General features: G+C 43.0%; 72 protein-coding genes and 1 pseudogene. 29 read left to right on the forward strand and 44 right to left on the reverse strand.

Translation table 11 applies throughout. From position 1 onward, the window contains the following. Nucleotides 1-222: 222 nt before the first annotated feature. Nucleotides 223-1,803 carry a bifunctional metallophosphatase/5'-nucleotidase gene (locus tag HC026_RS06865; protein ID WP_168925260.1) on the forward strand — a complete coding sequence of 527 codons (1,581 nt, stop codon included), beginning with the start codon at nucleotides 223-225 and terminating at the stop codon, nucleotides 1,801-1,803. A gap of 73 nt (nucleotides 1,804-1,876) precedes the next feature. On the opposite strand, the gene rny is transcribed toward HC026_RS06865, so the two are convergent. From rny to HC026_RS06880, 3 genes are read right to left on the reverse strand one after another with little or no spacing between them, the layout of a single operon-like run. Beyond that, nucleotides 1,877-3,469: a ribonuclease Y gene (gene rny, locus HC026_RS06870; RefSeq protein WP_168925261.1), complete on the reverse strand. Its 1,593-nt coding sequence runs from the start codon at nucleotides 3,467-3,469 to the stop codon at nucleotides 1,877-1,879. A gap of 54 nt (nucleotides 3,470-3,523) precedes the next feature. Then, complete coding sequence (locus tag HC026_RS06875; protein WP_168925262.1) at nucleotides 3,524-4,201, reverse strand: YoaK family protein; 678 nt, start codon at nucleotides 4,199-4,201, stop codon at nucleotides 3,524-3,526. 45 nt (nucleotides 4,202-4,246) lie between these two features. Continuing rightward, nucleotides 4,247-5,191, reverse strand: coding sequence for an alpha/beta hydrolase (locus HC026_RS06880; protein ID WP_240891055.1), 945 nt, complete (start codon nucleotides 5,189-5,191; stop codon nucleotides 4,247-4,249). A gap of 152 nt (nucleotides 5,192-5,343) precedes the next feature. On the opposite strand from HC026_RS06880, the gene HC026_RS06885 reads away from it, so the two are divergent. Beyond that, nucleotides 5,344-5,784, forward strand: a complete 441-nt coding sequence (locus HC026_RS06885) for a helix-turn-helix domain-containing protein (protein WP_168925263.1) — start codon at nucleotides 5,344-5,346, stop codon at nucleotides 5,782-5,784. Between the two features lie 62 nt (nucleotides 5,785-5,846). Continuing rightward, a complete protein-coding gene (locus tag HC026_RS06890) occupies nucleotides 5,847-6,695 on the forward strand; it encodes an SAM-dependent methyltransferase (RefSeq protein WP_168925264.1) in 849 nt (282 codons plus the stop codon). A gap of 57 nt (nucleotides 6,696-6,752) precedes the next feature. Here HC026_RS06890 and HC026_RS06895 read toward each other — a convergent pair. The 6 genes and pseudogenes from HC026_RS06895 to HC026_RS06920 form a co-directional block, all read right to left on the reverse strand. Further along, nucleotides 6,753-9,010 (reverse strand): annotated as a pseudogene (locus tag HC026_RS06895) (glycoside hydrolase family 65 protein). A 51-nt stretch (nucleotides 9,011-9,061) separates the two neighbouring features. Continuing rightward, nucleotides 9,062-10,477 (reverse strand): SLC45 family MFS transporter, encoded by a 1,416-nt coding sequence (locus HC026_RS06900; protein WP_168925265.1) that lies wholly within the window; start codon nucleotides 10,475-10,477, stop codon nucleotides 9,062-9,064. Between the two features lie 256 nt (nucleotides 10,478-10,733). Then, nucleotides 10,734-11,696 (reverse strand): LacI family DNA-binding transcriptional regulator, encoded by a 963-nt coding sequence (locus HC026_RS06905; RefSeq protein WP_168925266.1) that lies wholly within the window; start codon nucleotides 11,694-11,696, stop codon nucleotides 10,734-10,736. A 189-nt stretch (nucleotides 11,697-11,885) separates the two neighbouring features. Beyond that, entirely contained in the window at nucleotides 11,886-12,962 is a 1,077-nt protein-coding gene (gene aroB / locus HC026_RS06910; protein WP_168925267.1) for a 3-dehydroquinate synthase, read from the reverse strand. A gap of 1 nt (nucleotide 12,963) precedes the next feature. Then, nucleotides 12,964-13,980: a 3-deoxy-7-phosphoheptulonate synthase gene (aroF, locus tag HC026_RS06915; RefSeq protein WP_168925268.1), complete on the reverse strand. Its 1,017-nt coding sequence runs from the start codon at nucleotides 13,978-13,980 to the stop codon at nucleotides 12,964-12,966. Nucleotides 13,981-13,991: 11 nt separating this feature from the next. Further along, entirely contained in the window at nucleotides 13,992-14,858 is an 867-nt protein-coding gene (locus HC026_RS06920; protein ID WP_168925269.1) for a shikimate dehydrogenase, read from the reverse strand. A gap of 1,128 nt (nucleotides 14,859-15,986) precedes the next feature. On the opposite strand from HC026_RS06920, the gene HC026_RS06925 reads away from it, so the two are divergent. From HC026_RS06925 to HC026_RS06965, 9 genes are all read left to right on the forward strand, one after another. After that, nucleotides 15,987-17,462 (forward strand): anthranilate synthase component I family protein, encoded by a 1,476-nt coding sequence (locus tag HC026_RS06925; protein ID WP_168925270.1) that lies wholly within the window; start codon nucleotides 15,987-15,989, stop codon nucleotides 17,460-17,462. Continuing rightward, nucleotides 17,446-18,054: an anthranilate synthase component II gene (locus tag HC026_RS06930; protein WP_168925271.1), complete on the forward strand. Its 609-nt coding sequence runs from the start codon at nucleotides 17,446-17,448 to the stop codon at nucleotides 18,052-18,054. Before HC026_RS06925 ends, HC026_RS06930 begins: the two co-directional genes overlap by 17 nt. A gap of 492 nt (nucleotides 18,055-18,546) precedes the next feature. After that, nucleotides 18,547-19,569 (forward strand): anthranilate phosphoribosyltransferase, encoded by a 1,023-nt coding sequence (trpD, locus tag HC026_RS06935; protein ID WP_168925323.1) that lies wholly within the window; start codon nucleotides 18,547-18,549, stop codon nucleotides 19,567-19,569. Continuing rightward, nucleotides 19,566-20,345, forward strand: a complete 780-nt coding sequence (trpC, locus tag HC026_RS06940; protein ID WP_168925272.1) for an indole-3-glycerol phosphate synthase TrpC — start codon at nucleotides 19,566-19,568, stop codon at nucleotides 20,343-20,345. The genes trpD and trpC overlap by 4 nt, the downstream gene beginning before the upstream one ends. A 4-nt stretch (nucleotides 20,346-20,349) precedes the next feature. Beyond that, the gene (locus HC026_RS06945; protein WP_168925273.1) at nucleotides 20,350-20,928 is read left to right on the forward strand and encodes a phosphoribosylanthranilate isomerase; all 579 of its coding nucleotides are present in this window, start codon (nucleotides 20,350-20,352) and stop codon (nucleotides 20,926-20,928) included. Between the two features lie 17 nt (nucleotides 20,929-20,945). Continuing rightward, nucleotides 20,946-22,160 (forward strand): tryptophan synthase subunit beta, encoded by a 1,215-nt coding sequence (gene trpB / locus HC026_RS06950; protein ID WP_168925274.1) that lies wholly within the window; start codon nucleotides 20,946-20,948, stop codon nucleotides 22,158-22,160. After that, on the forward strand, nucleotides 22,153-22,944 hold the full coding sequence (gene trpA, locus HC026_RS06955) for a tryptophan synthase subunit alpha (protein ID WP_168925275.1): 792 nt from the start codon (nucleotides 22,153-22,155) through the stop codon (nucleotides 22,942-22,944). The genes trpB and trpA overlap by 8 nt, the downstream gene beginning before the upstream one ends. A gap of 397 nt (nucleotides 22,945-23,341) precedes the next feature. Continuing rightward, the gene (locus HC026_RS06960; protein ID WP_168925276.1) at nucleotides 23,342-23,770 is read left to right on the forward strand and encodes a MarR family winged helix-turn-helix transcriptional regulator; all 429 of its coding nucleotides are present in this window, start codon (nucleotides 23,342-23,344) and stop codon (nucleotides 23,768-23,770) included. 201 nt (nucleotides 23,771-23,971) lie between these two features. Then, a complete protein-coding gene (locus HC026_RS06965; protein ID WP_232843682.1) occupies nucleotides 23,972-24,601 on the forward strand; it encodes an endonuclease III domain-containing protein in 630 nt (209 codons plus the stop codon). Here HC026_RS06965 and HC026_RS06970 read toward each other — a convergent pair. The 6 genes from HC026_RS06970 to HC026_RS06995 form a co-directional block, all read right to left on the reverse strand. Continuing rightward, nucleotides 24,569-24,940 (reverse strand): DUF1304 domain-containing protein, encoded by a 372-nt coding sequence (locus HC026_RS06970; protein WP_168925278.1) that lies wholly within the window; start codon nucleotides 24,938-24,940, stop codon nucleotides 24,569-24,571. The two genes, HC026_RS06965 and HC026_RS06970, sit on opposite strands and share 33 nt — an antisense overlap. Nucleotides 24,941-24,951: 11 nt before the next feature. Next, entirely contained in the window at nucleotides 24,952-25,764 is an 813-nt protein-coding gene (locus tag HC026_RS06975) for a hypothetical protein (protein ID WP_168925279.1), read from the reverse strand. 347 nt (nucleotides 25,765-26,111) lie between these two features. Beyond that, on the reverse strand, nucleotides 26,112-26,603 hold the full coding sequence (locus HC026_RS06980; protein ID WP_168925280.1) for a hypothetical protein: 492 nt from the start codon (nucleotides 26,601-26,603) through the stop codon (nucleotides 26,112-26,114). Nucleotides 26,604-26,614: 11 nt separating this feature from the next. Further along, nucleotides 26,615-27,067 carry a hypothetical protein gene (locus tag HC026_RS06985; protein WP_168925281.1) on the reverse strand — a complete coding sequence of 151 codons (453 nt, stop codon included), beginning with the start codon at nucleotides 27,065-27,067 and terminating at the stop codon, nucleotides 26,615-26,617. A 390-nt stretch (nucleotides 27,068-27,457) separates the two neighbouring features. Continuing rightward, complete coding sequence (locus HC026_RS06990) at nucleotides 27,458-28,468, reverse strand: lipoate--protein ligase (protein ID WP_168925282.1); 1,011 nt, start codon at nucleotides 28,466-28,468, stop codon at nucleotides 27,458-27,460. 124 nt (nucleotides 28,469-28,592) lie between these two features. Continuing rightward, a complete protein-coding gene (locus HC026_RS06995) occupies nucleotides 28,593-29,603 on the reverse strand; it encodes a lipoate--protein ligase (protein WP_168925283.1) in 1,011 nt (336 codons plus the stop codon). A 423-nt stretch (nucleotides 29,604-30,026) separates the two neighbouring features. Between HC026_RS06995 and HC026_RS07000 the strand changes: the two genes are divergently transcribed. Continuing rightward, on the forward strand, nucleotides 30,027-30,497 hold the full coding sequence (locus HC026_RS07000; RefSeq protein ID WP_168925284.1) for a universal stress protein: 471 nt from the start codon (nucleotides 30,027-30,029) through the stop codon (nucleotides 30,495-30,497). A 61-nt stretch (nucleotides 30,498-30,558) separates the two neighbouring features. Beyond that, a complete protein-coding gene (locus HC026_RS07005) occupies nucleotides 30,559-31,473 on the forward strand; it encodes an RluA family pseudouridine synthase (protein WP_168925285.1) in 915 nt (304 codons plus the stop codon). 64 nt (nucleotides 31,474-31,537) lie between these two features. On the opposite strand, the gene HC026_RS07010 is transcribed toward HC026_RS07005, so the two are convergent. The 4 genes from HC026_RS07010 to HC026_RS07025 all read right to left on the reverse strand — a co-directional run bounded on the left by HC026_RS07010 (nucleotide 31,538) and on the right by HC026_RS07025 (nucleotide 36,285). After that, nucleotides 31,538-32,758: an ABC transporter permease gene (locus HC026_RS07010; RefSeq protein WP_168925286.1), complete on the reverse strand. Its 1,221-nt coding sequence runs from the start codon at nucleotides 32,756-32,758 to the stop codon at nucleotides 31,538-31,540. Further along, a complete protein-coding gene (locus HC026_RS07015; protein WP_168925287.1) occupies nucleotides 32,755-33,648 on the reverse strand; it encodes an ABC transporter ATP-binding protein in 894 nt (297 codons plus the stop codon). The genes HC026_RS07010 and HC026_RS07015 overlap by 4 nt, the downstream gene beginning before the upstream one ends. Before the next feature lie 153 nt (nucleotides 33,649-33,801). Beyond that, on the reverse strand, nucleotides 33,802-35,604 hold the full coding sequence (locus HC026_RS07020) for an ABC transporter ATP-binding protein (RefSeq protein WP_168925288.1): 1,803 nt from the start codon (nucleotides 35,602-35,604) through the stop codon (nucleotides 33,802-33,804). A gap of 24 nt (nucleotides 35,605-35,628) precedes the next feature. Continuing rightward, on the reverse strand, nucleotides 35,629-36,285 hold the full coding sequence (locus HC026_RS07025; protein WP_089121209.1) for a MarR family winged helix-turn-helix transcriptional regulator: 657 nt from the start codon (nucleotides 36,283-36,285) through the stop codon (nucleotides 35,629-35,631). A gap of 167 nt (nucleotides 36,286-36,452) precedes the next feature. Between HC026_RS07025 and HC026_RS07030 the strand changes: the two genes are divergently transcribed. After that, nucleotides 36,453-37,130 carry a hypothetical protein gene (locus HC026_RS07030; protein ID WP_089121210.1) on the forward strand — a complete coding sequence of 226 codons (678 nt, stop codon included), beginning with the start codon at nucleotides 36,453-36,455 and terminating at the stop codon, nucleotides 37,128-37,130. Between the two features lie 447 nt (nucleotides 37,131-37,577). Here the strand turns inward: HC026_RS07030 and HC026_RS07035 are convergent, their stop codons facing one another. Both HC026_RS07035 and HC026_RS07040 read right to left on the reverse strand, forming a co-directional pair. Next, nucleotides 37,578-38,279: a hypothetical protein gene (locus tag HC026_RS07035; RefSeq protein ID WP_168925289.1), complete on the reverse strand. Its 702-nt coding sequence runs from the start codon at nucleotides 38,277-38,279 to the stop codon at nucleotides 37,578-37,580. Nucleotides 38,280-38,511: 232 nt separating this feature from the next. Continuing rightward, complete coding sequence (locus HC026_RS07040) at nucleotides 38,512-39,096, reverse strand: DUF536 domain-containing protein (protein ID WP_089121212.1); 585 nt, start codon at nucleotides 39,094-39,096, stop codon at nucleotides 38,512-38,514. Nucleotides 39,097-39,342: 246 nt separating this feature from the next. Between HC026_RS07040 and HC026_RS13095 the strand changes: the two genes are divergently transcribed. Beyond that, nucleotides 39,343-39,612: a DUF5626 family protein gene (locus HC026_RS13095; protein ID WP_408640986.1), complete on the forward strand. Its 270-nt coding sequence runs from the start codon at nucleotides 39,343-39,345 to the stop codon at nucleotides 39,610-39,612. Here HC026_RS13095 and HC026_RS07045 read toward each other — a convergent pair. Both HC026_RS07045 and HC026_RS07050 read right to left on the reverse strand, forming a co-directional pair. Then, nucleotides 39,605-40,129 (reverse strand): helix-turn-helix domain-containing protein, encoded by a 525-nt coding sequence (locus tag HC026_RS07045; protein ID WP_089121214.1) that lies wholly within the window; start codon nucleotides 40,127-40,129, stop codon nucleotides 39,605-39,607. The genes HC026_RS13095 and HC026_RS07045 overlap by 8 nt on opposite strands. Before the next feature lie 663 nt (nucleotides 40,130-40,792). Next, nucleotides 40,793-43,171, reverse strand: a complete 2,379-nt coding sequence (locus HC026_RS07050; RefSeq protein ID WP_168925290.1) for a phosphoketolase family protein — start codon at nucleotides 43,169-43,171, stop codon at nucleotides 40,793-40,795. Between the two features lie 420 nt (nucleotides 43,172-43,591). Here HC026_RS07050 and HC026_RS07055 point away from each other — a divergent pair, with 420 nt between their 5' ends. Then, nucleotides 43,592-44,119 carry a helix-turn-helix domain-containing protein gene (locus HC026_RS07055; RefSeq protein WP_168925291.1) on the forward strand — a complete coding sequence of 176 codons (528 nt, stop codon included), beginning with the start codon at nucleotides 43,592-43,594 and terminating at the stop codon, nucleotides 44,117-44,119. Here HC026_RS07055 and HC026_RS07060 read toward each other — a convergent pair. From HC026_RS07060 to HC026_RS07070, 3 genes are all read right to left on the reverse strand, one after another. Then, on the reverse strand, nucleotides 44,112-44,435 hold the full coding sequence (locus tag HC026_RS07060) for a DUF5626 family protein (protein ID WP_168925292.1): 324 nt from the start codon (nucleotides 44,433-44,435) through the stop codon (nucleotides 44,112-44,114). The genes HC026_RS07055 and HC026_RS07060 overlap by 8 nt on opposite strands. Before the next feature lie 523 nt (nucleotides 44,436-44,958). Continuing rightward, nucleotides 44,959-45,303: a hypothetical protein gene (locus tag HC026_RS07065; protein WP_211089444.1), complete on the reverse strand. Its 345-nt coding sequence runs from the start codon at nucleotides 45,301-45,303 to the stop codon at nucleotides 44,959-44,961. 150 nt (nucleotides 45,304-45,453) lie between these two features. Next, nucleotides 45,454-45,654, reverse strand: a complete 201-nt coding sequence (locus tag HC026_RS07070) for a hypothetical protein (RefSeq protein ID WP_168925294.1) — start codon at nucleotides 45,652-45,654, stop codon at nucleotides 45,454-45,456. Nucleotides 45,655-46,062: 408 nt separating this feature from the next. On the opposite strand from HC026_RS07070, the gene HC026_RS07075 reads away from it, so the two are divergent. Next, nucleotides 46,063-46,917 carry an SDR family oxidoreductase gene (locus HC026_RS07075; RefSeq protein WP_168925324.1) on the forward strand — a complete coding sequence of 285 codons (855 nt, stop codon included), beginning with the start codon at nucleotides 46,063-46,065 and terminating at the stop codon, nucleotides 46,915-46,917. Between the two features lie 53 nt (nucleotides 46,918-46,970). Then, entirely contained in the window at nucleotides 46,971-47,411 is a 441-nt protein-coding gene (locus HC026_RS07080) for an Rrf2 family transcriptional regulator (RefSeq protein WP_168925295.1), read from the forward strand. Between the two features lie 48 nt (nucleotides 47,412-47,459). Here HC026_RS07080 and HC026_RS07085 read toward each other — a convergent pair whose 3' ends face one another. Together HC026_RS07085 and HC026_RS07090 are read right to left on the reverse strand one after the other, a co-directional pair. After that, nucleotides 47,460-48,431, reverse strand: a complete 972-nt coding sequence (locus tag HC026_RS07085) for a nucleoid-associated protein (protein ID WP_168925296.1) — start codon at nucleotides 48,429-48,431, stop codon at nucleotides 47,460-47,462. A 120-nt stretch (nucleotides 48,432-48,551) separates the two neighbouring features. Next, nucleotides 48,552-49,280: a GntR family transcriptional regulator gene (locus HC026_RS07090; RefSeq protein WP_168925297.1), complete on the reverse strand. Its 729-nt coding sequence runs from the start codon at nucleotides 49,278-49,280 to the stop codon at nucleotides 48,552-48,554. A gap of 159 nt (nucleotides 49,281-49,439) precedes the next feature. Between HC026_RS07090 and HC026_RS07095 the strand changes: the two genes are divergently transcribed. Beyond that, nucleotides 49,440-49,949 carry an aminoacyl-tRNA deacylase gene (locus HC026_RS07095; RefSeq protein WP_168925298.1) on the forward strand — a complete coding sequence of 170 codons (510 nt, stop codon included), beginning with the start codon at nucleotides 49,440-49,442 and terminating at the stop codon, nucleotides 49,947-49,949. A gap of 212 nt (nucleotides 49,950-50,161) precedes the next feature. Here HC026_RS07095 and HC026_RS07100 read toward each other — a convergent pair whose 3' ends face one another. Beyond that, nucleotides 50,162-50,821 carry an HD domain-containing protein gene (locus HC026_RS07100; protein WP_168925325.1) on the reverse strand — a complete coding sequence of 220 codons (660 nt, stop codon included), beginning with the start codon at nucleotides 50,819-50,821 and terminating at the stop codon, nucleotides 50,162-50,164. 239 nt (nucleotides 50,822-51,060) lie between these two features. Here HC026_RS07100 and aroD point away from each other — a divergent pair, with 239 nt between their 5' ends. Both aroD and rbsK read left to right on the forward strand, forming a co-directional pair. Beyond that, a complete protein-coding gene (gene aroD, locus HC026_RS07105) occupies nucleotides 51,061-51,813 on the forward strand; it encodes a type I 3-dehydroquinate dehydratase (protein WP_168925299.1) in 753 nt (250 codons plus the stop codon). A 197-nt stretch (nucleotides 51,814-52,010) separates the two neighbouring features. After that, a complete protein-coding gene (gene rbsK / locus HC026_RS07110) occupies nucleotides 52,011-52,943 on the forward strand; it encodes a ribokinase (RefSeq protein ID WP_168925300.1) in 933 nt (310 codons plus the stop codon). A 93-nt stretch (nucleotides 52,944-53,036) separates the two neighbouring features. On the opposite strand, the gene HC026_RS07115 is transcribed toward rbsK, so the two are convergent. From HC026_RS07115 to HC026_RS07130, 4 genes are all read right to left on the reverse strand, one after another. Beyond that, nucleotides 53,037-53,402 (reverse strand): rhodanese-like domain-containing protein, encoded by a 366-nt coding sequence (locus HC026_RS07115; protein WP_089121219.1) that lies wholly within the window; start codon nucleotides 53,400-53,402, stop codon nucleotides 53,037-53,039. Between the two features lie 2 nt (nucleotides 53,403-53,404). Further along, on the reverse strand, nucleotides 53,405-53,932 hold the full coding sequence (locus tag HC026_RS07120; RefSeq protein WP_168925301.1) for a MarR family winged helix-turn-helix transcriptional regulator: 528 nt from the start codon (nucleotides 53,930-53,932) through the stop codon (nucleotides 53,405-53,407). A 141-nt stretch (nucleotides 53,933-54,073) separates the two neighbouring features. After that, nucleotides 54,074-55,921 (reverse strand): hypothetical protein, encoded by a 1,848-nt coding sequence (locus HC026_RS07125; protein WP_168925302.1) that lies wholly within the window; start codon nucleotides 55,919-55,921, stop codon nucleotides 54,074-54,076. Between the two features lie 170 nt (nucleotides 55,922-56,091). Next, complete coding sequence (locus tag HC026_RS07130; protein ID WP_168925303.1) at nucleotides 56,092-56,409, reverse strand: hypothetical protein; 318 nt, start codon at nucleotides 56,407-56,409, stop codon at nucleotides 56,092-56,094. Nucleotides 56,410-56,593: 184 nt separating this feature from the next. Between HC026_RS07130 and HC026_RS07135 the strand changes: the two genes are divergently transcribed. Next, entirely contained in the window at nucleotides 56,594-57,247 is a 654-nt protein-coding gene (locus HC026_RS07135) for a response regulator (RefSeq protein ID WP_168925304.1), read from the forward strand. Nucleotides 57,248-57,470: 223 nt separating this feature from the next. Here the strand turns inward: HC026_RS07135 and HC026_RS07140 are convergent, their stop codons facing one another. After that, nucleotides 57,471-58,355 (reverse strand): helix-turn-helix domain-containing protein, encoded by an 885-nt coding sequence (locus HC026_RS07140; RefSeq protein ID WP_168925305.1) that lies wholly within the window; start codon nucleotides 58,353-58,355, stop codon nucleotides 57,471-57,473. A 407-nt stretch (nucleotides 58,356-58,762) separates the two neighbouring features. Here HC026_RS07140 and HC026_RS07145 point away from each other — a divergent pair, with 407 nt between their 5' ends. The 3 genes from HC026_RS07145 (at nucleotide 58,763) to HC026_RS07155 (ending at nucleotide 61,899) form a co-directional block, all read left to right on the forward strand. Further along, nucleotides 58,763-59,995 (forward strand): FAD-dependent oxidoreductase, encoded by a 1,233-nt coding sequence (locus HC026_RS07145; RefSeq protein WP_168925306.1) that lies wholly within the window; start codon nucleotides 58,763-58,765, stop codon nucleotides 59,993-59,995. Further along, a complete protein-coding gene (preA, locus tag HC026_RS07150; RefSeq protein WP_168925307.1) occupies nucleotides 59,988-61,253 on the forward strand; it encodes an NAD-dependent dihydropyrimidine dehydrogenase subunit PreA in 1,266 nt (421 codons plus the stop codon). Before HC026_RS07145 ends, preA begins: the two co-directional genes overlap by 8 nt. A 109-nt stretch (nucleotides 61,254-61,362) precedes the next feature. Next, nucleotides 61,363-61,899 carry a DUF1097 domain-containing protein gene (locus tag HC026_RS07155; RefSeq protein ID WP_168925308.1) on the forward strand — a complete coding sequence of 179 codons (537 nt, stop codon included), beginning with the start codon at nucleotides 61,363-61,365 and terminating at the stop codon, nucleotides 61,897-61,899. A gap of 95 nt (nucleotides 61,900-61,994) precedes the next feature. On the opposite strand, the gene HC026_RS07160 is transcribed toward HC026_RS07155, so the two are convergent. The 4 genes from HC026_RS07160 to HC026_RS07175 form a co-directional block, all read right to left on the reverse strand. Then, complete coding sequence (locus HC026_RS07160) at nucleotides 61,995-62,684, reverse strand: glycerophosphodiester phosphodiesterase family protein (RefSeq protein ID WP_168925309.1); 690 nt, start codon at nucleotides 62,682-62,684, stop codon at nucleotides 61,995-61,997. 450 nt (nucleotides 62,685-63,134) lie between these two features. Then, the gene (adhE, locus tag HC026_RS07165) at nucleotides 63,135-65,744 is read right to left on the reverse strand and encodes a bifunctional acetaldehyde-CoA/alcohol dehydrogenase (protein ID WP_408640987.1); all 2,610 of its coding nucleotides are present in this window, start codon (nucleotides 65,742-65,744) and stop codon (nucleotides 63,135-63,137) included. 354 nt (nucleotides 65,745-66,098) lie between these two features. Further along, nucleotides 66,099-66,626 carry a DUF1836 domain-containing protein gene (locus HC026_RS07170; RefSeq protein WP_168925311.1) on the reverse strand — a complete coding sequence of 176 codons (528 nt, stop codon included), beginning with the start codon at nucleotides 66,624-66,626 and terminating at the stop codon, nucleotides 66,099-66,101. Nucleotides 66,627-66,743: 117 nt separating this feature from the next. Continuing rightward, nucleotides 66,744-69,068 carry a cation-translocating P-type ATPase gene (locus HC026_RS07175; protein WP_168925312.1) on the reverse strand — a complete coding sequence of 775 codons (2,325 nt, stop codon included), beginning with the start codon at nucleotides 69,066-69,068 and terminating at the stop codon, nucleotides 66,744-66,746. Between the two features lie 150 nt (nucleotides 69,069-69,218). Here HC026_RS07175 and HC026_RS07180 point away from each other — a divergent pair, with 150 nt between their 5' ends. Further along, nucleotides 69,219-70,067 (forward strand): aldo/keto reductase, encoded by an 849-nt coding sequence (locus HC026_RS07180; protein WP_168925313.1) that lies wholly within the window; start codon nucleotides 69,219-69,221, stop codon nucleotides 70,065-70,067. A 70-nt stretch (nucleotides 70,068-70,137) separates the two neighbouring features. On the opposite strand, the gene HC026_RS07185 is transcribed toward HC026_RS07180, so the two are convergent. The 3 genes from HC026_RS07185 to HC026_RS07195 form a co-directional block, all read right to left on the reverse strand. Beyond that, on the reverse strand, nucleotides 70,138-70,563 hold the full coding sequence (locus tag HC026_RS07185) for an Hsp20/alpha crystallin family protein (RefSeq protein ID WP_168925314.1): 426 nt from the start codon (nucleotides 70,561-70,563) through the stop codon (nucleotides 70,138-70,140). 350 nt (nucleotides 70,564-70,913) lie between these two features. Then, nucleotides 70,914-72,083: an iron-containing alcohol dehydrogenase gene (locus HC026_RS07190; protein ID WP_168925315.1), complete on the reverse strand. Its 1,170-nt coding sequence runs from the start codon at nucleotides 72,081-72,083 to the stop codon at nucleotides 70,914-70,916. Nucleotides 72,084-72,359: 276 nt separating this feature from the next. After that, nucleotides 72,360-72,743, reverse strand: a complete 384-nt coding sequence (locus HC026_RS07195) for a hypothetical protein (protein WP_168925316.1) — start codon at nucleotides 72,741-72,743, stop codon at nucleotides 72,360-72,362. Between the two features lie 237 nt (nucleotides 72,744-72,980). Here HC026_RS07195 and HC026_RS07200 point away from each other — a divergent pair, with 237 nt between their 5' ends. Next, entirely contained in the window at nucleotides 72,981-74,882 is a 1,902-nt protein-coding gene (locus HC026_RS07200) for a flavocytochrome c (RefSeq protein WP_168925317.1), read from the forward strand. A 164-nt stretch (nucleotides 74,883-75,046) separates the two neighbouring features. Then, on the forward strand, nucleotides 75,047-76,417 hold the full coding sequence (locus HC026_RS07205) for a hemolysin family protein (protein ID WP_232843685.1): 1,371 nt from the start codon (nucleotides 75,047-75,049) through the stop codon (nucleotides 76,415-76,417). A gap of 79 nt (nucleotides 76,418-76,496) precedes the next feature. On the opposite strand, the gene HC026_RS07210 is transcribed toward HC026_RS07205, so the two are convergent. The 3 genes from HC026_RS07210 to HC026_RS07220 all read right to left on the reverse strand — a co-directional run. Then, a complete protein-coding gene (locus HC026_RS07210; RefSeq protein ID WP_168925319.1) occupies nucleotides 76,497-78,029 on the reverse strand; it encodes a glycosyltransferase in 1,533 nt (510 codons plus the stop codon). After that, nucleotides 78,029-79,573 (reverse strand): glycosyltransferase, encoded by a 1,545-nt coding sequence (locus HC026_RS07215; protein WP_168925320.1) that lies wholly within the window; start codon nucleotides 79,571-79,573, stop codon nucleotides 78,029-78,031. Before HC026_RS07215 ends, HC026_RS07210 begins: the two co-directional genes overlap by 1 nt. 107 nt (nucleotides 79,574-79,680) lie before the next feature. Further along, the coding region (locus HC026_RS07220; protein WP_168925321.1) for an LPXTG cell wall anchor domain-containing protein at nucleotides 79,681-80,917 on the reverse strand (1,237 nt) is incomplete at its 5' end.

The raw sequence follows: 80,917 nt of genomic DNA on the forward strand, positions 1-80,917 counted from the left end.
TAGAGACTGGAGCCTAACGGGAGAGAGACAAAAATCCTGGGCTTGGATTTATGGTTCTCTCCTGTTAGGTGCAAGTCTCTGCTTGCTGAAGCCCAACTAGGCAATATCACCGAGATTCATAATCTGTACTACCGCATACCCCAAAATTCTCCCAGGTTGCTATCGCACCAGAAAAAACTTATAATTTTATGTAATATTAGAAACCGCATTGGAGGAAACGACATGGTCACACTTACGATTCTTTCAACTAGCGATACGCACGGCTTCATTTTTCCAACCAATTACGTTAAGCCCCGGGCACACATGCCCTTTGGCCTCATCCGAGCTGCAACGGTACTGGCCTCCGAACAAGAGTCTGCACCGGGACCAGTAATCACCATTGATGATGGTGATTTTTTGGCTGGTTCTCCGCTAGCCTACTATGTCGCACGGGTGCAACCACACTCAGATCCGCAACCGCTGATCAGAATTTATAATCAAATCCATTACGATGCCGAAATTTTAGGGAATCATGAATTTGATTATGGTACTGATTATTTGGAACGTGCTCTGAATGCCAGTGATCGCCCAGTTGTGAATGCAAATATTCTTGACGGTTCCGGTCGGCCGCTATTTGGCCAGCAATACCGGATTATTGAACGCAATGGTGTTAAAATTGCCATTGTTGGGCTCACCACTCGTGCCGTTCTGCAGTGGAAAAATCATGATAATGTGAGCGAAGATGTTCATTTTCATACGGCGGTTTCAGTGGCCAAAGAATTAGTCCCATGGCTAAAGAAAATAGTTGATGTTGTGATTGTCTGTTACCACGGCGGTTTTGAACGCAATTTAAGGACTGGTAAATTAATTGAATCACTGAGTAACGGTGAAAACGAAGCTTATCAACTGCTCTCAGAGGTCAAGGGTATCGACGCGCTAATCACCGGCCATCAACACCGAAAACTTGCTACCAGCGTTTTCGGTGTACCAGTGACGCAACCTGGCTATCGCGGAGAAGCAGTGGGCAAAATCGTACTCAAACTCGCCCCATCACCAGATGGCGGATACGTTGTAGCTGATAAGAGCGCCCGACTAATTGAAACTAAAGATGCAGAATTTGACCGGAACATTGCAATCTACAGCCATCAGTTGGATAAAAAAGTGGACCACTGGCTGGCCGAACCCTTAGCCCAGATAGATGGTGACTTGACCTTCAAAAGCGCTCAGAAGGCCAGAATGAAGGAAACTGCTTATACCGAATTCATTCAGCGTGTTCAGATGACAACCATGGGAGCAGACATCTCTGCGACTTCACTCTTCAATAATGAAGGCCACGGGTTCGAAAATCCCATCACCATGCGCAATATTATGACTAATTATGTCTATCCAGACGGCCTCGCCTTAGAGTCCGTGACGGGCAAAGAGCTGAAGGCTGCCCTTGAAAAAGCTGCCACTTATTTCACGCTTAATTTAAATCATGAAATCGTTGTTAATCCCGCATTTTATTCACCGAAATTACGCCATTATAATTATGATATGTACGAGGGTATTGACTACCGAATCAACGTGGCAAAACCCGTTGGTCATCGCATCGACAAACTGCTTTTCAAGGGGCAGCCCGTCACTGATGAGCAGACTTTCAAGTTGGCATTAAACCGTTACCGTGCAGGTGGTGGCGGTCACTACGATATGTTCCGTGCCGATAAAATCATTTCCGAAAATAAAACGCCAATGAGCCAGTTGATTGCTGACTATCTCAGATCTCACTCCGTTATTAAAGCAACGGTAGATCATAATTTTGAAGTTGTTAACGAACCGGAATGAAAACGAAAAAGCGCTATCCCACAAAATAGGATAGCGCTTTTTAGCTGGACACTCTTATAAACGTGTTCAAACTCTACGCACGTTTCTTTTTCTTCTTTTTACCCGGCTTATCACCAACGTATTCAACGGCTCGTAATTCACGAATCGTTGTTACCTTGATTTTACCCGGATAGGTCAATTCGTTTTCAATCTGGTTCTTCACGTTTTCAGTCAATTCTTCACTGGCCTTGTCGTCCAAAACCTTTGGCTGTACAACGATACGAATCTCACGGCCAGCTTGAATAGCATAACTTTCCTGAACGCCTTTTTGGTCATTAGCGATCTTTTCCAGGCTGTGAAGTCGATTGATATATTCTTCAACGGATTCACTTCTGGCACCAGGACGTGAGCCTGAAACGGCATCCGCAATGGCAACCAGAATTGAAATTGGCGAAGTAACTTCGACGTCCCCATGATGAGAAGCAATCGCGTTAACAACGATCGGGTCTTCACCATAAGCTTTGGCCAAAGCCACCCCAAGTTCCACGTGAGTTCCCTCAATTTCATGGTCAATAGCTTTACCGATATCATGCAGCAATCCCGCTCGTTTAGCAACACGAACGTCCATGCCTAATTCAGCAGCCATCACGCCAGCCATCTGAGCCACTTCAATGGAGTGATTCAATACGTTTTGACCATATGAAGTTCTAAACTTCAATCGACCAATTATTTTCATAAAGTCCGGGTGCATAAAGCCAATCTTTAACATGCTAACCGTCCGTTCACCAGTCTGGCGAAGGTCTTTAAGCACTTCATTTTGAGCAGTTTGCACCTGTTTTTCAATTGCAGCGGCCGTAATTTTACGGGAAGCCAACAAGCTCTCAATAGCAATACGCGTAGTCTCACGCCGAATCGGATCATGGGTACTGATCAGCAGTAAGTTCGGCTGCTCAGGATCAAAGACCAAGTCGGTACCAGTCAGTGATTCCAATAAGCGAATATGCTGACCATCACGGCCAATCAACTTGCTCTTAGTCTCATTGGTCGGTACCAGAACTGAGTGTTCTGCGTGCTCACGAGGCCAGTCGACTGGTCCGCGCTGAATCGATTCAATAATCAGATTACGAGCAGCTTTGTCCGCCGATGCCTCAGCGTTATCAGTTAACTCACGGACCGTGACATCCTCTTCCTGCTCAAGGTTCCGAGCAGTTTCTAGCCGAATGTGATCCTTCGCTTCGCTGGTGGTTAACTCAGCTCGCTTAGCGACTTCATTTTGACGATCAACGAATAACTGACGCGCCTGACTCTTGGTTTCGTTTAGATGAGTCTGGTCATCATTCAGCACAGACTGCGTTTCTTCAATGGCTGCCTGCCGCTGATTTAGCCGTTCTTCCATCTGCTTCAAAGTAACCTGACGCTGTTCAGTCCGTCTTTGACGGTTCTCGGTCTCTGTCTGCTGATCTGCCAGCTCGGCTTCTGTTGATTGCCGATCCGCTTGAATCTTTGCTTTCGCTTCAGTGAGATATTTTGTTGCTTGCTGTTCCGCGTCTTTTCGCGCGGACTCCCGAAGTGCCGCTGCCTGCCGGGTTGCTTCATCAACTTCGCGCTGGTGCTTTTGACGGCGAACAAGAAATCCGCCCAGCACTCCAATCACGAGGGTAACAGCCACGATGATTGTTTCAATCATGTCGGCACTTCCTCTCAATTTATAGTTTCGATATACGTTTGTTATTATACGCTATTACGCGTCATTTCTAAAGCTACTGGTCAGGTAAATAACCACTAAACCAGCCGCGTTGATAACCAGAACGGCCCACAAGACCAAATCCGAGCTAATTAATATGCAGGTCATCGCTGATAGGCCGGCGCCCGCAATAAACATCGCCATTGTTGCAGCCAGCCATAGAAACTTGGAACAATCAGCATGATCATGATCAATTAACCAGTGATACAGTGCCACCATCATATTCTTAGTGTTCCCCGTCATAATGCCATTATTGACCGTGGTACCCTTTACTTCGCGAAAACTGGTCAGTTCATACCCTGAAAGCCAGCCCAAAATAAAAATCATTACCAGTTCACTGAACCATTCCTGTCCCAGCGAAACAATGAGCAGTGTCACGGCCACGACGCCCATCAGCCATAGGTAGCGCTGCCTTAAATTGGGTTTATGATTTAGCCAGCTTAAAGCAGCCTGTGCCACAAAACAGCCCAGTGCAAACCCGATCCAAATCGGCAGGCATACCCAGGCTTCGCTAAAGCCGCCACGAGCAAACTTCACCGCAAAAACAATCAGATTACCAGTCTGCGCGCTGGCAAAGGTTTCATTATGAGCGATATACGTGTACGCATCAACAGCTCCCATAGAGAAGGTGGCTAGAAATGTGAGCCAGCTAAACGATTGACGATTGGTGGTCATCGTAACATCCCCTTAAAAAGGTTTCTGGCTAGATTATATCATCAACTAATGAAAGTACCGGTCCAGAAACGCTTTAACGGTATTTCGGTACAGTGCTGGCGCGTGTTCGTATGACTTGGCGTGCTTCGCGCCACTGACTAATAGCAGCCGTTTAGGTCCCTTATCTGCTCGATACAGCGGATAAACCATCCGGGTTGGCACGAACGTATCATTAGTCCCGTGAATAAACAGCATCGGTTTATGATTTTGGGCAACCTGTTTCAGCGCGCTAGCCTGCTTAAAGGTGTAGCCGTTTTTGAGGTAATTAATACCGCTGACCACAGGTACTAACGGGTATTCCGGGATATTGTACATTGATTTAGCCTGGTATTTAATTTCATCGTAAACACTGGTATAGCCGCAGTCTTCAATGTAGGCTTTCACCTGTTTAGGCGTCTTTTCACCGCTGACCATCATGGTAGTAGCACCGCCCATACTAGTTCCGAACATCACTATTTGTGATTGGGAACCATTTCTCCGAATGACCTGCTTGATCCATTTCAAATAGTCTAACCGATCAGGCCAGCCGTAGCCGATGTAGTTCCCCTGACTCTTACCTGCACCACGATCATCTGGTAACAGTACGTTGTACCCCAACTCGTGAAACAACCCTGCGTATTCCCCCATTTTGTCACTGCTGCCACCAAACCCGTGGGCAATAACAATGGTTTTCTTGGTCTGTTTACTGGCTGGCACATAATTGGCAACTAATTTGAGGTGCTTAGTCGCTGAAGTTTCGTGCCAGACCAGCTTCTTCGTCCCGCGGTACCAAACCTTCTCACGGTATAACGGGTCACTCTTCTTAATGGCATTACTATTATTAATAAACGTTTTTTTACCACGGGCAACCGCCATACTATAGAAGTAATATCCCGCTGAACTGATTCCGATACAAACCACACCGACTACGATCAAAATTCCAACCAGCCAGTGCTTTAAATGCTTATTCACTTTCCCTGCACCCCATTCTTCTAAAGTATACGGGGTATATCATACCATATGGTTCGCCCCTCTTAAATTAAGCGTCGTTCCAGCGTAAAATAAAAACTCAAACCCACAAAACGCTCCGTTAGGTATACAATAGTACATAAGAGGTGATGTGCATGTTTTCCGAACGACTCCGGGCGTTGCGCCGTGGTCAGGATTTAACGCTGGGCCAGTTGGCAACCGCCTTAAATCAATTATTTAAACCAGATAAAGAACACCAGAATACCGCGGCTCAAATTGGTAATTGGGAGCGTGGCATCCGTGTACCTTCCTATATGGAAGTCCGTAAGTTAGCTGAATTTTTTGACGTTACAATGGACTACCTTGCCGGAAAATCCGAACGTGATGAATACGATTTGGATCGCCTATTTCTGTCCGGTAAGGAACTAAAATTTGGTGACAAAACGTTATCTTCCGATGACCGTTACGCGATTTACCAACTGATGAACGGCTATATTCACGGCCGTTCTCGTCGCTTAACTACCGATGATGAAGATACGCCCATTACCCACCAAGAATCACTGGAACTTGGGCTTGATACCGATAAACAACAATAATTTGAAACGCGTCATTCGGTTTTTTCGGTCGAATGACGCGTTTGTGTCTGGGGGACTCCTTTTTGAATCCAAAACAAAAAAAGAAACTGCTGAAGCGCGCACGCAGCCAGCACCTTGTTAAACCATCCGGCTACATTGCTGCCATGGAGCGATACAACGATTTGTTTGCTAAATTTCCAACCATTAAACTGCTGATCAATAACGTTCTGCAAGCTGACCGGCTGCTTAAACAGGGCCTTTTACCGCAAACCCTACCGAAACTTTTGCTGCCTGATGATACTCAAGACGTCATTTTCAAACAACTCAACGAGACATTTCCAGTTGGTGATCCTGAAGGCGATAAACTCTGGAACCAATTATCCGACGCGCTGCCCGATCTGGACAAGAAGTTACGCAGTTTTCGCGATTATTTAGAAGACACCTATGGCATGTGGGCCTACATTTCGGCACCGGTTGCCAAAGATTTGGCTGACTTTGTTAACGGCCGACCGGCACTGGAAGTGATGGCTGGTAACGGCTACGTTTCAAAAGGCCTACGCGATAATGGCCAAACTGTGATCACTACCGATTCCAAGGACTGGACCAAGGAAAACGAAACCGGCAAACACCCCGTAACTGAAGTCGAACAGCTGACCGCCAGTGAAGCATTTACCAAATACCAGAGTCAAGTCGATGTTATCATCATGGTTTGGTCGCCAGATGGGCTGGATATCGACTGGAAACTGCTGCAGCAGATTCGGGCTGCCGACAAAGATTACGACTTTATCGTCATTGGCGAAAAGGATGGCGCAACCGATTCAAAGATTTTCTGGCAGAACGCCAAACTGCCAGATACGCCTGAGGTTAAGGCACTGAATAAGCACTTCAATCAGTTTGACCTGATTCACGATCAAATCTATCTCGTTAAATAAAAGAAGCTGAGAAATTAATTCTCAGCTTCTTTATTCGTTCGTAGGAGTAAATTCAAATTAAGCTTTCAGTTCAACCTGCTTACCCGCTAAATCAAGGGTAATTGGGTCACCCGACAAGAGTGTTAATTTTGTCCCATTTTGATCGACTCGAACTTGGATTGAACGGCCCCGGAACTGGATCCGGAACTGATAACTGTTCCACTTCTTAGGGAGGAAGGGTGCGAAGTGTAATTGATCCTTGCGGACCCGCATACCAGCAAACCCTTGAACGATAGCTAACCAGCCACCGGTCATAGAGGTAATATGCAACCCATCGACCGTGTCGTTATTGTAGTTATCCAGATCCAAACGAGCAGTCCGTTCATACATTTCAACGGCTTTATCTTCATAGTGAAGATCCGAAGCCAAAATAGAATGGATAGCGGCGGACAAACTTGATTCGTGAACCGTTAATGGTTCATAGAAATCAAAGTTAGCCTTCTTTTGTTCCGGCGTAAAGTCATCGATAAAGTCCCAGACACCTTGCAAAACATCGCCTTGCTTGATATAAGGTGAGCGCAGAATCTTATCCCATGACCAGTGCTGGTTAATTGGTAACTGATCAGCTGGAATGGAAGAAACCGGCTTAATGTCTTTGTCCAAAAAGCCATCATGCTGGACGAAGATGCCAAACTTCTTATCTTCTGGTAAATAGAAGCGGTCGACAATGTCTTGCCAGTGCTTCTTTTCATCATCAGTAACAGCTAATTTTTTAGCAACTTCTGGTGAAACTTCCTGCAAGATTTCCAAGGTATACTTCAGCGTCCACTTAGCCAAGTAGTTCGTGTACCAATTGTTATCAACGTTGTTTTCGTACTCGTCAGGACCAGTAACACCGTGGATCATGTACTTTTGATTACGTTCGCTAAAGTGAACCCGATCAGCCCAGAACCGAGAAATTTCGGTGAGGACCTTACTGCCTTCGTTTAAGACATAGCTCTTATCGCCCGTGTAGCGAGTGTAATTATAAATAGCAAAGGCAATATCGCCATTCCGGTGAATTTCTTCAAACGTGATTTCCCACTCGTTGTGACATTCAATTCCGTTAAAGGTCACCATTGGGAATAAGGCACCTTTAAGGCCTTGTTCCTTAGCGTTAACATAGGCACCATCTAATTGCTGGTAACGGTACATCAGCAAACTACGTGTCACTTTTGGATCCGTAATTCCCAGGTAAACGGGAACGGCAAATGCTTCGGTATCCCAGTATGTGGCACCACCGTACTTTTCACCGGTAAAGCCTTTAGGCCCGATATTCAGGCGGCTATCTTCACCATAATAAGTAGAGAACAGCTGGAACAGGTTGAAGCGAATCCCCTGCTGCGATTCAGTATCGCCATCGATTTCAACGTCCGACTTTTCCCAACGGTCAGCCCAGATCTTAGCATGGGCAGCAAACAAATCATCGTAAGAAGTGGCCGTTACCTTTGCACTAAGATCATTCATCGCTGCTTCCAGTTGAGCTTGCGTATCGTAGTCGCGAGAAGTCACAACGGTGATACGCTTAATGATCGTGGTACTTTGGTTGGGTTTTAGTTCACCGCTAAATTGGTTGACAACTTCTTTGTCGTTTGGCTGATCAACTTTTTCCGCTGCTAAGCCGGTTTCGTTGGTCATCTTAACACCAACGGTAAACCGCGGCGTGCCAAATGGATTTTCTTTGGTAATGGCAACGATTGCGCCATCGGTTGTATTCTGTTCCGTTTTAAGAACGTCCCAGAACCGTTCGTCATAGTTAGCGTCCTCGTTTTGAACGTCCGCATCCATCGCTGACTTAAAGGTAATCTTGACGGCATCGCTACTCTTGTTGGTAGCAGTGACGCGAATACCAACTAACTCTTTGTTAGCGACACTGATAAACCGTTCTAAGTTTAACGCAATGGCGTGACCGTTCTTGGTGACTGTAAAGGAACGGGTCAGCTTGGACTGCTTCATATCGAGGTTTAATTCGAAGTCCGAAACTTTATCCTTTGCTAAATCGATGGGCTCACCATCAATCAAAACGTTTAGTTTAATAAAATTGATGGCGTTAATAACTTTACCAAAATACTTAGGGTAGCCGTTCTTCCACCAGCCCACCCGGGTCTTATCTGGGAACCAGACACCGCCAAGGTAAATTCCCTTTAAAGTGTCTCCTGAGTAGTCTTCTTCAAAAAAGCCGCGCATTCCCATGTATTCGTTACCTAAACTAGTCATGGATTCTTGAAGACGCTTGTCTTCAGGATCTAATTGATGAGTAACAATATTCCAGGGGTGACTTCAAATGTTCGTTTCATATTAGTCCTCCTTGATTACTTACGTATTGTGTGTGATAAAATTCCTTCAAATTAGTCTTCGGCATCTGCTGGTTCTTCTTCAGCATCAGACTTGCGAGCCCAAACTTCCTTCACAATGCCAACACTTAAAGCACCGAGAATCATGAAGATTCCTGAGAGCAGTAACATCGTTGGCATGTGTGAACCTAACAATGGGAACAGGGCGAAACTAGCAATCGAAGCAACGATTTGCGGCAAGCAAATACTGCTGTTGAACAGGCCCAAGTAAGTCCCCATGTTTTCTGAATCTTCGATGGCATTGGTCAAGAAAGTGAATGGGAAGGCGTTCATAGCAGCCCAGGCACATCCAATCAGGATAAATGAAATGACCAACGTATATTTATCATGAATAAAGAACATCGAACCGAAACCAATACCACCCATGATTAAACTCAGTGAGTAGTACAGCTTGTGGTGGTTGTTGCCAACCCGTGAAAGAACCAGTGCCCAGATAACGGCAGCAATGGCTTGAACGGCTGACATCACACCGTACCAGTTACCAGCAGCTTGATAGCCTGCTGAGGCAACGTTGGCTGTATGCCAGACGTTGTCAGCAATGGCACCAGTTGAGTAGGTCCAAAGGTATTGGAAGCCCATCCAGCAGAAGAATTGAACCACGGAAACGGTCCAGAAAATCTTTGGCGCGGTCTTTAATGCTTCAAAGATACCCTTCTTTTTGCTGTCATCAGCAATACCATGATACTTAGCATAGGTAACTGGATCGTATTCTTTAACCCGGAAAACCGTTAGTAAGCAGCAAAGTAACAGAATAATGGCACCGGCATAAAACGACCAAACAACTGAGTTAGGAACGGTCCCCTTCTTAGCCACGTTAGCAATTCCCAACGCGGTCAAAGCGTATGGAAAGATACTTGCTAATAAGGCACCGGCGTTTGATGCGAAACTTTGAATCGAGTAACCAAAACCCTTTTGCTTTTCGTTAACCATGTCACCAATCATCATCTTAAATGGCTGCATCGCAACGTTAGATGAAAGGTCCATGAACAGCAACGTAATGGCACCAAACCAAAGTGCGGCCAGCGATCCATAACCGAAACCAAGACTACCAGCATTTGGCAGCAGGAACATGACAATCATGGCAACTACGGCACCAATCAATAAATAAGGGATTCGACGACCTAGTTTAGGCATCCAAGTCCGATCTGAGAAATAGCCGACTAACGGCTGAACAATCATCCCAGCCAGCGGTGGCAGAATGAAGAAGAAACCTAAATTATTAGGGTCAGCACCAATGGTTTGGAAGATCCGCCCCATGTTAGTGCTTTGAAGTTGAAACGCCATTTGCACGCCCAGAAACCCGAAATTGATCAGGAAGATAGTGCTCGTGGGTAATGATGGCAATAAGTCTTTTTTGGGTGCAGCCGCTTTGGCTGTCCCATTTGTGACATCAGATGCTGATTGTGCCATATTGAATTCCTCCTCAAAATAGATTAAATAATTGCAAACGCTTTCTACAAAAACTATTATGCAACCGTTTCCACTTTGATGCAACCGGTTGCATTAAGCTTTTAAAGAAAAGCGAAATCAGAAATTCCGCCCTAGCCTATTCTGGTGGGCTTCAATCCAATTTCACTTTTTTTCAAAAAAATTGACGTTTAATGTGCTTTTCACTGCTAACTACACAAGCACGCTTAACCCCGCTACATTAGTTGTTTCAGGCAACTTACCGTTCAATCGTAAAGGGGATTATTTCTGATTTTTTATCTGGATCCATAAGCACACGAACAGCTGCTGCCCCCATACTTTGGGGATAGAGTTCAACAAAGCGAACCGAAGGCCCCATCAGCAGATTATTGGTTCGATTCCGGTTAAAACAAATCAAGGGAACACTCCGATCAAGGTGCCGCCACAGTAGCTGATAAATCATTTGTCCCAATGTATCATCAGCGGTCACGATACCATCGATGGTCTGTCTGGTCATCAAGAATTGTGCCACGGCATCATCCAGCTTCATTTGACCCTTTTCGGATATTTTTAGCACTTCAGAAGGAATGTTTGCCGCTGCCATCGCCTGTTGAAACCCTAATCGCCGCTTGCGCTCGAAACCTTGCTCTGGTTCAGATTCTACAAACAGCGTCCGACTGGCGTTAAACTTTTTCAGCATATATTCACCGGCCTTTTGCCCCGCTAACTGATTATTGTTATTCACAAATTTCTCGTCGTCAGCATTGGGATCCCCAATGACTACGTAGGCCACTTTTTGGGCTCTTAATAGCTTAATGATTGGGTCGTTTTTCTTGGAATATAGCAACACGAAGTAACGGATCAGCCCCTGAGTGATCAGTGCTGAAACGTTGGCAGCTAATTCTGCCATCGTATTGGCAATCGCCACTGACAACACACCGTTTCTCGGCCGTAATTCTCGGTTGATGCCCATTAAGATATCAACGTAGAACGGATTAGCAGCTGAACTCATTTCACCAGGCGGAAACACAACCCCAATCGCGTTAGAGACACCATTGGTTAAATTCTTAGCGTTGTAGTTGGGCAAGTAGCCCATTTCATCAGCGATTGCTTTGATTTTATCCCTGGTCTTCTGACTGATCTTGGGATGGTTATTCAACGCACGGGACGCTGTCGACACTGACACGCCGGCACGCTTAGCAATATCTCGAATTGTAACCATGGCGACCCTTCCCTTCACTTTTCTCCATTGTATCAGAAAACTAACGATTCGTATTGAAAGTACCAGGGATACAAAAAATTATGAGGCGTTCATTCCCCAGAATTTTTTAAACTATTTCAAATTTTCACAAAATGTCCTTCACGCTATAACAACGCCTTCCCAAACATTGTTACCACGCGTTATCAATGACTAATCAGCCATTGATAAATGTAAAAATGATGCAATTTCACTACTTGGAATCGACTTGATCTTAGGTTGTCCGATGGCCGTCAGATAAACTAAATTCAAGTGTCCATGCCGGTTCTTCTTGTCGTTTTTGACCTTGTCTAACACAAGCGGTGAGGTCAATAACTCATCCGTTACCGGCAAACCAACAGCCGCAAAGCGATCGCGTAATTTTGCGGTGATGCCCTTTTCCGCTAAACCAGCGTTTTCAAACACTCGCATAATTGCTACGGTCCCAATGCTGACTGCTTCGCCATGACGCAGGCCGCCATCAGCCAACGCTTCAACCGCGTGGCCAATCGTGTGCCCAAAGTTCAATAACTGACGAGTACCGCTTTCCGTTTCGTCAGCCATCACCACCGACGCCTTATAGTGAATCGAACGTGCGCTCAATTCTGGCGAGTGGATAATCAAATCAGCCGGACTATTAATGGTCTCGATGAGTTGCCAAAAGTCACCACCTTCCAGTGCGGCGGTCTTCACGATTTCGCCATAACCTTCAACCAAGTCACGCTGTTTCATGGTGGCTAAGGTATCCGGATCAACAATCACTAAATCTGGTTCGTAAAAAGCGCCAATAATATTCTTAATGTTATCTAAATCAACTGCGGTTTTACCGCCTACTGAACTGTCCACCTGTGCCAACAATGATGTCGGTATTTGGATAAATGACAGTCCTCGCATATATGTGGCAGCTAGTAAACCAGCCAAATCACCAGTGACCCCGCCACCTAATGCGATAACACTATCGTCACGGTTAAAGGCATCGTTAGCCATTTGCCGTGCCAAATCAGCCAGAACTGTCAATGACTTTGAAGCTTCACCAGCTGGAAAAACGTAGCGGTGAACATCGAAGCCGGCCGACGTTAACGAATCAGTAACCTGTTTTTGATACAACGGTGCCACATTGTCATCGCTGACCAGCGCAATTTTTCGTGCTGACCACTGTTTTGAAACCAGTTCACCGACCCGTTTTAGCAGGCCGCGATCAATTAATACATCATACTTTGTCTCTGGTAACGTCACAGAAACAGTTGTCATTCTAGCGCCCCGCTTCCGCTTGTTCTTGTGGCATTTCCGTTAATAATTCACGAATAGCAAATGCTTTGTCGGATAATTCTTTGAATTCGTTTGGCTTCAAAGCTTGCGGACCATCTGAAAGCGCGTGAGCCGGATCATCATGGATTTCAACCACTAATCCCGAAGCACCCGCTGCAACACCAGCTAAAGCTAACGGTGTCACGAATTCAGTGTGACCTGAAGCATGGCTTGGGTCGATGATCACTGGGTAATGGGTCAGCTTTTGAAGTACTGGCACAACGCCAACATCCAAAGTGTTCCGGGTGTATTTGTTATCGAATGTTCGGATACCGCGTTCAGCAATCATAATATTGTGGTTACCACCAGCAGCAATGTATTCAGAAGCGTTTAAAATGTCGTCAACCGTTGCTGACATCCCCCGCTTCAGCATGACAGGGATATTGGTTTTACCAACTGCTTTTAATAGTGAGAAGTTTTGCATGTTACGGGCACCAATTTGGAAAATATCTGTGTATTTAGCAACCAGTTTAACGTGCTCGTCATCCATAACCTCGGTCAGAACATCCATGTTGTATTGGTCGGCAGCCTTGCGTAAGAACTTCAGGCCATCTTCGCCCAATCCTTGGAATGAGTATGGTGAGGTCCGTGGCTTGTATGCACCACCACGGAGAATTGTTGAACCATTGGCTTTGGCAACCGCAGCCATCTTCATCACGTGTTCTTCTGACTCAACGGAACAAGGGCCAGCCATCATTGTAAAATTATCACCGCCGATGATGCTGTGCTTTGTTTTAATCACTGTATCTTCTGGATGAAACTCTCGGCTACCTTGAACTGCCTTTGGAACACTGTCGATTAATTCAACGGCGGCAACGCGTTCGCTATCCGATAAATCAGCGGCTGTAATACCTTGGACAGCTACACGATTATTATGGACAAAGACATCATTAGTATTTCCGAAGTGCTGCTGAAGTTCTGCAATAGTGGTTTGGTCGTCATTTTTTAATACAATAATCATATTTATCATCCTCACTTTTTGGTGTGTTCTAATTGTTGTGTAATTGCGTCTTTAACTTTTTCAATTGGCATTTGCTGATGTGTCCAGCGATTAAAGGAATCCGCTGCTTGCTGTACCAACATGCCAAGACCGTTCATCGTACGACATCCTTGCTGCTTAGCCTGGGCTAAGAATGGTGTTTCAAGCGGTGCATAGATTACATCGGCAACCATCTGTCCGGAATGAAGAACTTTCATTACCGGTGGTGAAACTGGGCTGCGTTTATCGTCTGCCATACCAAGATTAGTGGTATTGACAATAACGTCGGCCTCCTGAAGAACTGCAGTCATTTGAGCCTCATCCTCATATGGCAATACTCGAATTCGATCCGACCAACCGGCTAATCGTTGCTTCAATTCATTAAACGTACTGTTTTGCCGCTTAAAGACGGTTACTTCAGCGCCTTCGTTGGCCGTTGCTAGGATAATTGCTCTACCGGCACCACCAGCTCCTAACACCGCTACTTGCTTACCTTTCACATTGATCTGCTCATCCCGTAATGCATGAATGAACCCCTCACCGTCCGTACTGTCACCAACTAAATGACCCTCTTGGTTAATGACGGTGTTAACGGCCCCCAGTTGTTTAGCCACCGGAGTCAGCTCATCGAGAAATTCAATAATTTGCTGCTTATATGGCATCGACACGTTAATACCTAGAATCGGCAGCGCTCGCAGCGATTGGACAGCGGTTTTGAACTGTGACTGTTCAACGTCGAATGCGAGGTAAACGCTGTTGATGCCTAAAGCTTGAAAACTCATATTGTGAATTAGCGGTGACAAACTGTGCCGCGCAGGCTTAGCGATAAAACCATATAAACTCGTATGTGCATCAACCAATTTGTCACCTCCTTAAAATTGTTAATCAAAATAAAAACGTCTCGTAATGTCTTGTTTTCACAAAACACTGCGAGACGTTTTGACGTCGAATTTATAACAACGGAGTTTTCCGTGTCACACAGTGTTTTGAAAACTTTCTGTGTGACCGGCAAATGATGCTGAAAAACTATTGGCCGCACAGATTGCAGTGATGCGTGTCTGCAACCTGTCCGGTGTAGACACTACATTGACCAATAGTAACTAAATCGATTTAATTGTCGGTTTAATGCTTTCGTTTTCAGAATCATAATTGGAACTCCCTTTGCTGTTTTGATTTGTTGTATAAGACAATAAACTATTAGAATTATTCTGTCAAGTACTAATCCTTTTTTAATCTAATTTAATTTTAAAATACTATTAAAGAATTGCTTGTTAACAGCTATTCCCACCCGATATTTATTTTGAAATATTTTTCAGAAATTATTTTTGTTACTTCTATTTCTGCTTAATCGCCATTGTATTGGGATTCTTTAATTTCTCTATATTTATTATTTGGTTTAAAGGGAAATACAATTTGATCAATTTTGTGAGAATTCAAATTTTTACATTAAAGACGTCAATCTAGTTTATTATAATCCGGAACATTTTCATTAATGATTATTAGAATTGCATAAGCTGTTTTATCTTCCAACTTGACAAAATTTAAAATATTGCGTATTGTAAGTGCCAATTAAACACCGTCCATACAAACCGATGATGTGGAGATCAAGATTATCGTGCACGTAAAGAGAGCCGCCGGAGCTGAGAGTGCGACCGAACGCAGGTAGTTAAATGGACCACAGAGGGTTCCCTTGAAAGATAGATTGAGTACGGGGAAACGTACAGACATACGTCAGTTGTCGGAAATGTGATTACGCATTTCGCTAAGGGTGATGCGAGGGTGAAGTCCCTGCATCAAATTAAGGTGGCACCGCGGAATTTAAACTCCGTCCTTAACAAAACGCTATTTATAGCGCAAATGTTATGGGCGGAGTTTTTGTATTCCAAAGGAGATCTTGATGATGATAAACCAAAGCATCCAAAAACGATGGCAAACTCCAAAATTCAATGTATCTAACACTAACAAACATTAAATTGGAGGAAAACACCATGACACTAAACGAACTACTCTCAGCTGCTAAAGATTACCCAGCTGCACCAGTTACTTTAGAATTTCAGCTGCCAGACTTTGACGCTGTAACCTTATTCAACGCCTTAAAAGACGCTCAAGAACCTGGCTTTCTATTAACGGGGAAGCCTAAGAAAACCGAAGATGGCTATACCTTCATCGGTTTAGCTCCTAAACAAACTTTCACCTACCGTGATGGCGTTCTGACGACCACGGTTGAAGGCGGCGAAAACACCACCAAGAAAACAGCATTAAAACCAATTTTGGAGGGTATTCTCAAGCAGCATCAAACACCCAGGATTCCTGGCTTACCCCCATTTACGGGTGGTTTAATTGGCTACTTCAGTTACGATTATGCCAAATACGCTACCACTGCGCTTAAACAGCAGGTAGCTGACCCAATGAGTCTGGATGACGCAGATCTGCTGCTGATAGACCGTGTCATTGCCTACAACCATCGCCAGCAAAAGGTCACCATCAGCCAGATCATTCCGACTGACGAACTGAAAGAACGCTACGATACTGTTATTTCGGAGTTAAAAAAACTGCAGCAAGTCATTATTAACGCTCAGCCAAAACCACTCCCACGATTTGCACTGACTCAACCATTTCATTTTCAGTTCAGCCTTTCAGAATTTTCTGAACGCGTCGCAGTTGCCCAAAAACACATCGTGGACGGTGACATTTTCCAACTTATTTTCTCAAATCCACAACAAGCTTCTATGAGTGGCTCCTTGCTGGGCGTGGCGCCAACGCTGTTTAAGGATAGTCCCAGCCCCTACCAGTTCTACTTCCACCATCGCGACTTTGAAACATTGGGTGCATCACCGGAAACGCTGATCACCAAGCGTGGCAACACCCTGTTCACCTATCCGTTAGCTGGTACTCGCCGGCGTGGCGCTACTAAAGAAGAGGACGATAAGTTTGCCCACGAACTGCAGACTTCCGAGAAGGAAAAATCCGAACATAACATGCTGATTGATTTAGGCCGGAATGACTTAGGCGTCGTGAGTCAGTTTGGTTCGGTTAAGGTTACTAAGACCCGTAACCTGCTGAAGTTCGCTAACGTCATGCATCTAGGCTCAACGGTGGAAAGTACCGCTGACCCGAAAGCATCCGCCATGGACATCGTCAATGCAGTCCTACCTGCCGGCACCCTATCAGGTGCGCCGAAGATATCCGCCATGCAGATCATTGCCAAACTGGAAAATCGTAAACGCGGCGTCTACGGCGGCTGCCTAGGTTACCTGGATTTCAGCGGTGATTTGGACCTTTGCATTGGTATCCGGCTGACCTACCGAAAGGGTGATCAAATCGTGGTGCATTCCGGCGCCGGCATCGTCGCCGACAGCATCGCCAAATACGAATATCAAGAATTTAATAACAAGGCCCGCGCAGTGGTTAACGCAATTAACACAGCAGATCAAGGAGGCGTCGCACATGCTTTATCTAATTGATAATTACGATAGTTTCACCTATAACTTGTATCAACTTATCGGCACGCTTAGTGAAGAACCCATCACCGTGGTTAAAAATGATGAACTCACCGCTGATGAACTATTAGCCAAACATCCAACGGGAATCATCCTTTCCCCAGGGCCCGGTCGCCCAGAAGACGCCGGTAACATGATGCAGATTCTTCGTGTCTTTATTGGCCGGGTACCAATCCTCGGCGTTTGTCTAGGTCACCAAGCCATTGGTGAAGCCTATGGTGCTCAAGTAGTTCATGCACCGAAGCTGATGCACGGCAAGCCATCGTTGATGACACAAAGAGGTCACGCTGCTATGTTCAAGGATTGTCCAAATGAATTTGAAGCCGCCAGATACCACTCGCTGGTGATTGAACCGTCAACCATGCCCGAAGATTTAACCGTAACAGCAACGGCTGATGACGGCACGATTCAAGCAGTGACTGACGAGGCTAATCAAGTTTACGGCGTTCAGTTTCACCCTGAATCCATCATGACTGATGGCAATGTCGGCCAACAAATTATTAAAAATTATCTTGCACAAATCCATGTCGCAATCGCACTGGGTAAGCTTGCATGAAATTAAATTTAGAAAAAAGTATTGACAATATTTTCATAAAGTTTTAATCTTATGTCAATCAAATAAATTCGCTCATACAAACCAATGATGTGGAGATCAAGATTATCGTGCACGTAAAGAGAGTCGCCGGAGCTGAGAGTGCGACCGAACGCAGGTAATTAAATGGACCACAGAGGGTTCCTCTGAAAGATTACTTGAGTACGAGGAAACGTACAGACATACGTCAGTTGTCGGAAATGTGATTACGCATTTCGCTAAGGGTGATGCGAGGGAGCAGTCCCTGCATCAAATTAAGGTGGCACCGCGGAATTTAAACTCCGTCCTTAACAAAACGCTATTTATAGCGCGAATGTTATGGGCGGAGTTTTTGTATTCCAAAGGAGATCTTAATCATGACAAATTTAAATCAGAAACGATGGCAAAGCCTCTCAGCTGAATCAACTCAATTGATGAACACGAACTGACAATAAACTGGAGGAATTTACCATGACAATGACAATTGAAAACGCAATTACTAAAGTAGCAGGCCGTACCGATTTAACCTTTGACGAAATGAACGACGTGATGAACGAGATCATGGATGGCAAAGCTAATGACATTCAAATTTCAAGTTTACTGACCGCTTTAACAGTCAAGCACGAGACCGTGCAAGAAATTGCCGGTGCTGCTAATTCAATGAGAGATCACGCTTTAACCTTTAAAGCCGGGGAGCCGGTTCTTGAAATCGTCGGTACTGGTGGTGATCACGCCAACTCATTTAACATTTCAACCACTTCATCATTAGTTGCGGCAGCTGCTGGCACGCCAGTTGCTAAGCACGGTAACCGGGCCGCTTCATCCAAGAGCGGTGCCGCTGATGTGCTTGAAGCCTTAGGTGTGAACATCAACGTCACACCAGAAGCCAGTGAAGATATCTTAAATCAAATCGGCATCTGCTTCTTATTCGCACAGGAATATCACAAGGCCATGCGCTTTGTGGCTCCCGTTCGTAAAACACTGGGTATTCGAACCTTATTCAACGTCCTTGGACCATTAGCCAACCCAGCTCATGCAGGAATGCAGCTACTAGGTGTCTATGATGATGAGCTTCTAGAACCAATGGCACACGTACTTCATGAGTTAGGTGTTAAAAATGCTTTAGTTATTCATGGTACTGATGGTTTAGATGAAGCTTCCATTTCCGCACCAACCCATGTCGTTGAAGTTCGTGGTGATGACTTTAAGTCGTACACCATCACACCAGAACAATTTGGCTTGAAGCGGGCTAAGAAGGAAGACATTGTTGGCGGCACACCTGCGGATAATGCTCAAATCACCCGCGACGTTCTGGCTGGCAAGCCAGGTCCGAAGCGCGATATCGTTCTTTTGAACGCCGGCTTGGCACTCTACACTGCTCATCCAGAATTAACCATGGAAGGTGCTGTTAAGAAGGCTGCTGAAGTCATTGACAGCGGTGCTGCTGAGAAGAAGCTGAACGAATTAATCGACCTTACGAAGGGAGCACAAGTAGCATGATTCTAGACGACCTTGTGGCAGCCACAAAACGCCGCCTCCAACGTGAAAAAGCCATTATCTCAGTTGACGACATGAAAACTAAAGCCGCCGCAGTGCCGACTAAGGATCCACAAGCGGTTTACGACCGCTTCAATGCTCCTGGCATTCACTTGATTGGTGAAGTTAAAAAAGCTTCCCCTTCAAAGGGATTAATTGCTGACCAGTTCCCCTACTTAGAGATTGCCGAAGATTATGACCGACACGGTGTCAGCGCCATTTCAGTGCTCACCGAACCCGATTACTTTAAGGGTGACATTCACTACCTGCAAGAAATTGCAGCCAACGTCAGTGTTCCCGTTCTGCGAAAAGATTTCGTTATTGATCCGTACATGCTCTATCAAGCTAAAGCAGCAGGCGCAAGTATCGTACTATTAATAGTAGCAATTCTCAGTGATCAGCAGCTGAAAGACTACTTTAAACTAGCCCACGAACTTGGATTAGCCGCTTTAGTTGAAGCTCACGATGAACAGGAACTGCAACGTGCTGTAGATGTAGGCGCTAAATTGATTGGGGTCAATAACCGCGACCTTAGAACCTTTGATGTATCACTGAATAACAGCATCAAGCTACGTAAACTGGTTCCTAATAACATTGCCTTCGTTGCCGAAAGCGGGATTCATACCCGAGACGACGTGAAGGTCATGGAAGAAAACCATATGAACGGTATCTTGATCGGTGAAGCCTTGATGACCGCACCCGATAAAGCTGAAAAAATTACGCAATTGTTGGGAGTGTGATGACATGACGCAAATCAAAATCTGTGGATTAATGCGAGAACAAGATACGCAGGTCGTTAATGAAGTGCACCCGGATTTCGCTGGTTTTGTATTTGCGAAAAGTCGTCGCCAAATCTCACTGCCAACTGCTTTAAAATTCCGGCAACTGCTCGATCCGTCAATTCCAACCGCTGGCGTGTTCGTTAATGAACCATTAGAGAATATGTTAAAAATCTATCACAGCGGCGCGATTCAAATCGTCCAGCTTCACGGCAATGAATCTGAAGAAACGGTCAAGGCGCTTAAAGCTGCTGGGGCTACCGTCTTTCAAGTTTTCAAACCAAATGCCAAAATTACCCCCACTACAGCCGATTACGTCATGCTGGATAGTGGGAATGGTTCAGGGGTCGCATTGGACTGGACGCGAGTACCAAATGCACCCCACCCGTTTATCCTGGCTGGCGGGCTGACACCAGATAATGTCACGACTGCCATTAACACTGTTCACCCAGACGTGATCGACGTTTCCAGCGGTGTTGAAACCAACGGCCAAAAAGATCCCGATAAGATTCGTGCAATCGTTGCAACTACTCATGCTAATTAATGAAAGGAAACCTATCAATGACTGAACTTAATTTGGAACTTAACAAAAATATCTCCGGACGCTACGGCGAATACGGTGGCCAATATATTCCTGAAACTTTAATGAACGAACTGGATCGTATGACTAAAGCTTACGAGCATTACAAGAACGATCCAGAATTCAAAACCGAACTCCATGATCTGTTGGTGGACTACGCTAACCGTCCTTCACTGCTGTACTATGCGGAACGCATGACCAAAGACCTTGGTGGTGCTCAAATCTATTTGAAGCGTGAAGACCTCAACCATACCGGTGCCCATAAAATTAATAACGTGATTGGCCAAGCTTTACTGGCAAAGCACATGGGTAAAACTCGTTTGATTGCTGAAACCGGTGCTGGCCAACACGGTGTGGCTACTGCCACCATTGCCGCTTACTTCGGTATGGAATGTGAAATTTTCATGGGTAAGGAAGATACTGACCGTCAACGGCTAAATGTCTACCGGATGGAATTGTTAGGTGCCAAAGTACACCCCGTTACCAGCGGTTCAATGGTCTTGAAAGATGCTATCAACGCGGCACTGCAAGACTGGACTAAACGGGTGGATGACACCTTCTATCTCATGGGTTCAGCCACCGGTCCACATCCTTATCCATTAATGGTTCGGGATTTCCAATCAGTAATTAGTCAGGAATCAAAGAAACAACTCAAAGAAAAAACTGGCAAATTACCAGATATGGTAGTCGCCTGCGTCGGCGGCGGTTCAAACGCCATTGGTTCATTTGCCAATTACATTGACGATCCAAGCGTTCAATTAGTCGGTGCTGAAGCTGCTGGTAAGGGTGTTGAAACTGAACTTACCGCCGCCACTGTTGAACGGGGCTCCGATGGTATTTTCCACGGGATGAAGTCCATGTTCCTGCAAAACAAGACTGGTCAAATCAACCCAGTGTACTCAATTTCAGCTGGTCTTGATTACCCAGGTGTGGGTCCCGAACATGCCTACCTGGCTAAGACTGGTCGTGCTCAATACGTCGGCATTACTGATGATGAAGCCGTTCAGGCCTTCGAATACATCGCCAAAACAGAAGGTATCGTGGCTGCTATCGAAAGCTGCCATGCCGTTGCCTACGTTGAAAAAATTGCACCAAAGATGCGTAAAGATCAAATCATTGTCTGCACCCTCTCAGGTCGGGGCGACAAAGACGTCGCATCAATTGCTAAATACAGAGGAGTGGATATCGATGAGTAAATTAACTGATGCCTTTAAAAACCAAAAAGCTTTCATCCCGTTCGTTGCTGCTAACGACCCGGACTTTGAAGGAACCGTCAACAACGTGGTGGCACTAGCTAAAGGCGGTGCGGATATTGTTGAACTTGGGATTCCCTTCTCCGACCCAATCGCTGATGGACCAGTGATTCAAGCGGCTGATTTACGGGCTTTAAAAGCGGATCCTGATCTGCCAATGGACACCATTTTCGACATGGTCAAGGAAATTCGCAAACAGACTGATGTCCCACTAGCGTTTCTGACTTATTTAAATATCGTCTTTCAGTATGGTTATGAAGCCTTTACAGCACGCTGTGAGGAACTCGGCATCTACGGATTAGTCATTCCAGATATGCCACTGGAAGAACGTGGTGAACTGGCACCCATTGCAGAAAAACACAACGTTGATCTAATCCCGTTAGTCACCCCAATCTCTGCCGACCGGATTGAAAAGATTGCTGCCGCAGCCACTGGTTTCATCTACGTGGTTTCTTCACTGGGTGTTACCGGTGAACGAAGTGAATTCGCCAACGGTTTAGCTGATTTAGTTAACCGGATCCGTAAAGTTACTGACGTCCCAACCGCCATTGGTTTTGGGATTCATACCCCTGAACAAGCCACCGAAATGGCACAAATTGCTGACGGTGCCATCGTTGGTAGTGCCTGTGTCAACATCGTGGCCGAATACGGTCACCAAGCACCAGCAAAATTAACGGATTATACCAAACAAATGAAAGCAGCTGTTAATGCTAATCCTGTGAGATAAGGACAACTGTTTGGTAACATAACTCGGTAAATTCCAAAATATAACACTCAACAGCGTCATTTCGATGATTTTTATCGGGGTGGCGCTGTTGGCCTACTTTCAAGTATTTGGCAACGGTGCAATCAAGAAACCGAGTGAAAGTCTCAGCAATATTGAGTTACTTCACAACATCTTTGTTATAATAGACGTATTGGAAGAAGTGTTGATTCGAAGATACCAACTTAGACTTTTTATCATCTATATTTACTTGATAATCGCTCAATGTAGACATTTAAAACCATTGCAATACCAACTAATTTAAATTTATTTGTCAAAATCAAGTCTTTATAGTTGTATTTACAAGGTCATGCTGGTATTCTACAGTCGAAATATAATTACTTCTGAGGAGGGGGCAGCCATGAACACAAAAACAACGGCTAGCTTAATTCATCGTATCGCAAGTTTTGAGACGCAGTATTTGAACCAAGAGCTTCGTTCGCTAGACCTTAATTCTGATCAAGCCCGAGCCATTAATTTTATTGCCAGTCATCCTAACAGTATGCAGCGTGATATTGCACACTACCTTAATCGGCAAGAAGCCAGCGTGACTAACTTATTAAAAGGGTTAGTGCGTCGTAATTTAATTGTGCGGACGATTCCGGTGGAAAACGAGCGAACAAAATTACTCTCGTTGACAGAAGCGGGTGCAAACTTAGTTAGTAACATTCAAACGTCATTTTCACAAATGAACGTTCTGCTTGAAGAGTCTCTGTCCGACGCAGAAGCCACAAAATTAACCCAGTTACTGAATACCATTCAGAAACAAATTGACGAGAAGCAGCAATAATTTTTGTATAGCCGGGGTAACAAGAAGTTTAAGACAGGAGTGGGCCGGCTGCAATTTACTTGGCCTTATAAGTAAATACCTCTTTATTCCGCTAAATTCGGAATGAAGAGGCATTTTTGTTTTTCAATATCGTGTAAACTATGGGTAGTAACAAGGGAGGTATTCGCTATTTCAATAGAGATTAATTGGTTATATCAAACGTTGTTAACCCACATGGGTCCTTCGGGCTGGTGGCCCGCAGATGATAAACGCGACATCATTGTGGGTGCCATTCTAGTTCAAAATACCGCATGGCAAAACGCTGATGTTGGTTTAAACAATTTAAAACACCGCACCAGGTTAGATCCTGAAGCGGTGTTAGCATTAACGCAAACTGAATTAATCGATTTAATTCGGGCCAGTGGCTTTTACCGAAATAAAGCCAAAGCCATTCACAGTGTCTTTCAATGGTTCAACGACCGAAGCTGGGATTATGCCGGAATTGCGACCTCAGCCACTCAAGCCGAGCTTCGAAAGCAACTCCTGGCTCTTCCTGGTGTTGGCCAGGAAACTGCCGATGTTTACTTAGTCTACATCTTTGATTTGCCCACTTTTATCGCTGACTCCTACACTCGCCGCTTGTTCAAGCACCTTGGCTACCAGCAAACTGATAGTTATCAGCACCTGAAAAAACAAGTCAGTCTTCCCAGCAACTTTACTGCGGAAATGGCACAGGATTTTCACGGCCAACTAGACGAATTCGGCAAGCAGTACCTCCAGCGTGAAGACACATTTGGGGATAGCTTTTTAGCTCAAGAACTATTTGAATATCAACAAACTCAAGAAAGCTAATAGACCAGGTATCCCTTGCGTCCAGGCAATCTGCCGGTTAACTGTTAAGCCACCAAAGATACCGGCAATGAATACAAATCCGGTAAACACGAGACATCCGGCTACCACGGCATTGGCAGGCAAGCCAAAGCGCATGAATAACAAGCCAACGCCAACAAACCCGTTATATAGACCAATATTGGCCATAGTCGACTTGGTTTCTGGCCGATGCTGATACTCTGCTGACATTCCAAAGGCTTTTTGAGCTGTAGCCGTCTGGGACCCAAACATTTCTAAACACAAGATCAGTAAGGCTTCTACTGCAACGATTAAAACTAAGATCGTACTAATGACTGACATGCGACTACCCCCTAAAATAATTTTGAATCCCCAGTTGGGACTAGATAGATACCAAATGAACCGTAGCCGCTGGGCCAGGTATGGTAATCAGACGTATACCCATGTGGCGTTGCGTAGATCCCGATTTGATAGCCCTTATACTTTGCTCGTTTGGATGTGGTATATCCCTGAGCATTCAATACTGCAGTAGCTAATTTAGTGTAATTCGTTTTGCTGGAAGTACTTGTCCAGTTATACGGGGTGAAAATACCAGTTGCTGTCGCATCTTTATTGAGCTTTGAATACGTGGCAGTCTTGCTGACACCGGCATTCAAATCATTCTGAGCATCTTTTGAGTAGCTTGTGTTCAAAATTGTACCGGGAAATAGTGCGAGAATATCTGCCTGTAATTTAGCTGCTTCACGAACAGATTTAATCCCGGCCAATCCGCCACCGTATGATTTCACTACCGCACTGTGGGCAAAAGCATCATCGGGATTATCGCCCTTGGTCAGATAGCCATGGTAAACTAACCCCTTAATTTTGCCAGTGTTATTGATAACCTGATAATAGTAGCCAGACTTTTTCCCGGACTGCAGTTTAACCTGCTTATAAACGTACCACGTCGTTCGTGGATAGTTCTTCAGATTATGGATTTTCTTGGTGTGCTTTAAGTCCCACATCCATTTGTTGCTGGTTGTTTTGGCGTAATAGGCAACATCACTGTAGCTCTTGGTCTTGACTACTTTCCAAGTTGCAGCAGCGTCTGCGGTTGTTGGTAAGGCAGCTACTCCTAAGCCACCTAGTACCAGTCCCGTTGTTGCTGCCATGATGATCTTTTTCATTTCGCACTCCCCCATTCGGATACATCATACGTTTAACTCAAATGTAGCAGAGGTAAACGGTGGTCGCAAGGGGGAAGCGCTTAATTTTATTGACGACACAAAAAAAGACGCCCCATCACTGGGACGTCCATACAGCCACTTAGCCGAAACTAAATGGGTTCTCAAAAATCCACATTTCCTTTGAACCAAGGCAGCCGCATATCCGGCGGTGTTACATTGCCTGCTGTGCAAAAGAATCACCTAGTTGCTTGCGCAAACCGTTATTGCTAACGGCGTGATATTCTCGACTCATCGCATGTAAAGTATCATAGCACGGATTAGCGTTAGAAGCAAATCAGCACGACCTATTAATCGGTAGTTTCCTCGTTAGCTTCGTCATCCTTCTTGTCCTGATTTACTTTAATTTGATCAAGTTGTTTTTCCAACCAGGTTGCAATAGCAGCAGCCATATCGCCTTGATGACTGACAAAATCATCAGCAGAGGCGACCTTGTCAATCCGCAAAGAAGAAGCGTTCACGTCTGGTGATTCAATGATGCTGTAAACACTAATCGGCAGGGTATCATCATCCGCCAGCATCTTCTTCATAGCCGTCAAATACCGCAATGGCAAGTTAACCACGCTGGTTTCCAACCGCACCTGAATATCAGCATCCGTCAGCGTCAACGTTGCTTGAGCCAACTTATTTTCACCAATTGCTTTGACGATCATGGTCACCATTGGTTCAAGTGACTTAGCTGCACCGTTCTTGTTAATTTCAGCTAAACTGCTGCCAAAATTTTGCGTTTCATAGTTTTCAGCTTCAACTTCTTCAACGAAGTCCTTTACTAAACTTTCCATAGTTACCTCGATTATTTATTTTGTTTGGCTTTTTCCTGCTGCATTTTCTTAATTTCTTCCAGCTTATCATTATCGCGCTTATTATCAAGCCAGTGTCGGTATCTAAACGCCAGAATCATCCAATAGCCATTAAAAACGATGACTAAAAAATTAGCAAAGATAACTGCCGCTTTAATACTAAAAATTGCATGGCTACTAGCCATCACCGTTACGATACCATTAAACAGACCGAATGAGTAGATGATGATGACCATCGCAAGAACATAATACCCTGAATTGTGGCCTAGCGCTCCCCAAATCATTGGTAGTGCGTATAGCACCAAGGAGATGATAATAGACCGCACGAAGGTACTCATTTGAAAGGAATGCCCTAATCCCACTAACTGCGTTGACATCAGCAGATTCATTGCGGAAAAGAGCACCCACGATACGATGCCGAATGTGATGAGTTTTTGCTTTAGCATTTGATTCTCCTTAATCGTTGTTAATAGTTCAAATTGTAGCATATCTATGTAAGAAATACAGGCTTGCTCTCAGTAATTGTGCTGGGGGTAAGCCTGTATTTTGAGTTTATATTGTTTGATTAATAATTTTGAGCTTTGATTTTATATTGCTGAATCGGGCTGCACCAAGCAGAGAGCTGCATATAAGTCACTTTCGGTACAAATCAAATTCGGGATTTCCACCGAAAGCGTCTTACACACCGCTCTCTAAGCGCTTGGCTCCGCACCTTGGCCGAATCAGGCTGCACCAAGCAGAGACTTGCACCTAAGTCACTTTAAACACAAATCCAAAACCGGGATTTATGTCTAAAGCGTCTTAGGCTCCAGTCTCTACCCGCTTGGTTCCGCACCTTATGCTAACAGATCCACCAACTCGCCCTTCTCAATACCCATGAAGTACTGGCTAATGTCCACGTCGGCAAACGCCTTTTCCAAGTTTTCACGGTCATAGCGGATTCCCTTTAGCTGTTCGGCTAATTCGTTGGCATCCTTTGGACCGAAGAAGTCACCGAAGAACTTGATCTGTGCAATTTTGCCTTGTTCTACTAAGATCCGGGCATCAATGGTACCTGAATCAAAGTGTTGACGCTTCTTGACCGTAAATTCTGGTGAAGTGCCATAGACCCAGTCCCAGTTGTTGTAATATTGTTCGTAGATCTTGTCGATTTCTTTTTGTTCATCAGGGGTAACGACATATTCCTTATCCTTGATTTCATCTAAACTGTCCACGTGGAATAATTCCTTCAACAGTTTGTCGCGGAATTCTGGTACTGTAATATTTTGATATTCAGGTGCCAAGTATGGCTTCAAGTTAGTCACACGAGAACGAACTGATTTAATTCCCTTTGAAGCAATCTTATCTTCTGGAACGTTCAAAGCATCCGCAATCACGTTTTGATCCACATCCAGCATCAACGTACCATGTGAAAAGGTCTTGCCGTTCTTGGTGTACATCGCGTTACCAGAGAATTTCTTGCCATCGACTAAAATGTCGTTCCGGCCAGAAACTTCAACTGAGGTTGCACCCATATCGTGTAAGGCATCGACAATTGGTTGAACGAAAGACTTGAAATCACCGAATTGTTCAGAATTACTATCCAATACAAAGCTAAAGCACAGGTTACCAAGATCTTGATAAACCGCGCCACCACCAGATAACCGACGAGTAACTGTGATACCATGTTCTTCAACGTACTTTTGGTTGATTTCTTCCAATGTATTTTGGTTCCGGCCAACGATGATACATGGCTTTTCATAGTAGAAAAGCACTAGTGGTTCACCGAAATCCTTATTATTCATTAAATATTGTTCAGTAGCTAAGTTACGGCCAATATCATGGGCCGTCATAGAAACATACCGCATGTCCAAACTTCCCTTCCAAATATTAATAACCAATCTTGTAACCGGTTTCCATTTTAACATAATCATGTAAGGGGTTACAGTTCGGACACTTAATTTGTGCATTAAAAAGCCATTGATTGCGCATCTAACCTAAAAACTGCACAAACTCGTCCAAGGAAATACCAGCAAAATAATCCCCTACGTTGACGTGGGCTAATGCTTTTCGCAGCGATGGCTGATCATAACGAACATCCTCTAATAACTTTGCCAAATCAACCGCGTACTTTTCACCGAAAAAGTCGCCGAAGAACGTCACGTGCTCAATTCGGCCCTTATCAACTAAAATTCGAGCATCAATCGTTCCGGCATCAAAGTGCTGCCGTTTTTTAACGGTAAATTCAGGCGATGTGCCGTAAACCCAATCCCAGTTATTATAGTAGTCATCATAAAGTTTCTGAATTTGAGTTTTATCCTCATCCGTTAAATGATAGGCTTTATCAGCTACGTCAGAAAGATTATCCACACCGTAGACCTTCCGCAAAATAGTGTCACGGAATTCAGCAATCGTTAGATCTTGATATTCCGGTTTCAAATATGGTTTTAGATTAGTAACTCGCGACCGCACCGACTTAATCCCTTTAGAAGCAATCTTATCCTTGGGAACATTTAACGCATGGGCAATGACGCTTTGGTCGACATCATACATCAAGGTACCGTGAGAAAACATTTTGTTGTTCTTCACGTACATCGCGTTACCAGAGAATTTCTTACCGTTGACTAAAATATCGTTTCGGCCAGAAACCTCGATTGACGTCGCTCCCATATCCTTTAGTGCATCAACAATTGGTTTGGTAAAAGCCTTAAAATCGCCAAACCGTTCATCGTCACGATCAACCACGAAACTGAACGACACGTTACCGAGATCATCATACACAGCCCCACCACCGGAAAGTCGGCGGGTAACTTGAATATTGTGTTTGGCAACGTAATCTTGATTGATCTCCTCTAGCGTATTTTGATTCCGGCCAACAATGATGCACGGTTTTTGATAGTAGAAGAGCAAAATAGGTTCATCAAAATCTTTATTATTCATCAGGTATTGCTCAGTTGCCAGGTTATACCCGATGTCTTCAGTTTCCATATTGTAATAGTACATACAACTAATTCTCCTTCAGATGGTTTTACTCTAAGTTTACTGCATTATAAGTGAAATGAAACCGCTGCAATCAGCTTTATGCCAATCGCAGCGGTTTCTTAATGACGGCCGTGGTCGCCAATCAGTTCTATGTTTTTATTATGAATCTAAAGTCGGAAAATGACAATGATTTAGCCTAGAAAAGGCTTACAGACAACTTTAGATTTGTGAAAACGTAACGACAAGCTCCTACCTACTTTTAACCAACAGTTAATTACAAAATCCGCTATCCAGCTTGAACAAGTTTTCATTTTTCTAAAACTAATGGCTAAATTATGTTAAAATAAATTATGAAGTACTAGTGGTTCGTTTTGTTGGGCAAAACCATGGCGTGCTTACGAAAGGGTTTCTCAAGTACTTATTATTTGTGAGGGAGTGGCGTATATGGACCAGCAATACAATAACATTCTCGCACCAGTTGATGGATCAAAAGCCACCAATCCGGTGTTGGACAAGGCAATTGAAGTCGCAAAGTTAAACGATACCCATCTGGATATCTTGAACGTTTTGGAAGTTAACCAATTTAGTGACACTTATGGTGGTGCTGTAAGCGGTGACGTTATTTACAAGCTTTCAGAAGACGTGCAAGCACGCTTAACTGAATTAAAGCAAAAGGCTCTGGACGCAGGAGTCAAGTCAGTTGATATTCACGTTCGGTTTGGTAATCCTAAACCAGTTATTGCCCGTGAATTTCCAGCTGACCATGATACTCAGTTGATTGTCATCGGGTCAACCGGTTTAACCGCCGTTGAACGTTTGATGATTGGTTCCGTTACCAACTACGTCAGCCGTTCTGCTGTTTGCGATGTTTTGATCGTTAAGCCAGCTGAATTAGCTAAGTTAAATAAGAAATAATTTTTAAACGTTAAGCACCCTTGCCCATTATCGGGTAAGGGTGCTTTTTGGAGGTATCAGAATGGCTCAAGCTACAGAGTGGCGGTTTACAACCCGTTTGCCGCAAAATTTTCACCCTAAATCATTGCGTCAATTGCTGATGGCAGACTGGTATCTGCCGAAACACTTAGTTTTTAGTCTAAAACGCGGTGAACGGGTATTAGTGAATGGCCAATACTTACCCGTTAATTTCGACGTGCATCCAGGTGACCAAATCATGCTAAAATTCTTGGCAACTGATTTTGAACACCCATACTCAAATGTCACTCCCGACAGCGCAGCTACTGTCAGCGTGCTGTACGAGGATGCTAACTTACTGGTGGTGAACAAAACTCAAGGTAGCAAAACCCACCCCAACCAACCAGGCGAAGTTGGCACAACGTTAAATCACGTGGCCGCTTATTTAGCCTCCAAGGATCAACAGCCCTACGTCATTAATCGGCTGGATCAGGAAACCAGCGGCGCTTTGCTGATTGCTAAGAATCCGGCAGTGGTGCCTGTACTCGTTCGATTAGTCAAAGAGAAACTGATTAAGCGCACCTACCTGACGTGGGTTCATGGTCGGCTCAACAGCACTCAAGGAATCATAGCTATGCCGATTGGACTTAACGTCACGGATAAGCGAAAGCGCCAAGTTAATGGGGAGCATCCACAAATGGCCATTACCCGCTTTAAAGTTATGGATCGTAATCCGGATGCCACCTTAGTTGCGGTTCACCTACAAACTGGCCGCACGCACCAAATCCGAGTCCACTTCGCTAGTCTGGGGCATCCAATTGTTGGTGATCCGCTGTACGCCAACGACCCGCGGCAGCAGCGTTTACTGCTGCATAGCTGGCAATTACGTTTGCCATTACCATTTTCGTTTAAACACGTCATGCTAACAGCGAGTTTACCGGAAACATTTCATCGATTTGAACAGCGCTATTTTAATTAAACATCAAAGAAGCTGACCGTTATTCTCAACATTTGAATAACGGTCAGCTTTGTCTTTAAGCTATTTATTTATAGGCTAACCCACGACGCAAACGATGCCAGAAATTACTTTCATCCGCCTGCAGGATCAGTCCCTTATAGATACTGCTAATGTACCAAGTTAACCCGAAGATTGTGATGATTAATACCGCTAACGAAATACCAATCTCTACCGGCCCAGCCGATTGATTGATGATCCGCAACGGCATGAAGTACGATGAGAAAAACGGCACATACGACATAATCTTCACCAACAACGCATCTGCGTTATTTTGAAATGGGAAGGTAGCGAAAAAGGCGATCATACTGAGGTAAACGGCCGGATACGCGGCTTTCGAAGCATCTTCAGCTTTAGAAACTAACGCGCCGCTAAAGGCTGCTAATATCGTATAAACGATAACTCCTAAGAAGAGGAACAGCAGATTGACGTTCACGAGATTATGCACGACTTGATCAACTAATGAGCCGTATTGTTCAAAGAACGGTTTCGCCATGTTCATTCGTTTAGCAGCTACAAGGCTTGTCCAACCGCCAATTAAATACACCAGCAATTGTGTTGCAATCACCATTAGGACACCCAGAATCTTACCGCAGAAATACTTGGAGGCGGTGGTACTGGAAAAGACCATTTCCATCACCTTGGTGCCCTTCTCAGAGGCAATTTCTTGCGCGGTAATTGATGAATAAGTCGTTAAAATCATGTAAACCATGAAGACTAAGATCCAAAACGAAACCATTCGGGCAATCTTAACTAACCCCTCACGTTTCTGTACAACCTGTTTAAAGGCCGGCTGCACTGATAGCTGTTTCAGCTGCTGGCGCGATAGCTTAGCTTGAGCAACGTTGGTTTGTGTTTGCAATTTACTTAAATAACCCGTTAACTGTGTTTTATCGGAAGCTGACATGGCTTCCTTACCATGATAAACCGCACCGTACTGCTTACCTTGGCTTAAAATAACGTAGCCGCTGATGTCGTTTTCTTTCAGTGCATGTCTAGCTGCCTTCACGGTTGTGAGTTTGGTAGCAACATTATCTTTGCCAGCAACCTGAATGTAGCCTTTCCGAAGCGTTGGCTGCTTGGCTATGACCGCAATATCATTACTATCAGTCGCTGAATTGGCAGAAACAAAGCCCACTCCAAATGAAACCAGCAACATGATAAATGGTGACAGCACCAAAATCACAAAACTCCACGATTTTACCTGACGCAAATAAGTCGTCAGCGTTACGATCCACATCTTTTTCATCGGGGATCACCTGCCTTCATTCGGAAAATCTCATCAAGGGTTGGTGGCTGCTGACTGAATTCTTCAATGTATTCGCCATTTGAAAGTTGTTGGAAAATTTGTTTACCCGCAGCAGGATCATCTACCCGCAGCCGATACCGGTTATGGGATAACTCCGTCACTTCAGCCACGTGTGGTAACTGCGATAACGCAGCAGTAGACCAGTCAGTAGTCACGAAAATTTCATTTTTGCCAAACTTATCACGAATCGCGCGGATCTCTCCATGCAGTACCATTTTACCTTGCCGCATCATCACCAGTTCGTCGCAAAGGGCTTCCACATTCCCCATATCATGACTGGAAAAAATAATCGCCGCGCCCTCTTTTTTTGCGTTTAAAATCGCCTGCTCCAAAATATCCACGTTCACCGGATCCAAGCCACTGAAGGGCTCGTCCAAGATAATCAGTGATGGTCGATGGATCAGCGTACAAATCAGCTGAACTTTTTGCTGATTTCCTTTAGACAACGATTTAATCTTATCGGTCTTCTTGCCCTTAACTTCAAACCGCTTCATCCATTGATCAATTGCCGGTTTAATTTGCTTAGCAGATTTACCCTTCAGACGTGCTAGATAGAGAATCTGCTGTTCAACTGTCATCTTGGGCATCAGACTACGTTCTTCGGGTAAATACCCAATTTGATCAAAGACCCGCTCATTGATCGGCTGATCGTCCCAACTAATCTGACCGTCGTAATGAATAAAACTCAGTATGCTATGAAAAGTAGTCGATTTACCAGCCCCATTTTGGCCAATTAACCCAAGTATCTCACCCTTTTTAACGTTGTAAGTCACGTCGTTTAAGGCTTGTAAATCACCAAACTGTTTCGATAAGTGCTCAATTTTAAGCATGGTACGCCTCCCCTTTTTTGCCTGTTTATCGTTGTGTTAATCATACCAAATGGACCAGGGAAGTAAATGCTTGAACGCGTTTAAAAAAATACCTTAAAAAGCTGACAAAGTCTTGAATTCAGAACTTTGTCAGCTTTTAGGGTTGCTTGAGATCTAAGCGCCCTGTTTCACGCTCTCAAATTGATTTTCCACGTATTCGCGATATAGTGGATGATTCTTAACGAGTTCTTGGTGAGTCCCATGTCCGCTAACCCGACCATGTTCGATAAAGTAAATCTGTGTCGCATCGACTATGGTACTCAAACGGTGAGCAATGACCAAGGTTGTCCGGTTATGCATCAGCTTTTCCAGTGCCTTTTGAACCATGATTTCGGACTCTGAATCCAGACTGGCAGTCGCTTCATCCAGCATCAAGATCTTTGGATCACGGAGGAATGCTCTGGCAATCGCTAACCGTTGCCGTTGACCACCGGAAACCTTCACCCCGCGTTCACCAACTTGCGTATCCAAGCCATCTGGCATGTCTTGAACGAAGGACTTGGCATAAGCCATTCCTAACACGTGCCAAAGCTGCTCATCCGTGTAGCTGCCATCCAACCCATAAGTCAAATTATAGCGAATCGTTCCTGCCATGATAGCAGCATCTTGACTCACTAACCCAATCTGGCTGCGCCAGTTATTCATGTTAACATCGTTAATTTCTGTATCACCGATCTTAATTTGACCCTTATCCGGATCATAAAACCGTTCCAGCAGGCCAAAAATCGTTGATTTACCGCCACCGGAAGGCCCAGCAAAGGCAATCACGCTGTTAGGCTTTGCGTTGAAGGAAAAATCCTGCAGAATAGGTTGATCCTTTTCATATTCAAAATCAACGTGTTCCACGGATAATGCTTGACCATCCATGTTGATATTTTCACCAGAAGTCTGATCCTCTTCACTAGCTTGCAGTAATTCTTGGATCCGGGCTGTTGAGCCACTGGTTTTCGCCATATCGGTGAAAAACTGACTTAACTGGGTGAACGGTCCAATCATTTGGGTCAGGTACATCAGAAATGAGATCAACGTTCCAAAGGTCATGGTACCTTGGGAAACCCGGCTGGCACCATAGATCAGCATACCGATCATCATGCCCATCATCATCATTTGCATCAGGGGGCTAGCAACGGAGTCGTAAATCGCTTCTTTCAAGCCAATCCGATATAGTTTATCAATCTTCTGGTGCCCATCTTCGCGCTCAACGTCTTCGGCAGTCGATGATTTGACCAACCGAATATCACTGAGAATTTCGCTGGATTGACCGTTAAAGTCAGCCAATGCATCCTGCCGGGCAATGGAAATCTTGTGTGACTGCTTGATAACCGGCAGCATCAAAGCTAGCACTAGAGGTACTGCAATGAACATGATCAGTGTCATCTTCCAGTCCATGATAAGCATCAGAACTAAAGCACCAACCAGCTGCAAAATTGAAGTCACCATGTTAGGGACGGAGTTTGCCAGCAGATTCTTAACCTGGGAAGTATCATTGATCAGCCGTGAAGAAATTTCACCTGAACGGGTCTCATCAAAGTAACCAACAGGTAAACTCAGAATTTTGTCCCATAAAAACTGACGCAGCTTGCTGACAACGTCTTCACCAAAGAAGCCAAGAATACTGCCAGAAAAAGCACTGATCAACGCACTGCCAATGAAGGCAGCAATGACGAGAAACATTAACTGTGAATTCATCACGTGACCAAGTTGATTGATCAGTTGCTTCGCTAGCTGTGGCACCGTTAATTGAATCCCGGTAGCAATCAGACCAAATAGTAAGCCAACACCAAGCTGCCAAAAATGGGGTTTGATTTTGACGACCAACTGTGCAAAATCTTTAAAGTTAAATTTTTGACGTTTGAAAGGAACGCCGCCTGCTTGTGGGCCTCTTTGTGGGCCGCCCTGTGGAGCTTGTCGTTGCATGTCTATTTGCCTCGTTTTTGTGATTTAGTAGTTGTTACGTTCTGGGTCAAAGCCACCTTGATGCGGATCAAACCCATCGGGACGTGGCCCAAATTGACCGTTGTGTGGGCCTTGATGACCAAACCCGTTACCTTTAAAGCCGCCCCAGCCCTGAGGTTTCTGACCTTTAAAGAAGGCGTTTGGCATGTTATCCAAAAAGTCTGGCCGTTCTTCACCGTCATCCCACTTAGCAAACTTTTCGTTTAAACCAGTAGTAAGTTTGTTCAGTAATTTGCCCAATGTTTCTTGTTCTTCCTTAGTGAGTGAGTCAAACAGTTCATCAGAAAATTCGGTTTTAAAGTTATGAGATGAAGTAATCGTTTCTTTCCCTTTTTCAGTGAGTGAAATCAAACTAACACGCTTATCTTCAGTTGAATCATGGCGTTCAACCAAACCTTCTTCTTCCAGTTTCTTAACCATGACGCTAACGGAACTTGGCCGGATGTCTAATTCATCAACGATTTGTGAATTAGTTAATTGATCCTTATCGTTAAGTAATAGCAACACACGCATTTGGCCACGTTGCGGCTGCTTAGCCCAGAACTGCTGGCCCCGTTTAGAAAAAGCGGAAAAACCGCGTTGCTGAAAAGCCATCATGAAGTCGCCAAATTGTTTTAATAAATCTTGTGAGTTGTATGTCATTTTAATAATCTCCTGTCAGTTCATAATGTTTAGTTAGTTTTGTAAATGATTAACTAACGATTTAAACTATAATTCATTAGTTAGTCATTGTCAACACAAACTAACTATTTATTTTTAGTCGTTATTTCCCCATTTCGTAGTACTATAAAGGCAAAGGGGGATTTCACATGAAACTCAATAAAATAGTTGGTCTCACCGTAGCGACACTGTTAGCAGCTGTCGGAGTCGGTCTATCAACACAAACGAATGCTTCTGCCAAAAGTTACTCAGGTTACTCATATGCCGAAACCACTCGTCAAATCAAATCTGGTAAACTAAGGATCCCTGCAAAGACACGGGTTTATCTGTTTGCACCAACAACCAAAAATCATAAAGTTTACGCTAAAATTGATGTGGGAGACTTAAACTACAACATCAGGCATACCAGCAAGAACGCAGAAATGATTGTTCCATACAGTGGTAATTTAAAGGTGTTAAAAGGAAATTATCCACGTCCTGTGACGATTGCTAAAGGCAAACAATTTACTACTCAGAGCAATTTTATTAAGGCACCAAAAATTGCCATTACATCAAATAATTATGTCGAATACTTTGCCAATGGCAATACCGGTACTAAACCAACCTCATCCACAAAGATTACTGCCACTAAGCAAAAAGGGAATTTAACGCACTATTATGCGAAGAAAAACATGTTAAAGCTACCAGACCGACACATCTCAAAAAAGGGAAATTATCAGTATCGGTTAGCGGTTCGCCTCAACAAGAATCACTTTAGCAAATTATCTACTAGCTATTCAGTTGGTACGCTTAAGAATTACTTCTACTTGCCAGCACCAATGGCCTAAAGTTAACACCAAAAGGGTCTAGACAGTCTAGACCCTTTTTTAATATAGGGGCATTTGCGACAGCAACCAAACAATTCTGCTGACTAAACATGGCAAAGTACATGTAGCGGAGTAAGAAGTTTGGTCGGTGACATTAAAAGAGAAGCCAAAGGACTTTCAAAAGTCTTCTGGCTTCTCTTTTTTTGTAAATCACTAGTTTATTGTTTCTCATGCCGCCTTAGTCTTCTTTTCTTTTTTTCGTTCAGAATAATGAGAACGATAATACCTATCGTCTCCACAAAACCATCCAAAACTAACACACTAGTTAGCCAAAAAGACGGGAAATACCAGTCCAAAATTAGTAACACAATTCCGATACCACCCAAAATGTCTAAAGCATTACTCCATGAATCAAATGGTTTCAAAAACACCTTCGAAGGTTTCATCAGTTATTCTACAAACTTCTTTCTATTGATTTTTTGATCCAGCGTATTTCCAGTGTCGCATTTTGAACATTTTGCCATTTTTAACTTTTGAGGCTTTAACTGTATGATCAATAGCTGCACCAAACGATTTTACAGCACCGAAATAATTTTCAGCATACATATTAACACCAAATTTTATCAAATTTACAGCGGCTAACCCTGCATGACCACCAATAATTGTGTTCTTAGATAGATAAATATCAACGTTCCCTTTTTTTACTGCACCATGCCATACGATTTTTGTTACACCAGAGCTACGGTTACCCACTACCAGTACGTTAGGTGCCAAAACTGAAAGGTATGCGTGCTCAACAGCAGCATCCTTAACTTCCATAGTAGTCTGGCCACCTTGGGTCGTGATCGTTGTGGCAGCTTTAACCTTTTGAGTAATCTCGGCCATTTGTGCTTCAGAGGCATCGTTTATCTTATTTTGGATCAATTGAGACACATCAGCCTCTTTCACCAGCTGTGTTTGAGCAAATGTGTTCACATTAGCACTGTTAACTACATTCATAGTTTTTGAAGATGTAACCGTATCAGCTTGAGCTGTAATTCCCTCTGATAGAGGTACCACAGCTACGCTGGTTGTCAGCATCGTTAAAGCTGTTAGTGTTGTTAATTTAATAGCGTTCCTTTTTGAACCTTTAACCTTATGATCTTTGTTGTCTATGCTAAAAAATGTCATATCGTAAACCTCTAGTAATGTAATTTTTTCTAATGCGCATTAGGGTTTAGCTGTTAACATCATTCAGCTTAGATGAATCATGACATTTTGACTAGAAACCAATAGTTTACACTGGTTGCATTCTTGTAACATGTTATTTTTAACCAATCTAATTAACCAAAATAATTTTCATGAAATTTCAAAGAACGGAGTCACATCAGGTTATTTTTTTAGTTACCATCAGTTCTGATAGCTAATTTTTAATAAATCTATGAAAGAACCCCATACTTTCACTTAACTTAGAACTACTATCATTCTGTTTGACGTCCCCGTTGGTTTGAGAATTACGACTATCAGTTTGCCCTCCCAAATTCACGTGATCTTCCTGTGTATGTGTTACTACCGAAGAATTGTCACGTTCTGTAAGTTTGCAGGTATCCGAGTGTATATATTCTTCGAACGTTTTAATCTGCTGTCTTAGGTCTTTATTTACCTTAGTTAACTCAATTTGGAGGTGTTGTTGTTGATCCAGAAGTTTTTGCATGTTTTCTATTTGTCGTTGTGTAATCTCAAGTTGAGCATCTTTGACTTTAAGTTGTTCCAGCAACAATCTATCGTTACAAAAAAATTGATCTGATCGTTTATCGTTTGATTGACTTTGACTAGTTTTATTATCAATATTTAACAATGCCTTAACACCAGGTTCATTAATTACTAATCGATTGCCGATTCTTCTAACGTACTCATCCCTAAATCCATCAATCTGATTCATACGATGCTGCACAGCTGGTTTTGTAATACCTAACTGAGCCGCAACTTCTCTTACCGTTTGTCCCAAAATCCCCACCAACTTTCAATAATAAAGTATATCACATGGTATGAATACAAATCTTCTAACCAAATTCGGTCAACCGATAATTATCAAATTAACTGATTCTACAAACAAGCACCCTCTGAGTTACAGAGGGTGCTTGTTGTCTTCTTATGTTAATGTAGTCAATTTTGTAACCTCAAATTATGGAGGTTACAAATATGAAAAAATTATTTAAGTCTCGTCATCATCGTATCGTCACTATTATTTCCAATAACAGTTCAAGCAGCCACAGTTCATGTCAATCATATTAGCCGTGGTTCCTGGTCTATGGGATGTAATGTCACTACTTCAGGTAATAAGATCACAGGAATTAGAGACTTATCGATTAAAGTTAGCAGTGGCTCTGTTACAAATAAACAAGCGTACTTAAAAAGCGGGAGTGCCAAAATACAGTTCACACGTCATTTGAATTTACTGACTTACCACTCCTCGGCAATCATAAAAATTAAAAACGGTAAACTTTATGTGACTGCTAATTAATCTTATAGACAGTTGTTTGACTCGGCTTGAACCAGTTGTCAGCTGCATAAATACTAGTATTGATAACACTAACTATAATGACAACTAATGCTATCGCATAGATTGTTTTAAAAAGCGCATTATACTTGGTGTTTCGCCACATAACATAAATGGGCAACAAGACACCGATTGGTGGAATAATCCCCGATATGAGCGTCAAAACCAACAGGAGAATTCCCTCGTCGCGATTGCTATACAACGATTTATTAATTTGCTTTAATTGCTTCTTTTTATCATTAATCACAGTTTGATTAGTTTGGATTTTATTCTCCAGATCTTGATTCTTTTTCAAAAGCTTATCGATCGATAACCCATAAATATCACTTAAATAAATCAAGTTATCAATATCTGGATAAGCTCTTCCTGTTTCCCACTTGGAAACAGACTGCCTCGTGATATGCAGCATCGTTGCTATCTCATTTTGCGAATAACCTCGGCTAATACGAGTAGTTCTTAATTGTTCTGCTAAAGTCCCCATGCTTTCCTCCTCAAAGTATTTAGACTAGCACACCATTTCAAAAAATCAAATTGAAATTTTATTTTTGCTACTTTAGTTTAAATAAATTCAATAAAAAATAATTCCCAGAATATCAACGTCACCACTTAATTAGCCAGCAAAAACAGTACGGCCACCTAAATTTGGCATCAGCATATTTTCAAAATAAGTCATCGGTACCGTTCGGATAAAATCGACACAAACTGTAACCCTATCACGCACTAATTGACTCGGAACATTATCAATCAGGATACGCTCGTAACCTTTTAAGAAACTAACCCTATTTGGTCGGATCATCGTAAGTGAACTAAGTCGTTTTATTGATATTCACCCGTTTGCGACAGCAACCAAACAATTCCGCTGACTAAACGTGCCAGCGTAAATGCCGTGGAGTGAAACCAGTCAGATTGTGGTGTAGAAAGCAGTTAGCCTCCGTCCTTTGGAGGGTTACTGCTTTGCGCAGACGGAGGAGATCCGCCCTGAGCGAAGCGCTAGCTCCGGAGCAAGCCACGACGAGCTGCCTGGTTTCACGCAACGAAATGATTCCTTAACCAATCCCCTTACCTAATATCGATCTTACTCAACAAAAAAGCACTCCGAGAACTAAATCTCGAAGTGCTTTTAAAATGCTTTCAAGCAATTAAATTACTTAAGTGGTGTCCACTTCCAGTTCGTGACTTCTGGCATATCAGTACCATTTTCACGAATGTAAGCAGTGTGCTTAGCAACCATGTCATCCATGCGTTGTTCGAAGGATGCACCCTTAACAGCGTATTCTGGCATGCTCAGCAAAGCATCCTTTGCCAAGTGGTAACGGTCGAGTTCATTCAAGACACGCATATCAAATGGTGTGGTGATATCACCGTTTTCACGGTAACCATGAACACGAAGGTTGTGGTTGTGACGGTCGAAGAACATGTCACGGACAATGTCTTCATAACCATGGAAGGCAAAGATAACTGGCTTGTCGGTTGTGAAGTAACGGTCGAATTCTTCGTCACTCAAACCACGAGGGTCCTTCTTTGGTGAACGAAGTCTCAAGATATCAACAACGTTGATGACCCGCATCTTCAGTTCTGGGAATTCGTCGTGTAACAATGAAACGGCGGCGAAGACTTCCCAAGTTGGTTCACTACCAGCAGCAGCGAAGACAATGTCAGGTTCTTGACCTTGATCAGTTGAAGCCCAGTCGATGTAGCCCAAACCATTGTGAACCAGGTTAGTAGCTTCGTCGATTGAGAACCATTGTGGACGTGGGTGCTTTGAGGTAACTAACAAGTTGATTGTCTGATAGCTGCGGAAAGCAACGTCAGCAACAGCAAGCAATGTGTTAGCGTCACCTGGCAAGTATTCACGAATTAACTCTGGCTTCTTTTCATACAAGTGAGTTAACATACCTGGGTCTTGGTGAGTGTAACCATTGTGGTCTTGCTGGAAGACAGTTGAAGTATCCACGAAGTTCAATGATGGATAATGCTTGCGCCATGATTGTTCTGAAGCCTTACGTAACCACTTCATGTGTTGCGTCAACATTGAGTCAACGACACGACCAAATGATTCGTAAGTTGCAAAGAAGCCATGACGACCAGTCAAGACATAACCTTCCAACCAGCCTTCAGCTTGATGTTCGGAAAGTTGTGAATCGATGACACGGCCTTGAGGAGCCATGTTTTCATCGTTAGGTTCTTTGATGGATTCTTCCCATTGACGCTTACCAGTGTCAAGCATTGAGTACAGGCGGTTTGACTTAGATTCGTCAGGACCGAATGCACGGAAGTTGTCAGGATTCATCTTCATGGTGTCAGCAACCCAGTCAGACCAAACGATCATGTCTTGAGCGGTAATAGCACCTGGAGTAGTCACCTTAACAGCATACTTCTTGTAGTCTGGTAATTTCAATGGTTCTGGCTTGATCCCACCATTAGTGATAGGGTTCATTGCCATCCGTTGTTCACCCTTAGGCGCCATATCACGGACAGATTCCTTGATTGAACCATTTTCGTCAAAGAAGTCTTCTGGCTTGTATGACTTCAACCAGCTAACTAACTTATCAGCATGTTCCATTGAACCTGCAGCAATTGGTAGCGGAACTTGGTGAGCACGGAATGAACCTTCAACGGGATTACCATCGAAGTCTTCCTTAGGACCAGTCCAGCCTTTAGGTGAACGGAAGATAATCATTGGCCAGTTAGGTAATGAATTGTCATTGTTTTCGCGGGCATTCTTTTGAATAGCCTTGATCTTTTCAATGGCTTTGTCCATCGCCTTAGCCATGTCTTCGTGAACTGGTTCGTGATCGTCAGGGTTCTTAACTTCAACGAACTCTGGATCCCAGCCCATTCCTTTGAAGTAGCTAGTCAAGTCTTCATCACTCATCCGTGAAAGGATGGTTGGATTAGAAATCTTGAAGCCGTTCATGTTAATAATTGGTAAAACAGCACCATCTTTGATTGGGTTGATGAACTTATCTGAGAACCATGATGTAGCTAATGGACCAGTTTCGGATTCACCATCACCAATTTCAACAGCGGCAATTACGTCTGGGTTATCTAAAATTGCACCAGTACCGTGTGAAAGTGAGTAACCAAGTTCGCCACCTTCGTGGATTGAACCTGGAGTTTCAGGGGCAGCATGTGAAGCAACGCCACCTGGGAATGAGAATTGCTTGAATAATTTCTGAAGACCCTTTTCGTCTTGAGAAATATTAGGGTAGATTTCTGAATAACTGCCATCAAGATATGAGTTAGAAACCATAACTTGACCACCATGCCCTGAACCTTCAATGTAGAACATATTCAAATCATACTTCTTGATGACCCGATTTAAATGTGCGTAGATAAAGTTTTGAGAAACAATTGTTCCCCAGTGACCAATCGGCTTAATTTTAACATCGTCTGAAGTCAAGTCGCGGTTCAATAATGGGTTGTCCCGTAGATATAGTTGACCAACAGACAAATAGTTGGCGGCACGCCAATACGTGTCAACGCCTTCCAAATACTGTTTGGAATCGTAATCTTCTGCCATTAGAGTAACACTCCTTTGATTGATTAAAGATAACTGCACGACGTAATCAATGCAGTTGAATATGATGCGTGAATTACCAAATACGATAAGTATCGATAATTTACACACTTTATGATAGTCCCATTTGCATAAAAGTCAACCGCTTTGAAAATTGATGCGGTCCAATTCAAAGACATAATCAAGTTCAGTACCTGATGTACCCGGAGTAGCCGGTATCTCGGACTTGCTAGCACTCAAAATTCAAAAATCGATTGGTAAAGCTACCTGGTTGAATTGATATGTGAAGCAAATGCTAACTGCATAAAGCGTGACCAAGGTTTATATGCTTGATGATATGAATCCTTTTATCTATTGATGTTTAAGTATGTTATTATCGTAAACGGTTGTGATAATTTTGGAAGATAAGCAAAGGGGAGTAATATGCAAGAAACGCTGGGAACTCGACTTCGAAGTGCCAGAATGCAATCAGGACTTTCGCAAAATGACGCGTCTACAATCATGCACATATCACGACAGTCTTTCTCAAAATGGGAAAACGACAGGGGCTATCCGGATATAGATAACCTTGTCTATCTTAGTTCACTATACGAGGTATCAATTGATAGCCTATTAAAAGATAATGATGAGATGCGAGAAAAAATTGGTGCAAACGAGACCGAAATAGCTGATAAGCGCAAACAGTTGAAAAAGGTCAATAAGGACATGTTTCAGAATCGCGACGAGGGCTTATTTTTAATGATACTAGCGCTCGTATCAGCGATTGTGCCACCGATTGGAATCTTTGTACCGTTCTATGCAATGTGGCGAAATAGCCGATATAATAGCCTTTATAAGACAATATATCTGGCAAGCGCCATAGTTGTACTTGTCAGTCTTGTTGGGACAGGTGTTTATGTTTTTGATAACTGGTTGTCGCCGACAGAAACACACGTATACCGCGTTAATTAGTTGTCACGTAAATTTTAGACTTTGATACGCTAATCTTGATGTTTTGGTTATATGCGAGTGTTTTAATGTGTTTAGCGAATCTAATATGGGCGTCCCCTCCAGAGAGTTTGACAGTGGGACTGGAGATGGACCCGATAAATGGCTTTATTGACAGTTTCTTTACGGCGGTGACCTTATTGCCTTTAGTGACGACATCACAACTAAATTTCCACGATGGAAATTTGCTCTGGGCAACGTGATAGGTTGCCGCCTGAGCGACCGTTGAGAATAAGAATGAACATACGATAATTAAACCTGTAATCAGTGTTTTTTTCATGAACGTAACCTCCTGAAATTGAGGTTACGTTCTTTTCTTTGTACACATAAGAAACGCCTTATTTACAGGGGGTTACATTGAGTTTACGTTGGGTTGTCAATTGATCTTAACGGGTTACAAAAAGTCATCTAGCTCTATACCTAGATGACTTTTGATAACCTATCAAAATTGTCAATTAATTTTAACTGGCCGTTAATTTAATAACTAGCAGCAAAGGCTAATACTATTAATATTGGTGCAAATAAAAAGATAGGAAGTAGCATGCCTAAAATAAGACATAGAATTAGATTTAGGTTAGTTTTGCAGAAACGAAAAATAAGCAAGTCAACACACATAAAATAAGAAAACGAGATTAGTCCAATCGCAAAATCGTGAGTCGCTCTGAAGAAGTTTAACAAAATTGCTAAAACTAGAGCAGTCCCGGCTATTATTTGCATTATACGATACGATTTATGGGTAAACTGTGTGGCAAACGTTTCTTTTATTGACTTCATATTAATCATGATTAACTCCTAATTTATTTTTATTGGTGGCTAATTCCCTTATATTTCCAACCCTTAAATTTGAAGACTCTCCCTGTCTTAAAATGTTTAATATTTTCATCTAGGGCTAATTTTACAACCTTGCCTAATGCATAATTAAGCACTCCAGCTGCGACACCGCCAGCTCCCCCGCCAGCGAGAGTCAATAAAGCATACATAGCTACTGAGACAGCAGTGTTTGCTGGTAAATTTTTTAGCCAATTTAGCCATTTGGCACTTAAATAAATATCAACATTACCCTTTTTAGCTGCCCCATGCCAAACTATTTTGGTCTTACCTGTTGAACGAACGCTTACGATCAAACCAGAGGGATCCAGTACGGACATATATGCTCTTTCAATGGAAATGTCTGAAACTGTTGCAATAGTATCATTGCCATCTTTTTCTATATTCGTAGAAGCTTTAATTTTTTGTTGAATTTGTTGCTTTTGTGTCTCTGTTGCTGATTCTAACTTAGCTGAAATTAAATTCCAACCCTAATCCTCTGTTAATAAATGTGGTGTTGCCTGTAGATTGCTTCGCATAGCTGTAGATTCTGTGTTTTTAGTAGCTGTTTGAGTTGTGTCAGGTGTTGTAGCAGCATGTGCCTGCTGTACATTTACACCTGATTCAATAATACCAGTACTCAATAGTGCAGTAGCAAATGCTAATGATGAATATTTAATAAAAGATTTCATAAGAAAAACTCTCCCTAAGATTTGATGACTAATACGTATTAGTGAGTTGCTGTTAACATCACTAGATTATTCGTAAGTACCTACTTTGGGGAGAATCGGAATGCTTACCTTCTGGTTTGACAACCATTAGTTGCATTAAATAAAGGAAATTGGTAATCAAGTTAATTCATTTATACCCAAGAAAGCTGATAGCAGCAACGATAGGCATCCCTTACGTTTGCTTTCAATGGCGGGTAAAAAATGAAAAGCCGACGTTAAAAATTCTCCTTTCGGCCGAATAAATGTCAGGCAAAATTAGGGATCACCTGCTCAGTTTCACTGATGAAATTGACAATCAAATCGACGGATGTTAAATTATGAGTAACAGGTTACTTATAAAGTAACAACAAAACAAAAAGGGGTAAAATGATGAAAACTTATGCTGTTACAGGCGCTACTGGGAAATTTGGGCACCATGCACTGGAGATATTAGCAAAATTAGCACCAAAGGATCACATTGTGGCTTTGGCCAGAGACACTGATAAGGCTGCAAAGTCTGTTCCTGAGGGTGTTGACGTTCGGAAAGGCGACTATAGTGATAAGCAGAGCTTAGTTGATTCACTGGAGGGTGTCGACAAGTTACTGTTTGTTTCTTCCGTTCCTAATGCCGATTTACCGCGGCAAGCACAACATCAAAACGTGATCGACGCTGCCAAGGAAGCCGGCGTAGGCTACATTGCCTATACCAGCTACCCGCATTTGGAAACCGCTACATCACCACTGAGCGAAGATCACAAATACACGGAACAGGCCATCGTAAAAGCCGGGATTCCTCACAGCTTTTTACGCAATAACTGGTACTTAGAAAACGAACTGTATCCAATTTTGTCAGCCTTACAGGGTCAGCCTTTCGAATACGTAGCTGGTAACGGCCGCGTTGGCTGGGCAGCCGAGCGTGACTATGCGGAAGCCGCTGCTAAAGTGATGCTTCTTGATTACACACAAGATGTCTACGAATTTGCTGGTAAATCACTCTCATATTCTGATTTAGCAGCTATTGTAAAAACGGTCAGTGATCAGCCCTTTGAAGTCCATGCGGAAAGCGAAGACGATTACAAGCAAAACGTGATCAAAAACGGACTGGATGCTACCGTGGCGGAAATGGTGACCTCGATTCAAGTGCTCATCAATAATGGTGATCTAAAAGAGGAATCCTATGATCTGACGACTGTCCTTGGCCGCTCACAAACGAATTTGGCACTGGTAATCGAAGCTTACAAGTAAGCCACTATGCTGATGCAATCAACTGGCTTCACTCATTAATCGAGGTTGTTAATATGAAGTATTCCCATAAATTAAGTGATGCCGTACACATCCTTGCCTACGTTGATATCTTTCAAAATGATGGCGACTTATCCAGCAATCGCATTGCACGAAGCATCGAATCGAATCCAAGTTTAGTCCGACGTCTAATGTCGGCGCTGGTTAAAGCGGGCTTATTAGTTACTCAACCAGGTGTGGCGGCACCCTCCTTATCCAAACCAACTGCCAAAATTTCACTACTTGAAGTTTATAACGCTGTTGAAGATGATCGCAATCTGCTACACGTGGATGAAAAAACCAATCCGGATTGCCCGGTCGGCGCCAATATTCAGGCTGCCCTTAACGATGCGTACGCCAAAGTGCAAGCGCAAGCTGAGAAGAGTATGGCCGAAATAACTTTAGACCAAATCGTCGATGATATTCAGGTACGTCGATTGAATACCTCCAGTAAATAAACAAATGGCTAGTCCTTGTATCAACAGGGCTAGCCATTTTTAATTAAATCAATTTCGCTCAACATTCTTCACGATAACTGACATGGTGCCATCAGGATTGGTTCGAAACTCCACGACATCCTTATTCTTCAAAACGTCCACCGGCACTGTCATTTCAATACCATTGCCAAGCTTAATTTTTTGCTTTTGGTACTTTTTCTCAAAAATCGGTGCGTTGGGTACCCGGACTGTCTCCGAAACACCACGTTCTTTAAGTTTTTCCTTGAAGGCGACTTTAGCTTCCGGATTATTCTGGAAAACCGTTTCAGCAACATGGTCACTATCGATGCTTTCATCCTTCTTGATACTCTCATACACCGCTTTGTGCGTTTCCGGCACCGTTAAGACATCAGCTTCAGTATATTTTTTGGCAGTTTCCTTCACCGTTTTTTCAATCACTTTAATTTCTTCAGAAACCTTTTTAACCACCGGGATCTGTAGAATATTTTGTGCAAAACTCCAGTCTTCCCCGTTATTATCATACTTTTTCGATCGAACCCGGATGGTATCTCCCATTACCAAGAATCCGTCTTTAACGGCCTGAACTGGTGCCGGTAAAATGGTCTTATTTTGAATGATCGTATTGATCAACGTGTCATTATCATACTCAATTGCATGCAGATACTTTGCAGTGTAATCCAGTTTAACCATGCCAGTTAACTCAACCAGATCATCATTCTGGGCACGGAAAAACAGCAAGTCACCACCGCTGATCTTCGTTGCGCCTTTAATGGCATTAAAGAAATCCAGACTAATTTGAGCCGAATTATCAACAAAATCGTCTGGATGATCAACCAGTTGCTTCACAATCTGACTATCATTCAGGCTGGTTTCTGTGTACTCAGTCTTCATTAATTTTTCGATGACTTTTTGCAGGTACTCCTCCATGACCACGTCACTGGGATCAACTGCCTGATGTGACACCACAACGTTACCTGAATCCTTATCCATCACGTGGACAACTGCCTTTAATATTCTCATGGGACCACCTTTACTCATTTTCTTCTTACAAGCATACGTGAATGATTAACTTGATACAACTGCGGATACAAAAAGAGCTAGGGCACTTCATGCACCTCTAGCTCGTTATATTTAATCTTCTTACTCTTCATCCAGCGTAACGAACGTATTGTAATTGAAGTAGTCGTATCGTAAACGCATGTTAGAGACTTCAAACGGTGTACCATCATCCAAGAAGAAGATACCTTCCATAATGGCAACTGGTTCTGTTGGCTTCAGGCCCAGTAACTCTTGATCTTCTTCGTTAGATGGCGCAACTTTCATCGTCATAAACGACTTGGTAACCACCTTATTTTGAACATCTTCCAAATAGTTGAAGATTGAGCCCGAAACCACCTTCTGTGACAATTCAGGTGCAATCTTGATCGGGATAAAACCGCGTTCAATCATGAAGGGGTGGTCATCAAATAACCGTAGGCGCGAAATTTCGTACACAAAATCGCCCTTCTCCAAAAAGAGATCCTGCTGCATTTCTTCATTAGCAGGCACCACTTTGAAGGATAGTAACTTAATTCCCTGGGTCTGCCCGTCACTCTTAAAACTGTCCGTAATCCCTAAATTCGAGCCTTCATAATGAAAAATCGTTTGGTTCTTCATGTATAATGGATTAATGAACGTACCAGAACCGCGTTTTTTAAAAATAATCCCTTGATTTGCTAAGACACCAAGTGCTCGCTTGATTGAACTACGACTGACGTTGTATGCTTCACTTAGGCTTCGCTCATCCGGTAGTCTTTTATCTGGAAACTGATTATCGTGAATTCGCGATTTTAAGTCATGCAATACTCTTCTGTAAACTAAATCTGCCATTCCAATCTCCCTTGCAACCAACTCACTGATTTTATAATTGAATCGAGTATAACAGATTTTAGCGCTTTCGGATAGATTGAAACGCACTATTAAGCAAATTGGTCCTTATTAATTGTTTATCTGGACTGCACCAAATTATTTATGTAAGGAATGATCAACATGTCAAAAAAGAAGAAAAAAAGTCAGTTACATAAAACGTTAGTCGAACAGATCCTCGACAAGGCTAAAATCAGCTACGAGCAAATGTCCTTTGCCACCCACGAAGCAGGTGATGTCCAGGAAATGGATATTGATGAAAGTACCATTGACCAGCACACGATTTACAAAACGCTGGTAGCTTCTGGTAAAACCACTGGTCCCGTTGTTGGCGTCCTGCCGCTAGATACACATCTGGACCTGAAAAAATTAGCAAAAGCTTCAGGTAACAAAAAAGTTAACATGGTGCCTTTGAAAGAACTCGTTAAGACCACTGGCTACGAGCATGGTGCTAACACGCCTATCGGCATTTGGGAAAAATTAAAGTACCCGATTTACTTTGACAACACTGCCAAGGAACAGGGTGAAATTATTGTTTCATCCGGTCAAATTGGCCGCTCAGTGAAGGTAAATGCTGAGGCGGTTTGTAAGCTGGTTGATGGTGAATTTACGGATTTGCTGGAAGAAGAGTAAGACAGTTCAATTTTATATAGACTAATCGGGCTGCAACAGGCAGAGAGCTGCATAATCATAAATTCAAGTTTGGGGCTCTCAACTCTTACATAGCTGAACTGGGCTACAACGAGCAGAGAGCTGCATGGAAGGCGAGGCCCCCACAAATCCAAGTTCAGGATTTATGGGGGCCTCGCCTTCCATTTCGCTCTCTAAGCGCTCGTTTTCGCACCTTAACTTAATCCATTCCACTCCGCCTTAAAATCTTCCAAAAAAGTGGTCATGGTCTTTTGCCTTCCCTTTGCGATTTTTTTCGCCACTGGGGTATTCATACTTTCTGGCAACTTCAGCAGTTTTTCGTAAAAGTGGTTAATGATTGTTTCGTTCTTTAAATTACGGTACTCCGATTTGGTCATATTGGTTCTTGGTGCGATATTTGGATCATAGATTTTCTCGCTATGATGCCCGCCATAATAAATCGCTCGAGTTATACCAATTGCACCAATTGCATCCAACCGATCCGCATCCTGCACAATTTGACCCTCCAGTGGTAATGGCTGCTGATCATCAGTTAGCGTTTTACTAAATGACATGTTGTTGATAATGAACATCACCGCTTGGACTTGATCCGGGTCAAACTCAATGCCCCTCAAAAAGTTCTCCACGTCCCGTTGTGCCGATGAAACATCCGAAACCAGCTTATCATCAATCACATCATGTAAGTAGGCCGAACTCAGGGTAATCAAATAATCTGCAGAGGGCTCTTCCGCCAACAACATTTTGGCATTGGTCACTACTCGGTTAATATGATCGATGCCATGCCCAGTAGCATCTCCTGCCAATTTTTGCGCGGTATAGTTACTAATTGCAGCTAATTGCTCAGTTGCTTCCAAATCACTCACCAATCCTTCTCAATAATAGGAAATATGATACTTTATTTTTATTAAAACTAGATTAGAATAATTTCGTCTTGAAAACTTCAAACAACTGTTTATAAAATCTATCATCAACGTCAATCTATAACATAGTGTTGCTGCGTGGGACTACTGGTTTAACATCTTTTCTTGCTTACTCTCAGCAAACATGCTAAATTCAGATGAGAAATAGATTAATCAAGGAGGCTCACATTCATATGACACCAGTATCCTTCAAGGGACTGTCGCTGGGTAGCGGCGTTCCAAAGATTTGTGTTCCAATTACGGGAGCAGATTCAAACGCCGTCATTGGCCAAGCCGGAGAAATTGTCTCTTCTTCAGCCGATATTGCGGAGTGGCGCTTAGACTACTTTAACGATTTAGAAGATACTGCAGGAATCCTTTCTACAGCTAACCGGTTAGTTGAAATTCTTGGCGATTTGCCATTAATTATCACGCTACGCGACCGCTCAGAAGGCGGTAAACGCCAGATTGCAGACGCTGATTATTTAATGTTATACACCCAAATCGTGTTACGAACAGAGGTCACTGCTATTGACGTTGAGTGGCGCCGCGAGCCTGACATTGCGGATCAGTTGATCGCTCTAGGACGCTCCCATCAAGTACGAACCATCATCAGTCATCATGAATTTGAGCACACCCCGACAAAAAGTGAAATGATTACCCAACTTAAAAAAATGGCCCAATTAAACGGTGACGTTGTCAAACTGGCTGTCATGCCTGAAAATAACGATGACGTTTTAAATCTAATGGTGGCTACTCACGACTCCAGTCAAGATATTTCGCAGCCCATCATCACCATGGCAATGGGCTCACTGGGTGCCGTCACACGAGTTGCCGGTCAAACTTTTGATAGTGTACTGACTTTCGCCACCACCTCATCATTATCTGCGCCTGGACAATTGACGGTAGACCAAACCCGCCAAATTTTGAAAATCATTGCCCACTAAATCGCTTTTTAATCTTTTTAAGTTAAACTCATGATATGAGATGGTCGTAGCGATTATGCTGGATGACAATGATAATTTTAGCGAAATTATTGAAACAGCTTACATTATCTGATATATTATTAGGTGCAAGATACGTAAAACGTTTTACCTAACATTTAATTTAAATAAATTCACAATTTGAAATGAGGTTTACTAAGATGACTAATCGTGTAACTGTAATTGGTAGTTTGAATGTGGACACAATCCTTGAAATCCCCCGTTTACCAAAACCCGGTGAAACCCTCGCTATGGGCGACCAATCCTTCGCTGGTGGCGGTAAGGGTTCTAACCAAGGAATTGCTGCTGGCCGTGCCGGTGCCGACACCTACTTTATTGGTAAAATTGGCGACGACGCTAACGGTAAGTTTATGGTGAAATCCATGACTGACTCTGGTATTAACGTAGACCAGATCACCGTTACTGATGATGCTAAAACTGGCCAAGCCTTTATCTTACTTGATAAAAACGGTCAAAACTCCATTTTGGTTTATGGTGGTGCTAACCAAGTATTGTCGACTAAAGACGTTGATAATGCGAAGGACACGATTGCTAAGAGTGATTTCATTATTACCCAATTTGAAACACCGCTTGATGTTGCTGAAGCAGCTTTCAAGGTTGCCAAAGAAAACAACGTTGTCACTATTTTGAACCCGGCTCCTGCTCAGGAAACCATTCCAGCTAGTTTGTTAGCTGTTAGTGATCTAGTCGTACCAAACGAAACTGAATGCCAAACCTTAACTGGCGTTGAGATTACTGACGAAGCTTCCATGATCAAGGGTGCTGAAAAGCTCCACGCAATGGGTGCTAAAGGCGTTATCATCACTGTCGGCAGCAAGGGTGCTTTCTACCACACTGCAGACGGTAACTACGGCTTTGTAGATGCCTTCAAGGTTAACGCCGTTGATACAACAGCTGCCGGCGATACCTTTATCGGTGCTTTAAGTTCTCAACTAAAACCTGACTTCAGCAACTTGGCTGAAGCTATCCGCTTCGCTAACCGTGCGTCATCCATCACCGTTCAACGAATGGGTGCCCACCCTTCAATTCCAACTTTAGCGGAAATTGAAGCCGCTGAAAAAGCTGATAAATAATTTTCTGAAATATTAAAAAGGATGTGTCCTCACTAATTCCAGTGAGAATACATCCTTTTTAATTATCCTATACACTTAACGTTCACTACTGATTTAAGCGATTGTTTCAATTGGCAAATGCATACCCTTCCAGCCTTCTAGGGCACATGAAAGTTCGTAAGCTTTGAAACCAGCTGAAAGCAAGGTCAGCAAAGCTGCTTTGCCCAATGTCGTACCGGCAGTCCAGTCATATACCACGTAAGTCTTAGATTTGTCCAACTCATCAAGATGGTTAGAAAGATCCTTAGCAGCAATGGCAACGGCACCTTTAATTTGGTCCTTTTTGATTTGGGCTGGGGCGTTTCTAACGTCTAACACAACGTATTTTGAGTCTGGTTTTTGCATTTCTGGTAAAACCTCGTCGTGGCCGATGTAGAGACTCATATATGTTTTTAAGAAGTTAATTTTTTCGTTTTCCATGTTTATTTCTCCATTTCTTGTTCAAGTGTCTGTGTACCATTCTGAATCTTTGCTAACAAATGTGATAGTGTAGTTAATTCATCCGAAGATAAATCTCCAAATAAGGTTTGAACTGCATCAAAATTATGTGGTAGAAAAGATAATAAAACCCTTTCTCCTTCCGCCGTCAAACTAATTAAGGTCGCTCGTTTGTCCGTGGGAGACGGTTGCTTGTCAACCCGTCTCTGGTCCACTAACCCCCTTAATAGCTTACTGACGGTTGCCCTAGTGGCACCTAATTTTTCAGCGAGTTGTAACGGCAATAACTGCTGATGCGGTGCTTCGTAAAGAAACATCAAAATAACGAATCGCGATTCCGTTAACTGGTATTTCGCTAACACCGCGTCATATTGGCGCTGCATCTCACGATATGAATACTGGAAGTTTAAAAACTGCTGTACGGTATCAATATCAATGTCGGAATTAACCTTACCGATACTCAACGCTAACCGAGTAGCATTCGGACGATCTTTGAAATTACCTTTTTCCATCTTTTTCAGACCTTTATAATTTAATTAGCCGGCTAACTATATTACATTGAACAGTATACTGACTTTAAAAAATAAGTCAAGCATACAATTCAAAAAGCGGTAAGCTCATTTACCAGAGCTTACCGCTTAACATTTCAATCATTATTTCTGTGTTTTAATCGACTGATTCTTATAGGTTTCAAGGCCAACATTAGCCGTTGCCAGCTGGTTCTTATCTGAAGCAGTGGCTTTAAAGCTAACTTTATCACCAGTCTGAATGAACTGATCAATTGGCTGGAAGGTCTTCGCTGAAGTATCCATCCGGTAAACGTGGCTGTCACCCTTTAAGATAAACAGGATCTGCTTATCATCCGGTTTAACCACCCGTTCAACAGTCCCGAATATGGTCTTACCAGTAACTTTCGGTTCAACGGTTGTTCCCGTCTTGGCGCCCACACGCTGCTGGAATATTTCCAATGTGCTCTGAGCGTCATCACCAATTGCATAGGTACCGCTTTGGTTATTGCCATCTGCCAGCAGATAAACGAACTTCATAAAGGAGTTGTTATCCCGGTCAAGCATGGAAACGACCCAAGTTGGATTGCCATTAATTCTGTAAAGTAATGGCAAGGTCCCCTTATAGTTTTGCGGATTAATATCTTGCTGAGCGTAGGAAATGGCCCGTTCTGGTGTCATGACGTTACCGTGCTCACGGTAGTAGTGAAGCGTGTTAGTTCTAGCATCCACGAAGGCATAGCCAAGAATGGAGCTTTGGTGACTATTAACACTGGTCATCCCGGTGAAGTAATAGATCCGGCCCTTATAGGCGTAAGGCGTTAACGTCTTGCCACCCTCAGTTCCGGCTTCCGTTGGCTTCATCACGTCATTATGACCACCAAAACTGGTAGCGTTCCAGAAACCGTGACGGTAACGGCCAAACATTGACACTTCTTTTTGAACCAATTCAGGTGTAGCGGCCACATCAACGAACTTTGGTACTTTATTAGGTGAATAGACCTTGACCTTACCATTAACGGTATTTAGCACCGCAACTTTGTAATGTTTAAAATCATAGTTTCGATTAAAGTACGAAATTGGCTTGGCGAGCGTTCGAACGTAGTAAGGCGTTCCGTTGTTATCAACCTCTAGCTGTGACGTATCACCAACCATGGTATACCCCATACTGTAAGCATTGATCCGCCGATCAGCGTCACGGTTGAAATAAGCACTTGGCGTATAACGCATGGATTTAGCCACGAACTTTGGATCTGCGTTCTTATCAGTGGCATTAGTCATGAAGTAGCCTGGTACTTTTTGATAGTGAATATAACGCCAGAAACCGCCAGAGAATTCAACGGGCGCCACGTAAACCATTTTGCCGTTATACATCTGAACCCGCATATGGTTTAAATCGTAAACGTTAGAGTTCTTAAAACTGTTCAGTGAGTTATTCATGTCAGTAGAAACAGTTTGCGGTGCGTTGACCACTGGGGTTTCAGCACTATTCTTGATGACAGGCATTGGCGCACCATCAGTAGAATTATTCATTTCCGTCTTAATGGAATCGACGGCTGGCTTAGGATTCATCGACGTAATCACCGAAGCAGCACTGCTCAAAATAATCACCACGACAAACGCCGCCACTGCAGCGCCAACTAAACGGCCGACCCAACCAATAGTAATGCCAAAACTACGCATCAAACGGCTAAAATAGTTGTCCTGGTTGACAGCGCGTTCCTTTACGGCATTGGGATTGAAAACGAAGCGGCGCAATACAGCCACCACCACAAATCCAGCAATTAACCACAGTAGCCAACCGTCAATCAATGACGGATAGGCTAGATCTGGCAAATTAAAGTACGTATTGATATAGCTGACAACAAATAACACGATAATGGCGATAATTCCCCACGAACGCCATCGACGGTTACTGATCCACAAGAACCAAATAAACGGAATCAATAACCCTGATAATTTAACAAGTGTGATCAAGGCAAAATAACTTAGCATGGCTAATCCTCTTTCTTTCCTGTTTCCCAAATACAGAATTTGTTAACTGTAGTATACCAAATTGTGACCGCCACTGTCTGAGAGTTCACTGCTAAACATGACACATAAAAAGCTAGCTCCCATCAAGTAGAAAACTAGCTTTAAATGATTGTATTTTAAAAAATAAACGCTTAAGAAACACTGGCAGCAAACGTATCGATCAACCGCGCGATTTCCTTAATCACCGCAATGATATCAATATGATCAGAAGCCAGACTACCAGTGGCCAGTAACTTCTCAGCTTTTGGTTTATCGGTCAATTCAATCTGATATTTTTCTAACAGCGTATCTAATAAATAGTCCGCGCTGCTTTCACGAGCTTCTTGTAGTTTGAAATCCTCAGCGTGCCCCGATTCATTTACCCAAAGCGTAAAGGTTTGCAAATTACGGCAGACGTGAGATATAAAATTTTTATCTTCAGGTGTTAGCAAATAAATACTATCGTTCATTCCGAACCACCACTCTTAATTTAAATTCATGATTCTCTCATTTTGTTTTAAGTTTAACACACCTGCATAAAGATTGAAAGAAATGGATTGGAATCGCTTACTTCAATGTGAATTCATGATATTATGAGTATATAAAATAATCATATTGTGAACTGAACAGAATTCAAGAAGGGAGTTATCCACTATGTACCGTGTGCTGATTGCTGATAATCAACCGGTGTATCGAGTCGGTTTAAAAGCCGTAATCAATGCCCAGCCAAAATTTAACGTTGTGGCTGAGGTTGATGATGCTACAGACGCCTACGTCAAGGTAGCCGACGGTGCTATTGACTTAGTTGTGATGGCAATTTCAATGCCGCCTGGCGAGTGCGGTGTTGGAGCTACTCGGCGAATTCACGAAGATTACCCTGATGTCAAAATTCTGATTAATACGTCGCATGACGAGCACCATTATATCGACGATAGTCTACACTATGGTGCGACTGGATACGTGTTAAAGGATTCTCCAGAATCTGAATTCATCGATGCGCTAACCACGGTAGCTCAAAACCACATCTTCGTTGATCAAAACATCGTGCTGACTCCCGCTGACTTCGAACGAATTGACTCAGTCCAGGCTGATGAACAACTCTATTATTATAACGCGCTTTCTAGTCGTGAGCGTGAAATTTTACCGTTAATGGTATTAAGCTGGTCAAATAAGGAAATCGCCAGCCGACTATATATCACGACCAAGACAGTAGAAGCGCATAAATCTAACATTATGCGCAAACTCAATTACCCCTCACATGCCATGCTAGTCAAATATGCCTTAAAGAATAGTCTCGTTAATTTTTAATTGCTAAACAGTGTGTGACTTAAGTCGACATCGATAAATTTTTTCTCCAGGTTCTTAACTGGAACATGAAAAATGGTCTCTTTTTGTCCAATAATTTGATCTAGCCTAAAACACAACTCAGATTCCGGCCATTTAAGACAAATAACCCCACCCCGATAAAAAACATCGGAATGGGGTTATTTGTCTTAAACTCTGGAATCTACGGAGTTGTGTCACACTCTTTCTATGCCTCCCGTAATTTCCCCTTTTCCACCTGTCGCTTCAGAGCTGCCAATTTCACCTCAACCACTTGATTTTGGTTAATTTTAGCAAATGCCATCGTTTCACTCATCAGACTTTGCACTTCGTCTGTCGGACAATGGCGTTCAATTGCGCACTGAGTTGCTAAAAATTTCAGATCCGGTAAATAAAAGGTAACGTGCTGTTCCGAGCATAGTTGCACCCCAGCTTCAATCAAACGTTGACTTTTTTCATAGCGCTTTTGGGTCATTTCAAATTCCGCGGTGTAATACACCATCATGAGCACCCGCAGGTAATATTGTTCACTATGCTGTTCCGCTGGCAGTTGATTAAGATAATCATGCACCTTATCAAAATAGGATTGCGCTCTTTTTGGCTGATGATTTCTGGCATACATCTCAGCCATACCTAGAAAACCTAAATAAGTAAAAATAGTTTTTTGTTTCGCATCAAGAACATTAAAAATCATCGACAGGTCATAGCTCACATCAATCACGTGGCCATTTGTCAGAGCCGTCATTAGCCCTCTAAGGTAATAAAACTGCATTTGTGCTACAACCGATTGAATTTGCTCTGGATTAATGGCGTTCAATTCTTCAAACGCCCGACAATAATCTTCCATCATTAACCGTTTTTCAATATCATCCAGTTGCATACTCAACTGGCTAACAGTGCTCTCCTCAGATTCGTATAATTCCTCCACTGAGATCCCCAGACGAGCACATAGTTGCGTCAAGATTGTGAGTGATGGCACATGAGTATTACTTTCGAATTTACTCAGAGTTGCTTGCGTGCATATCCCATCGCAAAGCTTACACTGAGACATTTTTAAGGCTTTTCGTCGTTTTATAAAATACGTCACGTTCATCTATCCCACCCCTATTCCTACTTGATTTGATGTCTTAATTATACTCGGATCCCATCTTGACAACTATTAGGAATCACCCTAACCCCTTGTACACCTATTCCAAAATATATTATTCAAAATTAATATGGCTTTTTTATTATTCGGCAAGATGACGAGCATTTTAAGTCCATCAATACAGCCATTGTAGCCTTTATAACTGAAAAATTAGGGTTTTATATAATTTTTTATATTGAAAAGCGACTTAAAATATACCTCATATTCACCAAATATCATGATTTATATTGTGCATTTTAAACGCGTTTTTGCAACCTTTATCAGCCTCATGCTATTCTAAAACCATCAGATATGTGAATTTTTACACAATTGTTTTTGCACTAATAATTCTCAATGAAGTGAGGCCGATTACCATGACTAAAAAGTATGAAACAGAAGCTCCAGGCTACACCATGACAACGGTAATGGAAGAAGCAGCTCGTTGCCTGTTGTGTCACGACGCACCATGCTCCGCTGCTTGTCCAGCACATACGGATCCCGCAAAATTTATTCGTAGTGTCCGCTTTCGTAACGTTAAAGGTGCTGCCGAAACAATTCGAGAAAATAACGCGTTGGGTGCCATCTGCGCACGAGTTTGCCCAACTGAAAAGTATTGCGAACTGGCTTGTTCAAGAAGTGGTATCGATGTTCCTATTGATATTGGTGGTATTCAACGGTACGTCACTGATTTTGAACAAGCAGCTGATATGCACATCCTGCATAAGGGGGATAGCAATGGCATGCACATTGCAATTATTGGTAGTGGTCCTGCAGGTTTACAGTCAGCAACTACTCTACTAGAAAAAGGTTACAGCGTTGACATCTACGAAAAAAACGCTAAAGCCGGTGGTTATCTCACCTATGGTATTCCTGAATATCGTCTGCCAAGTAACATTGTTGATTACGAAATCAAACGTATCACTGATATGGGCGCTAACATCCACTTTAATACCGTTATTGGTCAAGATATCACCATGGATCAGCTTAAAGCTGACAATGACGCTGTAATTGTTGCTATCGGTGCAAGTGAAGCTAAAATCTTACCAATCTTTGAAAATAACGATGCCGTTGAAACCGCCGTCTCCTTCTTGGCTAGAACTAAAGAAGCTAAGGGCAACATTGAATTACCTAAGGATGCCTTAGTTATTGGTGGTGGTGACGTTGCCATGGACGTTGTGACAACCCTAAAGAATTTGGGCGTTGAACATGTCACTGACGCAGCTTACGAACAATTTGACGAATTCCGTGCTTCGAAAAAAGAACTTGCCGGTGCCGAACGCGAAGGGGTTACGATCATTGACGGTTACATTCCAGAAAGTGTTGATGGTCACACCGTTACTCTCAAACATCGACACATCAACAGCAAAATGACTATTGAAGCAGACGCAATCATCCTAGCTATTGGCCAAGAAACCAATGCGAAGAACCTCGGCATCCGTCTTGAACACGGCGAAGCGCCTTCCGCAGGTTACAAGACCCGCGATCCAAAGGTCTTCATCACAGGTGATATCGCACAAGGCGATAAAACCGTTGTTTACGCCGTTCAAAAAGGGAAAGAAGTCGCCGATGAAATCGACAGTATTTTAGGAGGCAACCGTCATGATTAATAAGGACTTATCAATTGATTTTTTGGGTGTTCACTTTGAAAACCCCTTCTGCCTATCGTCTTCACCTGTAGGTAACTGTTATGAAATGTGTGCTAAAGCCTTTGATGAAGGTTGGGGCGGAATCGTCTTCAAGACAATTGGACCAGAAGATTTTGAAATCGATGAGGTTTCACCACGGTTCGATGAACTGACTAAGGAAGGGACCCCTTTTGTCGCCTTCAAAAACATGGAACAAATTGCCGAACATCCGCTGAAACAGAACTTGGCCGATTTAAAGAAATTAAAGGAAAACTATCCTGATAAAGTCGTGATTGCTTCTATCATGGGACCAACTGAAGAGGATTGGGAAGAATTAGCACGCCTGGTTACTGAAGCCGGTGCCGACATGATTGAAATGAACTTATCCTGTCCACAAATGACATCTCACGCCATGGGTTCTGATGTTGGCTCTAATCCGCCATTAGTCGAGAAGTACTGTAAAGCGGTTAAACGCGGTTCAGATTTACCAATGATGGCTAAAATGACGCCAAACATCACTGACATGGTACCAGCCGCTAAAGCTGCCATGGCTGGTGGCGCTGACGGGATTGCTACGATTAACACCGTGAAATCCATTGCCAACGTTGACCTGGAAAAGAAAACGGCATTACCAATCGTTAATGGTAAATCATCCATTTCTGGCCTTTCTGGTAAAGCCGTTAAACCAATTGCATTGCGGTTCATCCAACAATTACGGGTTGCTTCCGGCTTGGAACAGTTACCTATTTCTGGGATTGGTGGTATCGAAACTTGGGAAGATGCCGTTGAATTTATCCTCATGGGTTCTACTACGCTTCAAGTCACCACTTCGGTTATGCAATATGGGTACCGAATCGTTGAAGATATGAAAAACGGCTTAATGCATTACATGGAAGAACAGGGTGTTGAACACCTTTCAGAACTTGTCGGCTTGGCAAATAAAAATATCGTGCCAGCCGAAGATCTCGACCGGAATTACAAGATGTACCCTGAAATTGACTGGGATAAATGCATTGGCTGTGGCCGTTGCTTCATCAGTTGCTACGACGGTGCTCACCAAGCAATTTCGTGGGACGAAAAAACTCGTCGACCATCAATCGATACTAGCAAGTGTGTCGGCTGTCACCTCTGCGCATTAGTTTGCCCAGTGCATGCGATTCACCCAGGCAAAATTGTGATGAAGGAAGGCCGGGAAGGCGACCCTTCGAAGATTGATGTTGTCTCACAACGACTTAATTAAACTTTATCGTTAAGCGCTAATATAGTAAACTGCTACTAAGCTGAAAAGCCAGTCACTGAAACGACATAAGTGTTCAGGTGACTGGTTTTTCGTTAAAGGAGTGGACATCATGAAAATTAGTAAAGACGTCTGGATCTCATCCATCGGGGTTGGACTGACCACCCTCATCTTTTGCCTGATTTCTGGCTCATTTCACCTGTGGATGAGTGGTGCAGCCTTCATTGCTGCTTCCTACTTTTTTGGTGCCGGTGCACCAATGGATAAGGTGTTAAACATTTCTATCAGTTTTCTATTCGGTATCGCACTAGGTTGCTTCTGCCTGTGGATCATCAGTTTCCCCACTTTAGGTGCCGTGATCCCAAGCGCAATCATCTTCGGCTTTTTGACCTTCTTGGTTTTGTTCCTGCAAGGGACTGTTCTGAAATTTGCGGTAGTTCCTGCCTGGCTGTTGGCTTGGGGGACAACAATGCTGATCATCACCAACATTTCAATCAAGAGCTGGCCCGTATTTCTGATTCAACTGGTCGTCTCCATGTATCTGGGTGTTTACCTGATTATCATTGGGTCTAATTACTTCTCGAAGTGGATGTATAAGTTGTTTCCGGACAAGAAGCCGAAACATGCACAAGAATATGAAAAAGAGTAACCAATTTTATCATTCAGTTGATTAATTTTTAGAAGTCAGTGACGATTGTCGCTGGCTTTTCGAATACAGAAAAGTCCTGATTCAAATCCTTCGAGTTAAACAACTAATAACTGATCTCGCATCATCATGGCTTTTTCAAAATCATCCGTAAAGATACCATCAACATCCTGAGAAAACAGCTTCATCAGCTGTTTTTCGCTGTTAACCGTCCAAATCCGTTCAATCAGCCCTTCGTCAGCTTGCACGCGATGTAAGTGCAGCCCGTTTAAGTGTTCCTTTATCATAAATTGAAGCGGTTCGCGAACTGTGCGTGCTGATAAGAAACAATAGTTTTGACTATCGTCTAACACCTGGCAACGCTTTAAACTCGCCAAATTGAATGAAGAGTAAATAACAGGGTGCCGTAAATAAGCTTGATTAACTTGTTCCAAAACGATTTCTTCAATACCTTCGTAGTGAATCTGATCCGTTTTAAATTCAAGATTTAATATCACATCAACGTTTCTCACTAGCTCTAATAACTCATACAACGTTGGGATAGCTTCCCCATTACTCAATTTAAACGTCCTTAATTGTTCATAATCATAATCACATATCCGGCCTTTTCCATCCGTCGTCCGATTAATTCTTTCATCATGCATAATCACTGGTAACCGATCACGGGTTAAATGAACATCAAATTCCAGTCCTTCAACGTTGTGCTCAACAGCATACCGAAAACCCTGCATTGAATTTTCTGGAAACTTTGCAGGAATACCTCGATGACCAAATATCAAAGTTGACATGATGTAACCCCCTGTTAGTCTTTAACTCGGTTAGTGGTAGTGACTTACTTACAAACCTAGTGTAAACAAGCACCTTATCATTCCTGCATGAATTATGTAACGATTGAGTAAAGATAAGAGCATGCACAAAATAGCTGTAGGTCGCCAGCGTGTTCATTAGCTGTGTCGGTGGTGTTAGGTCGTTTCGCCCTTACAGCACGGGACGACATCTAAGACGCGCGTTCTTTGCGTGACTTAGATGCGAGGCGAAAGACCTTGGCTTTCGCCGGTCCCCACAGCAATGAATACGCTGGCGGCCGAAGGCGGCATCACCCACTAATTTTACATTGCTGAAACGCGTAAAAAAAGGCAACGCCCGGCCATATAAAGAGAGTCCCCACACAATCCAAAACCAGACTGTATGGGGACTCTCCTTATATTCTGGGCGTTAACCGCCTTTTTTTGCGCTCTTTACTTTTCTACACCCTTCCCATCATACTCATCGATCATAATCTGGCGAAGTTCACCGATCAATGGTTCCTTAGGGTTGGCGGTCGTGCATTGGTCTTCGTATGCTAATTCGGCCAAGTTATCGACTGCTTCATCAAAGTGCTTCTTGTCAACACCGTTTGCCTTCAAACTCAAGGTAACGTCCACTGAGTGAGCTAATTCGATAATCTTGTTAACTAAGGCTTCCTTGAGTTCTTCCTTATTCTTGCCAGTTAAACCAATGTATCTCGCAATTTCAGCGTAGTCCTCATCGGCACGGAAGTATTCGTATTTAGGCCAAGTAGTCAGCTTACGAGGTTCCTTGAAGTTGTAACGGATAACGTGTGGCAAGGTGATGGCAATTGCCAAACCATGTGCGAGGCCGAACTCACCACCCAGTTTGTGAGCGATGGAGTGGTTAACACCCAGGAAGGCGTTACCGAAGGCCATACCAGCAATGGTAGCTGCGTTATGCATCTTCTCACGGGCTTGCAGATCACCGTTGTACGAAGCCGTTAAGTTTTCAAAGACTAACTTAATTGCTTGCAGTGACCATGGACGCGTGTAATCCGATGCCATGTTTGAAACGAACGATTCAATCGCGTGGGTCAAAACATCCAAACCAGCGTATGAAATAGCTTTCTTTGGTAAGGTTTCAATGAATTGTGAATCCACGATGGCAACGTCTGGCGTCAATGCGTAGTCAGCCAATGGGTACTTAACATGGGTCTTCGAATCAGTGATAACGGCGAATGGTGTCACTTCAGAACCAGTACCTGAAGTGGTTGGAATGGCAACGAATTGTGCTTTGGTTGCCTTTTCAAATTGGTAAGTCCGTTTCCGGATATCCAGGAACTTCTGCTTTGCGCCGAAGAAGCTTGCATCTGGATGCTCGTAGAATAACCACATTGCTTTGGCAGCATCCATTGGTGAACCACCGCCCAATGCAACAATGGTGTCAGGCTGGAAGTTCTTCATTTGCTCGTAGCCCTTTTCAACTGTATCAGTAGTTGGATCAGTTTCAACAACTGAGAAGAGTTGATATTCCATGCTGTCTGGACGACGCTTCAATTCGCCAAGTACTTTATCAACGTAACCCAGTCTGATCATAGCTGGACTAGCAACGATAAAGACTTTCTTGATACCAGGCATGTCGCCGAGGTAACGGACAGAGGTCTTTTCAAAGTAAACTCGAGGTAATTTAATCCATTGCATATTATTCCGCCGCTTTGCGATTGTTTTGATGTTTAAGAGGTCAAATGATGACACGTTGTGTGAAACAGAGTTCTTGCCCCATGAACCAGTACCAAGGGTTAATGAAGGAATCATTTCGTTGTAGAGGTTACCGACACCGCCAAGTGCTGATGGGGTGTTAACCAATACACGACTGGCTTTCATCTTAATACCATATTCAGTAGCGAGTTCTTCGTCTTCAGTGTGAATAGCTGCAGTATGACCTAAACCACCAAAGTGAAGTAATTCGTTAGCAATCTTGAAGCCTTCTTCATGATCGGCTGACTTGTAAACGGAAATGACTGGGCAAAGCTTTTCTGCTGAGAGCCAGTTATCTGGACCAACAGTGTTGAGTTCTGCGGCCAAGACCTTAGTATCTTCGGGCACTTTAATACCAGCTAATTTAGCGATATTAACTGCTGACATACCAGCGATAGGGCCTTTAACACTTCCTCGCTTTGGATCATACATCGCATCAGCTAAGGCTTTTTGTTCAGACTTCTTAATAAAGAAGACCTTACGATCCTTCATTTCCTTCTTAACGTCGTCGTAGATATCGGCGTCAATGATGACACTGTTTTCAGTGGCACAAATCATCCCGTTATCAAAGGTCTTTGAAAGGACAATATCGTTAACTGCACGCTTGATCTTGGCCGTTTTTTCAATGTAAGCAGGACCGTTACCAGGACCAACACCTAAAGCTGGCTTACCAGTTGAATATGCGGCTTTAACCATACCTGGGCCACCAGTAGCAAGTACTGAAGCAACTTGTGGATGGTTCATCAATGCTGTAGTCGCTTCAAGGCTTGGTTCTTCGATCCATTGAATGACACCTTCTGGGGCACCAGCTGCAATGGCTGCGTCACGCATCACCTTGGCAGCTTCTACAGAACACTTCTGTGCTTGTGGATGGAAACCGAAGATGATTGGGTTACGCGTCTTAACAGCAACTAATGACTTGAACATCGTCGTGGAAGTTGGATTAGTGACTGGTGTAACACCAGCTAAGATACCCAGTGGTTCAGCAACTTTGATCAATTGACGTTCCTTGTCGTCTTCAATGATCCCAACCGTCTTATCTTTTTTAATGCTGTGCCAGATCTCTTCAGTGGCAAACATGTTTTTGATGGCTTTATCTTCAACAACACCACGGCCAGTTTCTTCAACCGCCAGTTTGGCTAATCGCATATGCTGGTTTAAACCTGCGATTGCCATTTGGTGCACAATGTAATCGACTTTTTCTTGATCAAAATCGTCCATGCCACAAAGCGCATCGTGTGCTTTGTTAACAAGCGCATCAACGGTATCCTTGACACTAACAGACTTCTTAGACTTTTCGTCGTTTGATTTTGAATTCATTTCCTTTAACATTCGTAACCCTCCATAATGTAAATTTTGGTTGATTTCTTTGTTATCTCTTTCACAAAGACTATATTATCACACTTTTTTAAAATGTAAATAGACGAATTGATTCAATTTCTAGGCTATTTTTCACGATTAGTTTCCCTGATGTATCAGTGTATACAAGTGTTTTCATGATTATAATAGGAATGAAAGCGCTTAATAAGATGGCTTGTGAAATTAAATGCTATCCAAATTATTAGTGAAACTTTTCCTGGAAATAATTTTCATTACTTATCTGAACCACCGCCATAAAGGCTTTTATAGCATAAAATAAAAAAGTTTCGAAATAAATCGAAACTTTTCAAGATTCTATTTAACTTTTTTAATTGGCTTAATTGGCTTTTGAATCATCCGTAGTAACCGTTCCGACTGGATCCGGTTAATGATAGTATCTGCGGCGACTTGCATCAGCTTATCATTTAACGTTTTGGCTGGTGCTTCTGACTGACCAGTACCTAGATTCTCTAGCGCGCTATTCAAAACATCGATAAAGTTATCGTAGGCTTGTTTTGGGAAATCACCGGCTGTTACCTGATCGATCCCGTGTCGGATAGTCTCCGTGGAAAAGAGCGGCTTTAACAACCCAATCAATAGAAGATCCGCCAACTGCATGGTCTGGTACTTCTTCTTAACTGGGGCGATAATCACCTGATGCTTCACGTAGTTATTGATCATAGCTGGGGTAATCTGTTCAACACCTAATTGGCCAATCGCGTCGTTAACAAATGCCACGACCTGGTCCATGTAAAGATCAAACTTGGGTAACTCACTCCAGTGCGGTAATCTGACCTGTCGAATCTGTGCTTCCCAACGGTTATACTGATCAAATTCTGCCATTTCAGCCACTCCTTTATATAGTGTGATTAACTACTTTTTAGCTATTATAGCATGATTATCTAGTTTTGATAACTAGATGTGGAGAGAAACTCCTTTGTGAAATGAAATCACCACTCACTAACGCCAATTGATCCGCGCAAGAATTCGTTTACCGACCACTTCTTGAACGATATAGAAAAAGGGATAAACACTGACTAGCAGTGGTAAGTAAAACAGTGCCATTTGCCAACTAAAAATGCTTTCCAATGAGAATAGGTTGCCGAAGAAAACAAAAATTAGTGTGAAACAGCCGCCCATCAGTAGGACTAATGAAATCTTTAACCGATTAAGTGGTCGTGCTACCATCAACAAGGCAACTAAGCACACGGCACCAGTTAGCAGCACCGACAGCGTGGACGTTTCAGCATAATTTAAATTAAACTGAACCCCACCTACCAGATCAATCAGCAGAATATAAGTTACCACGCAAATTGCCCCTGGGGCAGCAATCACCATGACCTGTTTCATAAACTGACCCGAAATGCGTTGATAATTCGGCTCAAGAGCCAAAATAAAAGTTGGAATTCCCACCGTCATTACCGATATGGGGGTGAGCTGAATCGGCTGGAAGGGATACCCGTTGTTCATAAAGATAAAAATTAGGCTCAAAGCGACTGAATACATCGTTTTAACCAAAAATAGTGAGGCGACCCGTTCGATGTTGTTCACTACCCGGCGACCTTCATTAAGCACATTGAGCATGGCATCAAAATTAGAATCTACCAGCACAAAGTCGGCGATACTCTTAGCTGCTTCACTGCCGCTAGCCATCGCAATACCGCAATCAGCTTGCCGTAACGCTAAAATGTCGTTGACACCGTCACCTGTCATGGCAACCGTACGTCCTGCTCGTTGCCATGCTTTGACCAGTTGCTTCTTTTGGGTAGGGGTTACACGCCCAAAAACAGTGTAATTAGCCACTAACTGATCGTAATCAATGTTATCTCCCAAACTGCTCATATCAATTGATTGGGAACAGTTTTTGATGCCTGCTCGAGACGCAATGTTTGCCACCGTTGTCGGGTTATCACCGGAAATAACCTTCAGCACGACATCTTGATTTTGGAAATACCGAAACGTTTCAATAGCATTGTCCCGGATTTCGTCCTCAATTAAAATCAATCCAAGGATGGTGACATCACCGAGATTATTAGCATCCATAACCGAAGTTTGAGCGATACAGAGTACCCGATAGCCATCCACGGCATACCCTTCTATCTGGTTAGCTAAGCTGACAGGAACCTGCTTAAGCACAAATTCAGGCGCACCAATCACGTAATTTCCTTGTGAGACACTAACCCCACTCCATTTACGAGCCGAAGAAAACGGGACTACTTTTGTTGGTTGCCAGCCAGGATCAGGTAAAACGCTACTTAAAGCACGAGCCGTTTCATTATCGTCTCCAATGGCGTTGCTGGTACCGGCGATTAACGCCTTTAATCGATCTAAACTCTGTCCAGGCAAGGGCACGATTTTACTTAATTGAAGTTTGCCACTGGTAATGGTCCCAGTTTTATCAAGCCCTAATACATCTACTCGTGCTAGTCCCTCAATTGCTGGCAACTCCCTAACTAAAACGCGATGACGTGCCAAGTTCATGGCTGAAACTGCCAAAGAAACGGACGTCAATAACACTAAGCCTTCTGGAATCATCCCAATCATGGCCGCAGTAGTTCCTAATATCGCCTGATTAATCGTACTGTGGTTGAGTATGCGTGAAACAAACAGTACGGCGCCAAGTGGGACGATTACAATCGTTAAAATTTTAATAATACGATTGATCGTGTTCAGAAGCTGACTATTAGAACTTTCTCCTGACTGAACTTCACCTGACAGGGTATTAATGAAGCTTTTTACACCAACGTGAGTTGCTTGTACAACAGCTTGACCACTCACTAAGAAGCTGCCAGAAACCACCGTATCACCTGCCGTTTTTGCGATTGGTGTTGCCTCACCGGTAATTTGCGATTCATCAACTTCGATTCCTTTTGTTTCTATAATTAAACCATCTACCGGTAGTTGATCTCCCCGTTGTAAAATCAACAAATCATCCTGGACGATGGCGTCCTGATGTACTTCAACTACACTATCTGCCCGCCTAATCTCATAAGTTGATTCAGACAGTAAGCTCATTTTATCAATCTGGCGCTTTGAACGAATTTCCTGAAAAATACCGATGGCTGTATTCACAATGGCAACACCCAAAAACAATTCATTTTTATAGCTGCCAGTGATCAATACGAGGGCGCCGAGAACCAGGTTGATCAAGTTGAACCAGGTTAACAAATTATCGCGGAAAATCTGTTTAATTGACCGGGTGAGTGACGGTGCAGGTTCATTTTGCTGTCCTGCATCGATCCGCTGTTGTACCTGTTCAGCTGTTAGTCCCTTCGCAATCGCCATGTTCCACGCCACCTTCCGTATCTCTTGATAACATTGTACAAAATTTTGGCGCCGGTTGGGCGAATCTGCTGATTTCTTTAAAGAAAAGCCAATATTTGTAAGCGCTTTTGCTATAATGAGAAGGTAGACTTTTAGAGAGGAAGTTATACTATGTCCGAAAATACGATTAAGCTGGCAGACGGTAATGAAATGCCGTTGGTCGGCTTTGGAACTTACTTAATTAACACCCAAGAAATGATGGATACCACTATTAAAACGGCATTTGACGCAGGCTACCGGCTATTTGACACTGCTCAGCTTTACCGCAATGAAGATCTGTTAGGACAAACGTTGGTGAACCTGCAGATTCCTCGGGACCAGGTTTTTATCACATCAAAGGTCGCTGAAATCAGTCAAGGCTACGATAATACGATTCAAAGCATTGATGATTCGCTGGCAAGATTAAAAACCAATTATCTCGATTTACTGCTGGTTCACTGGCCGGTTCAACAACACTTCTTCGATACCTGGCGAGCACTGGAACAACTGAAAGCAGACGGCAAAGTTAAGTCTATTGGTGTTTCAAACTACAGTGTGGCCCACCTTGAATTGCTGAAAACACAGGCTAAAGAAATGCCTGTTGTGAACCAAATTGAGCGGCATCCGTACCTCAACCAGCAGGCATTGGTGGCTTTTGATAAAGCGCACGATATTGTGACCCAAGCTTGGAGTCCCCTGGGGCGTGGTGTCACATTAGATAACGAAATGTTGAAAAAAATGGCTAATCATCATCACGTTTCTGTCGCCCAGTTGATTTTAAAATGGCACCTGCAAAATGGTGTTGCGGTAATCCCAAAGTCTAAAACACCCAGCCGCATCATGGAAAATCTGCAACTAGACTTTGAACTATCCGAAGACGAGTCCGGTATGATCGATTTACTCAACCGCAATCAGCGAACTGGCGATGATCCAGAAATCGTTTATGAGACGGGTAAACAGTATAAAATTTATAAGAAATAGACAGCAAAAGGCGCACCGAAAAATTTCGGTGCGCCTTTATTAGTGGATGCAATCAAATACAACTTAATCTTTAGTCAATATCAATGTGGTGACTGTCCTGTTTGTCTTCTGTCATCTTTGGCAGAGTTAACTTGAGAATGCCGCCATCATAGGTTGCCTTAACGCTTTCTTCATCAACACCTGGCAGATAGAAGCTGCGAGTGATATTGCTTGAGCTGCGTTCTTGACGAAGAACGCGACCCTTTTCATCTTTATCTTCTTTTTCCAGGTTATGAACAGCATTGATCCGCAGCGTATTGTCACGATAATCAATGTGAATGCCATCTTTCTTGAATCCTGGTAGTTCAGCAGCAACTTCATAACTCTTGTCGGTTTCTTTAATATCAGTCTTCATTTCATCATTGTTAAAGAACTTCTTTCCAAAGTTACCAAAGTCGCTGAAGAAGTTCATTGGATCCAAATCGTTAAAGTTTCTGTTTGCTAAGTAGTTAGCCATAGTACAAAACCCCTTTCAGAATTTTAAACTAAGGTCAGTGGACAAGTGGTTCTTATTTCCTTACCAACCTTACATTGTATATATTAGTCAGTATTGGTCAGGAATGCAAGAATTTAGCACTCAAATATCGAGAGTGCTAAAAATAATTCTTAATTACCGGTACAACACCCTTTCGTAAAAGAGTTTATATAGCAGAACAAAATTTGAACTAACTCATACTTACCGAGATAATTAAAGGTCAAACTTTTTAAACATCAGAATAATCAAATATACAGCGAAATCTTGCAACAAAATAAGGATCCAAATTCAATTCAGAATTTGGACCCTTATAGATTAATATCTAAGTTAAATTACTGTTGATCGTAAGCTTCTTGGAACAACTTAACGATGTCTTCTTTAGTCCCCTTACGTGGGTTAGAGAAGGCGTTACCATCCTTCAAAGCGTTCTCCGCCATCAATTCAAAGTCTTCTGGCTTTGCACCGATTGACTTGATTGAACGTGGGATATTGACATCGTCACACATCTGACGCATTGCTTTAATTGAAAGTTCTGCGGCGTCACGGGTTGATAAACCATCAGTATTTTCACCCATGGCCTTAGCTAATTCAGCAAACCGTTCTGGGCAAGCTGGAATGTTGTACTTTTCAACGATTGGTAACAACATTGCGCAGCAGACACCATGAGGGGCATCGTATTGGCCACCTAATTGGTGAGCCATAGCGTGAACGTAGCCTAAGTCAGCGTTGTTGAAAGCCATCCCACCAAGCATTTCAGCTTCAACCATCTTGGTACGAGCTTCAAGGTTGTGACCGTTTGAAACGGCTTCACGAAGGCTTTCTTCGACTAGCTTAATCGCTTCGATACATTGACCATCGGTAATATCGTTACGGTTGGTTGAAACGTATGGTTCGATTGATTGAACGAAAGTATCCATACCAGTTGCGGCAGTTAATCCCTTTGGTACGTCCAGTTCGAGCATAGGATCATTAAAGGAAACCAGTGGAACGTTACGCCATGAAACAACAACAAACTTCAGCTTAGTTTCTTCGTTAGTAATGACACAGTGACGGGTTAATTCTGAAGCAGTCCCGGCAGTGGTGTTAACAGCCATCAGTGGAGGTAATGGGTTTTCGAGGGTTTCAATCCCAGCCAACTTGGTGATGTCATCACCGTTAGTTAAGATAATCCCAGTTCCTTTACCACAATCATGAGAAGAACCACCACCGATGGTGATGATACTGTCACAGTTGTTGTCTAAGTATACTTTCTTAGCAGCTTGAATATTACGAACTTTCGGGTTAGGTTCAACACCATCAAAAATAACGTACTTCACGCCAGCAGCATCCAAGGAAGCTAATGTCTGGGCAACAGGACCGTTATCCATGCCTTCCAAAACCTTATCAGTTACGATTAAAGGCGTCTTCATATTCAACATCTTGGCACGGTCACCAATCTTTTTGATAACACCCTTACCAAAGAAGTTGACACTTGGCATTAAGAAATCAAAGTTTTCCTTCATGATTGACACTCCTATTTTAAGATTATATGTTACGGAATTCACTTTAAATGTTAACACCTATGTTATGTAGTGTAAACGTTTAATTTTGCACTTAGTTCAACCTTAAGAAGCAGTTAGCATCCTGTTATAACAACATTCCAGAGAGCTTAGTAAACATTTTTCACAAATCTGGGCATTTTCTGATTTATTTCGCAACGTTCATCAAATACGCGCTTAACTTCACAAACAATTCTGAGTGTAAATTAAAAGCCCCACCAAAAAGTGAGGCTTGAGAAATTAATTCGTAATATTATGTTCGATTTCATCCAAGTGACCATTGATGATCTTTTCATCTAACACTTCACCCAACTTTTGAAGTGCATCGTTACGGGTCTTAACTTGATCCATATCGAAGATGATGTCAGCAATATCACCGCCGGCAAAATCAAAATCTTCGTGGTAGATGTAGCGACCAGCATTCTTACCGTTGAAGTACTTGTCGACTGCTTCTCCCAAACCATAAGCCCAATCCAAATCTTTCATTTCTGGAATATCCTTACGGGTGACATAACCTTGTTTGGCAATCAGGTCGGCAGCCTTTTGAATCATTTCATCAGTATATTCAAAAGCCGGCTTGGTTGTTTCAGCTTTCTTATCCTTATCTGCACTTTTTGTTGCCATAACTAAGATCTCCTTTTGATTTGTGTTGCAATTTTATTTTAGCACTATTTGCCAAATAATGGTTAATAACCCACTTTAAATACCGAAGTGATGCGGTCTATAGTCGTAAAACGTCCTTTGTTACTCAACGTCATCAAAGCGTGAACTGCTATTCACCATCCCCGGCTAATTCATGGTAAAATTAGTTATGTATCCGCTAACATTTATAAAAACGATTTTTAAAAAGGAAGTTATTATATGGCAGACGAAAAGCAAACATTTAAACCAGGCAAATACACCGTCTCAGCTAAAGGCCATAACGGAACGTTTCCGATGGATGTCACTTTTTCAGAAGACCGAATCGAATCAATTAATATTGATAATAAAACTGAAACTGCTGGCATCAGTGACGTCGTTTATGATCGGATCCCCGACGCAATTGTTGATGGTCAAACATTGAACGTCGATGCCGTTACAGGGGCTTCAGAAACTAGCCATGGCATTTTAAGCGGGGTTGCTGAAGCCGTTGAAAAGGCTGGCGGCAACGCTCAGGAGTGGCAACACCGCGATAAGTACACGCCAAAGGTTGCTGAGAACAGTGATCTGCAAACTGATGTCGTAATCATTGGAGGTGGTGGAGCAGGTTTAGCCGCCGCCGCAACGGTACTGGATCAGGGACGCAAAGTAGTCCTATTAGAAAAAGCCCCCGCATTGGGTGGCAACACCGTACGAGCAGGTGGCCCGATGAACGCTGCTGATCCTGATTGGCAAAATACCTTTGACGCTTTACCTGGAGAACACGAAACACTCCAAAAGCTACTTGATATGAACATGGACGATATCGATCCTGAATATCAGGCTGACTTTAAAACTTTGCAGTCACAAATCAAAGCCTACTTTGATAACACCAAAGATAATCAGCCTTACCTTTTTGATTCGGTAGAACTTCATCGAATCCAAACTTACTTGGGCGGTAAACGAACTGATTTAAAGGGTAACAGCATATACGGTGATTACAAACTGGTCAAAACCTTGACTGATAATGCATTAGCATCACAAAAATGGTTGGCAAAAATCGGCGTTGAATTTGATACTTCACAGGTGACGATGCCCGTTGGTGCGCTTTGGCGTCGCGGTCACAAACCAGTTGAAACTGCCGGTTATGCCTATATCTCAGCACTTAGCGCATACGTTAAGCATAATGGTGGTACGATTCTCACCGATAGCCCAGTCACTCGGTTGCTTTACGCTAAGGGCCATATCGATGGCGTCTTGGTAGAAAAGCCAGGCGACCATACCTTTACGGTGCAAGCCAAGGCCGTCATTTTAACTTCGGGTGGCTTTGGTGCCAATACCCCACTTGTGCAGAAATATAACACTGCTTGGAACAACATTGATGATGACATCGCCACTACTAATGCCCCCACGATCACTGGCGATGGTATCAAATTAGGACGACAAGCTCACGCAGGAGTTACTGGCATGGGCTTCATTCAAATGATGCCAGTATCAGATCCGAAAACTGGTGAGATTTTCTCTGGTATTCAATGCCCGCCCGCAAACTTTTTGATGGTTAATCAACAAGGTAAGCGGTTCGTGAATGAATTTGCGGAACGCGACGTCTTGGCCAAAGCCGCATTCGATAATGGTGGCCTCTTCTACCTAATTGCTGACAATGAAATCAAGAAGACGGCGTACAATACCAGTGATGACCAGCTGGAACAGCAAGTTCAAGATGGCCGACTCTTTAAAGCGGACACTTTAGCTGATTTAGCTACTCAAATTGGTGTGGATCCTAAAACTCTGGAAGATACAGTCCGAACTTATAATTCTTACGTCGATAAGGGTCAGGACCCTGATTTCGGCAAGACAGTCTTTGACTTGAAAGTTGAAAAAGCACCGTTCTATGCCACACCACGGAAACCAGCCATTCACCACACGATGGGTGGTTTAACAATCGATGATGGGGCTCACGTCCTAGATGAAGATGGTAAACAAATCAGCGGTCTTTACGCGGCTGGCGAAGTTGCTGGCGGCCTTCACGCTGGTAATCGACTTGGTGGTAATTCACTGGCTGATATCTTCACTTTTGGGCCAATTGCCGCTAAGTCAGCTGTCAATGAGATTGTTGATACGGTCACATCCGCATCCGTTCATTAAAACGACGCCAGGGTTTCCACAAACGCCAACCAAGTTTATCAATTAAGTCCTCTTTGAAATAGATTCCACTAATTTCCCTGAGAAGTTAAAAAAGAGACCGACAAGCGTTATAATGGAGAGTAAACTCTAAATGTTGATTTTATTATGAAATGAGGAATGAATTCTTGGATAGTGGTCAGATAATTATCAATTTGATTGTCATATTAATCACTTTCTTCATCGCAGCCTTTTTTGTTGCTTGCGAATTTGCTTTAGTACAATCTCGGCCAAGTGCCCTTGAAGAGGCTCTGGAAAATGGAGAAGGATCCAAAAAGAGATTAACCCGTTCATTAAAAATGGTCACTAATCTGAACGAGTATCTTTCAACCACTCAAGTGGGTGTTTCTGTCGCAGGGATCATTTTAGGTTGGTTAGGTGAATCGACAATTTCGACGATTCTGCTTGATCTGCTGAACATTACGCATACCAATCCAGGCGGTGCCACAGCACACGCCATTGGTGCCGTGTTTGGTGTGCTCTTGTTGACTTATCTTGAAGTGGTCTTCACAGAAATCGTGCCCAAAAACATTTCAATCGACATGCCAATGAAGGTCTTACGTTACGTGACAACACCACTACATTATTGTCACATCTTGTTCTATCCCTTTGTTTGGCTGCTCAATATCTCCGCTAATGGGGTCGTCAAACTGCTGGGTCTGCCCGTTGCCAACGAGAGTGAAGAAGTCTTTTCACAGGCTGAAATTCTGAGTTTATCCCGGAATGCCGTTGCTGGTGGTGAACTAGAGAAAAACGACTACGTTTACATGCAGCGTGCATTTGAATTAAACGATAAAGTTGCTAAGGATATTATGATTGATCGGACTGCCTTAGTCGTCATCGATATCACGGCAAACGTTAAAGAAGCCATCAACATGTACTTGCAGGAACGATTTTCTCGCCTGCCAGTAGTGGCTGATGGTGACAAGGATAAAATATTAGGCTACGTTTACAACTACGACTTGATTCGCCAGCAGCAAGTTGACCCGACGATTCATATTGATCGCTTGTTGCGTCACATTTCAACGACACCCGAATCAACACCAATCACGCAGGTTCTGCAGCAAATGATCCGTAAGCAGACCCCAATCGTGGTGGTGGTTGATGAATATGGTGGGACATCTGGAATCATTACTGATAAGGATATCTATGAAGAACTGTTTGGAACCGTTCATGATGAAATCGATGATTCTTCAAACGAAGATATCTTCAAGCAGCCTAATGGGACTTATCAAGTGAGTGGTAAGATGACTACTTATGATTTCGAGCGCTACTTTGACGTTGATATCAAAGAATTCGAAACTAACGACGTGGTTACGCTTGCTGGCTCGATCTTGGATAATCATCCTAATATTAAGCAAGGAACAGTACTTCACATTGATAATTTTGATTTCAAAGTTGTTGATTACGAAAACTCGTTTATTAACTGGTTTGAAGTCACTGTCAATGAACCAGCGCCTGAAAAGAACGACGCAGATTCAGAAGATAACGATGAATAACTGAACTTAAATCTCTGTACACAAAAGGCACTAATCCACGGATTAGTGCCTTTTGAATACTAAAAATTACATTTAACAATTAGACTTGCGTGACACCCTCACCCAAAGCCACTTGCCATTTTTGCCAAATAGCCTCTGTGCTATAGGTTTTCGCCTTATTAACAGAAGCATCGGCCATTTGGTCAATGCTTGGGTCTGTCAGTACAGCAACGATCTTATCTGCCAATCCAGAAATATCACCGCTACGCACAAGATAACCATTTTCGCCAGAATCAATCATTTCGTTTGGCCCGTAATTAATATCATAGGCAACTTGAGGGATCCCATGTTCTTCACCCTCCAAAATTGACTGACCAAAGCCTTCAGAAGTACTTGCTAGTACTTCTACCTTACCACCATCATACGTCGCGTTTAAACGGTCGTTATCGGTGGTATATGGTCGTTGAATAACCTTATCCTTTAATTTAAGTTCATCCAATAGCTTTAAGACCTTTTTACCAGTATCACCATTAACATATCCCCTAAATTCCAGGGTAGCATCAGGCACTTTCTTGATGACCAGACTCAACGCCCGAATAATGTCTTGTGGCCGCTTTTCATCAGAAATTCTTGAGACCGCAATGATTCGGTTAGGCTTATCGCTCAGTTTCTTAGGTGTCTTTAGCTGAGCAACGTCGACCATTCCAACTGGCACTTGATGCAGTTTGTGATCCAAATTAGGATACCGTAAACTCAAATCATTGCGCTGATGCTCAGTTGAGACAATGATGGCGTCCAGCTGCTGTGGCTGATTTTCAAGAATGTCAGCATAAACCGGATTTAATTTCCCATCCACTTGATTATCATCGTCAACAGATGCCGTACTGTGAATAATGGCGACTTTCCGACAGGTCGTCTTCATCGCCAGCAATGCTGTGTCCGCATCATTAATTCGACGATCAGACATAAAGGTATTGTTACCGCCATAATAGGTATTCAATTCGTCCAGGAAGAACGTAAACAATTCCAGTAGACTGTTGAAATAATAATCTTCACCGTGATAATTAACCAGCTTTAACAGTGAGTTCCGTTGCTTACCATTGGCATCTTTCGCGTAGTATGACTCATACACGACCTCACCTGTTGGCGTCAGCATTTGTTCCTTAACCGTAATGCCGTTCACATCGTAATACTGCTGCATGGATTTAAACCCACGCCAGTCATAAAAGTCAGTTTCAACGCTATTGCCAAAACGATCAAAGTACGTGATGGTATTTATTTCTTCAAACGTACCCGGAATATAATCAATTTCCATGACTAGCCGATCATTGTCGTAAACCTTGGTATATTTACTTTGACGGTCTAACTCATAAGCATTATCGATGGTGAGATCATCGGTCCGCATCGCCTTACGCTCATAACCAATCGTGTGCTGGAAGAAATCAAACATACTAACTGACTGATCACTTGGAACGCCTTCATCTTTCAGAAATTTGTATAAAAACCGATTGTAATTTCTAGTAACAATTTTAGCTTCTTGGCCGTGGTCTTTGAATAACTTCAACCGATTAAATGCGGCGTGTTCAACACCCGAGTTTTTTTGCGCCACTGTAGGATCAATAAAAAAGTACATTATTTCTCAGCCCCCTCGTAGTATTGAAGAACGTCATCGTTCAATGCATCCCATTTATGCCACATACTGTCAGTAGAGAATCTCATTCGGTCTTCATAGGCTGCGTCTGACAATTTCTGCCAATGTTCCTTGTTAGCTAATGTTTGAACCAGTGCATTCGCGATGTTATCAACGTCTTCTTTATCGGGAGCAATTAAATAACCATCTTTTTCGTTGGTAATGATGTCATTTGGCCCATAGATCACGTCTCGGGCAATCAATGGCACACCATGAGACTGCGCTTCAATTAACGACAGTGGCAATCCCTCTGCATCACTGGATAAGACTGAGACCATGGCCTGATCGTACACGGGATTTAAGTTGTTGATATAACCCTTTAATTTCACTCGGTCTGCCACTTTAAGGTTGCTGATTAGTTTTTCCAAATTATCATGCTCAGGACCCACGCCGTAAACGTCAAGTGTGATATCTGGGATTTCAGTTTTAGCCTTAGCAACGGCTTTAACTACTTTTTCAACGTGTTTATCCTTGGTCAAACGGGCGATAACCACGACTTTATCCATCGTCCGTTTATCATACGGAATTTTAGGCCCATTAATAACGTCATCATTAATAATGCCACCGCCAATTGCGTAAATTTTACTCTTGGGGAACCGTTTTTCGACGTCGTGTTGTTGCGTTTCACCTAAAGAAATAACGCCATTCCATTCACCTTGGTGATCCAATCCGTATTCGTAATTGTAGTTAATTCGCCCGGTTTCGAGGTTATCGGTATTGGATTGAACGTTATGCAACTGAAGCAGTTTAAACGCCTCTGTTTGCATATTTTGCATTGGCCAGTCAATACCGTAGTTACGGTCAACCACGAAAACGTTCTTTTCGCCGTATGAGCGGTTTAATTCATCAATAAAAAAGCGAGTAAAGTTCTTTAGTCCAATAAAATTGATTTCTGGATTACCTTTATAGTCAATCAGTCTCAAAGCAGAGTTGGCTAATTTACCCATTCGGTCTTTCATGTACTGGGATTTATAGATTGTCTTCCCATTGACATCAAACATGGTCTCCATAATGACCTGATGTTTATTAGAAAAAGTCTCGGTCATCGACTTAAAGCCACGAGAATCGTAAACATCTGTGGAAACATTATTGCCATATTGATCAAAGTATTCCACTTTGTCAATTTGCTGGTCATCCCAGTCAAAAGTATAGATTTTGGAAACGAGCTGCTTACCAACATAGACGTTCATGCTGCCCTCTTTGGTCCGTTTAGCAATGACCTTTTGACCATGAATAACTGGCAAATCTTTCAATTGAAATGGACGCGCTTTGAAATCTCTCGCGTGCTGGAAAAAGTCAAACATACTGATCATATCAGCATCTTCCAAGCCAACATTTTTTAGATAGTGGTGAAAGGTACGATCATAATCACGAACCACAATCTTAGCTTCGCGATGATGTTGCTTAAAGAGCTTGAGCCGCTTGATCTGAGCATGTTCAATCCCCGTTTTTTTATCACGCATAACTGTATTTACGAAAAAATACATGTTACATTCCTCCCATATCTAACAAAAGCCCCAGATTTGTAGTCTGAGGCTTTTGTCGCGTTAACCATACAAGTCAATTATACCGCTATGACTTGTGACCCTTGGAATTATTTTTCATCATGACGCTTGCGCTTGATGCCTAATAATCCAAGCAAACTCATGAGTTCAACACCGAGTAGTCCTAAGACACCACTCTGGTTAGTTTCATTCGTTTGTGGTAATTGCTTTTGTTCACTTGATGCATTGTTACCAGTTTCAACAGAAGCGTTTTGTGCTGATACTGACGCTTTTTCGCTTCCAGCACTTGCTGCACCATTGCCAACTGATCGAGCGTTAGTTGAACCATTAGCAGTTTCTCCACTCGAGTTGACTGAGCCGGTTTCAGTGGTTCCAGCAGCATTGCTGCCAGTGTTCTTAGAATTACCACTGTTCAGATCATTCGTACCAGTTGAATTATTACCAGTAGAAGCTTGGTTATTCCCAGATTCAATCGGCACATTGTTCGAAGCACCGTTAGAAGCATTTTCATCAGATGTTGTTTGACTTTGATCACTGGTGGTGTTGTTCTGCGCATTGCTCAAGGCATTCGAATCAGAGATTGTTCTAACCACATTGGATGCACTGGTAATGTCGGCGCTATTGAGTGCAGAGTCACTATTGTAATTACTCTGATCATTGCTCAACTGCGTACTGTCGCTGGTGTAAGCATTGGTCTGATCGGAGGTTCCGTTGGAACCGAGATCACTGGAATCCTTAGCCGTATCGGAACTCAGCTTGCTGTTATCTGAAGTAAAGTCGCTCAGATCATTGCTGGTCTTAGCCAAATCACTCGACAATTTATCTGAAGTGGTGTTGCTATCACTCAAGTCCGAAGCCACGTTGCTTTGGTCGTTAGAGAACTGGTTGGAATCGCTGTTGACCTTCGTCTGATCACTGTTGATATTACTCTGGTCACTCTTCAAAGTATCCGACTTAGCAGCTGAGGCGGTAGTGACATCATTACTGTATTCACCTGAATCCTTCGTGTAGTCACTCGCTGTTGCGCTCGTATCACTCTGCAGATCACTGGTCTGTGCCGAGGTTGCTGCCGACCCAAGGTCGCTAGTTTCCTTCGTCACATCACTATCGATGGCAACTTGATCATCACTCAGACCACCAAGATCGCTACTCAAGTTACTCAATTCGTTTGAGATGGTCTCCGATGGCGTGTTGGAAACGGCAACGTCACTCGTAAACTTCGTTTGTTCAGAATTGAAATCACTCTGTTGGTCACTAAAGTCACTCAGGTCATTACTCAAACTATTGCTGTCATTGCTCAAGGCATTCGACTTCGCGGTCGTTTGA

The sequence above is a fragment of the Secundilactobacillus angelensis genome (genome assembly GCF_012641075.1).
Taxonomy (GTDB): Bacteria; Bacillota; Bacilli; order Lactobacillales; family Lactobacillaceae; genus Secundilactobacillus; species Secundilactobacillus angelensis.

What these genes read in the sequence shown, in the direction of transcription:
- HC026_RS06945 (WP_168925273.1), top strand. Translation starts at nt 20,350, where the DNA reads ATGACGCAAATCAAAATCTGTGGATTAATGCGAGAACAAGATACGCAG.
- HC026_RS06875 (WP_168925262.1), bottom strand. Translation starts at nt 4,201, where the DNA reads ATGACCACCAATCGTCAATCGTTTAGCTGGCTCACATTTCTAGCCACC.
- HC026_RS07185 (WP_168925314.1), bottom strand. Translation starts at nt 70,563, where the DNA reads ATGGCTAACTACTTAGCAAACAGAAACTTTAACGATTTGGATCCAATG.
- HC026_RS07180 (WP_168925313.1), top strand. Translation starts at nt 69,219, where the DNA reads ATGTCCGAAAATACGATTAAGCTGGCAGACGGTAATGAAATGCCGTTG.
- HC026_RS07095 (WP_168925298.1), top strand. Translation starts at nt 49,440, where the DNA reads ATGTCAAAAAAGAAGAAAAAAAGTCAGTTACATAAAACGTTAGTCGAA.
- trpA (WP_168925275.1), top strand. Translation starts at nt 22,153, where the DNA reads ATGAGTAAATTAACTGATGCCTTTAAAAACCAAAAAGCTTTCATCCCG.
- HC026_RS07115 (WP_089121219.1), bottom strand. Translation starts at nt 53,402, where the DNA reads ATGGAAAACGAAAAAATTAACTTCTTAAAAACATATATGAGTCTCTAC.
- rbsK (WP_168925300.1), top strand. Translation starts at nt 52,011, where the DNA reads ATGACTAATCGTGTAACTGTAATTGGTAGTTTGAATGTGGACACAATC.
- HC026_RS06980 (WP_168925280.1), bottom strand. Translation starts at nt 26,603, where the DNA reads ATGGAAAGTTTAGTAAAGGACTTCGTTGAAGAAGTTGAAGCTGAAAAC.
- HC026_RS07075 (WP_168925324.1), top strand. Translation starts at nt 46,063, where the DNA reads ATGAAAACTTATGCTGTTACAGGCGCTACTGGGAAATTTGGGCACCAT.
- HC026_RS07210 (WP_168925319.1), bottom strand. Translation starts at nt 78,029, where the DNA reads ATGTACTTTTTTATTGATCCTACAGTGGCGCAAAAAAACTCGGGTGTT.
- HC026_RS07215 (WP_168925320.1), bottom strand. Translation starts at nt 79,573, where the DNA reads ATGTATTTTTTCGTAAATACAGTTATGCGTGATAAAAAAACGGGGATT.
- HC026_RS07125 (WP_168925302.1), bottom strand. Translation starts at nt 55,921, where the DNA reads ATGCTAAGTTATTTTGCCTTGATCACACTTGTTAAATTATCAGGGTTA.
- aroB (WP_168925267.1), bottom strand. Translation starts at nt 12,962, where the DNA reads ATGACAACTGTTTCTGTGACGTTACCAGAGACAAAGTATGATGTATTA.
- HC026_RS06925 (WP_168925270.1), top strand. Translation starts at nt 15,987, where the DNA reads ATGACACTAAACGAACTACTCTCAGCTGCTAAAGATTACCCAGCTGCA.
- HC026_RS06990 (WP_168925282.1), bottom strand. Translation starts at nt 28,468, where the DNA reads ATGCGGTATGTTTCTATGACGGCCCATGATATTGGCCGTAACTTAGCT.
- HC026_RS06970 (WP_168925278.1), bottom strand. Translation starts at nt 24,940, where the DNA reads ATGTCAGTCATTAGTACGATCTTAGTTTTAATCGTTGCAGTAGAAGCC.
- HC026_RS07000 (WP_168925284.1), top strand. Translation starts at nt 30,027, where the DNA reads ATGGACCAGCAATACAATAACATTCTCGCACCAGTTGATGGATCAAAA.
- HC026_RS06985 (WP_168925281.1), bottom strand. Translation starts at nt 27,067, where the DNA reads ATGCTAAAGCAAAAACTCATCACATTCGGCATCGTATCGTGGGTGCTC.
- HC026_RS07085 (WP_168925296.1), bottom strand. Translation starts at nt 48,431, where the DNA reads ATGAGAATATTAAAGGCAGTTGTCCACGTGATGGATAAGGATTCAGGT.
- trpD (WP_168925323.1), top strand. Translation starts at nt 18,547, where the DNA reads ATGACAATTGAAAACGCAATTACTAAAGTAGCAGGCCGTACCGATTTA.
- HC026_RS07170 (WP_168925311.1), bottom strand. Translation starts at nt 66,626, where the DNA reads ATGGCAGAATTTGATCAGTATAACCGTTGGGAAGCACAGATTCGACAG.
- HC026_RS07190 (WP_168925315.1), bottom strand. Translation starts at nt 72,083, where the DNA reads ATGAAGGAAAACTTTGATTTCTTAATGCCAAGTGTCAACTTCTTTGGT.
- HC026_RS07020 (WP_168925288.1), bottom strand. Translation starts at nt 35,604, where the DNA reads ATGCAACGACAAGCTCCACAGGGCGGCCCACAAAGAGGCCCACAAGCA.
- HC026_RS07025 (WP_089121209.1), bottom strand. Translation starts at nt 36,285, where the DNA reads ATGACATACAACTCACAAGATTTATTAAAACAATTTGGCGACTTCATG.
- HC026_RS07005 (WP_168925285.1), top strand. Translation starts at nt 30,559, where the DNA reads ATGGCTCAAGCTACAGAGTGGCGGTTTACAACCCGTTTGCCGCAAAAT.
- HC026_RS07030 (WP_089121210.1), top strand. Translation starts at nt 36,453, where the DNA reads ATGAAACTCAATAAAATAGTTGGTCTCACCGTAGCGACACTGTTAGCA.
- HC026_RS07065 (WP_211089444.1), bottom strand. Translation starts at nt 45,303, where the DNA reads ATGTCCGTACTGGATCCCTCTGGTTTGATCGTAAGCGTTCGTTCAACA.
- trpC (WP_168925272.1), top strand. Translation starts at nt 19,566, where the DNA reads ATGATTCTAGACGACCTTGTGGCAGCCACAAAACGCCGCCTCCAACGT.
- HC026_RS07130 (WP_168925303.1), bottom strand. Translation starts at nt 56,409, where the DNA reads ATGAACGATAGTATTTATTTGCTAACACCTGAAGATAAAAATTTTATA.
- HC026_RS07050 (WP_168925290.1), bottom strand. Translation starts at nt 43,171, where the DNA reads ATGGCAGAAGATTACGATTCCAAACAGTATTTGGAAGGCGTTGACACG.
- HC026_RS06885 (WP_168925263.1), top strand. Translation starts at nt 5,344, where the DNA reads ATGTTTTCCGAACGACTCCGGGCGTTGCGCCGTGGTCAGGATTTAACG.
- HC026_RS06930 (WP_168925271.1), top strand. Translation starts at nt 17,446, where the DNA reads ATGCTTTATCTAATTGATAATTACGATAGTTTCACCTATAACTTGTAT.
- HC026_RS07140 (WP_168925305.1), bottom strand. Translation starts at nt 58,355, where the DNA reads ATGAACGTGACGTATTTTATAAAACGACGAAAAGCCTTAAAAATGTCT.
- HC026_RS07015 (WP_168925287.1), bottom strand. Translation starts at nt 33,648, where the DNA reads ATGCTTAAAATTGAGCACTTATCGAAACAGTTTGGTGATTTACAAGCC.
- trpB (WP_168925274.1), top strand. Translation starts at nt 20,946, where the DNA reads ATGACTGAACTTAATTTGGAACTTAACAAAAATATCTCCGGACGCTAC.
- adhE (WP_408640987.1), bottom strand. Translation starts at nt 65,744, where the DNA reads ATGAATTCAAAATCAAACGACGAAAAGTCTAAGAAGTCTGTTAGTGTC.
- HC026_RS07060 (WP_168925292.1), bottom strand. Translation starts at nt 44,435, where the DNA reads ATGAAAAAAACACTGATTACAGGTTTAATTATCGTATGTTCATTCTTA.
- HC026_RS07045 (WP_089121214.1), bottom strand. Translation starts at nt 40,129, where the DNA reads ATGGGGACTTTAGCAGAACAATTAAGAACTACTCGTATTAGCCGAGGT.
- HC026_RS07010 (WP_168925286.1), bottom strand. Translation starts at nt 32,758, where the DNA reads ATGAAAAAGATGTGGATCGTAACGCTGACGACTTATTTGCGTCAGGTA.
- HC026_RS07155 (WP_168925308.1), top strand. Translation starts at nt 61,363, where the DNA reads ATGAAAATTAGTAAAGACGTCTGGATCTCATCCATCGGGGTTGGACTG.
- HC026_RS07195 (WP_168925316.1), bottom strand. Translation starts at nt 72,743, where the DNA reads ATGGCAACAAAAAGTGCAGATAAGGATAAGAAAGCTGAAACAACCAAG.
- HC026_RS06900 (WP_168925265.1), bottom strand. Translation starts at nt 10,477, where the DNA reads ATGGCACAATCAGCATCTGATGTCACAAATGGGACAGCCAAAGCGGCT.
- HC026_RS07145 (WP_168925306.1), top strand. Translation starts at nt 58,763, where the DNA reads ATGACTAAAAAGTATGAAACAGAAGCTCCAGGCTACACCATGACAACG.
- HC026_RS06865 (WP_168925260.1), top strand. Translation starts at nt 223, where the DNA reads ATGGTCACACTTACGATTCTTTCAACTAGCGATACGCACGGCTTCATT.
- HC026_RS06960 (WP_168925276.1), top strand. Translation starts at nt 23,342, where the DNA reads ATGAACACAAAAACAACGGCTAGCTTAATTCATCGTATCGCAAGTTTT.
- HC026_RS06975 (WP_168925279.1), bottom strand. Translation starts at nt 25,764, where the DNA reads ATGAAAAAGATCATCATGGCAGCAACAACGGGACTGGTACTAGGTGGC.
- HC026_RS07120 (WP_168925301.1), bottom strand. Translation starts at nt 53,932, where the DNA reads ATGGAAAAAGGTAATTTCAAAGATCGTCCGAATGCTACTCGGTTAGCG.
- HC026_RS07090 (WP_168925297.1), bottom strand. Translation starts at nt 49,280, where the DNA reads ATGGCAGATTTAGTTTACAGAAGAGTATTGCATGACTTAAAATCGCGA.
- HC026_RS06905 (WP_168925266.1), bottom strand. Translation starts at nt 11,696, where the DNA reads ATGGTTACAATTCGAGATATTGCTAAGCGTGCCGGCGTGTCAGTGTCG.
- HC026_RS07080 (WP_168925295.1), top strand. Translation starts at nt 46,971, where the DNA reads ATGAAGTATTCCCATAAATTAAGTGATGCCGTACACATCCTTGCCTAC.
- HC026_RS07055 (WP_168925291.1), top strand. Translation starts at nt 43,592, where the DNA reads ATGCAAGAAACGCTGGGAACTCGACTTCGAAGTGCCAGAATGCAATCA.
- HC026_RS07175 (WP_168925312.1), bottom strand. Translation starts at nt 69,068, where the DNA reads ATGGCGATTGCGAAGGGACTAACAGCTGAACAGGTACAACAGCGGATC.
- rny (WP_168925261.1), bottom strand. Translation starts at nt 3,469, where the DNA reads ATGATTGAAACAATCATCGTGGCTGTTACCCTCGTGATTGGAGTGCTG.
- preA (WP_168925307.1), top strand. Translation starts at nt 59,988, where the DNA reads ATGATTAATAAGGACTTATCAATTGATTTTTTGGGTGTTCACTTTGAA.
- HC026_RS07160 (WP_168925309.1), bottom strand. Translation starts at nt 62,684, where the DNA reads ATGTCAACTTTGATATTTGGTCATCGAGGTATTCCTGCAAAGTTTCCA.
- HC026_RS07070 (WP_168925294.1), bottom strand. Translation starts at nt 45,654, where the DNA reads ATGAAATCTTTTATTAAATATTCATCATTAGCATTTGCTACTGCACTA.
- aroF (WP_168925268.1), bottom strand. Translation starts at nt 13,980, where the DNA reads ATGATTATTGTATTAAAAAATGACGACCAAACCACTATTGCAGAACTT.
- HC026_RS07200 (WP_168925317.1), top strand. Translation starts at nt 72,981, where the DNA reads ATGGCAGACGAAAAGCAAACATTTAAACCAGGCAAATACACCGTCTCA.
- HC026_RS07135 (WP_168925304.1), top strand. Translation starts at nt 56,594, where the DNA reads ATGTACCGTGTGCTGATTGCTGATAATCAACCGGTGTATCGAGTCGGT.
- aroD (WP_168925299.1), top strand. Translation starts at nt 51,061, where the DNA reads ATGACACCAGTATCCTTCAAGGGACTGTCGCTGGGTAGCGGCGTTCCA.
- HC026_RS07035 (WP_168925289.1), bottom strand. Translation starts at nt 38,279, where the DNA reads ATGACATTTTTTAGCATAGACAACAAAGATCATAAGGTTAAAGGTTCA.
- HC026_RS06995 (WP_168925283.1), bottom strand. Translation starts at nt 29,603, where the DNA reads ATGTACTATTACAATATGGAAACTGAAGACATCGGGTATAACCTGGCA.